The organism is Caulobacter sp. GW821-FHT11E11, from assembly GCF_058808315.1.
Genome location: NZ_JBXARO010000009.1, coordinates 161,939 through 261,302, shown reverse-complemented (window position 1 = coordinate 261,302; position 99,364 = coordinate 161,939). Strand labels below are relative to the sequence as shown.

The following is a 99,364-nucleotide window of genomic DNA, read 5'->3' as shown; positions in this document are numbered from 1 at the left end:
CTGCGGGTGGTGGTGAGTGATCCCGCCGCCATCGACGAGGCGGCGCTCGACGCCGCCGGCGTCCGAGGTGTCGTCCGCGTGGGAGAGCGCGCCATCCACGTGGTGCTGGGTCCCTCCGCCGAACGGGTCGGCGAAGCGATGAGGTGCCTGCTCTAACCCACCAGCAGGTCGCGGATCTTGGCGTTCAGTTGCTCGGGCGCGAACGGCTTCATCAGGTAGCCGTTGGCCCCGGCCTGCATGGCCATGACGATGCGGTCCAGGCGCCCTTCGCCGGTCAGCATCAGGATCGGGATGTTGGCGCATGCGGCGATCGACCGCAGGGTCCGGACGAGCTCGATCCCGTCGGTCGTGGGCAGGCGGACGTCGAGGACGAACAGGGCCGGCGGGGTGGCGTGAACCTTGCCCAGCATCCGTTCCCCGGTCTCGAACAGCTCGACGGAATAGCCTTGCGGGGCCAGTGCGGTCTGGAGAAACGCCAGGATCAGAGGGTCGTCATCGACGACGAAGATCGTAGGCGCGACGGCGACTGACGGCATGGGGCATCCTGTCCAGGCGCTCGAGTGCAGCGCGGCTCCAGCCTTGCCGGGCGGCGGGGCGGGATCAAGGGGCCGCAGGTTGCATCGCGACTAACCCGCCCTTCATGCTTTTGCGCGACGGATAAGGCTTCAGCCCACGTTCGGGCAGGACAGAAAGTCCATGATGGCCGTTGAACACGACGAGATCGACGTCGCGACCTTGCGCGCGCGTCTTGACCGCATGACCCGCCTGGCCAAGGCTCAGGCCGCCCTGTCGGAAGCCGATCTCGACCTCGACACTTTCATGCAGGCCATCGTCGAGCACCTGGCCGAGCTGACCGGCGCCAAGGGTGCGATCGTCGAGCTGGTCGACGGCGGCGACCTCCTTTACCGCGCCGCGACCGACAAGAGCCTGGTCGGCACGCGCCTGAAGCGCGAGAACAGCTTCTCGGGCCTTTGCGTCGCCACCGCCGAGGTGATGATCTGCGCCGACGCCCTGACCGACGACCGCGTGGACCGCGAGGCCTGTGTCCGGGTGGGCGTGAGCTCGATGGTCTGCGCCCCGCTGATGCACGCCGGCGAGGCCCTGGGCGTGCTGAAGGTGTTCTCCGAGCACAAGAGCGCCTTCGGCGACGACGACATCGAGATCCTGCGCGTACTGGCCTCGCTGCTGGGGGCGGCGATGTCGCGCCAGCTGGCCTTCGAGCAGAACCAGCGCCTGCTGGCCGAAAAGACCCAGGCCCTGGAATGCGCCGCCTGGGAAGCCCGCCAGCGCGCGGTCCAGGAAGAGCTGTTCGAGACCGCCTTCCACCACGCCCCGATCGGCATGGCCCTGGTCGGACTGGACGGCCGCTTCCTGAAGCTGAACACCCACTATTGCGACATCATCGGCTATCCGCCGCGCGAGGCGCGAGGGCTGGACTTCCAGGCCATCACCCATCCCGATGACCTGAACGCCGACATGAGCCTGCTGAGCCAGCTGCTGGCCGGCGAGATCCCCGGCTACCAGATGGAGAAGCGCTACATCCACAAGGACGGCGCGACCATCCGCGTGCGGCTGTCGGTGTCGCTGGTCCGCGAGAAGGACGGCGCGCCCAAGCACTTCATCGCCCAGATCGAGGACCTGACCGAGACGCGGGCCATCGAGAACCGCTATCGGTTGATGGCGCAGAACGCGACGGACATCATCGTCACCAGCGACATGCGGGGTCTGGCGACCTTCGTCTCGCCTGCCTGCGAGGCGGTCACCGGCTATGCGCCCGAGGACATCGTCGGCCGCTCGTCGCTGCCGATCACCCATCCCGACGACCAGGACCTGGTCCGCGACGCCTTCGGCCGCCTGCTGGCCGGCCAGCCTATCGACCGGGTGCGCTGGCGCGTGCGCCACAAACTCAGCGGCGCCTGGACCTGGCTGGAGTCCAATCCCGTCCTAGTTCGCGACGAGACCACCGGCGGTGCGATCGGCTATCTGGACGTGCTGCGCGACGTCACCGCCCAGAAGGCCCAGGAAGACGCCCTGGCCCAGGCCCGCCTGGACGCCGAGGCGGCCATGCGCTCCAAGGCCGACTTCCTGGCCAACATGTCCCACGAGCTGCGCACGCCGCTCAACAGCATCATCGGCTTCACGCGCCTGCTGACCGAGAGCCGCGACCTCTCGGCCGAGGACCAGCGCCGGGTCGAGCTGGCGCACGGCGCCGGCCAGGCCCTGCATGCCGTCATCGACAACGTGCTGGACTTCTCGAAGCTGGAGGCCGCCGCCCTGGAGCTGCACAAGGCCCCGTTCGATCCGGCCGAGCTGCTGCGCCAGACCGTCGGCATGCTGGAGCCCCAGGCCGCGGCCAAGGACCTGCGCCTGAAGACCATGATCGACACCGACTCCCCGGCCTGCGTGATCGGCGACGCCGGCCGCGTGCGCCAGGTGCTGCTGAACCTTTTGTCCAACGCCGTGAAGTTCACCTCCAAGGGCGGGGTCACCGCGACTCTCGTCTGCCTGGGCGGCGACTTGGCGGCGCCGCGCCTGCGGGTCGAAATCGTCGACACCGGCTCGGGCATCGACGCCTCCAAGCAGGCGGGCGTCTTCAACCGTTTCGTCCAGGCCGGCTCGTCGGTCTCGGCCCACTACGGCGGCACCGGCCTGGGCCTGGCCATCTCGCGCCAGCTGGTCGAGCTGATGGGCGGCGAGATCGGCGTCGAGAGCGCGGCGGGCAAAGGCTCGACCTTCTGGTTCGAGCTGGCCCTGCCGACGGGCGCCGCCGAGGGGGGGGGCAAGGCCGCACCGGCTCCCGAGCCGCTGCGCCTGACGGGTCACCGTATCCTGGTGGTCGACGATGTCGAGCTGAACCGCGAACTGATGCTGGCCCTGCTCAGCAAGTACGGTTGTGAAGTCGGCCTGGCCGAGGACGGCGCCCAGGCCATCGAAGCCCTGCGCGCCAAGCCCTTCGAGCTCGTCCTGATGGACTGCCAGATGCCGGTCATGGACGGTTTCGTGGCCACCCAGACGATCCGCGCCTCCGGTGAGATGTTCGCCGACATTCCGATCGTGGCCCTGACCGCCAGCGCCCAGCCCGAACATCTAGCCCGCTGCGAGGCGGCCGGCATGAACGACCACCTGACCAAGCCGCTGAACCCGGGCGCGCTGGAGCGGGTGCTGGATATGGTGTTCCGCAAAGCGCCTACGCCGGTCCTGGCCGTGCCCGAGCCCGACGCTGGCGAGGAGGCCCGCCGTTATCTCGTCGAGTCGATGGGCCCGGCGGCGGTTCGTTCGCTGCTGGCCATCCTGCTGGCCCAGCTGGAGAATCGCTTCGCCCAGCTGGACACCCAGACCGTGCGCGAGGACGCCCACGCCCTGGCCGGCTCGTCGGGCATGATGGGCTTCCTGGATCTGTCCAAGGTCTGCCGCGACCTGGAAGCCGTGATCGACGACGGCGGCGACCACAAGGCCGCTCTGGATTTGACACTGGGCCTCGTCTCGCGAACGATCGGGGTCGCCCGGCGTTGGGAAGCCGAACTCGCCGTGGTCGAAGACGCGCCCCGGCGCCAGATGATGCATTAAGGAGAGTTCGCCGTGCCCGCGTCCGCCGCTGTCCTGGTGATCGATGACGACGCCGTGGTGCGCCAGTTCGTCGAGCTCGTCCTGACCCAGGCCGGCTACAACGTCTCGTCCGTGGCGACCGCCGAGCTGGGCATCAAGGCCCTGCAGACCGCCCGCTGGGACCTGGTTCTGCTGGACATCAACATCCCCGACATGACCGGGCTGGAGGTGCTGCGCCTGCTGCGTAAGTACCAGAAGGTCAAGGCCGCGGTGATGATGATGACCGCGCGCGGCGACGCCGCCACCGTGCGCGAGGCGCTGTCGGAGGGCGCCGACGGCTACCTCGTCAAGCCGTTCGGGCCGCAGGACCTGCTCAAGCGAGTCGAGGCCATGCTGAACCCCGAGAAGTTCCGCGCCGGTCCCAAGGACGACGGCCGGCAGAGCGTCCAGCTGGACTGATCACCAGCTGAGATACAGCGCCTCGGACACCTTCTCGATCGGCCCGTTCAGCACCTTGGCGACGGCGGAATTGCCGCTGACTAGCGACAGCCGGCGCCGATAGAGCTCCGGAGGCACGGCCGCGCGATAGACCGTCTCACCCCGCTGGCCGTCGAACGACAGGGCCCACAGCACGCCGCGCCGGTTCAGGTCCTCCAGCGCCGCGAACAACTCCGCCTCATCGATGCCGCCGATATAGCGCTGGCGGTTTCCGGCATAGGGCGGGTCCAGATAGACGAAGTCGCCGGGCCGCGCCTGCGCCAGGGTCTCGCGATAGTCGCTGGCGACGAAGGTCACGCCCTGGATCCGCGCCGACCAGGTCCGTACGGCCTTCTCGAAGCGCACCGGCAGCATGCCCTTGCGCGACAGATGGAACGAGTTGTTGAAGTCGCCGGCCTGGCTGAAACGGACGATGCCGTTGACGCAGGTGCGCATCAGGAAGTTCAGGTCGGTCGGACGCTTCTCCGCATTGAACCGCTCGCGCACGGCGTAGAAGTAGCCGGGCAGGTCGTCCTGCAGCCGCCGCCACTGGTCGGCATAATCGGCGATCAGAACCCCTGGCTCGTCGCGCACCATCGTCCAGAAGCCGATCAGCGGGGCGTAGAGGTCGCTGGCCACCGCCCCGTCGCGGGCCAGGTGATAGAGCACCGCCCCGCCGCCCAGGAACGCCTCGACATAACGCTCATGCGCCGGGGCCAGCAGGGCGATCTCGGACGCCTGGCTGCGCTTGCTGCCGGTCCATTTCAGGATCGACGGGACCGCGTCCAGCGTCATGCCGGATCCCGGGTGTGGGGGGCGGTTGGCGATGTTCCAGGATCGAGGGTGGTGGCGGAGAGGGTGGGATTCGAACCCACGGTGCCCTTCCAGGCACGCCGCATTTCGAGTGCGGTACATTCGACCACTCTGCCACCTCTCCAGGCCGCCGGTCCAGGAGGCTTTTAGGCCTCCCGAGGTCGAGGGCGCGATGTCTAACGGCGTCGCCGCCGGGACGCAAGCCCTTCCGTCGCGGTTTTTTCCGATCAGCCTTTTGGTCGCAGAATCATCTGAGTGCAGCGGAAAAGGGCGATGGTCTTTCCGGTCGCTTCGGCGGTGACGACGGCGTCCCAGACCTGGGTGTTGCGGCCGCCGTGGACCAGCTTGGCCTCGACCGCCACGCCGCCGTCGCGGGCGGTGCCCAGGAAGTTCGACTTCAGCTCGATGGTGGTGAAGCTGGTCCCGCCTTCGGGCAGGGAGACCACGCAGCCATAGCCGCAGGCCGAGTCGGCCAGGGCGATGACGCTGGCGGCGTGCAGGAAGCCGTTGGGGGCCATGTGGCGCGGTCCGACGTCGAACCGGCCCTTCACCAGGCCGTGGGTAGCCTCCAGCCATTGCAGGCCCAGGAGGTCGGGCAGGGAGCCGGCCTGACCGGCGGTCAGGGCGTCGCTGAAATCCTCGGACATGCGTCGTCTCCATATAAGTTCGCATGCGAAACTTATGGGGCGAGCGCGGTGGCGCCAAGTCCGTTTTTAAAGAAAACGGATTTAGAGCGTGGTGATGTCGACCGGCGGGAAGCGGGGGCCGCTTTCCGGCTCGGACGGCAGCTTGCCCGAGCGGATGGCCACGCGCAGGGCGGCGGGGGCCAGCACCGGGTCGGGCAGGAAGGCGTCGGCGGCGGTGCGCAGCGCGATGAAGTCCAGCCGGTCGATCGTGTCGTTCAGCTGGATGTTGGCGGTCTTTTCCTCAGCGATGGTCGACTCGCAGGTCTCGCCCGCGCAGACGCCCGGCAGCACGCGGGTCTGCGGCGGCAGGCTGAGGAACTTGCGGGCGTCGTCCCACGCCTTGCCGGCGTCGGCGCCCGGGATGTCGCAACGGCCCGCGCCTTCGCCGGGCGAGAGCATCAGGTCGCCGGTGAACAGCACGTCGCCCATGCGGTAGGCGACAGCGCCGGGCAGGCGGCCGGTCAGGGCGATCGGGGTGAACTCGACGCCGCCCATCGGGAAGGCCTCGCCGTCCTGGGCCAGCTTGTCGAAGTCCCAGCCTTCGACGTCGACCATGGGTTCGTTGAACTTGGGGGCCAGGCGCTTGAGGCTCTCGACGACATTCGCGCCGATGCAGACCGAGGCGCCGGTCTCGTATTTGAGGTGGCCGGCGGCCGAGACGTGGCCCATGTGCAGGCCGGTCTCGAGGATCCAGGTGGGTCCTAAGTCCTTGGCGCGGATGTCGGCGATAATGCCGTCCACGAAACTGGTGTCGACGGCCTCCGTCACCGGATCGAAGTCCAGCACGGGGTCGACGATGGCGCAGAGGAAGGTGGCCGGATCGACGATCAGATAGGTCACCGTCCCCGTCGCGGGATGGCGATATGCGGTGATTTCCGGCTGCATCAAAAAGCCTCGGACGCCCAAGGCCGGCAACATGGCCGCCAAGCCGTTAAACATCCGCGAACAGCGCTACAGCTTTCGACGGATTTGAGACGGATTATCGAGGCGCGGCGGCAGAGCACGGATGGGCGCCGTCGCGCAGGCCCTCGACCCAAAGCGGCTCGACATAGCGGCCGCCGTCGCGGAATCCAGGCGCGCAGCCGTCCGGAGCGTCGGCCGAGCGGCTGGCGCCGCCCGCCATCACCGACAGGGCGACCGACTGCTGCGAGCCGCCACGCGTGCGACCATAGCCCGGGCCGTACCCATATCCGGTACCGAAGCCGCCGCCATAGTAGCCGCCGCCGTAACCACCGCCGCCGTAGTACGGGTCGGCGTAGTAGCCGCCGTGCTTGCCGAAGTCGGTCTTGGAGACGGCGATGCCGACGGTGGCGTTCTCGCCGACCGGGAACAGGCCCGAGGCATAGACGCTGCGATAGCCGCCGGTGCCGACCGACACGCCCATCGAGCCATGGACCTTGCGCTTGCCGTCCGCGTCGCGGTCATCCGAGAGGCCGGCGGGCAGGATGCCGCGGTGCTCGTCGTCCATCGGCGGCGAGTGGTAGATGAAGTTGTCGATCTGCTGCTGGGTGGTGAGCGGCGGCGTCGTGGCGGTCGCGACCGGAGCCGGCGGCGCCTGGGCGGCCAGGGCTTCGGCGGACGGTTTGGCCTGGGCGGTGGCGATGACTTCGTCGTCGGGCGTGGCCGCGAAGGCGGGACCAGCGAGGGCGGCGCCGAGAGCGAGGATCGCGAGATAGGGCCGCATGGTACGCTCCACGATAACGAGGCTGGCAATCTAGAGCGCCAAGCCAGCGCAATTAGGGCGCTTTTGTTGCCACGTGGCAAGCTTGGCCCATCCTGAGCATATGGGCCGTGCTCAGAGGGTTTCCAAGTCGGCCTGCAGCGCCGCCATGTCGGCGGGCAGGGGGGTCTCGAACCGCAGCGTCTCGCCCGTCACCGGATGGACGAAGCCCAGCACCGCCGCGTGCAGCGCCTGACGCTTGAGGCCGGCCGCCGCGATCATCTCGCGCACCGCCTGGGCCGGCTGGCTGGCGCCGTATACGGGGTCGGCCAGGCACGGCGAGCCCTTGCTCGCCATGTGGACGCGGATCTGGTGGGTGCGGCCGGTCTCCAGCCGGCAGGCGACGCGCGCGGCCAGCGGCTTGTCCTGCGGGCCGAACGTCGCTTCGACCGTGTAGTGGGTGATCGCCTGTCGGCCGCCCGAGCGCAGCACGGCCATCTTCTTGCGGTCGCCGGGCGAGCGGCCGATCTGGGTGTCGATCGTGCCTGACGATAGCGAGGGCGCGCCGCGCGTCAGGGCGACGTACAGCCGGTCGATGTCGTGGGTCGAGAACAGCTTCGACAGGCCCTGGTGCGCCACGTCGCTCTTGGCCGCGACCATGACGCCCGACGTGTCCTTGTCCAGGCGGTGGACGATGCCCGGCCGCGCCACGCCGCCGATCCCCGACAGGCTGTCGCCGCAGTGGTGCAGCAGGGCGTTGACCAGGGTGCCGTCCGGCGTGCCGGGGGCCGGGTGCACGGCCATGCCGGGCGCCTTGTCGACCACGATCAGGTGCTCGTCCTCATAGAGGATGGTCAGCGGAATGGCCTGGGCTTCCGGCTCGGCCGGCGCGGGCGGCGGCACGACCAGCGCGTAGGTCCCGGCCTTGGCCTTGCGCGAGGCGTCGGTGATCGGCTGGCCGTCCAGGCTCAGGCGGCCCTCGCCGATCAGGGCCTGCAGGCGGGCGCGGGAGATGTCGGGGAACAGCGGGGCCAGCACCTTGTCCAGCCGCTGGCCGGCCAGGGCTTCGGGCAGGTCGGCGGCCAGGGTCTCGCCGGCGCCCTCTTCGGCGACATCGGCGTCCAGGATGTCGTCATCCAACCGCTCGTCGGTCTGGTCCAGCCTGTCTTCCACCGGGGGTTTCATCGCTCCTTCACAGGTCCGTCGCGTCGTCGACATCGGCCATGCCTACGGCCGGGGTCGAGTTTGTACCTTTGGGGGATAGTCCATGCGCGCTTTCCGCACCACCACGCTGTTGACCGCCAGCCTTCTGGCCCTGGTCGCCGCCGCTCCGGCCTTCGCCGCGGATGAGACGCCGGCCGCCAACACCGAGCAGAACAACACCCTGGGCGAGCTGGTCATCACGGCCCAGAAGCACGCCCAGGACCCGGTGGAGGTGCCGATCGCGGTCACCGCCTATTCGGGCAAGTTCCTGGAAGCCATCGGCGTCAAGTCGTTCGAGGAGCTGTCGGCCTTCACCCCCGGCTTCCTGGTCCAGAACCAGTCGAACAACAACTCGGGCTTCGTGATGCGCGGCATCACCTCGGACTCCGGTTCGGCCACCGATGAAACCCGCGTCTCGATCTATCAGGACGGCGTGCCGATCTCGCGCTCGCGCGGTTCGTATGTCGAGCTGTTCGACATGGAGCGCGTCGAAATCGCCAAGGGTCCGCAGTCGACCCTGTTCGGCCGCGGCGCCCTGATCGGCGCGGTGAACCTGGTGCAGAACAAGGCCAACCCGGCCAGCTTCGACTGGGCCGCCAAGGCCGAGGGCGGCACCGGCGGCTACGCCGTCGGCGAGGCCATGGTGAACTTCGCGTTCGGTGACGGTTCGGCTCTGCGCCTGGCCGCCCGCACGCGCCAAGTCGATGGCTACGTCAAGGACGCGGCCGGCGGCGACGCCTTCAACTCGACCGACACGCAAGCCGTGCGCCTAGCCTATCACCTGGAGCCGGGCGCGCTGAAGATCGACCTGATCGGCAACTATCAGGAAGACGACACCAGCGGCACGTCGTTCAAGAGCCACACCTTCAACCCGACCAACCCGGTGACGGGCGAGGTGCTGGGCAATACCGAGGTCGGCTCGGCCGCGACCCTGTCGCCGGGCGCCGGCTTCGAAGGCGGCGCGCCGCTGGGCCTGGACCGCAAGGTCTATGGCCTCACCGCCCTGGTCGACTGGCGCCTGAACGACAGCCTGACCCTGTCGTCGATCACCGCCACCCGCGCCTTCCACTCGGTGGAAGTGTTCGATCCGGATGGTGCGAGCCTGCCGATTCTGACCTTCGCCGAGGACGCCCAAGGTCGCCAGCAGAGCCAGGAACTGCGCCTGCGCTATGACAACGGAGGCCGCTTCTCGGGCTTCGTCGGCGCCAACTATTTCCACGAGACCGGCTCGTGGCGCATCCCGGGCCAGTTCGACGAGCGCCTGGTCCTGGCCCTGCTGGCTGGCGCCACGCCGCTGGGCATCAGCCGGCCGAACCCGCAGCCGCTGGCCGTGCTGACCAACCCGGCCTATCTGGCCACCGTGCTGCAGCTGGGCTTCGGCATCCCCTCGAGCCTGGCCCCGGGCCTGGTCTCGAACCTCAAGTCGGTGCACCGCGAGACCTTCGCCAACTACGGCGAGAACACCGCCTATGACGTCTATGCCGACGGCACGTTCAAGCTGACCGACAAGTTCGAGATCACCGCCGGCATCCGCTACACCAGCGAAGATCGCGAGGCCGCTTATCGCTCGAGCGTCGACAACGGCCGCTCGATCCTGGGCATCCTGCTGGCGGCGCCGACGCCGACCAACCTGTTCCTGGCCGCCCAGCCGAATGCGGTGAACAACCCGCTGCTGCCGACGGTGGGCCTGATCGCCCAGCCGACGACCAACAACGGCGACACCTTCCGCAAGGCCATCGACGACAGCGGCGTCACCTGGCGCCTGGTCGGCCGCTACGCCGCCTCGGACGATCTGAGCCTCTACGCCTCGTTCGCCCGCGGCCGTCGTCCGGACGTGATCTCGGCCAGCGCCCCGGCCGCCCCGCTGGGCGCGGCTCGCTTCAACGTCGTCGCCTCGGAAACGGTCGACAGCTACGAAGCCGGCGCCAAGGGCAAGCTGCTGGACGGCCGCCTGTTCCTGTCGGGTTCGGTGTTCCGCTACGACTACGACAACTTCGCCACCAGCTTCCGCCAGGGCGCGCAGGTCGTGACCCTGAACGCCGGCAAGGCCAAGGCCTACGGCTTCGAAGGTGAAGCCCGCATCCAGGCCGGGGACTTCTGGACCCTGTTCGGCACCTACGCCTACAACCACGCCCGCCTCGAAAGCGGCCTGCGCGAGGGCAACCGCTTCCGCCTGTCGCCCGACCAGACCTTCTCGGTCGGCGCCGCGTTCAGCCGTGAAGCCCTGGGCGGCAAGCTGACCTTCACCCCGACCTACACCTGGCGTTCGAAAATGTTCTTCGACGACGACAACGATCGCTCGGACCTGCAGTCGGCGGGCCTGTTCCCCGACACCAAGGTCGACGAGTTCCAGAACGCCTACGGCCTGCTGAACGTCCGCCTGGGCTTTGGCGCCGCCGACGACCGCTGGAAGGTCGAGGCCTTCGTCGAGAACCTGGGCGACGAGCGTTACCTGAAGGACGCCGGCAACACCGGCGACAGCTTCGGCATCCCGACCTTCATCGCCGGCAAGCCCCGCTTCATGGGCCTGGGCGTGACGTTCCGTCGATAAGGCGGCAACGTAGTCAGTAAACGGAGTACTGGGATGACGATCGACCGTCGTAAGGTTCTGGGCCTCTTGGGCCTGTCGGGCGCGGCCGCCGGTGAGGCCGTCGCCCAGCCCATCAACTGGTACAAGGGTCCGGTGGCCTTCGAGCACGGGGTCGCCAGCGGCGATCCCGGCCTGACCTATGTGATCCTCTGGACCCGGGTGACGCCCAAACAGCAGCCGGCCGGCGACATCGACGTCGTGCTGGAGGTCGCCGCCGATCCGGGCTTCAAGACCATCGTCACCTCCAGCCGGGGCCTGCGCGCCCGCGCCAGCCGCGACTGGACCGTCAAGCACGACTTGGACGGCCAGGGGCTGAAGCCGGCGACCGAGTACTGGTATCGCTTCAAGGCCAATGGCGTCACCTCGCCCGTCGGCCGCACCAAGACCCTGCCGAAGGGCGCGACCAAGGACGTCGTCCTGGCGGTGGCCTCGTGCAGCCTGCATCCGAACGGCTACTTCAACGCCTATGACGCCATCGCCAGGCTGGACCGCGTCGACGCTGTGCTGCACCTGGGCGACTACATCTACGAGTACGGCGGCGGTCCCAAGGACTACGGCATGACCTCGCCGGTGGCCAAGTCGCGCCCGCCCGAGCCAGCGCACGAGATCGTCACCCTGGCCGACTATCGCGCCCGTCACGCGCAGTACAAGACCGACCCGGCGTTGCAGGCGGCCCACGCCCGCGCGCCGTGGATCGTGGTCTGGGACGACCACGAGACCGCTAATGACAGCTGGATCGGCGGGGCCGAGAACCACGACCCCAAGACCGAAGGCGACTGGGCGACGCGCAAGGCCGCGGCGCTGAAGGCCTATTACGAGTGGATGCCGATCCGCGACGCCGGCGCCCAGACCCTGCCCGAAGCGGCCTGGCGAGACTTCCAGTTCGGCGACGTCGCCAGCCTGCTGATGGTCGAGACGCGCCTGACCGGGCGCACCCCTCAACTGGAATACGAAGACCTGGCGTTCGTCGACGGCAAGCCGGACCTGGCCGCCTTCAATGCCAAGTGGAAGGACCCCGCCCGCCGCCTGATGGGCGAGGGCCAGGAGCAGTGGCTGGCCAGCCAGGTCGGCGCCTCGACCAAGGCCGGCACCGCCTGGCAGGTGCTGGGCAACCAGGTGGTCATGGCCCGCGTCGCGCCGCCCGACCTGAAGAAGACCATGGGCGAGGAAAAGTTCGCCGCCGCCCTGGCCGCCCTGCCGGCCAAGGTCCGGCCGCGCGTGGCGCTGTCGGTGGCGATGTCGGCCTTCGACGTCCCCTCGAACCTGGACGCCTGGGACGGCTATCCGGCTGATCGCCAGCGGGTCTACGACATCCTCACGGCCGCCAAGGCCCGGCCGATCGTGCTGGCAGGCGACAGCCACATGTTCTGGGCCAACGAGCTGTGGAACGACGCCGGCGACAAGCGGGTGGCGGCCGAGTTCGGCGCGACCTCCGTGACCTCGCCGGGCTATGGCGACGCGCTGCCGGGCGTGCCGTTGGGCGAGGCCTTCGTCCAGCGCAACAAGGAAGTGAAATACGCCCACCCCAGCGCCAAGGGCTATCTGCTGCTGACCCTGGAGCACGGCAAGGCGACCGGCGAGCTGATCGCGGTGTCGACGATCGTCGACACCAAGTACGAGACCAGCGTGCTGAAGCGCTTCGTGGTGACGCCGTCGACCGACGGCGGCGTCGAGGCGCTGAAGGAGGCCTAGCGCCGCTCCAGCGCCAGCTTCAGACCGAACGCCACGAAGACGCTGCCGGTGATGCGGTCCAGCCACTGGACCACCACCGGCACGCGCAGCAGGCCGGCGATCGGCACGGTGGCGGCGATCAGGGCGGCGAACCACAGCAGGCCCTCCACCACGTGGATGCCGGTCAGCAGCAGGCCGAACCGCGCCGGATCGACGCCGGGCGGCATGAACTGGGGCAGGAACGAGACGTAGAAGATCCCGACCTTGGGATTGAGCAGGTTGGTCAAGAGGCCCCGACGCATCGCGGCGATCGGGCCTGCGTCGACAGCCTTCATCTCACCCGGCTCGAACGCGTCGCGGGGTTTCAGGATCATGCGGATCCCGGTCCAGGCCAAGTAGGCCGCGCCGGTCCACTTCAGCACCGTGTAGGCCAACTCCGACGCCGTCAGCAGCGCCCCGACCCCGAACGAGGCGGCCGCGCCCCAGACCAGGCAGCCCAGGCCGATGCCGATCGCCGCGCCAATGGCGCGTTTCGGACCTTCAGCGGCCGCCGTCCGGATGACCAGCGCCGTATCCAGGCCCGGCGTCAGGGTCAGCAGGCCCGCGGCCAGGGTGAAGGCGATCAGAGCTTCATGCGTGGTCATGGAGGGGCGCTTCCCGTTCGACGAGCTTGCCGTCTTCCCAGACGCGATAGAAGCACGAACGGAAGCCGACGTGACAGGCGCCGCCGTCGCCGCGCGGGCGCACCTTGATCAGCACCGCGTCCTGGTCGCAGTCGACCCGCAGCTCGACGACGTCCTGCAACTGGCCGCTGGTCTCGCCCTTCTTCCAGAGCTCATTGCGCGAGCGGCTGAAATAGTGGGCGATGTTGGTCTCGACGGTAAGCTTGAGGGCTTCGTCGTTCATCCAGGCCAGCATCAGGATCTCGCCGGTGTCGGCGTGCTGCGCCACCGCCACGACCAGGCCGTCGGCGTTGAAGCGCGGGGAGAGGGCGTCGCCGCGCTCCAGCTCGTGCCTGGTGTGGGCTTGGGGGAACAGGTCGGTGCTCATGGCGCCACATATGGCGCAGGCCTGGGCCGTGCGCTAGTTTCCCCGCCGCTTAGGGGAGCGGGATGAACCTGAAAGACCGCATCAAGGCCAGCGTGGCGGCGCTGGACGAGAGGGCAAGACCGTGGGCGCGCCAGTCGCGCTGGAACGGCTATGCCTACGAGTTCCTGCTGTTCGGGCTGAAGCAGGCCTGGGCCTGCCTGTTCGGCGGCCTGATGCTGACCTTGATGGTCGGCTCGCACCTGCTGTGGCCGGAGCACGCGCCGCTGGCGCGTTACGACTTCCTGGTCATCGCCGCGGTCGCCATCCAGGCCCTGCTGCTGGCCCTGAAGCTGGAGCGCTGGGACGAGGCGCTGGTCATCTTCATCTTCCACGTGGTCGGCACGGTGATGGAGCTGTTCAAGACGGCCCATGGTTCTTGGATCTATCCCGAGCCCAGCCTCCTGCGCATCGCCGGCGTGCCGCTGTTCACCGGCTTCATGTACGCCTGCGTCGGCAGCTATATCGCCCGCATCTGGCGGCTGTTCGACATCACCTTCGAACGCTATCCGCCGTTCTGGAGCACCCACATCCTGGCGGTGCTGATCTATTTGAACTTCTTCAGCCACCACTACATCGTCGACTTCCGGGTGGGGCTGTTCGCCCTGTCGGCGGTGCTGTTCGGGCGGACCTGGTTCGTGTTCACGCCGGACCAGACCGCCCGCCGCATGCCGATGCTGATGGGCGCGGTGCTGGTGTCGCTGTTCATCTGGTTCGCCGAGAACCTGGGCACCTTCGCCGGGGCCTGGATCTATCCCAGCCAGGCGCAGGGATGGCATCTGGTGCCGATCGAGAAGATGGGCGCCTGGTATCTGCTGATGCTGATCAGCTTTGTCTTGGTGACGCTGGTCCACCGCCCGGTGGACGCCTGCGTCGCGCGGATCCGCGAAGGGATCCGCGCGGCCGCCTAAGGCCTACTTCCGCACCAGGTCCATGAAGCGTTGCTGCAGGACCTTGTCGGTCTTGAACACGCCGCGGAACTGGGTGGTGATCGTCGAGACGTCGTGGTGGTGGACGCCGCGCGTCGACATGCATTGATGCTCGGCGTCGATCAGCACGGCCACGCCGGCGGCGCTGAGGTGGTCCTCGATGGCGTCGGCGATCTGCATGGTTATGGTTTCTTGCGTCTGCAGACGCTTGGCGAAGATCTCGGTCAGGCGGGCCAGCTTGGACAGGCCGACGACCTTGCCGGTCGGCATGTAGGCGATCCAAGCCTTGCCCAGGAACGGCGCCATGTGGTGCTCGCAGTGGCTCTGCACGTCGATGCCGCGCAGCATGACCATGTCGTCATAGCCCTGCACGTCCTCGAAGGTGCGCGACAGCTCCTTGGCCGGGTCGCCGTTGTAGCCGGCGAACCACTCGCCATAGGCGTCGACCACGCGCTGGGGCGTGTCGAGCAGGCCTTCGCGGTCGGGATTGTCGCCGGCCCAGGCCAGCAGGGTCCGCACCGCGGCCATGGCCTCGTCTCGGGTGGGGCGCTGGGCGGGTTCAAGATCAAGACCGGTTTCAGAGCCGATCAGGGTTCGCTCGCGGGTCAGTGCGTCCATGTTTTGAAGAGGTTCTTCCCGGGCTGAGTTGCGCCGAAGCGCCTGTCGCTCCGGAATTACGCGTGCCACCCGCGCACACTCCGGACCAATCAGACGTGGTGGAGAGCGTGCGTCCTAGCTATATGGGGCCGGCCCCTTCGCGGGGCAACACCTCCGTTACGTTAGGTTGCTGCGGCCCAATGACCCTGAAGATCCACGACACCATGGCGCGCGAGAAGCGCGACTTCGTTCCCGCCGATCCCCAGCGGGTGACGATGTATGTCTGCGGTCCGACGGTCTACAACTACGCCCACATCGGCAATTTCCGGCCCGTGGTGGCGTTCGACGTGCTGTTCCGGGTGCTGCGCCACCTCTATGGCGAGGACGCGGTGGTCTATGCCCGCAACGTCACGGACGTGGACGACAAGATCAACAAGAAGGCCACGGACGAGGGCGTCGAGATCAAGGTCATCACCGACCGCTACCTCGCCGCCTATCACGAGGACGCCGATGCGCTGGGCGCGCTGCGTCCGACCCTGGAGCCCAAGGCCACCGACCATATCGACGCGATCGTCGAGATGATCGGCAAGCTGGTCGCCAACGGTAAGGCCTACGCCGCCGAGGGCCACGTGCTGTTCGACACCCAGAGCTTCGCCGACTACGGCCAGCTGTCGGGCCGCGACCTGGACGAGATGATCGCCGGCGCCCGCGTCGAGGTCGCCCCCTACAAGCGCCACGCCGCCGACTTCGTGCTGTGGAAGCCGTCCAAGGAAAACGAGCCCGAGTGGAACAGCCCCTGGGGCGCGGGTCGTCCGGGCTGGCACATCGAGTGCTCGGCCATGATCGACAAGTCGCTGGGCAAGACCATCGACATCCATGCCGGCGGCATCGACCTGACCTTCCCGCACCACGAGAACGAAGTGGCCCAGAGCCGTTGCGCCCATGACCTGCCGGTCCTGGCCAACTACTGGATGCACAACGGCTTCCTCGACATGAGCGGGGAGAAGATGTCCAAGAGCCTGGGCAACGTCATCATCCCGCACGAGCTCTTGAAGACCGTGCCGGGCGAGGTGATCCGCTGGGCGCTGCTGTCGGCTCACTACCGCCAGCCGCTGGACTGGACGCCCGAGCTGATCGAGCAGTCGCGCAAGTCGCTGGACCGCCTGTACGGCGCCCTGCGTCGCGCCAAGGACGTGCCGATGGACCAGGCGATGGAGGCTCCGGCCGACACGCTGTCGGCCCTGCTGGACGACCTCAACACGCCGCTGGCCGCCTCGACCCTGTTCGAGGTGTCGAGCCTGATCGAGAAGGCCGTGACGGCTGGCGACACCGTCGCCATCGCCGCCAACAAGGCCCGCCTGATCGAGGCCGGCGCCCTGCTGGGCTTCCTGCAGGCCGATCCGGACAGCTGGTTCGAAGGCGACGCCTCCGACGAGCTGAAGGCCCAGGTCGAGGACCTGCTGGCCAAACGCCTGGCCGCCCGCAGCGCCAAGGACTGGACCGCCGCCGACGCCATCCGCGCCGAGCTGGACGCCCTGGGCGTGGTGGTCATGGACGGCCCTTCGGGCGCGACCTGGCGCATGAAGGACTAAACGACGTGACGTTCGAAAAGCAGGTGGTCCTGGTCTCCGGCGCTGGCCGGGGACTGGGGGCCGCCATCGCCCGCGCTTTCGCCGGTCAGGGCGCGTCCGTGGTGATCAACTATCGCCGCAGCGAAGCCGCCGCCCTCGCGCTCGCCGAAGAGCTCGGCGACCGTGCGGTGGCGATCCAGGCCGACGTCAGCGACCGCGACGAGACCCGCCGCATGGTCAATGAGGCCGCCGAGCACTTCGGCGACCACGTGACCACGGTGGTCAACAACGCCTTGGGCGACTTCAGCTTCAATGGTGACGGCCGCCACACGCTGCAGACGATTCCCTGGGAGGATTTTCAGGGCCAGCTGGACGTCTCGCTGCGTGGCTCGCTGAACCTGATCCAGGCCACGGCGCCGGCCATGGAACTGGCGGGGTTTGGCCGGATCATCAATGTCGGCACCAACCTCTTCCAGAATCCGGTGGTGCCGTATCACGACTACACCGCCGCCAAGGCCGCGCTGCTGTCGCTGACCCGCACGGCGGCCGGCGACCTGGGCCCGTCGGGGATCACGGTCAACATGGTCTCCGGCGGTCTGCTGCGCACGACCGACGCCAGCGCCGCGACGCCGGAGGCGATCTTCGACCTGATCGCCCAGAGCACGCCGCTGCGCCAGGTCACGACCCCGGCGCAGTTCGCCGACGCGGTCCTGTTCTTCGCCTCGCCCTGGAGCCGCGCCGTGACCGGCCAGAATCTGGTGGTCGACGGCGGCCTGGTTCGGGATTAGAAATTACAGTCATGAAACGCGCCGTCGAGCACCGTATCGGGGTCCAGGCCCCCGCCGAGATCGTCTGGGAAGTCGTGTCCGACTTCGCCACATGGGGTGAGTGGAACCCGCTCTACCGCAAGGCCGAGGGCCAGCTGAAGATCGGTACGGCCCTGACGCTGGAGCAGCACCTGCCCGGCGCGCCGGCCACGGTCATCACCCCGATCGTCCAGGACTGGGTGCCCTACGAGCAGCTGCACTGGCGCTCGTCGCGCCTGGGCGGGTTCGTTACGGCGATCCGTTATCTCGAGGTCGAGAACATGGGGCCCAACAACGCGACCTTCTCGAACGGCGAGCTGTTCATGGGCCTGTTGCTGCGGTTCGTCAGCCGCGACGAGCGCCGCAAGCTGAAGACCGCCTTTACCGAGATGGGCGAGGCCGTGCGAGACCGGGCTGAGGCCATCTGGTCGGAACGCCAGAAGTCCCCATCTTAAGCTGGCGATGATCGACGACCTCTACAGCGCCAAGATCCTGACGCTCGTGGCCAACATGCCGCGCGCGGGGCGCTTGGCCGCGCCGCAGGCCAGCGCCGAGAAGACGGCCAAGCTGTGCGGCAGCCGGATCGTCGTCGACGTGGTCGTCCAGGACGGCAAGGTCGTCGACTACGCCCAGGAGGTTTCAGCCTGCGCCCTGGGCCAGGCGGCGGCCGCGATCCTGGGCGCCAACGTGGTCGGGGCGGAACTTTCCGACATCGAGTTGGCGCGGGACTCTCTGCGCGCTATGCTGAAGACGAACGGCTCGCCTCCCGCGGGCCGGTTTGCGGAGCTCGCCGTGCTGGAGCCGGTCAAGGACTATCCTGCCCGTCACGCCTCGACGCTATTGGCGTTCGAGGCGACGGTTGAGGCTGTCCGGAAGGCCACAGGCGTCGGCGAAACGCGAACTAGCACCGCCGGCGCGGCTTGATCGCCCCACCAAGGGGGTTAGTACTTTACTGGACTAACAGTCGCGCGCTGGCATGACCTTCTACGAACGCACCGTCGATTTGGGCCTTAGGGCCTACAAGTTGACGCTCTCGCCCCTCATCGGGCGGCAGTGCCGCTTCGCGCCGAGCTGTTCGGAGTACGCGGCGGCCGCCCTCAAGGATCATGGCCCGCTAAAGGGTTCCTGGTTGGCGTTGCGACGGATTTGCCGATGCAATCCGTTGGGTGGCTCGGGGTATGACCCCCCGCCGCCGGGACGCCAGCCACGCAAGTGGATATGTGAAGAATGATCGATCTGGTTTTCCCCGATGGCTCCGTCCGTCAGTACCCCGACGGTTCGACGGGGCGTGACGTCGCCGCGGCCATCTCCAAGTCGCTGGAAAAGAAGGCGCTTCTCATCAAGCTGGACGGCCAGGTTCTGGACCTGGACCGCGCCCTGACGCCCGACCTGCTGGCCGGCGAGCGCAAGTTCGAGATCCTGACGCGCGAGGCGCCCGAGGTGCTGGACGTGATCCGCCACGATACGGCCCACGTCCTGGCCGAAGCGGTGCAGGAGCTGTTCCCCGGCACGCAGGTGACGATCGGTCCGAACGTCGAAGACGGCTTCTATTACGACTTCGCGCGCGACGAGCCGTTCAGCCTGGAAGATCTGCCGAAGATCGAGGAGCGGATGCGCCAGATCGTCGATCGCGACGAGAAGATCCGCCGCGAAGAGGTCGATCGCGACGCCGCCATCGCTGATTTCGAGGCCATGGGCGAAAGCTACAAGGCCCAGATCATCCGCGATCTGCCGGTCAGCGACACGATCACGGTCTATCACCAGGGCGAGAAGTGGAAGGACCTGTGCCGCGGGCCTCACCTTCCCTCGACCAAGGCGGTCGGCAAGGCCTTCAAGCTGACGAAGCTGGCCGGCGCCTACTGGCGCGGCGACCAGAACAACGCCCAGCTGCAGCGCATCTACGGCACGAGCTGGGCCTCGGACGCCGACCTGGAAGCGCACCTCAAGCGCATCGAGGAAGCCGAGCGTCGCGATCACCGCAAGCTGGGCAAGACCATGGACCTCTTCCACATCCAGGAAGAGGGCAAGGGCATGGTGTTCTGGCACGCTAAGGGCTGGGCCCTGTACCGCGTGCTCGAGGACTACATGCGCCGTCGCCTGGACGCGGCCGGCTACAAGGAAGTGAAGACGCCGCAGATCCTCGACAAGAGCCTGTGGGAGAAGTCGGGCCACGCCGAGAAGTTCGGCCACGCCATGTTCATGTGCGATAGCGCCGAGGGCGAGGTCCTGGCGGTCAAGCCGATGAACTGCCCCGGCCACATCCAGATCTTCAATGTCGGCCAGAAGAGCTATCGCGAGCTGCCGCTGCGCATGGCCGAGTTCGGCGCCTGCCACCGCTATGAGCCCTCGGGCGCCATGCACGGCATCATGCGCGTGCGCGCCTTCACGCAGGACGACGCGCACATCTTCTGCCGCGAAGAGCAGGTCACGGAGGAAAGCGCGAAGTTCATCGAACTGTTGCGCAGCGTCTATAACGACCTGGGCATGACGTTGGCGGACACCAAGTTCTCGACGCGTCCGGACTTGCGCGCCGGCTCGGACGAGGTCTGGGACAAAGCAGAATCCGCCCTGTCCGCCGCCGCCGAGGCAGCCGGCGAGACCTTGGTGCTGCAGCCAGGTGAAGGCGCCTTCTATGGCCCGAAACTCGAGTTCTCGCTGAAAGACGCCATTGGTCGAGTCTGGCAGTGCGGCACGCTGCAACTTGATTTCGTTTTGCCGGAACGATTGGACGCGGAGTACGTTTCGGAGGATGGTTCGAAGAAGCGTCCGGTGATGCTTCACCGGGCGATCTTGGGGTCCTTCGAGCGTTTCATCGGCATCCTGTTGGAAAACTTCGCGGGCTCGCTGCCGGTCTGGTTGGCGCCCACGCAGGTGGTCGTGGCCACGATCACGTCCGACGCCGACGCATACGCCCTGGAGGTCGTCGAGAAATTGACGAAGCTGGGGATGCGCGCGGAAGTGGATCTGCGTAATGAAAAGATCAACTACAAGATTCGCGAGCACAGCCTCGCCAAGGTTCCAGTGATCGCGGTGGTCGGACGTAAGGAAGCTGAGACGGGGCAACTGGCCCTTCGCCGCCTGGGTGGCGAAGGTCAAAGCGTGCTGTCGCTGGAGGAAGCCCTCCGTGTCCTGAAGACCGACGCCACGCCGCCCGATCTCAAGCGCGCCCAAGGCTTGGTGGAAGCCCCCGTCCAGGAGGCCGCGAGCGCCTGATGAACAGCATCCTCCCGTCCGCCTCGACCCTCGCCGTGGGCGCACGTCCGGCTCGTCCGAACGTGTCCGTGGTCATGGTCGTGTACCGGACGGGAGAAGCGCTGACTCAGAGCATCAAGCACGTGCTGGCCGAGCCGCTGGTCGATGAGTTCGTCATCGTCGACAACGGGTCGAGCAGCCGTGACGAGGACATGCTGCGCTCGCTGGCCCTGACCGAGCCGCGCGTTGTGCTCAAGCAGGGCCACGGCAATATCGGCTTTGCCCGCGGCGCCAATCTGGGCGCCTCGACGGCCGGCGGCGAGTACATCGTCTTCCTCAATCCCGACGCCAATATGCAGCCCGGCTGCGTGGCCGCCCTGGTCACGGCCTTCAAGGGCCAGCCGACCCCGACGGTGGTCGGCGCGCGGGTGATGAACATCGACGGCACCGAGCAACGCGGCGGTCGCCGCGGCGACGTCACGCCGATGAGCACGGTGCTGAGCTTTGGCCAGTTCACCCGTCGCCACCCGAACCTGGCCAGCTTCGAGATCCATCGCGAGAACGAGCCGCTGCCCGGCGCGCCCGTGCCGATGCCGACCATCTCGGGCGCGTGCTTTGGCATGCGCCGCCGCGACTTCGAGGCCTTGAGCGGCTTCGACGAAGGCTACTTCCTGCACGTCGAGGATATCGACCTGTGCTGGCGCGCGCGCCGCGCCGGCGGTCAGGTGCTGTTCCAGCCCAAGGCCGAGGTCGTCCACCTGGGCCACACCAGCCAGGAACATCCGCTGAAGGTGGAGTTCCACAAGGGCGTGGGCCTGACCCGCTATTTCATCAAGCGCGCCGACAGCCTGCAGCTGTTCGCCGCCGCCGTTTTGCTCGCGCCGGCCATCATGCTGATGAGCGTTTCGCGTCCGCTGCTGTGGAAGCTGACCGGGCGGCCGATCTAGGGCGCTCTTCCTTCTCCCCTTGCGGGAGAAGGTGTCGCGAAGCGACGGATGAGGGGTTGATGGCCCTATCCGCTCGCAGCCAGCTTCTATCGCCGTTGCGGTGGTCCCGTTCTTCGACCCCTCACCCGACCCGCTGCGCGGGCCACCCTCTCCCGCAAGGGGAGAGGGGTATTCACATCGGCCCGATCGTCTCGGCCCGCTCGCCGTTGGGCCCCTCGATCGAAGTCGGAGCCTTGAGGCTCCGCGCCGGCAGCATCGCCCGGTAGCGTTCATACACCGCCGCGCCACGACCGGCATTGGCCGTCAGGCAGAGGTCGTACTCGCCTTCGCGGCCCCAGGGCTTGCGCTCGGAGCGGGTCACGTCTCGATCGGCTTTCACGGCCGCCGCCACGCGTTCGGACAGGTCGCGGTCGATGCCCGCGCCGTAGCTGGCGAACTTGATGGTGACATCGCAGCGGGTCATGGGGGCCTCGGCAACCGGAGCGGACGCGCAGGCGGCGACGGCCAGGGGCAGCAGCAGGACGGGCAATCTGGTCATGCGGGGAAGCCTCCGGCGCGGGCCAGGGACGAGGCGGGGGCCTTGCCCAGCTTGGCGCTGACGTCGCGGCCGATCTCGATCAGGGCCGCCAGGTCGTAACCCGTCTCGAAGCCGGCCCGTTCCAGCATGTAGACCAGATCCTCGGTGCCGATATTGCCGGTGGCGTTCGGCGCGAACGGGCAGCCGCCCAGGCCGCCGACCGAGGCGTCCAGCACGTCGACGCCCGCCTGGACGCTGGCATAGGCGTTGGCCAGGCCGGTGTTGCGGGTGTCGTGGAAGTGCATGCGCAGGCGCGCGTCGGGCGCGGCGGCGCGGACGGCCTCGAGGCGCTTGGTCACGACCCACGGATCGGCGACGCCGATGGTGTCGGCGATGGCGATCTCGGGAATGCCCAAGGCGGCGGCCTCGCGGGCGATGGCCACGACCTGGTCTTCGCTGACCTCACCGTCGAACGGACAGCCGAAGGCGACCGAGATGGTGGCGGTGATCGGCGGGCCGCCGTCGATGGCCTGGCGTTCGGCGATCGCCGCGAGCGTGTCGATCTGCTGGCGCACCGTCGCGCCCTGGTTGGCGACGCCGAAGCCGTCCGAGGCGCAGACCACGACATTGGCCTCGTCGCAGCCGGTCGAGACGCAGCGCTCCCAGCCGCGCATGTTCAAGACGAGGCCGATGCGCGAGTGCACGCGGTCGGACGGCAGGGCGTCCATGATCTCTTCCGCGCCCGCCATCTGCGGCACGCGGTTGGGGTTCACGAACGAGACGACCTCGGTGCGCCTGGCGCCCGCCGCTTCCAGGCGGCGGATCAGGTCCAGCTTGTCGGCGACCGACAGGATGGTCTTTTCGTTCTGCAGGCCGTCGCGCGGCCCGACCTCGACGATCTGGATGAAGCGGCTCATCGGGCGGGCTCCTCTTCCTCGACGGGCGCCTGAGGTTCGCCGCGATAGATCGTCAGCGTCTCGTCGTCGCCGTCGGAATAGTTCAGGCCCTGGATCACGGCCATGGGACGCGGCGTCAGGCCCAGGGCGGTGAGGGCCTCGCGGAAGGGCCGTTCCTCGCGGCTCTCGACCACGGCCGGGCGGCCTTCGGCGACCGCGTCGGCGGCGCCTTCGCCGGTGGTCAGCTGCGTGGCGGTGCCCAGCTGGAAGATCAGGCTGGGCTCGGAATAGCCGGTCAGGGCCACGGGGCCGGTGGCGCCCGAGCGCGGCGACAGGCGCGTGCGGTCCAGGGCGTCGGCGATGTCCTTGGACAGGAACAAGGGCTCCAGGCGCGGGATCAGGCCGGCGGTCAGGGCGATGTGGGCGCCGATGCCCAGCACCCCGGCCGTGACCAGGGCCCGCACCGAGTGATGACGCAGCAGCAGCACCGCGCCGGCGGTCCCGGCGGCGAGGGCGAGGCCCGCGGCCAGGATCGTCCAGACCAGATCGTGCTTCGTGCCGAACTTCGTCTGGCCATAGATCGCGACGGCGGCCAGCAGGGCGGCCATCAGCACCGACAGGCCAGCGCCGATCCAGCGCGACCACTTGGCCAACGGCTCCCGCACGGCGGCGGCCATCAGCATGGCGAGAGCGCCATAGGCGGGCAGTTCGTAGTGGACCAGCTTGGTCGGCAGGATCTCGAACATCAGCCAGGTCGGGGCCAGCCAGCACAGGGCGAAACGCACGCCCGGCTCCTTGCGCTGGGTCCAGCCCAGGACGAGGCCCGCCGGCAGCAGCAGGGTGGCCGGGAAGGACAGCAGCGGGGCCAGCAGGGTGTGATAGCCGAACGGGCCGGCGTGACCCTCCTGGCCGCCGGCCAGCTTGGGCGCCAGGTCCCCGCCCACGGCCGCGCCCCAGAAGGCGCCGTCGGTGGCGACGGTGATCATCATCGCCCAGGGCAGGCAGATGGCGCAGAACAGGATCAGGCCCCAGGTCCAGCCCAGGTCCTTCATCCAGGCGGCCTTGCGGTCCCAGATCGCCAGGGCCGCCAGGGCGAAGAAGGCGACCAGCAGGCCGACCGGGCCCTTGATCAGGGCGGCGACCGACAGGCCGATCCAGAAGGCCAGCTTGGTCCATTTGTTCGACGCCTCGCCCTTCAGATGGGCGGCGTAGATCCGGGCCAGGGCGGCCATGGCCAGGGTCGTGCCGCCGCACAGGGCCGCGTCTGTCTTGGCGATGAAGGCCTCGGTCGACAGCAGGAAGGTCGCGCCCAGTATCGAACCGGCGATCAGGCCGGTGCGGGGATCGAACAGCGCCGCCGCGCCCCAGGCGCAGGCCGCCGCCGCCAGCATGGCGCCCAGCAGCGACGGGATGCGATAGGCCCAGATCCGCCGGTCCTCGGCGTCGGAGAACGCCTTGACGCTCATGGCCTGCAGCCAGTGGATGCCGACCGGCTTCTTGAAGCGCGGCTGGTCCTGGAACTTGATGACGACGTAGTCGCCGGTCTCCAGCATCTGCGAGGTGGCCTGGGCGAAGCGGGACTCGTCGCGGTCCAGCGGGGGCATGGCGAACAGACCGGGCAGACCGGCGATCAGGGCGACGAGCGCAGCGAACAGAGGGCCGCGCCAACCGCGGCTCCAGTCATCCAAGCGAGATTCAAGCGTCATGCGGTCACGTTTAGCACGATCCTTCCGCGTGGGAATTTTTCAGCTATTAGAGGGCGATGACTGCCACCCCTGAATTCTCTGTTGTCGTTCCCGTCTTCGACGAGGGGGAGGCCGCGCCGAAACTTGCCCGTGAGATCGCCCAGGCCTTTGCCGGCGAGAACTACGAGATGATCTTCGTCGACGACGCCAGCCGCGACGACACCAAGGCCCGCCTGATCGCCCTGAAGGCCGAGATCGCGCAGCTGCGCGTGCTGGGCCATCGCAAGAATTCGGGCCAGAGCCGCGCGGTGCGCAGCGGCATCCTGGCCGCGCGCGGGCCGATCATCGTCACCCTGGACGGCGACGGCCAGAACGATCCGGCCGACGCCCCGCGCCTGGCCAAGACGCTGCAGGCGGGTCCGGCGACCCTGGCCCTGGTCGGTGGCGAGCGGGTCAAGCGCCAGGACAGCAACGCCAAGCGCTTCGCCTCCAAGTTCGGCAACGGGGTGCGCAAGCGTCTCTTGAAGGACACCGCCAACGACACCGGCTGCGGCCTGAAGGCCTTCCGCCGCGAAGCGTTCCTGCGCCTGCCGTACTTCGATCACATCCACCGCTACATCCCGGCGCTGATGCTGCGCGAGGGTTACGAGGTGGCGTTCCAGCCGGTGAACCATCGTCACCGCGAGACGGGCGTGTCCAAATACACCAACTTCGGTCGCCTGAAGGCCTCGGTCTCGGACCTCTTGGGCGTGATGTGGCTGCAGTCGCGGTCGCGCAATCCCCAAGGCGTGGACGAAGCGTAACGCCTGGGAGTTGCGGCGACTTCACCGAAACCAAAATTCCCGCTACGGCTTAACCATGGCATGAGAGTGAATGCTCGCGCCAAAGGGGGAAGTTCGATGTTCGCGGCCATTCCGCTGCTGGCCTTGCCGGTGGTCATCTACAATCTTGTCGCCCTGACCCTGGCCGGAGGCTTCAAGGCCGCCGACGCCGGCGTGCGCATGAGCGACAAGCTGTTCACGATCCACATGACCTCGCGGGCCGAGTGGGGCGTCAGCCTGGGCGACCTTCTGCTGGCCGCCTCGCTGGTGGTGCTGTTCGTCGAGCTGCTGAAGTCCACGACCAGCCGCCGCATCGCCATCATCAACCACTCGCTGTCGATGGTGCTGTTCATCCTGTGCCTGGTCGAGTTCCTGCTGTTCCCGGCCTTCGCGACCTCGACCTTCTTCCTGGTCACCCTGATGGTCCTACTGGACGTGCTGGCCGGCTTCATCGTGACGATCGTCGCCGCGCGCCGCGACGTGGACTTCGGCGAACACTAGGCCAGCTTCAGGCCCATCACCGACAGCGGACGCTCCAGCGGCGAGCCCAGGATGTTGGGCGAGCCGATGTCGCCGTGCCACCAGGTGGCGTAGCCCAACGATTTCAGCAGCTTCAGCGCCGACTTGCTGCGCTCGTCGGGCTGGCATTCCATGTAGATCAGCGGGCGGTGGGCCTTGATGGTCTTGGCCGCGCCGCGCAGCACGTCGATCTCCATGCCCTCGACGTCGATCTTGATCAGGTGGCAGGCGGCCAGATTCAGGCTGTCCAGCGTGATCATCTCGACCTCCTCGCCGGCGGCCTCGTCGTCGAGATAGCTCAGGGTCTCGGCGCGGTCGCGATCGGGCGCCAGGGTCATCATGCCGAAATTGCTGGGCTCGTCGTAGCGGATGCCCGGCAGGCGCATGGCGCCCTTCTTGGCCCCGACCAGCTTCATGTGGGTGTGGACATTGGTCCAGCTGTTCAGCGCCACGCTGGCGACCATGGCCTGGTACATGATCCGCTGCGGCTCGAAGGCGTGGACCCGGCCCGTCGGCCCCACGAAGTTGCAGAAGGCCAGGGTGTGGGTGCCCATGTTGGCGCCGACGTCCAGCACGGTCTGGCCCGGTTTGATCAGCTGGCCCAGCAGGTCCAGCTCGCCGCCCGACCAGACACCGGTCTCGTGGATACCGCTGAAGATGTAGAGGTCGTTGCGATTGAGCAGCATCGGCCCGAAGCGCGACGGCACGACCTCGTTGAACTCGATCCGGCCCGCCGGGGCGTCCGGCTCGGGCGGCGCGTCGGGCAGCGTCGCCAGGGCCAGATCGTCCGGAGACAGGATCCGGGCGTCCGGACAGGCCGCGCGGGCTCGCCACAGGCTGACGCCGGCCGCCATCGGGCTCTTGCGCCACGGCCAGGGCAGGGCGGCCATGCGGAGGGCGTCGAGGAAGGCGCTGGCCGTCTCGCCCGCGCGCACGCCGATCAGGTCCTGGCCGACCCGGTTCCACAGCAGGCCGTCCTGGAGGGCCAGGGACACGCCCTGGCTAGCCTCGGGCAGAAGAGCGACCGGATCGGCCGAGAACACCGTCCGGGGATGGGCCAGGACCAGGTCGCCGCCGATCGCCGCGCCCGCCGCCGCGAAGGTCCGCAAGCGGATCACGCCGAAGCGGTCGACCAGGCTGGCCGGCGGGTCGGTCACCAGGGTCTCGGTCGAGACGCGGGCGCGTGCGGAACGCTCGTTCGCCCACGCCGAGACGGTCTCGATGACGGCGGGCGAGGCGTTGCACAGGTGCAGGTGGACGCTCCAGTCGGGTGCGACCGCTTCCAGCGATTCCGCCAGGCGCAGCGCCGCCAGGGCCTCGCGATCGCCCAGGGCGACGCTGATCACGGTCTGCCGGGCCTTGGTCACGACGATGTCGAAGGCCTCGGGCGCGGAGAACTTGGCGTCGGGTAATTGCTCGGGCCACTCCACGGGCTGGCCCAGCCGTTCCAGGGCGGCGGCCAGGCACAGTCCGGCGACGCCGTCGGAGGGGGTTTCGTGCAGGATCGCCTGACGGGCGGCGGTGGCGCAGCCTTCATAGTCGCCGCGCTCCAGCCGGATGACCGCCAGGGCCAGCCATGACGGGCCGTGGGCGTAGCGCTCCAGCCCGCTCTGGAACAGGCCCTCGGCCACGGCCAGGTCGCGGCTGAACTTCAGCAGCATGGCGCCGCAGTTGTAGTGGTGCTCGGCGATTTCCGGCTGCAGGTCGCGGGCCTGCTTGAAGGCGTCGAAGGCGGCGGTCAGGTCGCCCGAGCCCGCGGCGGCGAGGCCGGCCATCGACAGGGTCACGCCCTGGTCGCCCTCGATCCCGTACACGCGCCGGGCGGCCGCGACGGTCTCGCTCATGCGCTGGAAGCGCTGGAAGTAGAAATCGCGCGCGGCCTGCATCAGCAGCTGGAAGCGCATCGGGTCCAGCGTGGCCTCGATGCGCACCGGCGCCAGCAGCATCCAGTCCGGCTGCGACCGCAGATAAGCGATGTCCGCGTCGATGCGCTCAGAATCGATCATGGGTTGATCTTAGAAAAGATCAGGCGTCCGGGAAGCCACCTGTCTGCCTCAAGGCTTCGCCCAGGGCCATGGCGGCGGTGGTGGCGAGATTCATCGAGCGGGTTTCGGGGCGGATCGGGATGACGATGCGGCCCTGGACGACGGCGTGGACCTCGTCCGGCGCGCCCTTGCTCTCGTTGCCGAACAGCAAAGTGTCTCCGGGTGCGAATGAAAATCGATGGAAAGGCGTCGCCCCGCGAGTCGTGAAAAGCAGCAGGCGGCCCTCCTGGCGCTCAGGCGCGGCGAGGAAAGCATCCCAGCTGTCATGGCGCTTGAGATGCGCCAGGGGCCCGTAATCCAGGGCCGCGCGCTTCAAGCTCTTATCGTCCAAGGGGAAACTGCAGGGCTCGATCACGTCCAGCCCGACGTCGAAACAGGCTGAAAGCCGGATCGCCGCCCCGACGTTTTGGGGAATGCCTGGTTGAAAAAGTGCGATACGCATAATAAGCGAACCAACCACAAGGGCAGCAGGGGCTTTGCCGGGAATCGAAAGGGCTTGCGGACTTCGTCCGCGCGTCCGATACGACGATCCGACCGCTGCCTTGTGGCGGAGATCCGCATGCGGGTCGAGCAAGATATGGCGTCGAAAGGCGCTTCTCCAAGCCGGTCGCTTCCGCGACCTGCGGAATTAAGGGGTGACTAGGTGGCCGACACCGCCGTGGGCGCAACGACCGAGCCGGAACACGGGAGCGATCCCTCCCGGCGCGACTTTATTCACATCGCCGCGATCGCGGCCGCCGCCGGCGGCGCCGCGACTCTGGTGTGGCCGTTCATCGACCAGATGAACCCGTCCGCCGACACGCGGGCCCTGGCCTCGACCGAGTTCGACCTGACCAAGGTCGCCGAGGGCCAGCAGGTCACGATCAAGTGGCGCGGCAAGCCGCTCTTCGTGCGTAACCGCACCAAGGCGGAAATCGCCAAGGCCGTGGCCGACGACAGCGCGTCGATGAAGGATCCGGCGACGGACGCCTCGCGCGTGAAGCCCGGCAAGTCCAACTGGCTGATCGTTGGCGGCAACTGCACCCACCTGGGCTGCGTGCCGACCTTCGGCGGTGGCGAGTATGGCGGCTGGTTCTGCCCGTGCCACGGCTCGGTCTATGACACCTCGGGTCGTATCCGTAAGGGCCCCGCGCCCCTGAACCTGGTGGTTCCGGAGTACGCCTTCCTCACCGACACCAAGGTCAAGATCGGCTAAGCGAAATGAGCGGACATTCGACCTATCAACCCAAGACCGGTATCGAGCGCTGGCTCGACGCCCGTCTGCCGATCATCCGTCTGGGCTACGACTCGTTCGTCGACTACCCCACGCCGCGGAACCTGAACTACTGGTGGACCTTCGGCGGCATCCTGTCGCTGTGCCTGGCCTCCCAGCTGATCACCGGCATCATCCTGGTGATGCACTACAATCCGAGCGCTCAGGGCGCCTTTGCTTCCGTCGAGCACATCATGCGCGACGTGAACTACGGCTGGCTGATCCGCTACATGCACGCCAACGGCGCGTCGATGTTCTTCATCGCCGTCTACATCCACATGCTGCGCGGCCTGTACTACGGCTCCTACAAGGCGCCCCGCGAAGTGCTGTGGCTGCTGGGCTGCGTGATCTATCTGCTGATGATGGCCACCGCCTTCATGGGCTACGTCCTGCCCTGGGGCCAGATGTCGTTCCACGGCGCCGTCGTCATCACCAACCTGTTCGGCGCTCTGCCGCTGGTCGGCGAAAGCATCACCACCTGGCTGTGGGGTGGCTTCGCGGTCGACAACCCGACCCTGAACCGCTTCTTCTCGCTGCACTACCTGCTGCCCTTCATGATCGCGGGCGTCGTGATCCTGCACATCTGGGCCCTGCACGTGGTTGGCCAGAACAACCCGACCGGCGTGGACCCCAAGTCGAAGGCCGACACCGTTCCCTTTACGCCGTACGCGACGGTGAAGGACGGCTTCGCGATGAGCGTCTTCCTGATCCTCTTCGCCTTCTTCGTCTTCTACATGCCCAACGCGCTTGGCCACGCCGACAACTATGTCGAGGCCAACCCGCTGGTGACGCCGTCGCACATCGTTCCGGAATGGTACTTCCTGCCGTTCTACGCGATCCTGCGCGCCGTGCCGGACAAGCTGATGGGCGTGCTGGCCATGTTCGGCGCCATCGCCTGCCTGTTCGCCCTGCCGTGGCTCGACACCTCGAAGGTGCGCTCGATGCGCTACCGTCCGACCGCGAAGATCTATTTCGTGTTCTTCCTGGTGGCCTGCATCATCCTGGGCTTCTGCGGCGCCAAGCTGCCGGACGATCCGGTGATCCCGCACCTGACCACGTTCCAGCTGGGCGGTTCGGACCTGAACAGCTTCGTGTGGCTCAGCCGCGTGGCTTCGCTCTACTACTTCGCTTTCTTCCTGGTCGTTCTCCCGGTCCTGGGTCTGGTCGAAAAGACCCTGCCGGTTCCGGACTCGATCGCTTCGCCGGCCCTCTCGGCCGACGCTCACAAGGGTTGATCCCGATGCTCCGCAAACTCTCGGTTATCGCGGCGGCGGCGGGTCTCCTGGTCGTCGGCGCCGCCGGCCCGGCCCTCGCCAATGGCGGGGCCCTGCCGGCCAAGGAAGTGCACTGGTCGTTCGAAGGCCCCTTCGGCAAGTTCGACCAGGCGCAGCTGCAGCGTGGCTTCAAGGTCTATCGCGAAGTCTGCTCGGCCTGCCACTCGCTGAAGCTGGTCTCGTTCCGCAACTTCGGTGACAAGGGCGGTCCGTTCTACAGCGAGAAGTATCCGAACTCGAACGACAACCCGTGGGTCAAGGCGATCGCCAAGGACTACGAGGTCGCCGACATCGACTCGGAAACCGGCGACGCCATCAAGCGTCCGGCCACCAGCGCCGACCACTTCCCGTCGCCCTTCGCCAACGAAGCCGCGGCCCGCGCCTCGAACGGCGGCGCCCTGCCGCCGGACATGTCGCTGCTGGCCAAGGCCCGCGAAGAAGGTCCCGACCACATCTATTCGGTCGTGACCGGCTACGTGGATGCGCCGAAGGGCCTGACGGTCCCGACCGGCGGTCACTACAACCCGTACTTCCCGGGCGACCTCAGCTCGTCGTGGCACGGCGATCACAAGCACGTCCCGCCGGGCGGCTTCATCGCCATGGCCCCGCCGCTGAAGGCCGGCCTGGTGACGTTCGACGACGGCACCAAGTCGACCCTGGACCAGCAAGCCAAGGACGTCTCGGCGTTCCTGATGTGGGCCGCCGAGCCCAAGCTGGAAGAGCGCAAGCAGACCGGCTTCGCCGTTCTGATCTACCTCGTCCTGCTCTCGGGCCTGCTGTACGCCAGCTACAAGACGGTCTGGAAGAACGAGTCGCACTAAGCGGCATTGTTCCAGAGCTGAAGTTCGAAGGGCCCGGTGGAAACACCGGGCCCTTCTTCTTTGTGGGTTACAGCGCCAGCCGCCAGCAGAGCAGCGGCCCATCCTCATCGTCGACCCGCTCGCCCACGACCTGGAAGCCGTTGCGGGCCAGCACGGCCTGGGAGGCCAGGTTGTCGACCGAGGTCTCGGCGGTCAGGGCGTGGACGCGGTCATCCGCTCCAGCCCAAGCCGCCAGGTCGGTGACGGCGCGGGTGGCGACGCCTCGGCCCTGCCGCGTGGGCGCGACGCCGTAGCCGATGCGCAAGCTGCGGTCGGCGGCGTTGAGCGGCTGGGTCGGCGAGAGCAGGCCGACGATCTCGCCATCCTCGACGATCATCCAGGCGGCTGGGCTGAACACCAGCCGGATGCCGTCGGCCAGCTGGGCCAGCATGGCCAGCACCTCCGGCGGAGCCAGGGGGCTGTCGCACAGGCGATAGGGGGCAGGGGCCTCGCCGCGCAGCAGGGCGGCGAAGTCTTGGGTCTTGGCTTCGATGAGCATTCTTCAAAGTCTCGGTAAGGCATGCGCCGCGATGGGCGCGATAGACCGAGCGGCGGACGTCAGGCGTGCGGGCTCGCGTCGCCGCTGCGGCGGCTGCTGGCGATGGCGACGACGATCAAAGGCGCTCTCCTGCGTCTGAGCGTCCAGCCATAGCAAGCTCAGGGGGCGACCGACAAGGTTCGGGCGTCGGCGGCCAGGCGCAGGCGGTGGCGGCCCCACAGGCCCGTGCCCAGGGTCCCGGCCACGCCCTCGGGCAGGTCGTCGGCCAGGCTGGCCGGCACGTTCTGGGCCAGCACCCCGCCGATCGACAGGGCGCGCAGGCGGGCCGGGGCCTTGTGGCGGGCGCCGTTGTCGAGCTTGCCGGTCGCCGTCGCCCCGCGCGTCGACAGCCGCGCCATGGCCTTGGAGGCGGTGTCGATCGCGAAAGCGCCTCGCAGGGCCGTGGGGCCGTCGCTGACGCCTGCGACGATGGTCGGCAGGCCCTCGACCACCTCGACCGGCAGGACGACCTGACGGCGCGCGCGCCAGGGCTGGTCGATGCGGATCCGGCAACGGGCGAAGTCGATCTCGACGCTGTGGCCGGCCAGGACGTCCATGCCGATCACGCCGGCGATCGGGGTGACAAAGCCCGCGCCCCGCGCGTCCAGGTCGGCGACGCGGACCGCCACGGCCGGCGTCTTCAGCCCGGCGACCTCGACGGATAGCGGCAGCTCAGGTTCGGTGATACCGGTCATCTGGGCCTTGGTCTCGTGCAGCAGCGTGCGCGGCGCCGACAGGTCGATGACGTAGTCGCCGGCCATGTCGCCGATCACCGCCGGGGCGACGACGGCCCCGTTCTCGAACCAGCACGCCGTCTCGCCCGCCCGCGCCGCGCCGGTCAGGCACAGGGCGAGGCTAACGGCGAGGAACGGAACGCGACGGGACATGCGACGCAGCCTAGCTCAGCCGTGACGGTTACGCGACGATCTCGACAGATCCGCAGAACGCCGTTCATCATGTCGTCGGGCTGGGGGCGACAAGCATGGCGAACGAGCACGATCCGGAGCGTGAGGCGCGCAGGCGACCGAACTGACGGTCCGTCAGCCCGCCTGCTTGCGGTCGGCCAGCTTGCAGGGCGCGCCGGCCTGGGCGGCCTCGGCGCAGGTCATCGAGCTGAGCGTCGCGGGCGAGCCGGGCGAGGGGTTGTCGACGATGTAGCCCTTGCCGTTCTTGCAGCGCAGCTCGTAGCGGACGATCGGCGGCGTCCCGCCCGAGCCCAGATAGGCGCCGTCGGCCACCTCGCAGTCGGGGGCGATCTTGGCGGCGATGGGGGTCAGACCCAGGGCCGGCTGGAAGTTGCCGCGCATCAGGCAGTACAGGCCGCGCGGCCAGGCCTTGCCCGCCGCCTCGGCCGAATCCTGGACGGCCAGGCAGTCCAGCGTCTGCGTCTCGCCGCCGTCCTTGCGGTTGATGATCCAGCCCATGGCGTCGCGGCAGACCAGCTCGTAGCTGGGGACCTTGGAGGGCTTGTCCGACAGCTCGGCGGCGTCGGTCACGTCGCACGGGATTTTCAGCTGCGTGGCCAGTTCCCGCGCCATCTTCACCTGCATCGGATTGCCCGACTCGCGCGGCTTGATCCGAGGGCCCGACTTCTGGGTCTTCAGGAAGTCTATGTCCTTCATGTTCTGGCGGGGCGGCGGCGGCGGCGGCATGTAGCCCCCGAACTGCGCGAGGGCCGGCGCGACCCCCAAGGTCAGAACCGCGATGACGCCCAGAACGGCGTTGCGAATGATCCTATGCATGAGCCTGCTCGCCTTCCCCTAAGGTTGAGCAGATTGAGCCGCTATCTGCGTTCGGTCAACCGATGCGCGCTGTCAGGCCTCGGCTCTCGCGCCGCCCGAGCGCTGGAACAGCTGCAAAGTGCGCAGCAGCGACAGGCGGGCGCTGTCGGGATGGTGGCCGCTTGGGGCCACGAAGGCGTGGCCGGCGTCGTACAGGTGGATCGGCATCTCGGGATGCGTCTCCCGGATCGCCTCGACGTCTGCCAGGGGGATCATGCCGTCGGTCTTGCCGAAGTGCAGGATGGTCGGGACCTTGGGTGTCTCGTCTCGATAGGCGACGATGTCGCCGCCATAGAAGGCCGAGACCGCCGACAGGCCCTCGCAGCGGCAGGCCGCCAGCCAGGCCGTGGTGCCGCCGTAGCAGAAGCCCATGGCGAACACCGGACCCTCCAGCGCGCCGATACAGGCCTGGACGCGGGGCAGGGTCGAGACGCCCCAGCCGGTCGCCTTGCCCATGGCCATGCGCGCATCGAGGATCGAAGGCGTGGTGTCCTCGGTCGGGAAGTCGGCGTCGGCCGCGTCCATCAGGCTGGGGGCGATGACCTCGTAGCCCTGGTCGGCCAGGCTGTCGGACAGGGCGCGGATGTGCGGGGTGACGCCCCAGATGGCGTGCAGCATGACGATCCCGCCACGCCGCGCTTCCTGCGGCGGGGCGTGATAGGCGGCGAATGGCGCGCCGGTCTCGCGGCACGCCAGGGCGATGCGTTCACCCATGGGCGCCGGCCCCATGCTCGGCGAAGAACTCGACCGTCCGCTGGCGCGACAGCTCGGCGTCGGCCAGGTCGCTGTCAGGCCGGCCGTCATTGTTGAAGCCGTGGCCGCTGTTTTCGTAGACGTGGATCGGAACCTCGGGATGGGCGGCCCAGATCGCGGCCTTGACCTCTTCGGCGGGGATGTGGGGGTCCTTAGCGCCCAGGTGGACGATCACCGGCGCGTTCAGGGCGAACTTGGCCATGCCGGCGACCTGGCCGCCGTAGTAGCTCGAAGCTGCCGACAGCCCCTCGGTGCGCGAGGCCGCCAGCCAGGCCATGGTGCCGCCGTAGCAGTAGCCGACGATGAACACCGGCCCGCGATCCTTCAGGAAATCGATGCAGGCCTGGATGTCGCCCATGGCGTTGTCGGGACCGTTGCCGACCGCCAGTTCACGCCCCCGCGCGAAGCCGGCCTCGTCATGCAGGGCGGTGAAGCCCTTCTCGCCACGATCGAACATCGAGGGCGCGATGACCTCGAAGCCCTTGGCCGCCCAGCGCGCCACGTCCTCCTGGACGTAGCGGTCCAGGCCGAAGATCTCCTGGATCACGATCACCCCGCCTTTTCGCGCGCCTTCAGGCTGGGCGTGCAGGGCGACGAAGCCAAAGCCGTCATGGGCGGCGGTCAGGGTGATGGTCTCGGACATCGTGGACTCCCTTGAAACTAGCGGCATCCAAAGGGCGTGAGGACGGCTGGGTCAAGCCGCCTCGCTCAGATCTCACGACGCGAAACGCGGGTGAAAAGGTGCGGCGCGCGGCGATGGATGGCGACCATCAGCTGGCGATTAGAGAGTTCCAGGCCGTCGATCGGGATATCGACCCGCCGATCGCTTCTTTCGCCCGGTTTCCAGTCTGGCCTGGTGAGCCTAATGAGCAGGAAGGGCGCCTCATCGTTCTCGGGACCCTTGATATCCGCCGAGACGATCTGGTCCCAGCGCGTAAAGGACAACGGATCGCGCCGCGTCTCGCGCCAGCTCAGGCCGTCGGCGGCAAGGATCAGGCGCGGGGCAGTGTCGCAAAAGCTCGGAATAGCGATGACAGCCGATGCCGCGGCCAGGGCAAGAAACACTGGCCAGAGATCACGCTTGAGCAGCGCGCCGCCGATCATGAACAGCAGGAAGAAGCCCAGCCGCGCCGCCACCTGCACGCGCGATGGTCGAACGACGATCGAGGCCGGGGCGCCGTCGTTCATTGCCCGACCCACATCGGCCGGGCCGTCATGCGTAGCGCCTCGATCAGGCCGAGGCGCCGCATGTCTTAGACGTTGAAGCGGAAGTGCATCACGTCGCCGTCCTTGACGACATATTCCTTGCCTTCGGCCCGCATCTTGCCGGCTTCCTTGGCCGGGCCTTCGCCACCCAGCTTGACGAAGTCGTCATAGGCGATGGTCTCGGCGCGGATGTAGCCCTTCTCGAAGTCGGTGTGGATGACGCCGGCTGCCTGCGGGCCGGTGTCGCCGACGTGGATGGTCCAGGCGCGGGCTTCCTTGGGGCCGACCGTGAAGTAGGTCTGCAGGTCCAGCAGCTTGTAGGCCTCGCGGATCAGGCGGTTCAGGCCCGGCTCTTCCAGGCCCAGGGTTTCCAGGAACTCGGCGCGTTCCTCGGCGTCCAGCAGGGCGATTTCGCTCTCGATCTGGGCCGAGATGACGACGCTCTTGGCGTTGTCCTTGGCCGCGCGTTCGGCGACCAGATCGCTGTACTTGTTGCCCTTGTCGGCCGAGCCTTCGTCGACGTTGCAGACGTAGAGCGCCGGCAACGAGGTCAGCAGCTGCAGCATGTGCCACGCCTTCTCGTCATCGGCGTCGATCTTGGCGGCGCGGGCCGGGCGGCCTTCGCGCAGCAAAGCCAGGGCGATGTTGGCCAGGCGCAGGGTGTTGGCGCTTTCCTTGTCGGCGCCGACCTTGGCGCGCTTCTCAAGGGCGGGGACGCGCTTTTCCAGGCTTTCCAGGTCGGCCAGCATCAGCTCCATCTCGATGATCTCGAGATCGCTGATCGGGTCGATGCGGCCCTCGACGTGGACGATGTCGCCGTCCTCGAAGCAGCGGGCCACGAAGGCCACGGCGTCGCAGTCGCGGATGTTGGCCAGGAACTGGTTGCCCAGGCCTTCGCCCTTGCTGGCGCCGCGCACCAGGCCGGCGATGTCGACGAAGGTGATCCGGGCCGGGATGATTTCCTTGGAGCCGGCGATCTTGGCCAGGGCGTCCAGGCGCGGCTCGGGCACGGCGACTTCGCCGGTGTTGGGCTCGATCGTGCAGAACGGATAGTTCGCGGCCTGGGCCGACGCCGTCTGGGTCAGGGCGTTGAACAGGGTGGACTTGCCGACGTTGGGCAGGCCGACGATGGCGACTTTAAGGGCCATGGAACTCTCGTGAATTTCGTTGGCGCGCGCTTAGCACGGATGGCCGTGAAAGGCGAACGCGCCGGTCCCCCGAGAGTCGTCCAGCGTCAGCCCAGGCGCGCGACGCGCGCGACCGATTTACCGTGGAAGGCGCAGGTCAGCTTGGCCTCGATGCAGGCGCTCATCGCGGCGAACGCCTTGTCAGCCCCGCCGTGAGCCGGGAGGGTGATGGTCGCCTCGACCATGCCTTGGGCGTCGCGCGGGGCGATGTTCAACTGGGCCTTCATGGCCTGCGTCGCCGGAACGGCCTGGGCCACGACCTTGTCGACCGGACCCTTCATGACGATGCGGGCCGGGGTGCGGGTCTCGGTCGCCGTGCAGGCGGCCAGAAGACCGAAGGCGGCAATCACGGCCAGCGCCTGAAAGCGGTTCATGGCGTCCCCTCCCAATATCGTTGGCTGAAGAGTGTTACCGCTATCGCGATCTGTAAAGCGCTTTCTCAACCCTGGGTGATCGTGATGGCCGCGAGGACTTGCAAGAACTGCAACCAGACCTGATATCAATGCGCGAAAGGAGCTTCCCCATGAGCGTTCGCCCCGTCCTGAAGATCGTCAAAGGCCAGCCCGCCTCGGATGGCGACGGCGTGCGGCTGACCCGCATGCTGGGCACCGCCGAAGCCCAGATGTTCGACCCGTTCCTGATGCTGGACGCCTTCGACAACGACCAGGCGTCCGACTACATGGGCGGCTTCCCCGACCATCCGCATCGCGGCTTCGAGACCGTGACCTACATGCTGGAAGGCCGGATGCGTCACAAGGACAACACCGGCCGCGAAGGGGTCATCGGCCCCGGCGGCATCCAGTGGATGCGGGCCGGCAAGGGCATCGTCCACTCCGAGATGCCCGAGCAGGCCGAGGGCCGCATGCGCGGCTTCCAGCTGTGGGTGAACCTGCCGGCCAAGCTGAAGATGAGCGAGCCGGGCTACTCCGAATTCGAGAGCGACGCGATTCCGGTCGAGGCGCGCGACGGCGGCGTCACCGTGAAGGTGATCTCGGGCGTGACCGATGGCGGCACGACGGGTCCGATCGGCGGCGGCGCCGTCGACGCCCTCTATTTCGACGTCGTGCTGCCGGCCGGGACCCTGTTCGAGGAGCCGGTCGGCGACGATCGCAACGCCATGCTGGCCGTCTATGAAGGCCAGGTCCGCGTCGCCCACGACACAGTCGACGCGCTGTCGGGCGTGTTCCTGGGGACCGGCGACACCGTCCGTGTGGAGGCCGTCACCGATGCGCGCGTGCTGCTGCTGGCCGGGCGTCCGATCCAGGAGCCGGTCTTCTGGCACGGTCCGTTCGTGATGAACTCGCGCGAGGAGATCGTGCAGGCGTTCGAGGACTTCCAGCGCGGGCGGTTCTAGGCCCCAGCAGCCATCGACCGCGCTGGCGCGGGCGCTTCTAGCGGATGTCGACGGCGCTCTCGAAATAGGCCGTGGGGCTGCCTTCGGCGTGGGCGACGATCGCCACCTCGAAGGCCTTGCCGTCGTCGAGCGCCAGATGGACACGGCCACGCTTGAAGGCTTCGCGCATGGCCTCGGGCGAGCCGGTCAGGCCGCCCTTGGCCGAACGCAGGCCTCGGTTGTCGAGATAGTGCAGCGAGAAGGTCACGGGATGAACTTCGCGCGCGATCGTCAGTTCGCCTGCGCCGGTGTGCGGCGGCTTGGGGGGTCTTGCCATGCGTATAGAACGCATGAGCGGCGCTTTAGCCCCAGCGAAAGCTGTGGATGAAGGAGAAGGCGCGGCCCGGCGTTCGTCGGGGGGGGGCGTGTAGCCGGGCCGCTGGCGTCCCCAGGGCCACGAAGGGCGCTGTCCGGACGCTAGTAGAAATCGCCGAAGCGCGGTCGGTTCCCGAGGATCGATCGTTCAGCGGTTCGCCTCCACGAACGCCGTCACCCGGTCGGCGAAGGCCTTGGGTTTTTCCAGGTACATGAAGTGCCCTGTCACCGGGACGGTCTCCAGCTTGGCGCCCGGCACGGCGGCGGCCACTGCCCGGGCCTGATCGAAGACGTCCTGGATGTCGACCTCGCCGACCAGCACCAGGGTCGGGGCGTGGATCTCGGCCAGGCGATCCTTGGCGTCGGGGCCGGCGCGTTCCAGGTTGCGGCCGGCGCCGCTGAGGTTCTGCGGATTGGCCTTCAGCAGCGCCACGACGCGGGCGCGTTCGGCGTCGGCGGCGGGCGAGAGGATGTAGGGGTCCTTCGCCGCGCCCTCCAGATTGCCCATCTTGAGCAGGGCGACCAGCTTCAGCGAGCGGGCGATGAAGCCGGCCGAGGGCTTGAAGCCGCTGACCCAGGGGCCGGCCAGCACCAGGCCGTCGACGGCGTTCGGATGGGCCAGGGCGACGTCCACGGCGATGCCGCCGCCGGCCGAGGAGCCGACCAGGGTGGCGTGCGCGATCCCCGCCGCCTTCATCACCGCCGCGACGTCGTCGACCGAGGCGAAGGGCGTGGTGGCAGCCGGTGTCGCGCCATAGCCGCGTCGGTCGTAGCGCACGACCTTGAAGCGCTGGCACAGCAGCGGCCAGACGTCGTCATAGGCGGCCGAGTGGAGGATGCCGTCGTGCAGCAGCACGATGGCCTTCGGGCCGTCGCCACAGGTCTCGTAGGCGATCTTGCCGCCCTCGGCCTCGGCGAAGGTCTGGGCTTGAGCGAGGCTGGCCCAGAACACCAGGCAGCCGGCCGCGATCGCCCGAGCGGGCGTTGAAAGTCTCATGGCGTGTCTCCGGAAAAGGCGCCGTCAGCCGGCGCGTTGGATGTCCTGCTCCGCCGTGTCGGGCGGCTGTTCGGGCTGGTATTCCAGGATGTCGCCCGGCTGGCAGCCCAGGAAGTCGCAGATGGCTTCCAGGGTCTCGAACTTTACCCCCTTTACCTTGCCGGACTTGAGCAGGGACAGGTTGGCGTCGGTGATCCCGATGGCGCGGGCCAGCACGTTGGAGCGCACCTTGCGCCTGGCCAGCATGACGTCGAGGCGCAGGACGATGGGCATCAGACGAAGGCCTCCCGGTCTTCTTCGATCTCGCGGCCTACTTGCATGACCTGTCCGATCACGAAGACCAGCAGGCCCAGCACGAAGGCCTGGACGCTGGCCATGTGGGCCCAGTTCTTGTCGATCTCGTAGCCGGTGGCCGCCAGGACCAGGTGGCACAGGAACGGCGAGACGGCGTAGGCGCAAAGCCAGCCCCCGACCCGTCCGAAGCGGCGCGCCTGGTCTGGTGAGAACACCTCGCCCCGCGCATAGCCGGCGAACAGGGACCGCAGGCTCCAGAAGATCATCAGGATCGGCGTGGCCCGCGCGATGCCGACCCCGACATAGACCAGGCGATGAACGAGAGGCAGGGACCCGAACGCCACCGAGTTGGGCGGGCCTTCGCCGATGTAGCAATTGTCGGGACCGATCCGGACCAGCTCGCCCTTGTAGAACAGCATGGCCGCGATCGCCGTCGCCAGGATCAGGGCCGACAGGGCGAACAGGCCGGTGAACAGCCAGACCGCCGCGCGGCTGCCCAGCCGTACGCGGCGTTGGGCCAGCGTCTCGGGCGGCGGCTGCGCCGAGGCGCGATAGAGCGGCTTCAAGTGCAGGACGGTAGCCATGGCGTCTCTCCTGCCGCCACATTCAATTTTAAAAAACTTTCTGTCAAACGATATGTTGACGGTATGGGTTCGGCGTCGGTCGAGCCTCGACATTGACAACAATTCTACATTTAGCTAAATGACTAATTATGAGCCAGGTGTTCAAGGCCCTTTCCGATCCCACCCGCCGCCGCGTGCTGCAGCTGCTGCAAGCCGGACCGATGAGCGCGGGGGAGCTTTGCGACCATTTCGGCTTCTCCAAGCCAACCATGTCGGCGCACTTCGCGGTGCTGAAGGAGGCCGACCTGGTGCATGCCGAGAAGGCCGGCAAGTCCGTGATCTATCACCTGAAGCTGTCGGTGCTGGAAGAGGCGCTGCTGGGCTTCATCCACTCCTTCGGCGGCCTCGCTGAGGCGCCGGAGCCTCAACCCAAAGCCAAGCCGGAGATCGTGCGATGAAGAAGGATGTGATGTCCGGCCTTGCCTGGGCCGGTGGCATGATCGCCCTCGCGCTGGTCGCGACCGTGGCGCGCAAGCTGGGCTACATCGACGGGGAGACGGTAACGCGGGTCGTCGGCGTCAACGGTCTGATGATCGCGTGGTATGGCAACCTGATGCCGAAGACGTTCGTCCCCAGCCATGCGGCGCGCCAAGCCCGACGGATCGCGAGCTGGTCGCTGGTGCTGAGCGGGCTGGTCTATGCCGGCCTGTGGGCGTTCGCGCCGATCCCGGTGGCGGTCGCCGGCGGTTGTGGCGCGATCGTGATCGGGATCGCGGTGACGATCGGCTATTGCCTGGGCCTGCGCGGCGCGGCCAAGACGGCCTAGCCTACGCGACCGCCGACGCGGCGAAGTCGCGCCAGGTCTTGGCTTCCTTGCGGAAGTGGCTGTGGGTCTTGGCCAGGCGCTTGTCGATCTCGGCCAGCTTCTCGCGGGCCTCGGCCTTGCGACCGGTGCGGGCCAGGAAGACGGTGTAGCGGGCGATGCCCTCGAAGCCCGGAAAGTGGTCGGCGGCCCAGCTCAGCGCGGTGTCGGCCTGCTCCTCGCGACCCAGGGCGTGATAGACGCGGCCCAGGGCCAGCATGGTGTGGGGCGTGCGGCCGGCATTGGGCGTCTCGCCCAGCTTTTCCAGCAGCGGCAGGGCGTCGTTCGGGCGGTTCAGCTCGATCAGGGCGTTGGCCCGGCCCAGCAGCAGCTGCGGGTCGTCGGCGTACATGCCCGTCAGGCTGTCGGCGTAAAGCGTCTCGGCCTCGGCGTGCTTGCCAAGCTCGGTGGCGGCCACGGCCATGCGGACGCGGTTGGCGACGGTCGGCGCGTCCTCGACGGCCCGGGCGGCCTCGCGGTACTCGCGCTGCGGATCCAGCGCCTTGCGGGCGGCCGCGCCGACATTGCGCGCGGTCTTGCCGCCCCAGAACTGCGGCCCCAGCACGGCGACCAGATAGACGACCCCGCCCACCGGCTGGAAGGCCAGGATGATCCACAGCCAGTACATCTGCTGGCCCGTGCGCACGGCGTGAACGCACAGCGCGATCGAGAACAGCATCGACAGGCCCAGCAGGGGCAGCGGGAGCGAGAACATGTCTGGCTCTTTGTCTCGACCTGAGCCGGTCGTCAATCGTCCTTGGCCGGCTTCCTGGGATCCGCCTTCGGCGCGGGCGCCAGGCGCATCACTTCGGCCTGGTAGCGCTCGTCGTCGCCCACGGCGGCGAAGGGCAGGGCGTCGGCGATGGCGTCCAGCATCGGGTCCAGCCACTGGTGCTCGACCTTGTGGAAGTCGCCCAGCACATAGTGCATGACCGCGTCCTTGTGGCCCGGATGGCCCACGCCGATGCGGCCGCGGCGGAAGGCGTCGCCGACCTGGCTGGTCACCGAGCGGATGCCGTTGTTGCCGGCCGCCCCGCCGCCGGCCTTCATGCGGAAGCGGCCCGGGGCCATGTCGATCTCGTCGTGGAAGACGATCACGTCGGACGGGGCCAGCTTGAAGAACTTCATCGCCTCGCCCACGGCGCGGCCGCTCTCGTTGTAATAGGTCTTGGGCTTGAGCAGCAGCAGCTTGACCACGCCGTCGGGGGTCGAGACCTGCCCCTCGCAGGCCAGGCCCTGGAAGCGCGCGCGCCACGGTCCGGCGCCCCACTTCCGTGCGAGGGCGTCGACGGCCATGAAGCCGACGTTGTGACGGTTCTTCTCGTACTTGGACTCGGGATTGCCCAGGCCGGCGAGGATCAGCATCGCGTCTTACTCAGCAGCTCAAACGAAAACGGGCGGACCCGAAGGCCCGCCCGCTTCTTAGATCGGTTCGGAGACCCGACCGAGAGGCGATTAGCCTTCGGCGGTGGTGTCGCCAGCGCCCGACTGGGCGGCCGACGAGGCCTTCAGGGTCGCGATCACGAAGTCACGGTCAGTGGCCGGCTTCACGCCTTCCGGCAGCTTCACTTCCGAGATGCGGATGGTGTCGCCGATGTCGTGCGAGGCCAGGTCGATGACCAGCTCTTCCGGGATCTGGTCGGCCGGGCAGGCCAGTTCGACGACGTGACGGATGACTTCCAGCGAGCCACCCTTCTTCATGCCGATCGAGGTTTCGTGGTTCTTGAAGTGCACCGGCACTTCGATCTTGATCAGCTGGTGCTCGCTGACGCGGAACAGGTCGAAGTGGACCGGCTCGTCGGTGACCGGGTGGAACTGGATCGCCTTGGCGATGACCGATTGCTTTTCGTCGCCGTGTTGCAGGGTCACCAGGTGGCCCAGCAGCTTGCCGGTGTACAGCGACTTGCGGAATTCGTTGATCTTCACGGCGACGTTCACCGGGTCCTTGCCGCCACCGTACAGGGTGCCGGGGACCTTGCCTTCGCGACGGACAGCGCGGGCCGCGCCAGTGCCGGCGCCTTCACGGACTTCAACGTTCAGAATGATCTCGGCCATTGTCGTATCTTTCTAGAGAGCCGTACGCTCTCTGCTGCGACCCGGCGCCTATGGCTGTATTGCCACGCTCGCCAGCGTCTTTTTAGGGTCGCGCTACATACACAAAAGGGCCGGGCGACGCAACGCCCGGCCCTTTCGGCTCGAATTCGGCTGAAATCAGCCCTTCTTCTTGGCTGCGGTCTTGGCCTTGCGCGAGTTGGAGCCGGCGCCCTTCACGGCGATCGATTCCTTGACCGGCAGGACGCGCGGCGGCTCGGGCGGCAGGCTCGCGCCGGCGGCCTTGACCATGCAGGCGCCGGTGTCGATCAGGATGTGCTGACCCAGGCAGAAGATGTCCTCGTAGTGCGGCTTGGACACGGCCAGGCACTGGTAGAGGTTCAGCTTGGCCATGTTCAGACAGTTGGCCGTGCCCGGGTCGTTGCTGATCGCGTCGATGGAGGCCAGGTTGTTGTCGCCGGCCGCGCCCAGGGCGGCCAGGGCGGCCACGGCCAAGCCGCGGATCACGACGGGCTGGTAGGGCGCGGGGGCCGCGCGAGGCGTCAGGCCCAGCGACTGGCCGCCGATCGAGGCCTGCTGCAGCACCGCCACGTCGCCGCTTTCGGCCAGGGCCGGGGTGGTCGACAGGCTCTTGGCGGAAGCCAGGCGGCCGTCGCGATCGACGACCGAAGCCTTGGACCAGGACGACTTCTGGACGTCATAGGCCGACTGCTTCACGGCCTTGCCGGCCATGTAGACCTTCAGGCCGTCGCCGCCGATCTGGTCGATGATCAGGCCGGCGGCGCTGTCGGCGCCCTTGAACACGGCCGCGTAGGACGGGTTGGAGATGATGTTGTTGATCATCTCCTGCCGTTGGGTCGGGTTGGCCGCCACTTCGCGCACCGAGGCGACGAAGGTCGGGTCCTGCAGGGCCAGGACGGCGGCATAGGCCACCGCGCCGTTCATCAGCGACTTGCTTTCGTAGGCGGCGCCGACCTTCAGCGAGGCCTGGATCTGCTCGCCGTTCTGGAAGGCGGGCGAGACGGCGCCGGCGCGGGCCATGTAGCCGCGGAAGGCGCTGGCGCGCTCGACCACGTTCGACGACAGCGTGATCGGCGGCGGCGGCGCGGGGGCCTGGACGACCGGCGGCGGCGGCGGGGGCGGCGGAGAGCTACAGGCCGCGACCATAGCGGCCAGCGCCACGGCGGCCGTCGTCAGGACGACCCGCGTACGCGAAAAGGAACGCATTTTTCCGAACTTCCCCATCAAGTCTTGGCGGCGCCAATAGCACCGCGTGCAGGCGACATTGTGACTGTCGCCCCGTTAACCAGACTTTTACAAGCGGGGCCGTGCGCGAGGCGAGTAGGCCCGCCCCCGCACACCAACCAGCGGTTAGTCGAACAGCTTGGAAACCGACTCTTCGTTGGCGATGCGGCGGATGGCTTCGCCGATCAGCGGGGCGCACGAGACGTAGCGGATCTTGGGGCAGGCCTTGGCCTGGTCCGAAGCCTCGATCGAGTCGGTGACCACCAGCTCGGTCAGGACCGAATTGGCGACGCGATCGGCCGCTGCGCCCGACAGGACGCCGTGGGTTATGTAGGCGCTGACCGATTTCGCGCCGTGGCTCATCAGAGCCTGGGCGGCGTTGCACAGGGTGCCGGCCGAGTCTGCGATGTCGTCGAACAGGATGCAGCGGCGATCCTTGACGTCGCCGATGATGTTCATGACTTCCGACTGGCCCGGGCCCGAGCGGCGCTTGTCGACGATGGCCAGGTCGGCGTCGTCCAGGCGCTTGGCCAGGGCGCGGGCGCGGACCACGCCGCCGACGTCCGGCGACACGACCATCAGGTCCTCGCCCATCGGGTAGTTCCGGCGGATGTCCTCGGCCATCAGGCGCGAGGGCAGCAGGTTGTCGGTCGGGATGTCGAAGAAGCCCTGGATCTGGCCGGCGTGCAGATCCATCGTCAGGACGCGGTCGGCGCCCGAGCGGGTGATCAGGTTGGCGACCAGCTTGGCCGAGATCGGCGTGCGGCCGCCGGTCTTACGGTCCTGGCGGGCATAGCCGAAGTACGGCAGCACGGCGGTGATCCGCTTGCCCGACGCGCGCTTCAGGGCGTCGATGCAGATCAACAGCTCCATCAGGTTGTCGTTGGCCGGGTAGCTGGTCGACTGGATGACGAAGACGTCCTCGCCCCGCACGTTCTCGTCGATGGTGACGAACACCTCGAGGTCGGCGAACCGGCGCACCTGGGCGCGGGTCAGCGGCATGTCGAGATATTCCGCGATCGCCTGGGACAGCGGGCGGTTGGAGTTGCCGGACAGCAGCTTCATGGGGATATCTCGGGGGTGGGGGTCGGCTGTTGCGGGGCTTCTAGCAGTGATCGCCCCAGGCACAAGTGTTAACGGCCAGACTTTTTCGCTTCCGTACGCGGAGTATCGGCCGCGTGTCCTTTGAGCCTCACGCATTCGGCCCATATCCGCCCGACGATACACGCATATCCGCTCATCCCCGCGAAAGCGGGGACCCAAGCTGAGGTTGGGATTTGAACTCGGCCGCTGATCACGTTCCGGCGCCGCTTGGTTTCCCGCTTTCGCGGGGATGAGCGGTGGAGGGGGTTAGGCCTCCAGCGTGATCGCCGACAGCAGGCGGCCGTAGTCGCCCTCGTTGTTCAGGAAGGCGCGGCGGTTGGAGAAGAACCATTCCTCCTCGGCCCGGGTGTCGCGGCCGACCCATTCGCGGCGCTCGACGCCGGCGGTCTCCAGGCGGTCCAGAACGAAAGACGGCAGGTCGAAGAAGCGTTTGTCCTCGGCCGCGCCCGGCTTGAAGAACCGGCCCGAGCCGGGGCAGTCGGCCTCGAACTTGTGCAGGAACTCCAGGCCCACCTCGTAGGACTTGGGGCCGATGCAGGGACCGACAACGCCGGTGATGCGCTCGGGCTTGGCGCCCAGCTCGACCATGCAGTCGACGGCGGCCTGGACGACGCCGTCCAGCGCCCCGCGCCAGCCGGCATGGGCGGCGGCCACGATGCGAGCCTCTGGATCGACCAGCAGCACCGGCGCGCAGTCGGCCGCCAGGGCGCCGCAGATCACGCCCGGCGTGCGGGTCACCACCGCGTCGCCCTGCGGCCGGACATCGCCCCACGAGCCGTCGGCCTTGATCGCGATGGTCGAGTGGATCTGGTAGCAGGTGTTCAGGTCTTCCGGATCGCCGCCGAACCAGGCCGCGGCGCGGGCGCGGTTCTCGACCACGTCGGCCGGATCGTCCTTGCTGCCGCGCCCGACGTTCAGGCTGTCGTAGATCCCCGTCGAGGTCCCGCCCTTGCGGGTGAAGAACGCGTGTTTCACCCCCGGCAGGCTGGAGAGCAGCGGCGACTGGATGGTCGGCAGGTCGGGCTTCTTGACGGTCATGTCGCGTCCTCGAAGAGGGGGGGCGAAAGGTCGGGCGCGGTCAGGCACGCGACCTTGAACAGAGCGCCCATCTGCGCCTCTCCGACCAGACGATCAAGCTGTCTTGCGACCTGGTCGGCGCGATCGGGGCGAGCGCTAGCCAACGCCTGGGCGCGGGCCTCGATCCCCAGCGCCAGCAGGAACTCGCGCTGCGTGATGACGGGGCCGGCCTTGGCGCCGGTCTCGCGCGCGGCGGCGACCACGGCCGGGAAATCGGCCCAGACGGTTAGGTCGGCCAAGCCGGCGGTCTTCAGCGGATCGACCTTCTGGTGGTTCTGCAGCGCCTGCAGGGTGTCGCCGGCTTCCGGTGCGGCGCGACCATAGTCGACCAGCAACGCTGCGCCGCCGTCCGTGACCAGGCGATGGGCGATGTCCGAGGCCAGGGCGGCCTGGGCGGGGGAGGATTCGACGATGCTCCCTTCCGGCTGCACGGGCAGGTCAGGAATGGGGGTGTCGGCCGACTTGCCGAGGCCTCGCAGCCCGAACGCCAGCTCGCCATCCTCGCCCAGCCCGATCACGCGCTCGGCCCAGCCGTCCTTGGTCCGCGCGAACTGGCGGGCGGGCAGGCAGTCCAGCAGCTCGTTGGCGATCAGGATCATCGGCGCGCCGCCGGGGATCTCGTCCAGCCGGCCGACCCAGCGGGGCGCATCGCCCAGCTTTGCGGCCTGCTTGGCCTTCAGAGGCGCCGAAACCTCGACCAGCCACACCTGCGCGGCTTCCAGGAACGCCGGCTCCAGCCGTCCCGCCCGCAGCAGGTCGCTCATCAGCGTGCCGTCGCCCGGACCCATCTCGACCAGGCGGAACGGCGCCGGTCGGCCCATGCGCGTCCAGGTCTCGATGGCCCACAGGCCGATCAGCTCGCCGAACATCTGGCTGACCAGCGGCGCGGTGATGAAGTCGCCGCCGGCCCCCCCAAGACCGCCCAAGGCGGGGCGCATGGCGTAGTAGCCGTCGCGCGGGTCGTGCAGGCAGCGGGTGAAGAACTCGGGAACGCCGATCGGTCCGTCCTGGGCGATCTGCGCCTTCAGGCGATCAAGCAGGCTCATGGGCCTCGACGGGTTCCTTCAGCGCCTTCCACATCAGCCAGCCGCCGACCAGGATCATCGGGGTCGACAGCAGCATCCCCATGGTCAGGCCCAGCGGGAAGTTGGGCATGCCCAGGTCGGGGTTGCGGACGTTCTCCAGCGACAGCCGGAACAGGCCGTAGGCGATCAGGAAGGTCGCCACGATCGCGCCGCGCCGCTGCAGCCACTTCAGGCGGTAGACGCAGAAGGCCAGGATCCCGAACAGCAGCAGGCCTTCCAGCCCCGCCTCGTACAGCTGGCTGGGATGGCGCGGCAGCGGGCCGGCGGCGCAGATGTGCTGCGGGTGATTGGCCTTCAGCGTGTCGTTGCAGAAGATGATGCCGAACGGCCCGTCGGTCGGGCGACCCCACAGCTCGCCGTTGATGAAGTTGGCGATGCGGCCAAAGAAGATGCCGATCGGCGCGACCGGGGCGATCAGGTCGCCCAGCTTCAGCACGTCGATCTTCTGCTGGCGGGCGAAGAACCAGATCGCCGCGCACACGCCCAGGAAGCCGCCGTGGAACGACATGCCGCCTTCCCAGACCTTGAAGACGTCCAGCGGATGCCCCGCCAGCCAGATCCGCTGCTCGTCGTTCATCAGCATGTAGAAGAGGATGTAGCCGATGCGTCCGCCGACGATGATGCCCAGGGTGATCCACAGCACCAGGTCGTCGATCTGCAACGGCGTGGCGGTCGGCGCGCGGCCGCCCCACAGGCTGCTGTTGCGCGTCATCCGGATGGCGAAGCGCCAGCCCAGCAGGATCCCCGCCACATAGGCCAGGGCGTACCAGCGCAGGGCCAGCGGCCCCCATTGCAGGGCCCATGGACCGATGTGAACGATCGGATCGATATCGGGGAAGATCACGCGCTCGGACTCCGTGCGGGACACATGGTCGCACTCCTATAGCCTTGGGACTTCGCTTTCATCCACCGTTTCCCATATAAGAGATGCGCGCCCACCCTCGGGCCTCTCGGAACCGCGATGCACAGCCAGAACCCCTTCCTCGACGAATTCGCCAAACTGACCCAGGCGGCCATGGGCATCGCCCAGACGGCCGGCGAGGAGGCGAAGACCGCGATGCGGGCCCAGGCCGACCGTCTGGCCGCCGAGTTCGACCTGATCCGCCGCGACGATTTCGAAGCCCTGAAAGCCGAGGTCGCCGCCCTGCGCGAAGAGGTCGCCAGCCTGAAGGCGGCCAAGAAAACCCCGGCCAAAAAAAACGCGGGTTCAGGCGAGTAGCCGAATCACCGCTCGCTCGCGACGTGAAGCGGGTTGAGACGAACGCAACGAAGCAGATTAGTGTCCCCTGGTACGTGAGCGATTCATGGCGGGGGTAACCCCCGCCGTCGCGGGCGGGGACGTAGGTTTTTCATGGACACCCAACCGGAAGACGACGACGTCCTGATGGCTCTCGATCCCCTCGAGGTGGTCGAACATGTGCTGTCGGCTGAAAATCTCACCTTTGATCGCACCGAAGACGGTGACCTGGCGTTCGCGCTGAAGGGCGACTGGAAGGACTACGAGCTGTGGTTCGCCTGGCGGCCCGAGGCCGACTGCCTGCAGCTTTGCCTGTCGCTGGACCTGCGCGCGCCAAAGAGCAAACGCTCCAACGCCTATGAGCTGCTGGCCCTGATCAACCAGCGCGTCTGGCTGGGCCATTTCGAGGTCTGGACCGAGGACGGCGAAGTCGTGTTCCGCCACGCCCTGGCCCTGCCGGCCGGCGAGCGCCCGTCCATGTCCCAGGCCGCCTCGATGATCGACGCGGCGGTGGAAGCCGCCGACCGCTTCTTCCCGGCCTTCGAATTCCTGCTGCAAGGCGCCAAGACCCCGGACGAGGCGATGGCCGCCTGCATGTTCGAGACGGTGGGCCAGGCCTGATACGCGCCTTGGCCCTTGGCCGAGACGTTTTCGAAGCTTAAGGGGCTCCGGCGAGACATCGTCGGAGCCTTTTCCATGACCCCCATCCTTCTTCTCGGCGCCGGACGCATGGGCGGGGCTCTGGCCGAGGGCTGGCGCGACGCCGGCGCCTTTTCGGCCGCCGACCTGCTCATCCGTGATCCGAACGTCGACGCCGCCGCCTTCGAAGGCGCGGTGGTCAATCCGGCGCTCGAAGGGCTGGGCGCGGCCAAGACCGTGCTGCTGGCCGTGAAGCCGCAGATCTGGCGCGAGGCGGTCAAGGACGTGGTTCCGCACTTGGCGCCCGACGCGGTGGTGGTCTCGATCGCCGCCGGGGTGCGCGCGGCGGATATCTCCGAGGCGTTCGGCGGCCGGCGGGTGGCGCGGGTGATGCCGACGACGGCGGTGGCGATTGGGCGCGGGACGGCGTCGATCTTCGCCGAGGATGCGGATGCTCGCGCGGCGGCTCACGCGCTGTTCGCGCCGGTGGCGACCGTGGTCGATCTGCCGAACGAAGACCTGATGCACGCGGCGACCGCCGTCTCGGGCTCGGCCCCGGCCTATCTTTACGCTTTCGTCGAGGCCCTCGAGGCTGCCGGTGCGGCTCAAGGCCTTAACGCGGCAGACAGCGCCAAGCTCGCCCGCGCCACGATCATCGGCGCGGCCGCCCTGATGGAGCGCGGCGGCGAGGAGCCGGCCGAACTGCGCAAGCAGGTGACCTCGCCAGGCGGCACGACCGCGGCGGCGTTGAGCGTGCTGATGGGCGAGGGCGGGTTCGGCGACCTGCTGCCCAAGGCGCTGGACGCGGCGGTGGCGCGTTCGAAGGCGCTGGGCGGCTGATCGGCATGGGATAGGGTTGTCTCGGGGCGCGCCTCGGCTCATCTGTTTGTCATGACCGCCGAAACCCTAGACCGCGCCGCCGACGCCGCCCTGGCCCTCGCCGCCGACAAGGCCTGGCCCAACGTCTCCCTGCGCGACATCGCCGTCCGCGCCGACCTCCCGTTCCCCGACCTCTACGCGGCCGCCTCCAGCAAGCCCGCCGTCCTCGCCCACCTCTCGGCCCGCTTCGATCGCGCGGCCCTCGGCGTCGACTACCCGGAAAACTCCGAGGCCCACGATCGCCTATTCGACGCCGCCATGGCGCGCCTGGAAGCCATGGAGCCCCACCGCGCCGCCCTGCTGGCCATCGCCAAGTCCGAAGGCCCGCTAGCCTCGGCCGCTCGCTTCCCCCGCATCGCCCGCGCGATCCTGGAAGCCGCCGGCGTCCCCGCGACCCCGCCGCGCCTCCTGGCCATGACCGCCGTCTGGGCCCGCGTGGTCCAGGTCTGGCGCGACGACGAAGGCGCCCTGAACCGCACCATGGCCGAGCTGGACAAGCGCCTGAAGCAGATGGCCGAGCGGCTCGCGAAGATCGGGGCCGGGTTCTAGCCCGGCAGCCGGATCAGGGCCCTCAGCCCCCCCATCATCGACCGCGACAGCACCAGGTCCCCGCCAAGCCCGCGCGCCATGTCCCGTGCGATGGCCAGGCCCAGCCCCACGCCCTTCTCGTTCTGGTTCCTGCTTTCGTCCAGGCGCGAGAACGGCTTGAAGGCCTCTTCGTACCTGTCCTCGGGGATCCCCGGCCCGTCGTCGTCGACGGCGATCTCGACGCCGCCGGTGAGCCTGGCCGTGGCGGTGACCCGCACGCGGTCGGCGTGGGCGACGCCGTTGTCGACCAGGTTGGCCAGGGCCCGGCGGAAGGCCAGCGGGCGCAGCCGCGCCTCCAGCCCCCGGGTGATCTCGGTCTCGATCATCGCGCCGCTGCGCTCGGCCTGGGCGACCACGTCCTCGACCAGCTCCGACAGATCGACCACCCGCGCGTCCTCGCCGCCCTCGCCGCGGGCGAAGGCCAGGTACTCGTCGATCATGTGCTCCATTTCGGAGAGGTCGCCCTTCATCGCCTCCAGCTGCTCGCTGGGCTCGGACATGGCCATTTCCAGCTTCAGGCGGGTCAGGGGCGTGCGCAGGTCGTGGCTGACGCTGGCCAGCAGGGCGGTGCGCTGCTCGATATGGCGGACGATGCGGGCCTTCATGGCGATGAAGGCGTAGGCGGCCTTTCGCACCTCGCGCGCGCCGTGCGGCTTGAAGTCGGGATCCTCGCCCCGGCCGAAGGCGTCGGCGGCGTCGGCCAGGCGCTCGATGGCCCGCACCTGGTTGCGGATGAACAGGATGGCGATCGCCGTCAGCAGCATGGTCGCCACCACCATCCACAGGATGAAGATGTGCCCTTGCGTGGCGTAGGCCCGGTCGCGCAGGGCGTAGATCTGCAAGACCCCGCCCGGCACCTGCACGCGGATGTCGATATAGGCGGTGTAGCGGGTGGTATCGAACCAGAACGGGTTGTCGAGCCGGTCCTCCAGCGCCCGGTCCAGCGAGCGGTCCAGGGCCGCGAACAGCGAGGGGCGGTGGCTGGTCGGCAGCTTCCGGCCCGGCTGGAAGGCCAGCGACAGCGACATCGAGTCCTCGGCCCGCTTGGCCAGCTTGTCGACGGCGGCGGGGCTGGGATCGTCCTCGTAGGACTGCACGGCCCAGGCGATGTCGCCGGCCAGGCCCTCGGACAGACGCGAGGTCACCGCCTGCCAGTGGGCGTCGAAGAACGCCCAGGTCACGGCGATCTGCATCACTGCCACCGGCAGGATGATGATCAACAGGCTGCGCCCGAAAAGGGTGGTGGGCAGCAGGCGCTTGAGCGGGCGAGGGATGTGGAAGCGGGTGCTGAGCGGCATGCCTAAATCCTCCCCCCAGCGGGGGAGGTGGTCCGAAGGACCGGTGGGGGAAGACTACATCCCCTATGCCGGCCGACTTCTCCCTCCGTCGGCTTCGCCGACACCTCCCCCGCTAGGGGGAGGATCTTGAAGCTAGCCATCAATCCGGCGCCAACCGATAGCCGACCCCCCGCACCGTCTGCAGATAGCGCGGGTTCTTGGGGTCCGGCTCGATCTTGCGGCGCAGGCGGGTGACCTGGACGTCGACGGCGCGGCCGGTGGCGTCGGCGGTGTCGCGGGCCAGTTCCAGGCGGTCGACCGGTTCGTGGGCCGAGCGGGCCAGGCGGCGGAGCAGCGTCACCTCGGCCTCGGTCAGGCGCACGGCCTCGCCGTCGCAGGTCAGCTCGCCCCGGTCGCTGTCGAAGGCGCAATTGCCCAGGCTGAGCGCCTTGCTGCCGGTCGGCCGGGCCTGCGAGCGGCGCAGGATGGCCTCGATGCGCAGCAGCAGTTCCTGCGGCTCGAACGGCTTACCCAGATAGTCGTCGACGCCGCTGGACAGGCCCTCGATGCGGTCGGCGGTCTGGTCGCGGGCGGTCAGCATCAGGATCGGCGTGCGGCCGCTCTCGCCGCCCTTGGACCGCAGGCGCTTGGTGAAGGCGTAGCCGTCCTCGCCCGGCATCATCACGTCCAGCACCATCAGGTCGAAGTCCAGGGCGCCGAACAGGCGGTCGGCCCCGGCCGCGTCGGCGGCGGCGGTGACCCGGAAGCCGGCCCGGCTGAGGAATTCCTTGATCAGCTTGCGCAGGCGGTCGTCGTCGTCGACCACCAGGATGTGGCGCTCGCGGCGTTCTTCAGGCGTCATGGAACGGCTCGCCGCCCGGGGCCGACGCCCTGCCGCGAACCGGCCAGCGCCGCCAGGATACGCCGCGTGCCGGCCACGCCATCCAGTCCGCCCGTGCGATAGGCCCGCGCCAGCAGCGCCCGCAAGCGCTCTGCCGTGCGCTGTTCGAAGGCCACGCCCTCGGGGGTCAGGGTCGCCGGACGCCGACGGCCGTCCAGATCGCCCGAGCCGCGCTCGACCAGGCCGGCCTTCTGCAGGTCGGCCAGGGTGCGGCTGGCGGCCTGTTTCGAAAGGCTGGTCAGCTTCGACAGGTCCTGCACCCCGATGCCCGGCCGGCGGCGCAGCAGGAAGGCCGCGCGCCAGTGCGAGCGACCCAGCCCCAGGGTCTCGCTCTCCAGCGCCGCGTCGACGGCGGCCCACAGCGCGGCCTCGGCCAGCAGGATCAGCTCCAGCCCGCCATCCAGCTCCTCCTCGCGGAGGATCAGACGGGGATCGTCCGAACCGGGCTGCAGCGGGGCTATCATCACCAAGAGTCCATTTTATTTGACGCGTTGGCCCTCGGGGCGTCTAAGGGCCGGGTTTCCCATAAGGAGGTCTTGGGCCGATGTCTCTGGTTCCCTTCGACGATCGCGACGGCTGGATCTGGCTGGACGGGCAATTTGTACCCTGGCGCGACGCGAAGGTGCATATTTTGACCCATGGCCTTCACTACGCTTCGTCGGTCTTCGAGGGCGAGCGGATGTACGGCGGCGAAATTTTCAAGCTGACCGAGCATACCGAACGCCTGTTCAAGTCGGCGGAAATCCTGGACTTCGAGATCCCGTACAGCGTGGCCGAGATCGACGAGGCCTGCAAGGCGACGGCGGCGAAGAACAATCTCACAGATTGTTATGTTCGCCCGATCGCCTGGCGCGGCAGCGAGATGATCGGTGTTTCGGCGCAACAGACCAAGATCCACGTCGCCATCGCCGTGTGGGACTGGCCCAGCTACTTCGATCCGGCCACCAAGGCCAAGGGCATCCGCCTGACCTGGGCCAAGTATCAGCGTCCGGACCCGAAGACCGCCCCCGTCGCGGCCAAGGCCGCCGGCCTCTACATGATCTGCACCATCTCCAAGCACGCCGCCGAGAAGGAAGGCTATGCCGACGCGATGATGCTCGATTATCGCGGCTATGTGGCGGAAGCCACGGGCGCGAATGTGTTTTTCGTCAAGGACGGCGCGCTGCACACGCCCAAGCCCGACTGCTTCCTGGACGGCATCACCCGCCGCACGGTGATCGACATCGCGCGGGCTAAGGGCATCGAGATCGTCGAGCGCCACATCCAGAAGGAAGAGCTCTCGACCTTCACCGAGTGCTTCATCGTCGGCACCGCCGCCGAGGTGACCCCGGTCTCGGAGATCGGCGAGTTCAAGTTCACGCCCGGCAAGCTGTCGCTGGACCTGATGGACACCTATGCGGCCCTGGTCCGCAACGAGGCGCTGCAACCGGCCTGAGGCTGACGCTCCGTCGCTAGAAAAGATGACGCCGCCCGGAGCGATCCGGGCGGCGTTTTTCATCGTGGGGCGCGGACTAGATCTGCGCCATGCCGCCGTCGACGAACAGCTCGACGCCATTGACGAAGCTGGCGTCGCTGGAGGCCAGGAACACCGCGGCGCGGCCGATCTCGTCGGGATGGGCGACACGGCCCAGCGGCACCTGGGCGGCCAGCTGGCCTTCGAAGGCGTTCCATTCCGCTTCGCTGCTGGTCAGGCCCGTCAGGCCGGGGGTCTTGGTCGGCCCGGGGCTGATGGCGTTGACGCGGATCTGGCGGTCCTTGAGGTCCAGGATCCAGTGGCGGGCGAAGTTGCGGATCGCGGCCTTGGTCGCGCCATAGACGCTGAAGGCCGGCAGGGCGCGGGTCGTGCTGGTCGAGCTGGTCAGGATGATCGAGCCGCCGTCGCGCATCAGCGGCAGGGCCTTCTGCACCGTGAACAGCGTGCCCTTCACATTGATCGCGAAGGTGCGGTCGAAGTCTTCCTCGGTGATCGCGCCGATCGGGGCGAACGTGCCGCCGCCGGCATTGGCGACCAGGATGTCGATGTGGCTGACGTGCTTTTGCACCTCGTCATACAGGCGGTCGAGGTCGGCCAGGTCCGAGACGTCGCTGCGCACGCCGATGACGCCATGGCCGAGCTCAGCCACCGCCGCGTCCAGTTCGGCTTGGCGACGGCCGGTGATGAAGACCTTGGCGCCCTCGGCGACCAGCTGGCGGGCGATGCCCAGGCCGATGCCCGTGGTGGCGCCGGTGACGATGGCGACCTTGTTGTCCAATTTGCGGGTCATGACCCTTCTCCTTTGCTTGGGGGCGGACCGTTTCCGCCGATGCAGAAGAGATAGATCCAGAACGCTGATGCCAGCAGACGGCGAAATCGCTACTCTTCGTTCTGAAAATGGGACGATGGCGCGATGCAGGATCTCAACGACCTCTACTATTTCGCCCAGGTCGTGGCGCATGGCGGCTTCGCGCCGGCCGGACGGGCGCTGAACGTCCCGAAGTCCAAGCTCAGCCGCCGCGTGGCGCAGCTGGAGGAGCGGCTGGGCGCCCGTCTGATCGAGCGCTCGTCCCGGCGCTTCCGGGTCACCGAGATCGGCCGGGCGTTCCACGAGCAGGCCCAGGTAGCCGTGGCGGCGGCCGATCGCGCCCAGGCCCTGGTGGCGGCCAGCCTCAGCGAGCCGCGCGGGCTGGTGAATTTCTCGTGCCCGACGGGCCTGGTGGAGCTGGTTTCACCGATGCTGCCGGACTTTCTTTCGCGTCATCCGCGTGTGCAGGTGCGGCTGCTGGCGGTGGACCGGCCGGTCGACCTGATCGCCGAGAGCATCGACGTAGCCTTGCGCGTGCGGATCAAGCTGGAGACCGACGCGGCCCTGACCATGCGCACCCTGGCCCACAGCCGGCGGATCCTGGTGGCCAGTCCGGCCCTGGCCAACCGCCTGACCTCCAGCGCCATCACCGCCCTGGCCGAGCTGCCGACGCTGAGCACCTCTGAGCAGCTGGGCGAGGCGAGCTGGACGCTGGAGGGGCCGGAGGGCGCGACCCATGTGCTGAGCCATCGCCCGCGCCTGGCCTGCGGCAGTTTCGAAGCCGTGCGCGAGGCGGCTTTGGCCGACCTGGGCGTGGCGCTGCTGCCCGACCACGCCTGCGCCGAGGCCCTGGGCTCGGGTCGGCTGGTGCGCATCCTGCCCGACTGGGCCGGCCAGGACGGCATCGTGCACCTGGTCTTCACGACCCGCACCGGCCTGCCGCCGCATGTGCGCGCCTGGATCGATCACCTGGCCCAGCGGTTCAAGGATCCCGTGCTGTTCGGGCCGGTGAGGGCCTAGCGCCTACTTCGCCGCGATCGCCGCCGCCACCTCGGCCCGCGCCATGGCGATGTCGCGCAGGAAGGCTTCCGAGCGGTGCTCGGCGGCGTAGATCACCATGCCCGACTGCAGGCCGGCCTCCGTGGCGCTTACGGTGTGACTGCCGCAGATCCAGCGGCTCTCGGCATACTCGCGGCCGCGGGCGTAGAGGGCGTCGGCGCGGACGGGGACGACCTCGGCTAGGATCAGGGCCACGTGCTCGCCGAAGGCCGAGTGACCGGACGGATAGTCGGGATTGGCGGTCAGGTCGGGGCGCTTGGGCTCGCAGACCGGAGCGGCGTCCTTGCCGACATAGGGCCGCTGCGTGCCCCAATGGGTCTTGGCCAGGCCGACCACCGAGCGGTCGTCGCCGGCGCGCTCCAGCAGGGCATTGAGGATCGGCGCGTTGGCTGGGGTCAGCGTTACGCCCAGGGCGGTCTCGAAGTGGTGGAAGGCCGTGCCTTTCACGTCGTCGGTGGCCAGCTTCCAGCGCGGGCTGTCTTTCAAGGCCCGGCTCTGGTCGAAGATCGCCGCGTCGGCCAGGGCGCGGGGCGACCCGGGCGCGGGGGGCTGGGCCAGGATCTTGGTCAGGTCCGGACGAGCGGCGGGTTGCAGGTAGCCGCGCTGCGGCGCGCCGGGCAGGGCCTCGATCGCCAGGCCGTCGCAGGTCTTCTCGGCGCGAACGGGATTGCAGGCGGCGACGTCGCCGCCGGTCAGGCGCACGGTGTAGCCGCCCGGCAGGCGCGGGTCGGCCCACATGTAGTCGGTCGAGATGTACTGCGCGCCGCTGGTCAGGGCGGCGGTGCGCTGGCGCACGTCATTGGTCCGCGCGGCCCAGGTGTCGGCGTCGGCGCGGGTGCGGACGATGAAGCCGGCCTTCACGGCGGCGGCGATGCGGTCCTTCTGGCCGATCGGATCGTTCAGGGTCAGGTAGGCTGCGGCGGGAGAGGCCTCATCGGTGTTGATGAAGGCCGCCCGCCCCTCCAGCGAGGCGCGCTTGCCGCGATAGATCGCGACCTTCTCGGGGGACTCGTCGAGGGCGAAGAACACCTTGCCGCGCGCCGCGCCCAGCTTGGGCCATCCTCCACCCATTTTGGCGCCGGCCAGCACACCTTCGCGCAGGGTCTTGGCCTTGCCTTGCACCTGGTCGGGCGTGATCAGGCGGTCGTCGCCGAACACCGAGCGGATCTCGGCGTCCAGGTCGTCATAGAGCTTTTCGGTGAAGACCAGCGGGACCACGCCGCCGGGGACGGTCGCCGCGCCTTCCTTGGCGTTCATCATGATCAGGATCGGCGCGTGGTCGCGGTGGGCATCCGACCATGTGCGGATCTCCTTCAGGCAGGCCACGAAGGTCAAGCACGACGACCGAAAGTCGACGTCGGGCATATGAATGGTCTTGAAGCCCGGCTTGGCCAGGGCGGCGGCGGTCTCCGGCGGCAGCACCGTCCCGCGCCCGAAGACCGTCAGCGGCTTGGCGTAGCGGCCGCCGTCGGGATCGGCGACGACGTCGATCTCCAGCTGGCGGGCGCCGGCGTCCAGCTGCTCGGCGAGCAGACGATGACCATAGTCGATGCCCAGCGCCGCCTGGCCTTTCGCCGCGACCATGGCCGCCATCTCGTCGGCCGGCGGCAGCAGCTTGTAGGAATTGTGCGTGCCCACGACCATCAGGTCGGTCATCCGCAGGGCGTCCATCCGTTCACGGACGCAGGCCGGGCTTTCGTCGCCGGCGGGGCAGGGGGCGGCGGCGACCGCGAGGGCGGCGAGCAAGGTCAGCATGGGCGAACTCCGGGAACCAGGCTCGTCGGACTAGCTGGGCTATGTGAAGGTTTGACGTCGGTGGACGCAACGCTCGCGGATGGCATTGGCTCGAACCGATGACCGGCACGAGCCTGTCGAAGAGGCCGAGGCGAGCTCGAGGCTTCAGCGGTGGGATCAAGGAGCAGCGTCGCGAGACGGACACCGGTTCCTGTTCGTGTTCTAGCGGGAAGGTCTGTATTGGCCCGAGAGGAGGACGTTACTGCATCACCTCCGGCGGCAATAAACGCTACGTTTTTAATGACGAGGCCGCCCGAGATGGCTCGGACGGCTTCAACATTCTCGTGTCATCCCGGCCGCAGCGAAGCGGAGAGCCGGGACCCAGGGGGCAGTGTAGGGCGGTTGCCCCTGGGTCCCGGATCGGCCTGAGGCCGTCCGGGATGACACAGCGTTTTTTGGTGTGAAGTCGGCCCTTACGCCGCCTCCTGCTCCTCGTTCGCCGGGACCTGGCGGATCAGGTAGTCGAAGGCCGACAGCGAGGCCTTGGAGCCTTCGCCCATGGCGATGATGATCTGCTTGTACGGCGTGGTGGTCGCGTCGCCCGCGCCGAAGACGCCGGGGATCGACGTCTCGCCGCGATAGTCGACCTCGATCTCGCCACGGTTCGACAGAGCCACGCCTGAGTCCTTCAGCCACTCGGTGTTGGGGACCAGGCCGATCTGGACGAACACGCCTTCCAGGTCGACGCGGTGGACGCTGTCGTGGTTGCGGTCCTTGTAGCTCAGGCCCGAGACCTTGCCGTTCTCGCCGTGGATCTCGGTGGTCATGGCCGAGGTGACGATCTTGACGTTCGGCAGGCTGGCCAGCTTGCGTTGCAGCACGGCGTCGGCGCGCAGCTGGCTGTCGAACTCGATCAGCGTCACGTGGGCGACGATGCCGGCCAGGTCGATGGCCGCCTCGACGCCGCTGTTGCCGCCGCCGATCACCGCCACGCGCTTGCCCTTGAACAGCGGGCCGTCGCAGTGCGGGCAGTAGGCCACGCCCTTGTTCCGGTACTCGGCCTCGCCGGGGACGTTGACGTTCCGCCAGCGGGCGCCGGTCGACAGGATGACGGTGCGGGCCTTCAGGGACGCGCCGTTCTCCAGCTTGATCTCATGCAGGCCACCCGGAGTCTTGGCCGGAACCAGGCCGACGGCCTTCTGCAGGTTCATCACGTCGACGTCGTATTCCTTGACGTGCTGTTCCAGGGCCGAGGCCAGCTTGGGGCCTTCGGTGTGGGTGACCGAGATGAAGTTCTCGATGGCCATGGTGTCCAGCACCTGGCCGCCGAAACGCTCGGCCGCGACACCTGTCCGGATGCCCTTGCGGGCGGCATAGATCGCCGCGGCCGCGCCGGCCGGACCGCCGCCGATGACCAGCACCTCGAAGGCGTCCTTGGTCTTGATCTTCTCGGCCGCGCGGGCCTCGGCGCCGGTGTCCAGCTTGGCCAGGATCTGCTCGACGTCCATGCGGCCCTGGCCGAACGGGACGCCGTTCAGCAGGATGGTCGGCACGGCCATGACTTCGCGGGCCTCGACCTCGGCCTTGAACAGGGCGCCGTCGATGGCGACGTGGCTGATGCGCGGGTTCAGGGCGCTCATGGTGTTCAGCGCCTGCACCACGTCGGGGCAGTTCTGGCAGGACTGCGAGAAATAGGTCTCGAAGCGGTAGTCGCCGTCCAGCGCCTTGATCCGCTCGATCACGTCCGCGTCGATGCGCGGCGGGTGGCCGCCGACGTGCAGCAGGGCCAGCACCAGCGAGGTGAATTCGTGGCCCAGCGGCAGGCCGGCGAAACGCACATCGGCGTCGCCAGCGGCGCGGGTGATGGCGAACGAGGGCTTGCGCCCATTGTCGCCGGCCAGGTTCAGGCTGACCTTGTCGGACGTCGCGGCGACGTCTTCCAGCAGCGCCAGCATCTCCTTCGACCCGGCGTCATCAGCCAGGGAGGCGACCAGTTCGATCGGCTGGCGCAGGTTCTGCAGATACTGAGTCAGTTGGGTCTTCAGACCGGCGTCCAGCATGGGGCGCTCCCAAAAAGCTGAGGGGAGGAAGGTTAGGCGTTCGATTTTCGGGGGGAGGATCGAACGCGGCGAACGATCGGAGGGTTGCGCGCCGCCCGTCCGATGACGGGCGGCGACGCGGGTCGTCTTTTAGATCTTGCCGACCAGGTCGAGCGACGGGGCCAGGGTCTTTTCACCCTCTTCCCACTTCGCCGGGCAGACTTCGCCCGGGTGCGAAGCCACGTACTGGGCGGCCTTGATCTTGCGCAGCAGCTCGATGGCGTTGCGGCCGATGCCTTCAGCGGTGACTTCCATGAACTGGATCACGCCTTGCGGGTCGACCAGGAAGGTGCCGCGGTCGGCCAGGCCGACGCCCGGACGCATGATCTCGAAGTTGTTGGTCACCACGCCCGACGGGTCGCCGATCATCGTGTACTTGATCTTGCCGATCGCCGGCGAGCTGTCGTGCCAGGCCTTGTGCGAGAAGTGCGTGTCGGTCGACACCGAGTAGATCTCGACGCCCAGACGGGTGAAGACGTCGTAGTTGTCGGCCAGGTCTTCCAGCTCCGTCGGGCAGACGAAGGTGAAGTCGGCGGGGTAGAAGAAGAAGACCGACCACTTGCCCTTCGTATCGGCTTCGCTGACCGTGACGAACTTGCCATCCTTGAAGGCCTGGGCGGTGAAGGGTTTGATCTCGGTGTTGATCAGCGACATGAGGCGCTCCGGTTGGAAGAAGATGCGCCCTTGTAGCGAAGGGGTTTCCGATTAATCAAATTGATAAAACTAGTTCTATGGATAGAGTGGATCTATCGATCTCGCAAAAGCGAGATGGGTCTGGGGCTTAGCGCCCGACCCGCTTGATCAAGCGATGAATTATCGAAAGTCGAGTACGGTTTGTGAGCGGGCGCTGCTCAGCGCACGGTCATAAAATCTTGTGGGAAAAGCGCTTAGCCCATGGGCCCAACGGCAAAAGCCCGGCGACGAGCGCCGGGCTAACGCGAAAACTATCCGTCGATCAGCCCCGCTTCATCGGTCCGGTCGAGGTTTCGGACGTCCGGTCCTTCATATCCTTCACGAGCTTCAGGATCTTCTGAATGAAGTTTTCCAGGCTCTCCAGCTTGTCCGGGTTTTCGGGCGCGGCCTCGCGGGCCTTCGTCCCGGGCTCGACCGGACCGGCCAGCGCCGGCTGGGCGGCCAGGAGGCTGGCTGAAGCGATGCAGACGGCGATCGATAACGATCGAGCGCGGCGTACGATGGTCATGAAACACTCCCCACGGATGGTCCGACAGCGACGCCGGTTTTGAAATCGCGGAGACCTTTACGGCGAACCCGCGGCAGAGGGCTTGGCCTCCGGAGCGCCGGGTGCGGACTGACGGGCGGAACCGCGGACTTTTATGGTCGCCGGGCGGCGAGACCGGTTTTCTTGCGCTTGCGCGAACGGCAAGGTGTGCGAACGCAGCGCTGGACGCCGGATGACTCGCAAGACCTTCACGTCCCGTGGCCTGCCGGCCCATTTGAGCGACAAGACCCGCGTTGATCGTTGGCAGGAGCTGTGGGGCGACGAAGTCGGCGCTTGCGACATCGCAGCGATTCCCGACCGGCCGTTCGAGGCGCGGGCGGAGGTCGCCTGGTTCAACGAGGTTGTCGTCGCGCAGGTCGATGCAACCACGAGCCACTACGTGCGCACCGCGGCGCAAGCCGCCGCCGACAAGCACGACTATCTCTATATGGGCTTCAACCGATCGCCTCGGCCCGTCTGGGTGCGCCACTGCGGCCGCGACAGCGTCATCCATGCCGGCGAGATGCTGATCTGGAGCAATACCGTCGCCTTCGAGCGGCGCGAGCAGGATCGCGTTTCCGGGCACATGATCGGCTTTGACCGGGCGCGATTGGCGGCGCTGGCGCCCGGGATCGAGGATGCGCTGGCCCGCCCCATCGCGGTCAATACGCCGGCCTTGCGACACCTGCAAAGCTATGCGGACTTCCTGCTGCGGAGCGGGGAGCAGACCCTTCCAGGGGACATCGGCGTCAGCATCGGCGCCATGCTGACCGACCTGGCGGTCCTGGGATTGGGCGGCAGGGGAGATGCCGCCGAAGCTGCGGCTGGACGAGGGCTGCGGGCCAAACGGCTGACCGATATCCTGCTGACCATCGACAAGAGCTTCGCGCAGCCTGGATTTTCGTCCGAGGCGTTGGCGCGCTCGCTGGGTCTGTCGCGACGTTACGTCAATGAGCTGCTGGCGGAGACGGGGCAGTCGCTGGACCAGCGTGTCAACGCTCTGCGGCTCGCGCGCGCCATGGCGTTGCTAACCAGCGCCGAAGGCGATGTGCTGCGCATCACCGATATCGCCGCGGCGAGCGGTTTCAACGATCTGTCGTATTTCAACAGGCAGTTTCGCAGGACCTACGGGCTCTCGCCGACCCAGGCGCGCGGACGGTGACGTAGAACGGGAGGACCGTCGGCCCTACCCCTGGATCTTCGCTTCCAGCTCGTTCATCCGGGCCCGCGTCGCGGCCAGGTCCGGGCCAAACCGGGCCGGGTCGGCGGCGGCGAGGCGGCCGGCGATGTCGTAGCTTTCGCGGTAGAGGTCGAGGGCCCGCATGCGGTGGCCGCGGTCCTCGCGCAGGTCGGCCAGGCGTTCCAGGTTCACCGACAGGGCGCGCTGGGCCTGGGTGTCGCCGGCCTCGCGGCCGCCGCGCGTGCGGCGCAGGGCCAGGGCTTCCTCGAAGGCCGAGAGGGCAGCGTCCAGGCGACCTTCCGCTTCCGCCGCGTCGCCGACGCCCGACAGCGCGCCGGCCAGCAGCTCGGCGGTCTCGTCGTTCGGGCGGGCCTGGCGCACCTCGCGGGCGTAGGAGACGGCGGTCTCATAGGCTTCGGCGGCCTCGTCGGCCTGGCCCTGGCCGCGCGCGAAGTCACCCAGGTCGCGATAGACGGTGGCCAGCTCCTCGGGGGTCTGGGCCATGCGCTTCATGGCGGTCAGGATGCGGGCGGCTTCGGCCCACGACTCGTTGTGGCTGAGCGCGACCAGGCGCGCGCGCATCTCTGCGAAGGTCTCCGGCCTGGGCGGTGGCGGAGCCTGCGGCTGCGGCGCGGGCGTGGCGGCGACCGGCAGGATCGGCGGCGCGACGGGCTGCGGCTGCGGAACGGGCGTCGGCGCCGGCGCGGGTTCACGCGCCACGACGGGCTGGGCCTGCGGCTCCAGCGCCATCCCGAACGCCATCGGCGCGGCTTTCTTCTTCGGCTTACGGCGCGGTAGCAGGGCGGCGATGATGAGCCCTCCGCCCACGATCGCCGCCGCCGCACCGGCAGTGGGGCGATGCGGCTCGAACGGTCCGAGATCGAGATTCGTGGCCCAAGTCCCCAGCGAGCCCCAGCCCGCCACCACGTATCCCGACGTCGCCAGGATCAGCCCCAAGATGATCCCAACCAGTCGCGCCAGCATCACGTCCCCCCGAACGCTAAACCCATAAATAGGGCGTCCCACCGCCAGAGCGCACTAGTCAGCGCACGGCCCATGCTCCGTCGAGCCGTCTCAACCGGCAGGAGAAGCGCGCCGAGCGGCTGACTGCGTCGTGGGCGCCTGGCGGCTAAGGCGCCTCTAAATCAACCAGGCGCGGGGGCGTGGATAGCCCTCGCCGCGCACCAGATAATAGATGCCCATCACGCAGCGGACAACGAACCACAGGCTGACGGCGCCCATGATCGCGCCACCGACGATCATCATCGGGATGCCGATCAGCAGCAGGGTCAGCGGAATGCCGAACGCCAGCAGCAGGCCGCCGATGATGAACCAGGCGATCGACAGCCAGAAGGTCCGGATGGCGAAGGTGTAGTGGCTCTCGTTGATCGGGCCGGCCGCGTCGCGGTTCACATAGGCCACGATCAGGCCGACGATGAAGGTCAGGCCGTTGGTGAAGCCCAGCAGATAGAGGCCGTAGACCACGGCGGGCAGGATCTTGTCCTCTTCGGCGCGGGCCTCGATGGCGGTGGTCGCGTCGGTCATGGCTTAGAGCATCCAGTTCTTGGGAGTGGGATAGGGTTGGCCCTTGAGCAGGGTCGACAGGCCGACGACGCCGCGCACCACCAGCCACAGGCCGGTGGCGACCAGGGCCACCACGCCGATGCCGACCGGCGTCAGGATGATGCTGGCCACGCTGAACAGCAGGGCCAGCCAGAAGGTGCGGATCTGGAATTCGTAGTGGCTGGCCAGCCACTCGGGCGCGTCCTTGCGGCTGATATAGGCGATGATCACGCCGATCAGGCTGGTCAGGCCGCCGGTCACGGCGCCGGCGATGTGCAGGGCATAGACCACGCCGGGCATGGTCTTGTCGTCCTGCAGCCGGGGCGGCACGGCGGGGTCGATAACGGGGTCGGACAAAGCTTGAGCCTAAGAGAACGTCGTTGGCCCAATCGTCGCGCGGTTGGCCGCGCGATGCAAATGAAGGTCGCGTAACCCTTAAGGCAGCAGATCCGATGGCGGATCGTGCGGGTCGAAGTCGGCGCCGCGGCCCAGCCAGGGCAGGACGGCCAGCATCAGGATCAGCACGAAACTCATCCGCGCGGCCATGTCGACGCCCACGCCCGCCATGCCGGCGGTCAGCGAGAACATCAGCATCGCCGCGGCCCCGAAGGCCAGCAGGCCCATGACCCAGCTCAGGGCCTGGCGGGCCTGCAGCCGGGCCACGCCGAAGCGAGCGCGGGGGGACAGGTCGGCGCCGACGGCGGCGATGGCGCGGGCCAGGGTCGAGAAGCTCTTCAGCCGGTCCTCGAACCGTCCAGGGCCGACATAGCTCTGGGCGGTCAGCACCACCTTGGCGCGGCCGAAGGTCAGGCTCAGGACGCGGCGGTTGCTGCCGTCGCCATTCCTGTTTTGGGGCGCGGTGGTCAGGCTGTAGCGGGTCAGGCTGGACAGCGGGAAGCGGCGGGCCAGCTTGCCGCGCGTCTCCGTCAGCGTTCCGGCGTCCAGGGTCCAGACCGTTTCGGGCTGGAAGGGGGCGAGCCGGGCGCTGTGGGTGACTTCCATGGCCTAGCTGCGGACGGCGGTGATCTCGACGCCGGCGGCGGCCGCGTGCGGGGCCAGGGCGCCGGGCTTTTCAATCCGCACCCGGGCGCGGGTGACGCGAGGGTCGAAGAAGCAGGCCTGGGCCAGGCGTTCGGCGAAGGTCTCGACCAGGCCGACATGGCCCTCGGCGGCGATGGCGCGGGCGGCCTCGCCGATGCGCTCGTAATTGACGGTGTCGCCCAGGCGCTCGAAGTGGCTGGCGGCCACGTCCAGCTCGACATCGACGATCAGCGACTGCTGGCGGCCATATTCGTGGTCGTAGACGCCGATCTCGGCGTCGACCTTCAGGCCGCGCACGAAGACCTTGGTGACGATCACGCGGGCCAGGTCCTGCGGCGCGGTGTTTTCGGCGAGGGGCGAAGCGGCCAAGCGTGGCCTCCTACGGAGCAACAATATCCGGCGTTTGCCAGCCCAGGTGCTGGCCGCCGTCCACGGCGATCATCTGGCCCGTGACCGACGTTGCGTCAATCAGATAGCGCAGGGCGGCGGCGACCTCGTCCGGCGTGGCGCGGCGCTGCAACAGCACCCCGGCGGCCTCGGCCTCGAACTCGCCGGGGGCCTGGTGCACCGACGGCAGGGTAGGGCCGGGACCGATGGCGTTGACGCGCACGCGCGGCGCCAGGGCTTGAGCCAGGGTCTGGGTGGCCCACCACAGCCCGGCCTTGGCCAGGGAATAGCTGAAGAACTGCGGGTTCGGGCGCAGCACCCGCTGGTCGACGATATTGACCACCAGGCCCTGGATGTCGGCCGGCAGGGCGGCCGCGAAGGCCTCGGCCAGCACGATCGGGGCGCGCAGATTGGTCTCGAGGTGCAGGTCCCAGGTCTCGCGCGACAGCCCGCCGACGCGATCATCCTCGAAGGCCGAGGCGCTGTTGATCAGCAGGGTGACGGGGGCGATGTCGGCGGCTGCCGCGATCAGGCCGCGCGTCTCGTCCTCATGGGCGAGGTCGGCGCGGACCAGGACCGCGCGGCGGCCCAGCGCCCGCACGGCCTGCGCCGTCTCCTCCGCCTCGTCAGCCGAGGCGCGGTGGTGGACGGCGACGTCATAACCGGCGCGGGCGGCTTCGAGAGCCAGGGCCTTGCCGATCCGACGCCCCGCGCCGGTGACAAGGGCCGCGCCGCGCGCCGGGCCAGTCATGTTAGTCGATACGGCCGAACTCGACGTAGTTCAGGGCGAGGACGACGCCCAGGAAGATAACGATGACACCGATCGCGAGCATGGCGCGGCTCCGCAAAGAGAAAGACAGTTGCTGCGGCTTTAGCTGTCACGACGACCGACCGCAAGCTACTACACGGCCATGCTCTGGCGACGCCGCATCGAACCGTTCACCCGGCCCCTGGTCTACGCCTTCTTCCGGTTCAGGCGCGGCCTGACCCTGGGCGTGCGGGCGGTGGTCACCAATGACGCCGGCCAGGTGCTGCTGCTCCAGCACACCTACATCCATGGCTGGTACCTGCCCGGCGGCGGGGTCGAGCGCGGCGAGACGGCCGAGACCGCCGTCGTGCGCGAGCTCGAGGAGGAGGCCGGCGTCCGCGCGCTCTCACGTCCTCGTCTTGTCTCGGCCCACAGCAACGAGGTCGTCCACCCCGGCGACCACGTGCTGGTCTACCGCGTCGACGCCTGGGAGCCCTGCGCCTCGGACGCCGCCGGCGAGATCCACGAGCTCGGCTGGTTCGACCCCCGCGCCCTGCCGGAGGGCGTCTCGCCCGGCACCCGCCGTCGTCTTGCCGAGATCTTTGGCCAGACTCCCACCGATCCGATGTGGTGACCCCTTCACACCTGAACGCCGATCACATTAAATGCTTGTTTGAAACCGCCCGCCGCCTCTCCAACTAGAGCGGGCTCCACGATCCAAGGGCAGGAGAACGGCATGCGCGAGTACACCAAGTTCTATATAGACGGGGCCTGGGTCGATCCGGCCGCCCCCAAGCCGCTGGACGTCATCAACCCGGCCACCGAAGACGTCGCCGGCGTGATCTCGCTGGGCTCGGAAGCCGACGTCGACAGGGCCGTCCGCGCCGCCCGCAAGGCGTTCGACAGCTTCAGCCAGACCAGCCGCGAAGAGCGCATCGACATCCTCGAGCGCATCATCGCCGAGTACCAGAAGCGCTTCGAGGACATGGCCAAGGCCATCACCGAGGAGATGGGCGCCCCCGCGTGGCTGGCCCAGCGCGCCCAGGCCGCCATGGGCATCGCCCACGTCCAGACCGCCGCCGCCGTGCTCAAGGGCTACAAGTTCGAGGAAGACCGGGGCACGACCCGGATCGTCAAGGAGCCGATCGGCGTCTGCGCCTTCATCACGCCGTGGAACTGGCCGGTGAACCAGATCGCCTGCAAGGTCGCGCCGGCCATCGCCACGGGCTGCACCATGGTGCTGAAGCCGTCGGAGATCGCGCCGTTCAGCGGCTATGTCTGGACCGAGATCCTGCACGCCGCCGGCGTCCCGGCTGGCGTCTTCAACCTGGTCAATGGCGACGGCCCCACGGTCGGCGCGGCGCTGTCCAGCCATCCTGAAGTCGACATGGTCTCGTTCACGGGCTCGACCCGCGCCGGCATCGAGGTGGCCCGCAACGCCGCCCCGACCGTCAAGCGCGTGCACCAGGAGCTGGGCGGCAAGAGCCCAAACATCATCCTCGACGACGCCGACTTCGCCCGCGCGGTGGGCGGCGGCGTGGCCTCGGTGATGATGAACTCGGGCCAGTCGTGCAACGCCCCGACCCGCATGCTGGTCCCCGGCCAGCGCATGGACGAGGTCATCGCCATCGCCAAGGCCGCCGCCGAGGGCCACACGGTCGGCGACCCGAACGGCAACCACAAGATGGGCCCGGTGGTCTCCGAGGTGCAGTGGAACAAGATCCAGGGCCTGATCCAGAAGGGCATTGACGAGGGCGCCACCCTGGTCACCGGCGGCGTCGGCCGTCCGGAAGGCCTGGACAAGGGCTACTACGTCAAGCCGACCGTCTTCGCGAATGTGAAGAGCGACATGACGATCTCGAAGGAAGAGATCTTCGGCCCTGTGATCTCGATCCTCGGCTACGACACGGTCGAGGAGGCCATCACCGTCGGCAACGACACCGAGTACGGCCTGGCGGCCTATGTCTCGGGCACGGATCCGGAGGGCGTCCGCAAGGTGGCCTCCAAGCTCCGCGCCGGCCAGGTGAACCTCAATGGCGCCAGCCCCGACCTGATGGCCCCGTTCGGCGGCTACAAGATGAGCGGCAACGGCCGCGAGTGGGGCGACCACGCGTTCGGGGAATTCCTCGAGACGAAGGCGATCCTGGGTTATGCGCCGAAGGCGGCGGCGGAGTAGGGCGTCAAACTAGCGCTGAGTCAGGTGAGGGCGGGGCTGTGAGGCTCCGCCCTCTCTTTCAATATCTGTTGACTGTTCGCGTCTCAGCTACACCATAGGCGAAGCCAGGGGGCGCATTGATGAGCAATGTTAGGAAGCACACAGCAGCTCTGTCTCTCGACGTCGTGTGGGATTGGATCAAGAACTACCTATTTCTCTTCATTCCCACTGTGCCAGCGGTTGCCACTTGGTTCGTTGCTGGATTGAAGAATACGCCCCTCTGGCAAGCTATTCCGCTGACAGTTTTCGTATTCTGGGCAATAACGCACAGTTTTAAAAATCTGACCGATTTGTACGATCGGGTACGGATAAATGGCGCATTGGTAGTCGCTGGCGTAAATGGGTCACGCCACGTCGAAGATGGGCGAACTGTTGGTTTTCAAGTCGTCTATTCGATCATTAATCTGTCGCGTCAACTTATTGAATTTGAAGTTACGGAAATTCGAACCTCTATTGAGGGCCGAGTAAATCCCAATCCTGTGAGAGGGAAAATGGGAGATGTGCTCCCGTCGGGAGCTTTGACGACATTTTTTGATGCCGCAGTGCCAATTCAAGATCTAAAATTGGGAAATTGGCACAAAGGCGAAGCTGAAATTCATATAATTTATGGAAAGCCTGGGAAGTTAAGATTTCAAGCTTTGCGAAAATTCAAAGTGAACTTCCTTATGAGTTCCGAAAATTCTTTGGACGGTTTTGAAAGCCTGAATGTCTTATAGTGAGCGGACCTGCCAGGTGAGTGCCCTTCCTCGGAGGAAGGTCCAAGCACACCGTCATTCCCGCCTTGTGGCGGCCCCCCTATCCGTCGCAGGTGAGGATGGGGGCTGGCCGCCGACGATCCGCTTCCGCGCCCTTGCGGGCTGAACCAGGGGTTCCCGCCACAAGGGCGGGAATGACGGTGGTGGTTCGGGCGAGCGAAGCGAGCGCGCTCTGTGGTAGGCTGAGCAAATGACCGCCGACTCCCCGCCCCCTGAAGCGCCGCCCGACGAGACCCCGATCCAGCGCGCCCTGCGCCTGAAGCAGGCCGCTCTCGACGCGCGGCCCAAGCCGCCTCGGGGCGGCAAGTTCCAGCGCCAGCGGGCGGCGGGTATCGCGGCGGGTTCTTCCAAACCGTGGATGGCGAAGTAATGGCCGGTCTCAAGGACAAGCGTGGGTTCATCGACAAGGAGCGCCTGGATCTCTCCGAGCGCCAGGCCATCGAATACTGGATGAAGCGCTGGGGCGTCACCCGCGACCAGATCACCGCCGCCCACCGCAAGGTCGGCAAGATGACCAAGGACATCGCCGCCGAGCTGGGCAAGAAGCGCTAGGCCTTCGACGCCTCGACCCACACCGCGTGCTGGTCGTCATAGGCTCGCTGGAACGCCGGCCGCGCCTGCGCGCGGGCGACATAGGCGGCGAGGTTAGCATAGTCCGCCAGCACGCCTGACGAGCCCAAGCGGCGCAGCACGCCGACCATCATCAGGTCGCCGGCGCTGAAGTCGCCGTCCAGCCAGTCGGCGTCGCCCAGGCGGGTCGACAGCTGCTCCAGCCGTGTACGGACGTTCTGCTCCAGCATCGGCTGGCGGGCCTCGAACCAGGGCTTGTCGCGCTCCAGGATCGTGGCCATGCCGAACTCGACGATCGGCGCCTGCATCGTCACCAGGGCGGCGAACATCCAGGCCAGCGCCCGCGCGCGGCCGTCGGCGTCGGCAGGCAGCAGGCCCGGATGGGTCTGGGCCAGGTGGTGCACGATGGCCCCGGACTCGAACAGCACCAGGTCGCCGGCCTCATAGGTGGGGATCTGGCCGAACGGCTGCAGCGCCAGGTGCTCGGCTTCCTTCATCTGGGCGAAGCTCACCAATCGCACGTCATAGGGCAGGCCCAGCTCTTCCAGCGCCCAACGCACCTGCATGTCGCGCGCCAGACCCCGGCCGCGATCGGGCGAGGCTTTGAAGGCGGTGATGGTGGGGCTCATGGCGATGTCTCCGCGCTGTTGGCCATCCTAGGACGGACGAGCCCGGCGCGTTCCGACATCAGCCGAAATTTTTCCGGACGGCTAGCGCGCGTTGGCCGCGCCGTCGCCCTGGTCGCGCTCGGCCTTGTCGCGCTCGGCCTTGTCGCGCTCGGCCCTGTCACGCTCGGCCTTGTCGCGTTCGGAATGACGCAGCAGGTGGTTGCGGCCCAGCGGGGTGATCTCCCAGCCACCGCCGCCATGGCGCGCCAGGCCCAGCGCCGTCAGCGCCTGGGCGGCGGCGATATTGACGAAATTGGCCTCCTGACCCGGCTGGCGTTCCGACAGGTTCAGCAGGATGCGCATCTGCGGCGCGGGCAGGCTCTGGGTGTCTTCCGGCGTGGAGGTCATGTCCGTCCGATGCGGGTAACGATCGAAGCCGCCGATCGACGCCTGGGGGAGCCGCCAGGTCGACATGAGCCGTCATCCTAGCACAGAACGAGGGTATCCCGCCTCGCTAAGTCCGATGGAAAGGCGCATGGTCGCCGCCATCGCCGTCGGGCGCGCGCCGTCACGCCCCTCGCGGGACTGGCGGTCGAGCGCGCTCGATGCGGCGCCGACCAGATCGCGTCGCCTCCTCATGAGCGCCCAGCAAGACAGCCTGTTCGGGCCGCACGCCTACGAGATCGTCTATGGCTGGTCGACGCGGTCGCTGGAGGTGACGGTCTCGGCCGCCTCGGGGCCGCCGCTGGTGCGGGGCGACATCTGCACGATCGGCGGCCAGGCCGGCTACTGCAAGGACTTCGTCGTCATCGAGGTGAAGCGGCGCGGCGAGGGCTGGATCGCGCGCTGCGTCAGCGTCGGCGAGGAGCTTTTCTGAAATTAACAGGCGTGGTCGGAAAAGAAAATCACCCGTATTCCGAGATCCAGAGGTGGGTATTTTATTTTTCCAGCTCAAGAAAAACCGCGAGTCTTAAGCGGATTTTATTATTCCAATAAGCCGGTCGATTTCGTGTTATCGTAGATCATGCGCACGATAACAGACCGAATTATTCTCACCGTCGCCCACCGCGAAGGCAGCTGGAGCGTGGAACAGGACGGCGACTATTTCGGCCAGTCCGCCGACAAGGAGGTGGCCAAGGCCGCCGCCACGCGCCGCGCGCGCGACCTGCAGGACGGCGGACGGCCCTGCCAGATCCGCATCAGCGGCGAGCACGGCTTCTGGGCCAAGGCGCTGTGAGCAAGCTTCCCGTCAGCAAGGCGCCGTCCAAGCCTGCGTCGCCGCCGGCCCCGCCGGCCGCGCTCTTCAAGCGCCGCATCCAGGACGCCCTCACCGACGGCGCGGCCGTCGCCGACATGACCTTGCGCCTGACGCTGGGCGACGCCCGTCGCCTGCGCCGCGACGCCGACCTGCCGATGGAAGCGATCAGCTACCACGACGGGGCGATGCACTTTCTGGGCGTGAAGGTGGTCGAGGGCGGCGTTGAAGCCAGCGTGCTGGAGCGCGGCGAGGCTTAGAGAATTCCCCTCTCCCCTTGCGGGAGAGGGTGGCCCGCGAAGCGGGTCGGGTGAGGGGTTTAGCTCCGCTATCCGGATAGGCCTTTCGACCCCTCATCCGTCGGCTGCGCCGACACCTTCTCCCGCAAGGGGAGAAGGGGATTGAGCGCGCTGTATCCTCGGAATTCGCGAGATCGAGCGCAGCGAAATCAATCGCTTGTCGATTTTACGCGCCCCTGAATGATCCGCGTTCAGAACCGCCGCACAATCATAGCCATCCCCGTCGCGGGAGAGGGCGTTTGGATCCGGCCCAAAACGGCGGCGGGGCTAGGTTGAGCGGGGCCGCTGGCGGTTCCTGGACGGTCTAGGCACGCCGCGTCGCTTACTCTTTAGGAGCGCACGCGGGTGGCGGGTCGACTGGGGTCAAAGCCGACAGCGGAGCGACAGGGCGGTGATCGTACAAGCCGCCTATCGTGGATCGTCGGGGTCGAGACGGATGTAGCCGATCGACTTGGTCCGCGCCCGTCCGGGGGCTAGTGGGGACCCGAGCTGAAAGACGCTCACGCCTCCCATCCTCACGGGCAAGAACAGCCTGGCGGAGCGGTCGTCCGAGCCGAAACACACAACCCCTTACGGTCTCCGGGTTCGCCCGGCCGCTCCGTCGCCTCCCCACATGACTTCAGCGGGCCACCGCGTGAGGCCGATGATGCTTGCCCTCGCGACCCCGCCAGCCCACGGTCGCCCGGACTGACTCGCGGAGAGGTTTGATGAGCGCGGACTGGAGCGGCGGCTATGCGGTCGAGACCGGCTACACCTACCACACCTATCCGGAGCTGAACCCCGTCCGCGCCGCCCTGCCGCTGTTGCTGAAGGGCGTGCGGGCGCCGAAGATCCAGACGGCCTGCGAGCTGGGCTTCGGCCAGGGTTGCTCGGCGGCGGTGCATGCCGCGGCCCAGGCCGACATCGAATGGTGGGGCTGCGACTTCGCCCCGGCCCAGGCGGTGTTCGCCCGCGACCTGGTCGCCGCCAGCGGCGCTCCAGCCCACTTCTACGACGACTCGTTCGAGGAGTTCGCCAACCGGCCCGACCTGCCGGACTTCGACTTCGTGGCCCTGCACGGCATCTGGAGCTGGGTCAGCGAGGAGACGCGGGCCGGGGTGGTGGCGTTCCTGCGCCGCAAGCTCAAGCCCGGCGGCATCGTCTACATCACCTACAACGCCATGCCCGGCTGGGCGATGGCCACGCCGTTGCGCCACCTGATGAAGCGCCATGTCGACATGATGGGCGTCCCGGCCAAGGGGCCGAACGCCAATCTGGACGCGACTCTGTCGACGATGCAGCGGTTCTTCGCCCTGGACCCGGCCTTCGCGCGGCTCACGCCGGGCGTGGTCGAGCGGCTGGACGGCATCGCGCGCCAGGACCGCACCTATCTGACCCACGAATATCTGGGCGGCCACTGGTCGCCGATGTGGTTCGCCGAGGTCGAGGCGCTGCTGGCGCCGGCCAAGCTGTCATTCGGAGCCTCGGCCTGGATGGCCGACCATATCGACGCGCTGAACCTGTCGGCCGACATGCTGGCGTTCCTGAACGAGCTGCCTGATCCGTCGCTGCGCGAAAGCTTCCGCGACGTGGCGGTGCAGGCCCAGTTCCGGCGCGACTACTGGCTGCGCGGGGCGCAGACCCTGAACCCGGGCGACCAGCGCCGCGCCCTGCGCGACCAGCGCGTGGTGCTGGCCAAGCCGGTGTCCCAGCGGCCGGCCAAGGCCACCGGCGTTTATGCCGAGACCGCCCTGGCCGGGCCGATCTATGACGCGCTGTACGACGTGCTGGGGGACTATCAGCCGCGCACGCTCGGCGAGCTGGAGGCGGTGCTGCCCGACGGCGCGCCGTTCGGGGACCTGACCATGGCGCTGGTGGCGCTGATTAGCCAGGGGGCGGTGCTGCCGGCCCAGGCCGCCGATACGGCCGTGCGGTCGGCGGGAACGGCCAGGGCGCTGAACCTGGAGCTGGCCCGGCGGGCGGCCGAGGCGGGGGATCTGGGCTTCCTGGCCGCGCCGATGACCGGCGGGGCGCTGAGCGTCTCGCGTTTCGACCAGCTGTTCTGGCTGGCCATGCAGGACGGCGGCGGGCCGGCGGACTGGGCGCGCTACGCGGCGAACGTGCTGGCGCGGCAGAACCAGACCCTGGTGGCCGGCGGCGCGCCGCTGGCGCCCGAGGCCGTGCTGGCGGCGCTGGAGATCCAGGCGGCGGACTTCGCGCAGGTCGACCTGCCGTGCTGGCGGGGGCTCGGGATCGCTTAGGGAGGGTCCTGGTCAAGCTTGAGACATCCTGCCGCAGGGCCGGGCTGCCATCGCGCTGTCATCGTTTGCATGATCTCCTCGTGAGTCGGTGACGAGGATCGGCGGAGCGACCGAATGGCGGGCGTGGACGTTGGCGGCGTTGAGCTAGACTTTGCCTGCCCGCGGTGCGGGAGCCCGGCGCGTGCGGCCATCGAGGCCGTGCGCATGCTGCCGGTGATCGACTGCCCGGCCTGCGGCGAACGGTTCGGCGTCGACCTCGAGGCGTTCAGCGCCCAGGTCACCCAGGCCGAGGCCGCGGCCAAGGCGGCGCGGAAGAAGCGGCCGGCCTAGGCGCTTCCCCGAACGGCAACCTTGCCGCGCGCCGGCTTTCCATTACCGTCACGTCCAACAGAACAACGATAATCTGAGGGAGTGAGACCATGACGCCGCCAGACGGCGCGTCGCCCTCGCGCGACGTGTCCAGCGTTCCGTTCAAGCCCCTGGCCATGAAAGGCCCCGACGTCAGCGTCGAGCGCCGCGCCGACGGGACGATCGTCATCACCTCCAACCATGCGCCGGGCGACGGCCCGCGCTCGATCGCCCACCTGATCGCCCGGAAGGCCGCCGAGCATCCAGGCCGGCCCTACATCAAGCAGCGTGAACCCGGCCACGGCCCCTGGCGGGGCGTCACCTACGGCCAGGCGCTGCGATCGGTCGAGGGCATCGCCCAATGGCTGCTGGATCGGGGCCTGAAGGCCGGCGACAGCGTCATGATCCTGTCGGGCAATTCGATCGAGCACGCCCTGATGACCCTGGGCGCCTACACCGCCGGCGTGCCGGCAGCGCCGATCAGCCCGGCGTACAGCCTGATCTCGACCGACCACGCCAAGCTGAAACACTGCTTCGAGAAGGTCGCGCCCCGCGTCGTCTTCGCCCAGAACGGCCCTCTGTTCGCCAAGGCGCTGGAGACCCTGAAGGCCATCGACCCGACCATCGCCGTCGTGACGCTGGACGGCGAAGGCGCGATCCCGTTCGCGGAACTGGCCGGGACGGAGCCGACCGAAGCTGTGGCCAAGGCGCTGGAGACGGTCGGACCGTCCACCGTCGCCAAGTACCTGTTCACCTCTGGCTCGACCGGCCTGCCCAAGGCCGTGCCCCAGACCCACGGCATGATGGCCGGCGTGATCGCCGGCCAGGAGGGCATCCGCACCGACACGCCCGATCCCGACGAGGTCCCGCAAAGCCTCGAGTGGATGCCCTGGAGCCACATCTCGGCAGGCAACATCAGCTTCAACGGCACGCTGTGGGCCGGCGGGACCCTGCACATCGACGAGGGCAAGCCGCTGCCGGGCATGTTCGAGACGACGATCAAGAACCTGTACGAGGTCTCGCCGATCGTGTTCGGCTCGGCCCCGATCGCCTTTTCGATGCTGGCCGAGGCCATGGAGAACGACCCGGCCCTGCGGCGCTCGTTCTTCAAGAACCTGCGCTACATGGGCTATGGCGGCGCGACCCTGAGCAACGACGTCTATGACCGCATCCAGGCCCTGGCCGTGGCCGAGACCGGCCAGCGGATCCCGCTGACGACGATGTATGGCGCGACCGAGACCCAAGGCATCACCGTCACCCACTGGATCACCGAACGCGTCGGGCTGGTGGGCCTGCCGCTGCCGGGCATCCAGCTGAAGCTGGCCCCCAGCGGCAGCAAGTTCGAGGTCCGGGTGAAGGGGCCGACGGTCGCCAGCGGCTACCACAAGGATCCCGAACGCACGGCGGCGGCCTTCGACGAGGAGGGCTTCTACAAGCTGGGCGACGCGGCGCGGTTCGTCGATCCGGACGACCCGGCCAAGGGCCTGGTGTTCGACGGCCGGGTGACCGAGGACTTCAAGCTGGACAGCGGCACCTGGGTCAGCGTCGGCGTGCTGCGGCCCGACATCGTCGCGGCCTGCAGCCCCTACATCCACGACGCGGTGATCACCGGCCAGGACAAGCCGTTCATCGGCGCCATGCTGTGGCCTTCGCCGGCCGGACTGGCGGCGCTGGTCGCCGATCCGGGGCCGGGCACGCCGCTGGAGAAGCTGGTGGCGATCCTGCGCGACCGGCTGGGGGCGTTCAACGCCGCGGCTGGCGGCTCGTCGCGGCGGATCGGCCGCTTCACCATCCTGACCGAGCCGCCCTCGATCGACGCCGGCGAGATCACCGACAAGGGCTATGTCAACCAGCGCTGCACGCTGGAGCGTCGCAACGCCCGGGTCGAGGGGCTCTACGCCAAGGACCCGGGCGAAGGCGTGTTCACGGTCTAGGTCACCAACTCAGGCCGCCGCGCACCAGCACGGCGGTCTTGTCCGACATGCCATAGGCCATCAGGTCGGTCGGCTTGGCGGGCGGGGCCTTGGCCAGCTGCGGCCAGCCGTCGTGATACTCCAGCGCCGCCACCTCGACCTTGCCGGTCCCCGAGGTCGTGAAGCTGAGCGTCACGCCGTTCGGATCGGGGGCGTGATAGGTCAGGTTCGACCACTTGTCGGCCTCGGTCGTCAGGGTGATCGGCCGGCCGTTGAGGCGCGGGGCGCTGAGCGCGGCGCTGGGGCGCAGGCGGATGCTGACCAGTTCCGCGCCAGGCGCTGGGATCAGGCGGACCAGCAGGCGATCCTCGGAACGATCGACCGTCAGCTGCGGGGCCGCGACCGGCGCGGCGCGGGTCTCGGACATCCAGACCGGATCGCGCCAGAACGGGGCCAGAACCTGCTTCTTCGGCTCGGAGCCGCCGTCGTCGGGCAGGAGCTTGCGGGTCCAGGCGTCGAGGCGGGCCTGGTCGGACACCCGCCAGGCCTTGCCGGTCGAGAGGTCGGCCACGTGCAGGGCTTGGGTGATCGCGGGCCGGCCGGGCTCGCCCCCCAAGCGGGCGGCGTTGGCGGTCAGGGCGATGCCGACCACGGCCAGCAGGCCGGCGGCGCGCCAGGCCCAGCGGGTGGCGGCGAAGTCGTGGGCCAGCGGCGACAGCGCCGGGGCGGCCAGCATGGCGAACAGGGCCAGGATCGCCGGCTCCATCAGGCCGACGCCGGCGAAGGTCCATGCGCCCCAGGCGCTGAGCTGGGCGGTCGACAGCACGGCCAGGAGGCCGACAGCGAAAGTCAAAGCGAGCGCGACCCGCCTGTCCCGCGTGCCGCCGACGCCGATGACCAGCGCCGCGCCGACGGCGGCGACCAGCAGCGGCCAGGTCAGCATCACGGTCGCGCCGGGGGCCAGGACCTGGGCGGTGGTCGCCAGCAGCAGGACCACGATCATCCCGCCGATCCAGGCGCCCAGCACGTCGGTCTTGAAGCCCAGGGCCAGGGCGGCGAACACGCAGGCAGCGACGCCCAGGCCCAGGCCGATCGGATCAAAGCCGCCGACCAAGCTGCAGGCGCCGCCCAGGGCCAGGGCGACGACGCAGGGAATGACCCGCTTGGCGCCCCGCGCCTGGGCCGTGGCGACGCCCAGGCCGGCGGCGACGGCCAGGATCCCCGCGCCCCACAGCAGGTGGTCGAAGCGGACCAGCAGGCCGTAGTAGCGCTGCACCTCCTGGATCATCAGGGCTCGCCCGGCCAGGTGCAGGACGAGACCCGCGCTGGACGCGATCAGCAGCAGGCCCGCCGCGCCTCGGGCGATCTCCCAGCCGCTGGCCGCGCCCAGGCTGAGGGTGCGCCAGGCGGTGAAGGCGATCAGCAGGGCGATGACGCCGAGCAGCACCCAGCCGATCACCGGCGAATAGCTGATCAAAAAGAGGCCCAGCACGTCGGAATAGATCGCGTTCTGCGTCTTGGCCGGCAGGGCCTGGGCGTCGGCGAGAGCGCGGATGGTCGGCAGCGCCTGGTCGCCGATGTGCTGCAGGCTGCCGCGCTCCAGGTGGTCCGGGCGGGCCAGCGGCGTGTGATAGGCCAGCTGGTCATCGATGAAGGCTAGGTTCAGCCCCGGCAGGCCCTTCCTCACCGCGTGGGTGAAGTCGGTGTCGTTGGGCATCTTCTCGTAGACGGTCGAGGCCATCGAGTTGGCTGACGGACCCTTGGCCTCGCGGGCGAAGACGCCCATCAGCGCGCCGTTGCCGGGGCCGGTCTGGAACATGGCTGCGCGGCCGGCGTCGCCGCGGGCTTCCATGTTGAGGACCAGGCCGACGCGGCTCAGCATCGGGTCGCGGGCGAAGAAGGCGTCGGCGCCCAAGAGGCCGGCTTCCTCGGCGTCGGTGAACAGGAAGATCACGTCGCGCAGGTGCGGGCCGTCGGCCTTGAGGGCGCGGGCGATCTCGAGCGCGGCGGCCGTGCCGGTGGCGTCGTCGGCGGCGCCGGGCGAGTTGTGGACCGAGTCGTAGTGGCTCATGACCAGGATGGCCGGCAGCTCGCGATCCTTGCCCGGCAGCACGCCGACCAGGTTCTGCACTGCCGCCACGCCCAGGGCGCGGCCGTCCTTGGAATAGGGCAGGAAACCCTCGCCCGGCCGCACCGAGACCTCCAGGTCCATGCCGTTGATGCGGGCCAGCAGGTGGTCGCGGACCTTGGCGATCTCGACTGATCCGGTCGGGTGCGGCTTCTGGGCGATGGCGGCCACATCGGTCATGGCGCGGTCGGCCGAGAAAGCCGTGGCTGGCGCGCTGACCGGCGCCGGCGCGGGCGGTCGCTGGCTCCAGGCGCCCAGAGCCAAGCCGATCACGAGGCAGATCCAGAACCCGAGGAAGCGGATCGTCTTCATGGGCGCGGCTCCGGCGTGTCTACGAATCCCCCAGGCCATGCTGAGGTGATGCGCCGCGATCCGGAACCCCCCGTATACTGAAAAGGGCGACCCGGTCGCCCGGATCGCCCTTCTCTTCCGAAAGCCGGCGGCGCCTTGTGCGCGCCGCCGGTTCCCCCTCCCGGCTAGAACTTGGACCGCAGGGTCACCCCGTAGGTGCGCGGCGCGCCCAGGAACGCATCGTAGGTGATGGTGTCGTTTGCCGGGACATAGGTGTTCTGCGTGGCGCTCAGGCCCGAGGAGCCTTGCAGGAAGCCGTTGAAGGCCACTTGCGTGTACTTCTCGTTCAGCAGGTTCTGGCCCCACAGCTCGACGGTCCAGCGCTCGTCGGCCGAACCGATGCCCACGCGGCCGTTCACGACGGTGAAGGCCTTCTGCATCTTCGGCGGGAAGAGGTCCGAACCCGTGTTGTACGAGGACGAGTACTTCGCGCCGATGTTGAAGCGGGCCTTCAGGGCGTCGCCGATCGGGGCCTCATAGGTCAGCGAGCCCGAAGCCGAGTACTTCGGAGCCAGCGACATGCGGCTGCCCGGCAGCAGGGCCAAGGCGTTGGTCGGATCGTTCGGGATCGCCTGATTGCCGTACTTGGTCAGGGCGTAGGTCAGGCCGCTCTGGACCATCAGGCCCCGGATCGGCGTGAACCACAGGAAGTCGGCGTCGATACCCTTGGACTTCACTTCCGGGATCGAGCGGACCGCGAACGAGGTGCCCAGGAAGGTGTTCAGCTGGAAGTCGGTGAACTTCTGATAGAAGCCGCTGACGTTGAAGAGCACCGTGCGGTTGAACAGGGTGTTCTTCAGGCCGATTTCATAGCTGTCGACGAACTCGGCCGGGAACGAGGTGTCGAGGATCGGCGCCACGCCCGAGCCGCCCGACGGCAGGCCGTTGGCCGACTGGGTGCGGTCGAGGTTGTAGCCGCCGCCCTTGTAGCCGCGCGCGAACGAGGCGTAGCTGAACACCTGCGGCGAGAAGCGGTACGAGGCCTTCAGCGTGCCGCTCCACTCCTTGTCCGTCCGGGTCTGCTTGGTGCCGCGGCCGTTGAACAGCGGGTTGGCCCAGGGCAGGCAGAGGTTGCCGATGACGGTCGGCGTGGCGGCCGCGCCGACGATGCCGGCGATGCGGGCCTGGCCAGCCGGCGACAGGGCCGTGCCGCAGCCGACGCCGCCGTCGCTGGTGGTCTGGTAGGTGTCGAGGTTCTTCTCTTCCGAGGTGTAGCGCAGGCCGGCGGTGATCTCGAACGCGTCGGTCACGTGCCAGGTGTCGTTGGTGAACAGGGCGACCGTCGTGGCCCGCTGGTTGTAGCGGTCATACAGGCCTTGGCCCGGCGTGAAGGTCGTGTTCGGCGCGCGGCCGGTCAGCAGCGCGATGAAGTTGGCCACGCCCGCCGGGTTGGCGGCCGAGCGCGACAGCAGACGGCCCAGATACTGCTCGTAGTCGTTGCCATAGAGGAAGTTGGCGCGGGTCTCCAGGCGCTCATCGGCCAGGAAGGCGCCGAACATCCAGTCGAGCTTGTCGCTCTTGCCGGCCAGACGCAGTTCCTGGCTGTAGGTGCGGAACTCCGAGTAGTTGGTGCCGTCCTTGTTGCGGTAGGCGATGTCGGCGAGGCTGAAGTCGGAGTCCTGGCCGTTGTCGGTGCGCCAGTTGCGGATGGCCGAGATGCTGGTCAGCGAGCCGAACGGCAGGTCGATGTCGCCCTGCAGCGAGACGCCCATGTCCTCGATCTTGGCCGGCGCGCCGCGGTTCGAATAGGCCACGCGCTCATAGGGATTAGCGGTCATGGCGATCGGCGCGGCCTGGCCCGAGACCAGGGCGAGGATGCCGGCGGTCGGGCCGGTGCGGATCTGCACGGCGCCGCAGCAGTTCTCGTCGCGACGGCTGTAGTCTGCGATCACGCGGAAGGTGGCCTGGTCGTCCGGGATGAACAGCAGCTGGCCACGGATGGTGTAGAAGTTCTGGTCGGCGTCCTGGTCGCGCTTGGACGGACCCTTGCCGGTGACGACGTCGTTGTAGCCGTCGCGCTGGCGAGCGGCGACGTACAGGCGGCCGGCCAGCTTGTCTTCGTACAGCGTGCCGGTGACCGAGGCGGAGGCGCCCTTGGCGTCGTAGTTGCCGAAGGTCAGCTCGCCGTTGGCGCCGAAGCCGAACTCGGGCTCCTTGGTGACCACGTTGATGACGCCGGCCGAGGTGTTCTTGCCGAACAGGGTGCCTTGCGGGCCCTTCAGCACCTCGATGCGCTCCATTTCGCCCAGGTCGCCGAAGCCGACGCCGTTACGGGGGCGATAGACGCCGTCGATCACCACGCCGACCGAGCTTTCCAGGCCGGGGTTGTCGCCGACGGTGCCGACGCCGCGGATACGGGCGGTGGTCGAGGCTTCCGACGAGGTCGAGGTGACGGTCAGACCGGGGGTCAGGATCGTCAGGTCCTTGATGTCCCGGACGCCGGTGTCCTGCAGCAGCTTGGCGCCGACGGCGGTGACCACCACCGGCACGTCCTGCAGGTTCTGCTCCCGCTTCTGGGCGGTGACGATAATGCTGTCGACGGTTTGTTGATCGCTCGTCTGAGCCTGCGCGGCGCTGGTAGCGCCAAGACCGGCGAGGACAACAGCGGACGCAGTGCCGCAAAGCACCTGGGTGAAGCGCATTTCCTACCTCGGTTTGTTGGCCGAAAGCGCTTGCCCGCCCCCGGCTCGTTTTTCGTTGGTCCGTCGAACGATTGTTCGAATGGATAGCCAAGGGTTAGGCGCCGCATGAGAGATCGGCAAGCAAAATCCCTTGCCATGACTAGGTTCGGAGGATGGCTGTTGCCGGGAAGCGACAGCGTTCGTCCACCGTCATCGAAATTCGAAAAGGGCTTGCGCGCGCGTCGGGCGGCTCTCATCTGGCGGCCATGAGCCTTTCGTCCGCCTACCGCCCCGATCCGCGCTTCCAGACCCTGGGGCGCGACTTCTCCGATCCGGTCGAGGCGGCCGATTTCCCGCAGGCGATCCTGCGATTCCGCAACGATCGGGCCGCCGCCACGGTGGGCCTTGAGGCGTTAAGCGACGATGACTGGCTCCGCCATTTCGGCCGCTTCGAACCGTTGCCGGACAACCAGCCGCTGCCGCTGGCCATGCGCTATCACGGCCACCAGTTCCGGGTTTACAACCCCGACCTGGGCGACGGGCGCGGCTTCCTGTTCGCCCAGCTGCGCGAGCAGGGGACGGATCGCCTGCTGGACCTGGCCACCAAGGGCTCGGGTCAGACGCCATGGTCGCGGTCCGGCGATGGCCGCCTGACCCTGAAGGGCGGCATGCGCGAGATCCTGGCCGCGTCGATGCTGGAAGCCCTGGGCGTCCCGACTTCTCGCGCCTTCTCGCTGGTCGAGACCGGCGAGGCCCTGACGCGGGGCGACGAACCCAGCCCGACCCGCTCGGCGGTGCTGACCCGGCTGTCGCACAGCCACATCCGCTTCGGGACCTTCCAGCGCCAGGCCTATTTCGATCGCCCCAACCTGATCGGCGTGCTGGTCGATCACGTGGTCGACACCTACTACCCGCACCTGGCCGATGCGCCCGACCGCCCGGCGGCGCTGCTGGAGGCGACCATCGCCGCCAGCGCGAAGCTCTTGGCCCGCTGGATGGCGGCCGGCTTCGTGCACGGGGTGCTGAACACCGACAACATGGTCGTGACCGGCGAGAGCTTCGACTACGGCCCCTGGCGGTTCCTGCCGCGCAATGACCCGAACTTCGTCGCCGCCTATTTCGACCATCAGGGGCTCTACAGCTTTGGCCGCCAGCCCGAGGCGATGTTCTGGAACCTGCAGCAGCTGGCCGCCTGCCTGACCCTGGTCGGCGACCAGGCCGGGCTGCTGGCGGCGCTGAACGGTTTCTCCGACGCCTATCGCCTGGCGCTGCGCGAGGCGCTGCTGGACCGGCTGGGCGTGAAGAGCCGCGACGCGGAGCAAGACGTGGAACTGGTCAACGCCGCCTTCCGCGCTCTGGCCGAAGGCGGCGAGACACTGCGCTGGGAGCCTTTCTTCTTCGACTGGTTCGGCGGCGAGGCCTCGGAAGCCCGGGCGCTGTCCGGGCCGCGCGCGGGGCTCTACGAGACCGAGACCTTCAAGGCCTTCCGCAGCCAGCTGGCCGGATTCGAGCCCGATCGTCCCGAGCGCCTGGCCGATCCGGTCTTCCAGCGTCCGGAGCCGGAGGAAATGCTGATCGAGGAGGTTGAGGCCCTGTGGGCGCCGATCGCGGAGGCCGACGACTGGGCGCCGCTGCATGCCAAGCTCGACCGGATCGAGGCCGCGCGTGCCGCTTACGCTCTGGGACGCTTGGGCGGCAAAAACGCCGCATCCTGAAAATTTTCGTTCGGGCGCGGAACAACCGTCAAGGATCCGTCTTACAACTCCGGCACAGTGCCCTCGACGAACGCCGCCCGGAGAGTCCCGATGCGCATCTTCCAACCGATCATGCTGGTCTGCGCCGTGGCCATGTCGTTTATGGGCGCCCTGGGCATTCCGGGCTGCTTCCGCGCCATCGGCGAGTGCCTGCGCGACCGCCCCGAGCCCGCCTAAGCTTACCGCTCTGAGTCCTAGGCGCTGAGCGCGGTCGGTTCGACGGCCGCGTCGCCCATCAGGTCGACGCGCGCGCGGACCGGGAAGACCGCCAGGAACCGTTCCAGGAACAGCCACGTCGCATGGTCGTGATCCAGGTGATGGGTCAGCAGGCCGATGGGCTCGTCCCACTGGCCGGCCAGGCGACGCTGTTGCAGCAGCCGCCGCATGCGGATCAGGAACTTCCACTGGCCCCGGAAGCGGGCGCCGTCCTTCCAGCGCAGCACGTCCAGGTGGGCGTCCAGGCGGGCCACGCCGCCTTCGACGCTGGTCGTCTGGTCGAAACCCGAGACGGCGCGCAGCGGCGAATCGGGCAGGGCCGCCATCAGCTGCGGCTGCAGATTGTTCCACGGCGGCACGAACAGGCTGGGGGTCACGCCGGCCCGGTGGAAGGCCATGACCGTCGTGCGCAGCTGCGCGCGGACCCAGTCGATCTCGTCGGTCTCGACGACCTCGCCAAAGCCTCGGCCCTCGGGCTGGCGGTTCAGGTGCTGGAAGCCGTGGACGGCGATCTCGACGCCCGTCACGCGCTCGATCCGGCGGACCAGCAGCGACAGATGCGGACCGACGATGGCGGCCAGGGTCAGCGGCGCCTGATGACGGCGCGACAGGTTCAGCAGCTGCTCCAGCGCGCCGGTCGGGCCGCGCGCATCGTCGTCACGCCACCACAGCACGGGCGCGTGGCCAGTCTTGGCCCAGAGCCGCAGCTCCGAACCCAGCACCAGGCGGAAGGCGAGGGGCAGGCGGGCCGACATGGCGGGCGCTTACTGAGCGGCCTCGATGCGGCGCAGCGGCACGGGCGCCGGCGCCGGGGTCGGACGATCCTCGGCGTTGGCCTTGGCGCGGTTGCGCAGGATCTCGCGGGCCCGCAAGTTCGACATGATGGGGTACAGGCCCGCCATCAGCGAGATGAGGAAGCCCAGGTCGCCTTCGGTGTAGCCCTTGCGCGAGACGTAGCACTTGAAGAAGCGGCGCACGCCGCGGAAGGCGTCGTCGGCGATGCCCTTGATCTTGCCGCTGTCGGCCAAGTCCTGAGCCTTCAGGGCGGTGTAGCGACCCAGGCGCGCGAACATGTCGGCGATGTCCTCGTCGACCATGTGGCGCATCGGGGTCTTCAGGCGACCGCCATAGGTCCCGTCCAGCTTGGCGCCCGGATGGACGCGCTCGGCCTTCCACGACTTGACGCCGCGACGGAACAGGCGCGCGGCCGACGAGGTGCCGAACGAGCCGCCCCAGCCGTGGCGGACCAGCTGGTCGCCGACATAGTTGTCGATCGGGATCTGGTACCAGTCGGCGGCGTCAGCGCGCGCGATGGTCTCGCGGACTTCCTGGCCAAATTCGGGGGAGACGCCTTCATCGGCGTCCAGTTCCAGGATCCAGTCGCCGGTGCAGCGGGCGATGCCGGCATGCTTGCGCGGACCCTCGATCGGGAAGATGCCCGAGACGACCTTGGCGCCGTACTGGCGGGCCACGGCCTCGGTGCCGTCGCTGCAACGGTCGGCGACCACGACGATCTCGTCGCAGAAGCTCAGCGCCGACAGGCAGGCGTGCAGACGCTGCTCTTCATTGTGAGCGCAGATCAGGGCCGAAAGCTTGGCCATCACGTCATTCCTCGATCGAACAGCTACGCCCCCGCAGCCGCCTCGATCATTTGACGTCGCCGCGCGCGGCCGCCCCCCGCCCGCGCGTCAAGAAATGTGTAAGCTTTGCAACAAACCGAGAGGCGGCGATCTAGAAGTTGGCCGTCAGGGCCAGGCTCCAGGTGCGCGGGCGCTGCGGCGTCACCTGGCGAACCTGGCCGAAGCTGAAGGGATTGCCGTAGGCGAAGGTGTCGCTGGAGCTGTTCCAGGGATTGCTGACGAACAGGGCCGCGCGCCAATGCTCGGTCATCAGCTGGGCCGACAGCTTGCCGGTGTAGTAGCCGCCCATCGACGGCGAGTAGCGCGGGTCGAAGGTCAGGCGCGACTCGCCGATGTAGCCGGTCTCGGCCGTCAGCATCAGCGTGGCCGCCGCCGTCAGCGGGCGTTGATAGGTGACCAGGCTGCCGAACGAGACGTCGGGCACGCCGGGCAGGCTGGCGCTGTCGGTGATGCCGTAGCCGGGCGCGATGCGGGTCAGCTTGGGCTCGTTGAAGAGAGCGTTGCCGCTGATCGTCAGGTGCGGGGTCGCGCGCCAGGCGGCCTCGACCTCCAGCCCGCGATTGCGGCCGTCGCCGATGTTGGCGGTGTAGGACAGACCCGAGGCGAAGTACTGGTCGGTCTGGATGTTGCGCCAGTCGTCATAGAACAGCGCCGCCCGCAGGTTCACCCGTCCGCGGAACGGATTGAGCGTCGCGCCGATCTCGTAGTTGCGCAGGTGGTCGGGGCGGAAGGTGCGCCGCGCCTCGCTGGGCGTGGTCAGGCCCCCGGAGTTGAACCCGCCGGCGCGATAGCCTTCCGAGCTCAAGGCATAGATCAGTCCGCCGCCGGACAGGTCGCGCTGCACCGAGACCTTGGGCGAGAAGCCGCTGAACGAGGCCTCGCGGTCCAGGTCGCGCGAATTGCCGGGATAGGGCGCGGTGACATACGAGCGCGTGTGCACCGTGGTCTTGAACGAGCGTCCGCCCATGGCGACCTTCCAGCCCCTGCCCAGGTCGTAGGTGGCCTCGCCGTAGAGGGCGTATTCGTTCAGCCGATCCTTGCGGTCCTCGTCATAGTAGCTGCGGGTGACATTACCGAGGCGGGCCCGCAGGTCGGCGTCGCCCTCCTCGATGCTGGTCGCCAGGAAGCCGCCGACCATGAAGCGCAGGCGGCCGATCTCGGGGGCGGTGTAGATCAGGTCCTGCACGGCCATGCGAACGCGGGCGGACTCGTCGTAGAGGCCCAGCTCCACGGCGGTCTCGGCGAACTCGGTCAGGGCCACGGTGGCGTCGTAGCGGCTGGCGTAGCGGTGGGTGACGTAGCCGGTGACCGATTCCAGCTGGCCCCAGTCGCCCGAGCCGGTGACCTTCAGCGAGGTCTTGCCCAGGCGGTTGCGGTGGGTCTCGCGCACCTGGTTGGCGCGGCGCGGGCCGCCGGGCGCCAGGGTGACGTACTGGGTGTCCTTGGACGAGACGCTCTGCAGGGCCGTGCTCAGCTTGACCTGCCAGTCGCCCACATCCAGCCGCCAAGCCGCGCGGCCGCCCCGACGCGTGGTCTTGTCGACGTTGGACAGGCGCAGGTTGACGTCGTCCAGATAGCCGCCGTCGACGTCGTGATAGGCCGACGCCCGCACGGCGGACTTCTGGCCGATCGGCGCATTGATCACGCCTTCGGCGCGATAGCTGTTCGAGCCGGATTCCGTCGAGGCGATGGTCGTGCCGATCGAGGCCGAATAGGTCCCGAGCTCGGGCGCGCGGGTGACGATGCGATAGATGCCCGACAGCGAGCCGCCGCCGTACAGCGCGCCCTGCGGGCCACGCAGCACCTCGACCCTGTCGACGTCGATCAGGCGCAGGTCGGGGTCGGGGGCGTTGTAATTGACCGGCACGTCGTCGAGATAGGTGCCGACCGTCGACTGGGTGCGGCCGGTGAAGGTGCCGTCCGACAGGCCGCGCAGCAGGATCTTGTTTCGCGCCGCGCCCAGGTTGGTGGTGATGAAGCCGGCGGTCTGGCGGGCGACCGATCCGGTCTCGCCGACGCCGGTGTCCTGCAGCTGCGGCGAGGCGATGACGCTGACCCCGCCGGGCAGGCTGCCCAGGCGTGTCGGCCGTTTGCCGGCGGTGATGATCAGCGGGGCCAGGGGTGCGATCGGCTCGGGCGCGGCGACGGTCGCGCGGGCGGTGACGACCGGCCGGGGCGGCGGTGCCGCCGGGCGGACGACCGAGAAGCGGACGGTCTGGCCGTCGATGAAGCTGTAGGCGCAGCCCTTGCCGGCGGTGGCGCGGTCCAGGGCCTGGCGCAGGTCGAAGACGCCGACCAGCGGAACGCCCGAGCCCTTGCAGGCCTCGACCCCACCGATCGTGACGCCCATGCGGACGCCCAGTTCGATCAGGGTCTCGGTGACGGTGGCTTTGCGGATGTCCAGGCGCGCGCGCGTGGAAACGACCGCGGCGGCTTGATGCGCGCTAAGGCCTAGACCCAGAATGCTGGCGGCAAGGAGATGCGAAGCCCGTCTCAGCACGAGGCTCGCGCACGGGCGTCAGTTCGGCGGGGAGGTCTTTCCGCGCAGGACAATCGAATCATCAGTCGGCGTCGCCGAAATCGGCATGAGGCTGGTCAGGCGGCGGACCATCGCATCCTGCCCATCCACGATCAATACGCCGGAAAACTTGAGATTCGCCGTGGTTTCACCTTCGAGGCGAAGGGGCCGGTCGAAGTAGTGGTTCATATCGCTGACGATGCGGCTCAGCGACTGGTTGCGATAGACCAGCCGGCCAGAGCGCCAGCCCACCTGATCCTCGGCCGCGACAGTGCGGACGACGATGCCCGAGGCGCCTTCGACATGCTCCAGCATCTGGCCAGGGCGCAGGCGCACCGGGGCGTCCTCGCCGTCGGTCGAGACCTCGACCAGGCCGCGCAGCACGGTGACGGTCAGCTGACCGTCGCGACGGCGGACGTCGAACTTGGTGCCGACCACGCGCACGGTCTCGTCGCCGGCGGTGATCAGGAACGGGCGGGCCGTGTCGTGGGCCACGTCGAACAGGGCCTGGCCGTCGTGCACGGTGACACGGCGGGCGTCCTTGTCGAAGCGGACCGACAGGTGCGAGTCGGTGTTCAGGTCGATCTGGCTGCCATCGGCCAGCTGGACGGCGCGGTTCTCGCCCTTGGCCGTGGTGTACAGGGTGTCGGGCTGCGGCAGCAGCTCGCCCCACGGCGCGACGACGATCGCGACGGCCGCCGCGGCGGCGGTCACGCCCAGACCACCCAGCCAACGCCAGTCGATCGTGAACGTCCGCTTCGCCGCGGCGCGCCTGGGTTCGGCCAATGCCCCCCGCACGGCCGGACCCCGCTGGAAGATCTCCTCGTCGACGGCCTGGATGGCGTCATACGCCTCCTGCGCACCGGGCTCGCTCAGCCAGGCGTCAAACGCCAGCCAGTCGGTCTCTTCGACCTCCGGCCGCTGCAAGCGGGTCAGCCAATCGGCCGCCTCCTGCAGATGTTGCGCTGACCGGCTCATCCGGTGTTGCTCCGACGAGGATCCATCATCCCCCTGACCGTAGACGGCGCCGAGGCGCGCCATCCCCCATGTGCTTCTGCATAAATCACCGTAGGCGCCTCGTCAGGGTCTTCAAGGCCGCGCTTATGTGTTTTTCGACCGTGCTGACGCTGATGCCCATGCGCCGGGCCGTCTCGACGTGGCTGTGGCCGTCCAGCTTGTGCAGCTGGAAGGCCTGGCGGGTCTTCTCCGGCAGGTCCTCGACGGCCTCGACCAGGGCCTGAAGCCGCTGGCGTCCGGCGACGACTTCGTCGGCCGAGGGCTCGTCGGCGACTTCCTGGCCCGCGAAGCTGGTGGTGTTGACGCTGCGCCAGTCGTTCTCGCGCGTCCCCGACCGCTTCTGGCTGCGCAGGCGGTCCAGCATCAGGTTCGAGCCCATCCGATGCAGCAGGGCCGACGGATTGTCGATCGGACCCAGCGCGTCCAGGCTGTTGATCTTGAGAAAGAGATCCTGGATCAGGTCCTCGGCCTCGGCGCGCGAGCCCAGGCGTGCAGAAAAGAAGCGCACCAGATTGGCGCGCTTTTCCTCGTACAGGCCCAGCAGTGCGGCCTTGTCCGAGTCCGCTACGCTCAAAAGATCACCCACATCCGCCAATCGTCGCCCCCCAGGGCGCAGCACTATCCATCTTTTTGGCGGAAAGACGATCGTTTGTTCGAACGTTTTTCCCCCACCCCCGAAACGCCAGATAGGCCACCGCGTGGGCCTGGAAAAGGCGTTTCGAAGGTCCAATAGCGGCGTTTTGCCTACCGGAGCTTCGAATTTCTTCCGCGCGTTATGCGGGGCGCCCGGCGGGGCGTTCGATTTCTGTGGCGAAATGTCGCGGTGGCTCGCGGCGGCCGGCGCCGTCTTTGACGGCGCAGCTTCGGGGCGCGGACCGTCCGGGTCCGGCGCGTCCGGATAATGTAATCCATTGTAAAATCAGGGCCGCAGCCTCTGGTCGCGCTTTCGCCCGTGCTCTTTAACCTTGTCGTACGCGATTGGGAGCGCGCGAGCCAATGAGTCAGTCCAGCGTCATGTCGCAGCCCCCGGGCCGTCGCCGCCGTATGGCGCCCCTGATCCTGGCGATCGCTCTCGCCGCCTTCATCTGGCTGGTCATCGCCGTCGGCGGCGCGGCCTTGAACGCCTGGCTGGCCTGAGCCGCCGCTAGCGTGACCTGGGGCCCAATGAGGGCTATCTTCCAGAACGATCGGGATTTCGGGGGCGGAAAGATCATGCGCGTACGTACGCTTGTCGTGGCCGGGACGGCGCTCCTGGCGCTGAGCGCCTGCGCTTCGCCGCGCGCGGTGGGGCAGGGCGACGTGGCCGGCCTGAAGGGCGCGACGGTCGTTGCCTATGCCAGCCAGGCCGACGGCGAGGACGCCGCCTTCGCCAAGGCCGTGCAGGGCCAGGCCATCAATCGTCTGGGCGCCAAGACCGGCGGCGACAAGCCCGCCTATCTGGTCCAGGTCGGGGTGGCCGTCGCGCCGCCCGCAATGGGCGTTTCCAGCACCGCCGGGGCCCTCGACACGACGGCCTGGCGCAGCCAGGCGGAGACGCGACGCTGGTGGCAGTTCTGGGGCCGCAAGGGTGCGGCCCGAACCGTCACCCTGGCGGTGCTGGACGCTGGCACCGGCAAAACCGTCGCCTGGTCGTCGATCCGGGTGCGCAAGGGCGAGCCGACCGCCGTGGCCGACCTGCTGGTCTACGCCCTGCAGACGCCCGCCAAGGGCTGACGCGCTCTACGAATTCAGGCCGTTCAGGCCGTGACGCGGCAGGCGCACGGTGAACTCGGCCCCGACGCCCGGCTCGCTGCGGCACGAGACCTCGCCGCCATGGCGGGCGACGGCGGCGTGCACGAAGGCCAGTCCCAGGCCCACGCCGTTGGTCGCGAAGTCGTGGCCAGGACGCTCGAAGCGCTCGAACGGTCGGAAGGCGGTGGCGGCTTCCTCGCGTGAGAAACCCGGCCCCTGGTCGGCGATGGCGACATTGGCGGTCGGGCCATTGTCTGAGGCCTGCTCGGACAGGGTGACGGTGATGGTCGAACCTTCGGGACTGTATTTCACCGCATTGCCCAGCAGGTTGACCAGGGTGCGGGCCAGGACGCTGCGGTCGCCCAGCACGATCAGGGGCGCGTCGTCGCCGGTCTGCTCGATGCGGATCTTGCGCTGCGCCGACTGGGGCCAGACCTCGTCGATGGCCTCGACGGCGATGTCGGACAGGTCGACCGGCTCCAGCGACACCGGCGTCACCTCGGCCCGCGCCAGCTGCACGAAGCCGTCCGCGAGCGCCAAGGTGCGCTTGGCGTAGGCCGACATCCGCTCGGCCAGTTCCGGCGGCACGTCCGGCGTGGTGGCCAGCAGGGCCAGGATCGAGGTCTGCGGCGAGCGCATGTCGTGGGTCAGGAGCTGCAGGGCCTGCTCGCGCTGGCGCATGGCCGCCGTCTGGATCGAGATGTCGGCCAGGCGCACGATCCAGCCGGCCCCGGCGCCCGCCTCGTCCGTGCGGAACACCGTCTGCAGCTGGTAGGCGCGGCCGTCGGGCAGGTGCAGGTCGATCGGCTCGTGGCGCTCGGTCTCCTGCGGCCAGTCCAGCTCGAAGCGGCGGCCCAGCGGCTCCAGCATGTTGATCAGGTCGGCCAGCGACGCGCCGTGCAGCACGGTCTGGGACGGCTTGAACAGGGTCTGGGCGGCGGCGTTGGCGGCGATCACCCGGCCGCGCGCATCGGCGACCAGGGTGGCGTCGGGCAGGCTGAACAGGGCGTCGGCCGAGAAGCGGCGCAGGTCGTCGATGCGGGTGATCGCCTCGCCCAGGTCCAGCGCCTGACGGGCCACGACGTCGCTCTCGAACTCCTTGGCCGGACTGGCGCGGCCGCGCACGATGGCCCGCACGCGGTTCAGCTCGCGACCCAGGAGGTCGTTGACCCGGCCCAGCTGCGTCCAGCCCCAGACCAGGGCGACCAGCTTCAACCCGATCACCGTGGTGATCGGCGACAGCCAGAAGTGGCCCATCCAGAACATGGCCGCCGAGTAGGCCAGGCCCAGCAGGCACAGGCCGATGGTCAGCACCAGGTTGGCGCGCGGCGGCAGCACCAAGAACCCGACCATCAGCAGCCACAGCAGGGCCAGGCTGAAGGCGACGCGGCTCCACGGGCCGGCCGGCTTGACCATCAGGCCGCTGCGCAGGCCATCCAGGATGGACGCCTGCAGCTGCACGCCGGTCATGCTGGCCGCGTCGGGCGTCACCGGGGTCGGGAAGGCGGGGCCCAGGCCCGGCGCGGTCAGGCCGACGAAGACGGTGCGGCCGGCGATCAGCGACGGCGGCACCTCGCCCTCCAGCACGCTGGCGAAGCTGACATGGCGATAGATCGACGGCGGGCCGGCGAACGGGATCAGCAGGGTCTGGTCGAGGCTGCGCGTCGGGTCGCGCGCGTCGGGCGCGCGGGTGGCGCGGTGGACCACGGTCATCAGGTCGGGGCTGAGATTCGGGCCGTTGGCCTCGAACGGGGCCATGCGGCGCACCACGCCGTCGTCGTCAAAACGGACATGGGCCAGGCCGACGCCGGCCGCGCCCTCGGCGATCTCCTGTGTCGAGCCGACGATGCGCGGCGGCGCCCCCGCGCCCGCGTCCTGCAGGAACTGGGGCAGATAGACCTTGCCCGCGCGGGCGATCGCCTGGCCCAGGGCGCGGTCGTGGGCGGCGTCGGGCGAGGGCTGGCTGAACAGCACGTCGTAGACGATGGTCTTGGCGCCGGCCTCGTTCAGTCGGTCGACCATCGCGCCGTGGACGTCACGCGACCAGGGCCAGGCGCCCAGCTCGGCCAGGCTGCGGTCGTCGATGTCGACGATCAGGATCGAGGCGTCGGGCGGCCGGCCGTTGGAGCGGGCCAGCACGTCATAGAGCACGTCGTCCACCCTCTTGGGCGGCGAGACGGCGAAGACCGCGAACGCCAGGCTCGAGACGATCGCCAGCAGCAGCCAGGACAGCAGTCGGCCCCCACCGACAATGGGAGAGCGTTGGGGCCTGGCGCCGCCGTTGATCACTTGCCGATCTGCAGGGTTTGCAGCGTCCCGACCTTCTCGGTCGTCACGCCGTTCTTGAAGCGGACGGCGACGACGCGCCAGTCATAGGCGCCCGGCGGCAGGTCGGTCAGGGTCAGTTGCGGTTCGGACAGGCCCGGCTGGTCGACCAGCGGGGCCTTGCCGCCCTTTTCGAACAGCTGGAAGCGATAGACGCGCACGCCGTCGCCGGCCGAGCTCCAGCGGAACAGGAACTTGCGGTGCTTGCCGTCACGCGTGTCGCCCGGGGCGGCGGCGTCCAGGGTGTCGAGGTCGCGGTCGAAGCTGTAGTCGGCCGGGAAGCCTTCCAGCCCACCGGTGTCCAGCGCGGTCAGGCGGACGAAATAGGTGCCGTTGGCGACCTCGCCGAAGTCGGCGGACGGGTCCTTGACGGTGGCCTCGGCGAAGATGTCGACGAAGCCGGCGTCGCGCGACAGCTGCAGGCGATAGGCGGTCGCGCCGGGGATCGGCTCAACAGCGAAGTGGACGGTCTTGTCGCCCTGGGTCTGGCCGCCTGCGCCCAGCTTCGGGGCGGGCAGCAGCTTGACGGGCGCGCTGACGCCGCCGGCCGTGGCGCTGACGCCAAAGCCGGCCGGCACGGGCGGCGCTGCGGTCGGCACCGCGCCCGGATCGACCCCGACGGCGCCCTTCAGCACCTCGGTCTGGGCCTTGTCGCCGTCGGCGCCGACGCGGAACTCGGTGCCGCGCACGGCCGAGACCGAGACGGGCGTGCGGACCTCGAACCGGCCGTTCGGATTGGTGGTCGGCGTGGCCGAGATCGTGCCGCGGCCCTGGTCCAGCTGGAACACGCGCTGCGGGGCGTTGTTGATCAGCACCTGGCGCAGCTTGGCGATGCGCACGCGGGTGTTGGAGGGCAGGGTGACGCGCGAGGCGTCCTCCAGCTCGAAGGTGGCGAAGGCGTTGGCGCCGGTGATCACCACCTGGCCCTCGGTCAGGGCCATGCCCACGCGGGCCGGGGCGCGCTGGCCGTTGGTCTCGATGAACACCGGGCCGGTGAAGGCCGACAGGCTGGCGGCGATCGGCGTCGACTTCAAAAGGTTCGGATCGATGTTCAGCTGCGAGCCGGGGCGCAGGCGCTTGGGCTGCTGCACCTTGTTGGCCTTCTGCACGGCCCGATAGTCGCCGGGCCGGTTCAGATAGTTGCGGCCCAGGCCGATCAGGGTGTCGCCCGGCTTGACCACATAGGCCACCGGCGCTTCGCCGGCCGCCCCCACCTGCACGGGCCGCGCTTGCGCGTACGCGCTTCCCGCGCCCAGCATCGCCGCCAGGATCAGGCTCGCCCCCACAGCCTTGGTCATGGTCTTCAGTCTCCCCCGCCCACGCTCGCATCCGCCGTTTCGGGCTCGCAGGCTTCCAGACGATAGCCGAAACCGTAGACCGTGCTCAGTCGGAAACCGTTGCTGGGCCGCAGGTGCAGCTTGGCCCGCAGGCGCGAGACGTGCGCATCCAGGGTCCGGGTCTCGAGGTCGGGTCGCTGTCCCCAGATCCGGCGCAGCAGATATTCGCGCGACAGCGGACGGGACAGGTTGTTGAACAGCAACGACGCCAGCTGGAATTCCTTGGGCGTCAGGGCCTCGACGTGACCGTTCCAACTGGCGGTCTGGGCGCCGGGGTCCAGGCGGTACTGACCGTGTTGTTCGGTCTGTGGCTGGACCGGCGGGCGGTGGATGCGGCGCACCACGGCATTGACCCGCGCCAGCAGCACCTGGGGTTGCAGCGGCTTGACGATGTAGTCGTCGGCCCCCGCGTTCAGGCCCGCGACCAGGTCGGCCTCGATCGAGCGGCTGGTCAGCAGCAGCACGGGCGGCGCGGTGGCCGGGTCCTCGCGCAGCAGCTTCAGCGTTTCGACGCCCGACAGCTCGGGCATGTTCCAATCCAGAATCACCAGGTCGAACGTCTGCTTGCGCAGCTCGGCCAGGAAACGCGAAGGTTGGGTGAAGCTGGTGCACGTAAAACCAGCGGGATCTAGCACAGAGGCGACAAGCGCATTGTGGCTTTGATCGTCGTCGAGCAGGGCGACTTTCATCTGGTCCATTAAGCTGGGAGGTGGCGCGCCTCGCGGGGGAGCGAGGCGCGCCGCGGTCAGCTCACTGTCGGTGGGGCGACGAGAAGGCGACCAGCCATCCATCTCTACCTTGCCCCGCCCTTGGTTGCTCGACTTTGAGCAGCATTTTTACAATGCTTTACAGTCCGGTCGAGGCATCTTTCACGTCCCGAGGCGGACGATTGAACCCAGAGCGGGGGCGAGGTCACCCGTCAGGCGAACTTCCACGCCGGAAAGCCCCAACCAAGACGCCATAAGGGATAGCTCGTCGGCGAGTCTGGTAGCGGTATCGGCGTTGAAGTCCGGTTCGGCGTGGGCGGCCAGCACCAGGAGCTTGCCGGCCTTGCGGTCGGCCTTCAGGTCCACGCGGGCGGTGATCGCCTCGTCCTGAAGAAAAGGCAGAACATAGTAGCCGTGGGTGCGCTTGTGGGCCGGGGTATAGATCTCCAGTCGCACACGGACGCCGAACATTCGCTCCGTCCGTTCCCGAAACCAGATCAGGTTGTCGAACGGCGAGAGCAGGGCCTGGGTCTTCACGGACCGAGGCCGACGCGCCTGCGGCCAGAGATAGGCCGGCTGGTCCCAGCCCTTCACGGCGACCTGCTGAAGCGTCCCGTCAGCGACCAGGGAGGCGACGCCGTCCCGGGCGTCGGTCAGGCCCAGGCGGAAATAGTCCCGCAGGTCGCGCTCGGTCGCTACACCCATGGCGCGAGCGGAGATCTTCAGCAGCTCCCGGCAGGCCTCAGTGCGATCGGGCGTCGGCGTGTCCAGAATCGCCTTGGGCAGCACCCGCTCGGGCAGGCCATAGACGCGCTCGAAGCTGTTTCGCCGCGTGGCGGTGGTCAGGCGGCCGGTCCAGAACAGGCACTCCATGGCCCGCTTGCCCTCGCTCCAGCCCCACCAGCCGCCTTCGCCCTTGGCGCCCAGCTCCAGCTCGGAGGCCGCCAGCGGGCCGCGCTCGGCGACGGCGGCCAGGGCCTTGTCGATGAAGTCGGCGTGGCTACGCAGGAAGGCCGAGACGTTCTTCCAGACCCCGACGCCGTCCAGGGCGTCCTGCATGCGCCAGCGCAGCAGCGGATGGGTCGACAGCGGCGTCAGCGAGGCCTCGTGCGCCCAGTATTCGGCCAGCGCCGGCTTCCTGCCCCAGGCCAGGTCCTCCAGCAGCGTCCGGTCGTAGGACCCCAGGCGCGAGAACAGCGGCAGGTAGTGCGAGCGCGAGATGACATTGACCGAGTCGATCTGGACGACACCCAGGGCCTCGATCGTGGAGAGCAGGTGACGCTTGCCGGGCGCGGCCGGGCGGGGACGTCCGAAGCCCTGAGCCGCCAGCGCGATACGCCGCGCGTCCTTCGCCGAAAGGGTCTCGATCATGGGCGTGAGTTGAGCTTGCGTCGGGACAGGGCGCAAGGCAGTGAGACCGCTAACAGCTAGGAGCGCCGTCCATGACCGTGATCGAACAGGGCCAGGCCCGCCTGGTGCTGGCCCCCGAGGTCGGCGGCGCGATCGCGGCCTTCACGGTCGGCGGGCGTGACGTGCTGCGGCCGATGGCGGCCGGCGCGACCGACGCCCTGGCGGCGTCGAGCTTCCCGCTGGCGCCGTTCTGCAATCGCATCCCCAATGGCCGCTTCACGTTCGAGGGGCGCGAGGTCGTGCTGCCGCCGAACCTGGGCGGCCATCCGCACACCCTGCACGGCCAGGGCTGGCGGGCGGCCTGGACGGTGGAGAAGGCCGAGGGCGGTGAAGCGGTGCTCTCCTATCATCACGCGCCCGGCGACTGGCCGTGGGCCTATCGCGCCGAGCAGCGCCTGGTGCTGTCCGAGACGGGCCTGCGGATCGAGCTGACCGTGACGAACACCGGCGACGCCGCCATGCCGACGGGCCTGGGCTTCCACCCCTATTTCCCGCGCCGCGAGAGCGAGACGCTGAAGGCGGCCAATGACGGCGTCTGGCTGATCGACGCCGACGTGCTGCCGACCGTGCATCACGCTGGCGTCTGGGGGCCGGCCTGGGCGGCCGGCGCCGACGTCGCGGGTCATAAGCTGATCGACCACTGCTACACCGGCTGGGACCAGCGGGCGGTGCTGAGCGCGCCGGGCCAGCCGGACACCATCGTCACCGCCTCGGCCGAGTGTCGCTGGCTGCACGTCTATATCCCGCCGGGCCTGGACCACTATTGCGTCGAGCCCTGCGCCAGCCGCCCCAACCCGTTCGGGGAGGGGGACACCGGCATGGTGACGCTTCAGCCCGGTCAGAGCCGCTCGATTTGGATGGAAGTCGCTACGGCGTAATGCCGGCCTGAGCCTTCAGTCGGGCGACCATGTCGTTGGACAGGTAACCGTCGGCCGGCAGCTGGTTGCTCTGCTGCCAGGCGCGTAGAGCCTTGCGGGTGCCGGCGCCGATGACGCCGTCGGCCGGACCCGGATTGAAGCCGACGCGGGCTAGGGCGATCTGGGCGGCCATCCGGTCGGCCAGGGCCAGGGGCGTCTCGACCGGCCAGGCGGTGACCAGCGGCCCGCCGCCGGCGAAGCGGTCGGCCAGCAGGCCGATGCCCAGGGCGTAGGACGTCGAGTTGTTGTAGGTGCGGATCGCGAAGTGGTTCGGCAGGGCCAGGAAGGCCGGGCCGGCCGCGCCCGAGGGCAGGATCAGCATGGCCGGCTGGGCGGCGTCCTGGGCCGTCCAGGGCAGGCCGTCGGCGCGGCGCACGCCACGGGCTTCCCACCAGGCCGGGATCTGCTTTTCGACCTCGGTGACCGAATAGTCGAAGCCCTGCGGCAGGATCACTTCCTTGGCCCAGCCCACGCCGGGCTTCCAGCCGCCCCGAGCCAGCAGGTTGGCGGCCGACGCGAGAGAATCGGCGTCCGAGCCCCAGATGTCGCGCTTGCCGTCGCCGTCGAAGTCGACGGCCGTCGCGCGGTAGCTTGACGGGATGAACTGGGTCTGGCCCATCGCCCCGGCCCACGAGCCCTTGAGCTGGGCGCGGGTGACCTCGCCCGAATCGATGATCTTCAGGGCCGCGATCAGTTCGCCCTCGGCCCAGGCGCGGCGGCGGCCGTCGGCGGCCAGGCTGACCATCGAGCGGACGACATCGAAATTGCCCTGCAGCTGGCCGAACGCCGATTCCATGGCCCAGACAGCCAGCAGGATGTCGCGCGGCACGCCATAGCGGGCCTCGATGGTCGGCAGGAAGGCCAGCTCGTCGCGCTTGCGCCGGCCCACGGCCACGCGGTCGTCGCTGATCACGCCCGCGATATAGGCGCCGACGGGCTTGGAGAATTCGGGCTGGCGGCTGTCCAGGCTGATGACCTTGGGATCGGGCGTCACGCCCGACAGCTCGCGGTCCAGCAGGGCGGGCGACAGGCCGGCGGCCAGGGCGCGCACGCGGAAGTCCTGCAGCCAGGTGTCGAAGGCCAGTTCGCCAGCCGGCACGGGCGTCGCCGGACCCGGCGTCGGCGCGCTGGGTTGCGGGCGGGGCGCGGGCGGCGGCGGCGGGCTGACAGCGGTCAGCGGGCCCTGCGGAGAGGTGTCCGCGCAGCCGACGAGCAAGAGGACGAGAAAGACGCGACGATCCATGGCCATGTGGCGAAAGCTACCGGGGTTCGTGTAAAAGCTTCAATCACAAGCGCGCCAGACGGGTGAAGTTCCCCCAAACCTTTGAGGGAAATCCCACAGCGCATTGACTCCCGAGCGCGTCGCACTTATACGCACCGCCTCCGAAACACCCCGGATGTTCCGGCCGTCATCTTGTACGCGCCCGAACCTCTCCGCCGACAGTACAGAGACGGTCATGAAGGTTCGCAGCTCGCTGAAGTCGCTGAAGGGTCGCCACCGCGACTGCAAGATGGTTCGCCGCAAGGGCGTCATCTACATCATCAACAAGACCGACCCGCG

At 68.4% G+C, this 99,364-nt stretch carries 104 protein-coding genes, 1 tRNA gene and 2 pseudogenes (1 of these 107 only partly in view); 44 read left to right on the top strand and 63 right to left on the bottom strand.

The features are described 5' to 3' along the window. Positions 1-152 precede the first annotated feature (152 nt). Positions 153-536: a response regulator transcription factor gene (locus AC1RR5_RS22665; RefSeq protein WP_492925275.1), complete on the bottom strand. Its 384-nt coding sequence runs from the start codon at positions 534-536 to the stop codon at positions 153-155. Positions 537-696: 160 nt separating this feature from the next. Between AC1RR5_RS22665 and AC1RR5_RS22660 the strand changes: the two genes are divergently transcribed. Beyond that, positions 697-3,567, top strand: coding sequence for a PAS domain S-box protein (locus AC1RR5_RS22660; RefSeq protein WP_492925273.1), 2,871 nt, complete (start codon positions 697-699; stop codon positions 3,565-3,567). Between the two features lie 12 nt (positions 3,568-3,579). Then, a complete protein-coding gene (locus tag AC1RR5_RS22655) occupies positions 3,580-4,005 on the top strand; it encodes a response regulator transcription factor (RefSeq protein WP_492925271.1) in 426 nt (141 codons plus the stop codon). Here AC1RR5_RS22655 and AC1RR5_RS22650 read toward each other — a convergent pair whose 3' ends face one another. The 6 genes from AC1RR5_RS22650 to AC1RR5_RS22625 form a co-directional block, all read right to left on the bottom strand. Further along, complete coding sequence (locus AC1RR5_RS22650) at positions 4,006-4,818, bottom strand: DNA adenine methylase (RefSeq protein WP_492925269.1); 813 nt, start codon at positions 4,816-4,818, stop codon at positions 4,006-4,008. A 52-nt stretch (positions 4,819-4,870) separates the two neighbouring features. After that, positions 4,871-4,960: transfer RNA gene (locus AC1RR5_RS22645), tRNA-Ser, on the bottom strand. Positions 4,961-5,063: 103 nt separating this feature from the next. Continuing rightward, positions 5,064-5,483 carry a PaaI family thioesterase gene (locus AC1RR5_RS22640; protein ID WP_492925267.1) on the bottom strand — a complete coding sequence of 140 codons (420 nt, stop codon included), beginning with the start codon at positions 5,481-5,483 and terminating at the stop codon, positions 5,064-5,066. Positions 5,484-5,564: 81 nt separating this feature from the next. Next, positions 5,565-6,410: an MBL fold metallo-hydrolase gene (locus AC1RR5_RS22635; protein WP_492925288.1), complete on the bottom strand. Its 846-nt coding sequence runs from the start codon at positions 6,408-6,410 to the stop codon at positions 5,565-5,567. 91 nt (positions 6,411-6,501) lie between these two features. After that, complete coding sequence (locus tag AC1RR5_RS22630) at positions 6,502-7,206, bottom strand: hypothetical protein (protein ID WP_492925265.1); 705 nt, start codon at positions 7,204-7,206, stop codon at positions 6,502-6,504. Positions 7,207-7,317: 111 nt separating this feature from the next. Beyond that, positions 7,318-8,367, bottom strand: a complete 1,050-nt coding sequence (locus tag AC1RR5_RS22625) for an RluA family pseudouridine synthase (protein WP_492925263.1) — start codon at positions 8,365-8,367, stop codon at positions 7,318-7,320. 82 nt (positions 8,368-8,449) lie between these two features. Between AC1RR5_RS22625 and AC1RR5_RS22620 the strand changes: the two genes are divergently transcribed. Both AC1RR5_RS22620 and AC1RR5_RS22615 read left to right on the top strand, forming a co-directional pair. Next, a complete protein-coding gene (locus tag AC1RR5_RS22620; protein ID WP_492925261.1) occupies positions 8,450-10,936 on the top strand; it encodes a TonB-dependent receptor in 2,487 nt (828 codons plus the stop codon). 33 nt (positions 10,937-10,969) lie between these two features. Beyond that, positions 10,970-12,667 (top strand): alkaline phosphatase D family protein, encoded by a 1,698-nt coding sequence (locus AC1RR5_RS22615; RefSeq protein ID WP_492925259.1) that lies wholly within the window; start codon positions 10,970-10,972, stop codon positions 12,665-12,667. Here the strand turns inward: AC1RR5_RS22615 and AC1RR5_RS22610 are convergent. Further along, the gene (locus AC1RR5_RS22610; RefSeq protein ID WP_492925257.1) at positions 12,664-13,290 is read right to left on the bottom strand and encodes a LysE family translocator; all 627 of its coding nucleotides are present in this window, start codon (positions 13,288-13,290) and stop codon (positions 12,664-12,666) included. The two genes, AC1RR5_RS22615 and AC1RR5_RS22610, sit on opposite strands and share 4 nt — an antisense overlap. After that, complete coding sequence (hisI, locus tag AC1RR5_RS22605; RefSeq protein WP_492925255.1) at positions 13,277-13,696, bottom strand: phosphoribosyl-AMP cyclohydrolase; 420 nt, start codon at positions 13,694-13,696, stop codon at positions 13,277-13,279. Before hisI ends, AC1RR5_RS22610 begins: the two co-directional genes overlap by 14 nt. A 62-nt stretch (positions 13,697-13,758) precedes the next feature. On the opposite strand from hisI, the gene AC1RR5_RS22600 reads away from it, so the two are divergent. Then, a complete protein-coding gene (locus AC1RR5_RS22600; RefSeq protein WP_492925253.1) occupies positions 13,759-14,643 on the top strand; it encodes a DUF817 domain-containing protein in 885 nt (294 codons plus the stop codon). Between the two features lie 3 nt (positions 14,644-14,646). Here AC1RR5_RS22600 and folE read toward each other — a convergent pair whose 3' ends face one another. Then, a complete protein-coding gene (gene folE / locus AC1RR5_RS22595) occupies positions 14,647-15,279 on the bottom strand; it encodes a GTP cyclohydrolase I FolE (protein ID WP_492925251.1) in 633 nt (210 codons plus the stop codon). Between the two features lie 179 nt (positions 15,280-15,458). Here folE and cysS point away from each other — a divergent pair, with 179 nt between their 5' ends. The 7 genes from cysS to AC1RR5_RS22560 are packed head-to-tail and all read left to right on the top strand — an operon-like array spanning position 15,459 to position 21,774. Continuing rightward, positions 15,459-16,850 (top strand): cysteine--tRNA ligase, encoded by a 1,392-nt coding sequence (cysS, locus tag AC1RR5_RS22590; protein ID WP_492925249.1) that lies wholly within the window; start codon positions 15,459-15,461, stop codon positions 16,848-16,850. Positions 16,851-16,855: 5 nt separating this feature from the next. Beyond that, positions 16,856-17,617, top strand: a complete 762-nt coding sequence (locus AC1RR5_RS22585) for a 3-oxoacyl-ACP reductase (RefSeq protein WP_492925247.1) — start codon at positions 16,856-16,858, stop codon at positions 17,615-17,617. An 11-nt stretch (positions 17,618-17,628) separates the two neighbouring features. Continuing rightward, positions 17,629-18,090: an SRPBCC family protein gene (locus AC1RR5_RS22580; protein WP_492925245.1), complete on the top strand. Its 462-nt coding sequence runs from the start codon at positions 17,629-17,631 to the stop codon at positions 18,088-18,090. A 7-nt stretch (positions 18,091-18,097) separates the two neighbouring features. Continuing rightward, a complete protein-coding gene (locus AC1RR5_RS22575; RefSeq protein WP_492925243.1) occupies positions 18,098-18,559 on the top strand; it encodes an iron-sulfur cluster assembly scaffold protein in 462 nt (153 codons plus the stop codon). Between the two features lie 52 nt (positions 18,560-18,611). After that, positions 18,612-18,866 (top strand): membrane protein insertion efficiency factor YidD, encoded by a 255-nt coding sequence (yidD, locus tag AC1RR5_RS22570; RefSeq protein WP_492925241.1) that lies wholly within the window; start codon positions 18,612-18,614, stop codon positions 18,864-18,866. Further along, complete coding sequence (thrS, locus tag AC1RR5_RS22565; protein WP_492925239.1) at positions 18,863-20,848, top strand: threonine--tRNA ligase; 1,986 nt, start codon at positions 18,863-18,865, stop codon at positions 20,846-20,848. Before yidD ends, thrS begins: the two co-directional genes overlap by 4 nt. Beyond that, positions 20,848-21,774: a glycosyltransferase family 2 protein gene (locus tag AC1RR5_RS22560; protein WP_492925237.1), complete on the top strand. Its 927-nt coding sequence runs from the start codon at positions 20,848-20,850 to the stop codon at positions 21,772-21,774. Before thrS ends, AC1RR5_RS22560 begins: the two co-directional genes overlap by 1 nt. A gap of 172 nt (positions 21,775-21,946) precedes the next feature. Here AC1RR5_RS22560 and AC1RR5_RS22555 read toward each other — a convergent pair whose 3' ends face one another. From AC1RR5_RS22555 to AC1RR5_RS22545, 3 genes are read right to left on the bottom strand one after another with little or no spacing between them, the layout of a single operon-like run. Beyond that, positions 21,947-22,312, bottom strand: coding sequence for a hypothetical protein (locus tag AC1RR5_RS22555; protein WP_492925235.1), 366 nt, complete (start codon positions 22,310-22,312; stop codon positions 21,947-21,949). Continuing rightward, positions 22,309-23,208 (bottom strand): hydroxymethylglutaryl-CoA lyase, encoded by a 900-nt coding sequence (locus tag AC1RR5_RS22550; RefSeq protein ID WP_492925233.1) that lies wholly within the window; start codon positions 23,206-23,208, stop codon positions 22,309-22,311. Before AC1RR5_RS22550 ends, AC1RR5_RS22555 begins: the two co-directional genes overlap by 4 nt. Next, a complete protein-coding gene (locus tag AC1RR5_RS22545) occupies positions 23,205-24,893 on the bottom strand; it encodes an ArnT family glycosyltransferase (protein WP_492925231.1) in 1,689 nt (562 codons plus the stop codon). Before AC1RR5_RS22545 ends, AC1RR5_RS22550 begins: the two co-directional genes overlap by 4 nt. Positions 24,894-24,949: 56 nt before the next feature. Here AC1RR5_RS22545 and AC1RR5_RS22540 point away from each other — a divergent pair, with 56 nt between their 5' ends. Continuing rightward, positions 24,950-25,675, top strand: coding sequence for a glycosyltransferase family 2 protein (locus AC1RR5_RS22540; RefSeq protein ID WP_492925229.1), 726 nt, complete (start codon positions 24,950-24,952; stop codon positions 25,673-25,675). Between the two features lie 96 nt (positions 25,676-25,771). Next, positions 25,772-26,194 (top strand): hypothetical protein, encoded by a 423-nt coding sequence (locus AC1RR5_RS22535; protein ID WP_492925227.1) that lies wholly within the window; start codon positions 25,772-25,774, stop codon positions 26,192-26,194. Here the strand turns inward: AC1RR5_RS22535 and AC1RR5_RS22530 are convergent. Further along, entirely contained in the window at positions 26,191-28,218 is a 2,028-nt protein-coding gene (locus AC1RR5_RS22530) for a protein arginine N-methyltransferase (protein WP_492925225.1), read from the bottom strand. The two genes, AC1RR5_RS22535 and AC1RR5_RS22530, sit on opposite strands and share 4 nt — an antisense overlap. Positions 28,219-28,237: 19 nt before the next feature. After that, positions 28,238-28,699, bottom strand: a complete 462-nt coding sequence (locus AC1RR5_RS22525; protein WP_492925286.1) for a tRNA (cytidine(34)-2'-O)-methyltransferase — start codon at positions 28,697-28,699, stop codon at positions 28,238-28,240. A gap of 201 nt (positions 28,700-28,900) precedes the next feature. Between AC1RR5_RS22525 and petA the strand changes: the two genes are divergently transcribed. Genes petA through AC1RR5_RS22510 form a run of 3 tightly spaced genes read left to right on the top strand, consistent with a single transcriptional unit; the run spans position 28,901 to position 31,604 of the window. Further along, positions 28,901-29,452, top strand: coding sequence for a ubiquinol-cytochrome c reductase iron-sulfur subunit (gene petA / locus AC1RR5_RS22520; RefSeq protein ID WP_492925223.1), 552 nt, complete (start codon positions 28,901-28,903; stop codon positions 29,450-29,452). Positions 29,453-29,457: 5 nt separating this feature from the next. Further along, the gene (locus AC1RR5_RS22515) at positions 29,458-30,744 is read left to right on the top strand and encodes a cytochrome b (RefSeq protein ID WP_454718006.1); all 1,287 of its coding nucleotides are present in this window, start codon (positions 29,458-29,460) and stop codon (positions 30,742-30,744) included. A 5-nt stretch (positions 30,745-30,749) separates the two neighbouring features. Continuing rightward, positions 30,750-31,604: a cytochrome c1 gene (locus tag AC1RR5_RS22510; RefSeq protein ID WP_492925220.1), complete on the top strand. Its 855-nt coding sequence runs from the start codon at positions 30,750-30,752 to the stop codon at positions 31,602-31,604. A gap of 67 nt (positions 31,605-31,671) precedes the next feature. Here the strand turns inward: AC1RR5_RS22510 and AC1RR5_RS22505 are convergent, their stop codons facing one another. The 8 genes from AC1RR5_RS22505 to AC1RR5_RS22470 all read right to left on the bottom strand — a co-directional run bounded on the left by AC1RR5_RS22505 (position 31,672) and on the right by AC1RR5_RS22470 (position 37,482). Continuing rightward, positions 31,672-32,142 carry a GNAT family N-acetyltransferase gene (locus AC1RR5_RS22505; protein ID WP_492925218.1) on the bottom strand — a complete coding sequence of 157 codons (471 nt, stop codon included), beginning with the start codon at positions 32,140-32,142 and terminating at the stop codon, positions 31,672-31,674. Positions 32,143-32,300: 158 nt separating this feature from the next. After that, a complete protein-coding gene (locus tag AC1RR5_RS22500) occupies positions 32,301-33,068 on the bottom strand; it encodes a pepsin/retropepsin-like aspartic protease family protein (protein WP_492925216.1) in 768 nt (255 codons plus the stop codon). Between the two features lie 153 nt (positions 33,069-33,221). Further along, positions 33,222-33,923: a hypothetical protein gene (locus AC1RR5_RS22495; RefSeq protein ID WP_492925214.1), complete on the bottom strand. Its 702-nt coding sequence runs from the start codon at positions 33,921-33,923 to the stop codon at positions 33,222-33,224. A gap of 72 nt (positions 33,924-33,995) precedes the next feature. Further along, a complete protein-coding gene (locus tag AC1RR5_RS22490; RefSeq protein ID WP_492925212.1) occupies positions 33,996-34,676 on the bottom strand; it encodes a dienelactone hydrolase family protein in 681 nt (226 codons plus the stop codon). Further along, positions 34,669-35,358 (bottom strand): dienelactone hydrolase family protein, encoded by a 690-nt coding sequence (locus tag AC1RR5_RS22485; protein WP_492925210.1) that lies wholly within the window; start codon positions 35,356-35,358, stop codon positions 34,669-34,671. The genes AC1RR5_RS22490 and AC1RR5_RS22485 overlap by 8 nt, the downstream gene beginning before the upstream one ends. 65 nt (positions 35,359-35,423) lie before the next feature. Further along, positions 35,424-35,903, bottom strand: coding sequence for a hypothetical protein (locus AC1RR5_RS22480; protein WP_492925208.1), 480 nt, complete (start codon positions 35,901-35,903; stop codon positions 35,424-35,426). Positions 35,904-35,968: 65 nt separating this feature from the next. Further along, positions 35,969-37,069, bottom strand: a complete 1,101-nt coding sequence (ychF, locus tag AC1RR5_RS22475; protein ID WP_492925206.1) for a redox-regulated ATPase YchF — start codon at positions 37,067-37,069, stop codon at positions 35,969-35,971. Between the two features lie 86 nt (positions 37,070-37,155). Then, complete coding sequence (locus tag AC1RR5_RS22470) at positions 37,156-37,482, bottom strand: hypothetical protein (RefSeq protein WP_492925204.1); 327 nt, start codon at positions 37,480-37,482, stop codon at positions 37,156-37,158. 149 nt (positions 37,483-37,631) lie between these two features. On the opposite strand from AC1RR5_RS22470, the gene AC1RR5_RS22465 reads away from it, so the two are divergent. Beyond that, positions 37,632-38,462: a pirin family protein gene (locus AC1RR5_RS22465; RefSeq protein ID WP_492925202.1), complete on the top strand. Its 831-nt coding sequence runs from the start codon at positions 37,632-37,634 to the stop codon at positions 38,460-38,462. 37 nt (positions 38,463-38,499) lie between these two features. Here the strand turns inward: AC1RR5_RS22465 and AC1RR5_RS22460 are convergent, their stop codons facing one another. The 4 genes from AC1RR5_RS22460 to AC1RR5_RS22445 all read right to left on the bottom strand — a co-directional run bounded on the left by AC1RR5_RS22460 (position 38,500) and on the right by AC1RR5_RS22445 (position 40,691). Next, a complete protein-coding gene (locus AC1RR5_RS22460) occupies positions 38,500-38,778 on the bottom strand; it encodes a hypothetical protein (protein ID WP_492925200.1) in 279 nt (92 codons plus the stop codon). Between the two features lie 186 nt (positions 38,779-38,964). Further along, complete coding sequence (locus AC1RR5_RS22455; RefSeq protein ID WP_492925198.1) at positions 38,965-39,813, bottom strand: alpha/beta fold hydrolase; 849 nt, start codon at positions 39,811-39,813, stop codon at positions 38,965-38,967. A gap of 24 nt (positions 39,814-39,837) precedes the next feature. After that, positions 39,838-40,086: a helix-turn-helix domain-containing protein gene (locus AC1RR5_RS22450; RefSeq protein ID WP_492925196.1), complete on the bottom strand. Its 249-nt coding sequence runs from the start codon at positions 40,084-40,086 to the stop codon at positions 39,838-39,840. Further along, positions 40,086-40,691, bottom strand: a complete 606-nt coding sequence (locus tag AC1RR5_RS22445; protein WP_492925194.1) for a DUF2975 domain-containing protein — start codon at positions 40,689-40,691, stop codon at positions 40,086-40,088. The genes AC1RR5_RS22450 and AC1RR5_RS22445 overlap by 1 nt, the downstream gene beginning before the upstream one ends. A 128-nt stretch (positions 40,692-40,819) precedes the next feature. Here AC1RR5_RS22445 and AC1RR5_RS22440 point away from each other — a divergent pair, with 128 nt between their 5' ends. Then, positions 40,820-41,128 (top strand): autorepressor SdpR family transcription factor, encoded by a 309-nt coding sequence (locus AC1RR5_RS22440; RefSeq protein ID WP_492925192.1) that lies wholly within the window; start codon positions 40,820-40,822, stop codon positions 41,126-41,128. Next, the gene (locus tag AC1RR5_RS22435) at positions 41,125-41,496 is read left to right on the top strand and encodes an ammonium transporter (protein ID WP_492925190.1); all 372 of its coding nucleotides are present in this window, start codon (positions 41,125-41,127) and stop codon (positions 41,494-41,496) included. Before AC1RR5_RS22440 ends, AC1RR5_RS22435 begins: the two co-directional genes overlap by 4 nt. A gap of 1 nt (position 41,497) precedes the next feature. On the opposite strand, the gene AC1RR5_RS22430 is transcribed toward AC1RR5_RS22435, so the two are convergent. The 8 genes from AC1RR5_RS22430 to lgt form a co-directional block, all read right to left on the bottom strand. Beyond that, positions 41,498-42,247 carry a tetratricopeptide repeat protein gene (locus AC1RR5_RS22430; RefSeq protein ID WP_492925188.1) on the bottom strand — a complete coding sequence of 250 codons (750 nt, stop codon included), beginning with the start codon at positions 42,245-42,247 and terminating at the stop codon, positions 41,498-41,500. 32 nt (positions 42,248-42,279) lie between these two features. Next, positions 42,280-42,897, bottom strand: coding sequence for an aminoacyl-tRNA hydrolase (gene pth / locus AC1RR5_RS22425; protein WP_492925186.1), 618 nt, complete (start codon positions 42,895-42,897; stop codon positions 42,280-42,282). A gap of 90 nt (positions 42,898-42,987) precedes the next feature. After that, positions 42,988-43,587 (bottom strand): 50S ribosomal protein L25/general stress protein Ctc, encoded by a 600-nt coding sequence (locus tag AC1RR5_RS22420; protein ID WP_492925184.1) that lies wholly within the window; start codon positions 43,585-43,587, stop codon positions 42,988-42,990. 156 nt (positions 43,588-43,743) lie between these two features. Then, entirely contained in the window at positions 43,744-44,811 is a 1,068-nt protein-coding gene (locus AC1RR5_RS22415) for a hypothetical protein (protein ID WP_492925182.1), read from the bottom strand. Positions 44,812-44,955: 144 nt separating this feature from the next. Further along, positions 44,956-45,894 carry a ribose-phosphate pyrophosphokinase gene (locus tag AC1RR5_RS22410; RefSeq protein WP_492925180.1) on the bottom strand — a complete coding sequence of 313 codons (939 nt, stop codon included), beginning with the start codon at positions 45,892-45,894 and terminating at the stop codon, positions 44,956-44,958. Positions 45,895-46,179: 285 nt separating this feature from the next. Next, positions 46,180-46,971 (bottom strand): peptidoglycan editing factor PgeF, encoded by a 792-nt coding sequence (pgeF, locus tag AC1RR5_RS22405; protein ID WP_492925178.1) that lies wholly within the window; start codon positions 46,969-46,971, stop codon positions 46,180-46,182. Next, positions 46,968-48,056 (bottom strand): class I SAM-dependent methyltransferase, encoded by a 1,089-nt coding sequence (locus AC1RR5_RS22400; RefSeq protein ID WP_492925176.1) that lies wholly within the window; start codon positions 48,054-48,056, stop codon positions 46,968-46,970. The genes pgeF and AC1RR5_RS22400 overlap by 4 nt, the downstream gene beginning before the upstream one ends. After that, positions 48,043-48,939, bottom strand: a complete 897-nt coding sequence (gene lgt, locus AC1RR5_RS22395; protein ID WP_492925284.1) for a prolipoprotein diacylglyceryl transferase — start codon at positions 48,937-48,939, stop codon at positions 48,043-48,045. Before lgt ends, AC1RR5_RS22400 begins: the two co-directional genes overlap by 14 nt. A gap of 117 nt (positions 48,940-49,056) precedes the next feature. Between lgt and AC1RR5_RS22390 the strand changes: the two genes are divergently transcribed. The 4 genes from AC1RR5_RS22390 (at position 49,057) to AC1RR5_RS22375 (ending at position 51,399) form a co-directional block, all read left to right on the top strand. Further along, positions 49,057-49,314 (top strand): accessory factor UbiK family protein, encoded by a 258-nt coding sequence (locus tag AC1RR5_RS22390; protein WP_492925174.1) that lies wholly within the window; start codon positions 49,057-49,059, stop codon positions 49,312-49,314. Between the two features lie 132 nt (positions 49,315-49,446). Further along, positions 49,447-49,953: a type III secretion system chaperone family protein gene (locus AC1RR5_RS22385; RefSeq protein WP_492925172.1), complete on the top strand. Its 507-nt coding sequence runs from the start codon at positions 49,447-49,449 to the stop codon at positions 49,951-49,953. A 75-nt stretch (positions 49,954-50,028) separates the two neighbouring features. After that, positions 50,029-50,811, top strand: coding sequence for a pyrroline-5-carboxylate reductase (gene proC, locus AC1RR5_RS22380; RefSeq protein WP_492925170.1), 783 nt, complete (start codon positions 50,029-50,031; stop codon positions 50,809-50,811). 51 nt (positions 50,812-50,862) lie between these two features. Further along, positions 50,863-51,399 (top strand): TetR family transcriptional regulator, encoded by a 537-nt coding sequence (locus AC1RR5_RS22375; protein WP_492925169.1) that lies wholly within the window; start codon positions 50,863-50,865, stop codon positions 51,397-51,399. Here AC1RR5_RS22375 and AC1RR5_RS22370 read toward each other — a convergent pair. The 3 genes from AC1RR5_RS22370 to AC1RR5_RS22360 all read right to left on the bottom strand — a co-directional run bounded on the left by AC1RR5_RS22370 (position 51,396) and on the right by AC1RR5_RS22360 (position 54,080). Continuing rightward, positions 51,396-52,736 carry an ATP-binding protein gene (locus tag AC1RR5_RS22370; RefSeq protein WP_492925167.1) on the bottom strand — a complete coding sequence of 447 codons (1,341 nt, stop codon included), beginning with the start codon at positions 52,734-52,736 and terminating at the stop codon, positions 51,396-51,398. The two genes, AC1RR5_RS22375 and AC1RR5_RS22370, sit on opposite strands and share 4 nt — an antisense overlap. 139 nt (positions 52,737-52,875) lie before the next feature. After that, complete coding sequence (locus AC1RR5_RS22365; RefSeq protein WP_492815480.1) at positions 52,876-53,577, bottom strand: response regulator; 702 nt, start codon at positions 53,575-53,577, stop codon at positions 52,876-52,878. Beyond that, entirely contained in the window at positions 53,574-54,080 is a 507-nt protein-coding gene (locus AC1RR5_RS22360; RefSeq protein ID WP_492925165.1) for a MarR family winged helix-turn-helix transcriptional regulator, read from the bottom strand. Before AC1RR5_RS22360 ends, AC1RR5_RS22365 begins: the two co-directional genes overlap by 4 nt. A gap of 80 nt (positions 54,081-54,160) precedes the next feature. On the opposite strand from AC1RR5_RS22360, the gene AC1RR5_RS22355 reads away from it, so the two are divergent. After that, positions 54,161-55,051, top strand: coding sequence for a branched-chain amino acid aminotransferase (locus tag AC1RR5_RS22355; protein ID WP_492925163.1), 891 nt, complete (start codon positions 54,161-54,163; stop codon positions 55,049-55,051). 76 nt (positions 55,052-55,127) lie between these two features. On the opposite strand, the gene AC1RR5_RS22350 is transcribed toward AC1RR5_RS22355, so the two are convergent. Beyond that, positions 55,128-55,880: an SDR family NAD(P)-dependent oxidoreductase gene (locus AC1RR5_RS22350; RefSeq protein ID WP_492925161.1), complete on the bottom strand. Its 753-nt coding sequence runs from the start codon at positions 55,878-55,880 to the stop codon at positions 55,128-55,130. A gap of 123 nt (positions 55,881-56,003) precedes the next feature. Between AC1RR5_RS22350 and AC1RR5_RS22345 the strand changes: the two genes are divergently transcribed. Further along, positions 56,004-56,918 (top strand): LysR family transcriptional regulator, encoded by a 915-nt coding sequence (locus tag AC1RR5_RS22345; protein WP_492925159.1) that lies wholly within the window; start codon positions 56,004-56,006, stop codon positions 56,916-56,918. A gap of 663 nt (positions 56,919-57,581) precedes the next feature. Here the strand turns inward: AC1RR5_RS22345 and AC1RR5_RS22340 are convergent. From AC1RR5_RS22340 to AC1RR5_RS22325, 4 genes and pseudogenes are all read right to left on the bottom strand, one after another. After that, positions 57,582-58,712 (bottom strand): annotated as a pseudogene (locus tag AC1RR5_RS22340) (phosphatidylinositol-specific phospholipase C1-like protein); the annotation flags it as partial. A 452-nt stretch (positions 58,713-59,164) separates the two neighbouring features. After that, positions 59,165-60,751, bottom strand: coding sequence for an alkyl hydroperoxide reductase subunit F (ahpF, locus tag AC1RR5_RS22335; RefSeq protein WP_492925157.1), 1,587 nt, complete (start codon positions 60,749-60,751; stop codon positions 59,165-59,167). Between the two features lie 129 nt (positions 60,752-60,880). Continuing rightward, a complete protein-coding gene (gene ahpC, locus AC1RR5_RS22330) occupies positions 60,881-61,444 on the bottom strand; it encodes an alkyl hydroperoxide reductase subunit C (RefSeq protein ID WP_492925155.1) in 564 nt (187 codons plus the stop codon). Between the two features lie 301 nt (positions 61,445-61,745). Beyond that, the gene (locus AC1RR5_RS22325; protein ID WP_492925153.1) at positions 61,746-61,991 is read right to left on the bottom strand and encodes a hypothetical protein; all 246 of its coding nucleotides are present in this window, start codon (positions 61,989-61,991) and stop codon (positions 61,746-61,748) included. Positions 61,992-62,202: 211 nt separating this feature from the next. On the opposite strand from AC1RR5_RS22325, the gene AC1RR5_RS22320 reads away from it, so the two are divergent. Next, positions 62,203-63,171, top strand: a complete 969-nt coding sequence (locus AC1RR5_RS22320) for a helix-turn-helix domain-containing protein (RefSeq protein WP_492925151.1) — start codon at positions 62,203-62,205, stop codon at positions 63,169-63,171. Positions 63,172-63,195: 24 nt separating this feature from the next. On the opposite strand, the gene AC1RR5_RS22315 is transcribed toward AC1RR5_RS22320, so the two are convergent. From AC1RR5_RS22315 to AC1RR5_RS22290, 6 genes are all read right to left on the bottom strand, one after another. Beyond that, complete coding sequence (locus tag AC1RR5_RS22315) at positions 63,196-64,173, bottom strand: tetratricopeptide repeat protein (protein ID WP_492925149.1); 978 nt, start codon at positions 64,171-64,173, stop codon at positions 63,196-63,198. Between the two features lie 156 nt (positions 64,174-64,329). After that, positions 64,330-64,734: a DUF4870 family protein gene (locus tag AC1RR5_RS22310; protein WP_492925147.1), complete on the bottom strand. Its 405-nt coding sequence runs from the start codon at positions 64,732-64,734 to the stop codon at positions 64,330-64,332. 3 nt (positions 64,735-64,737) lie between these two features. Beyond that, entirely contained in the window at positions 64,738-65,109 is a 372-nt protein-coding gene (locus AC1RR5_RS22305) for a DUF4870 family protein (protein ID WP_492925145.1), read from the bottom strand. 78 nt (positions 65,110-65,187) lie between these two features. Further along, positions 65,188-65,754 (bottom strand): hypothetical protein, encoded by a 567-nt coding sequence (locus AC1RR5_RS22300; RefSeq protein WP_492925143.1) that lies wholly within the window; start codon positions 65,752-65,754, stop codon positions 65,188-65,190. A gap of 3 nt (positions 65,755-65,757) precedes the next feature. Next, positions 65,758-66,162, bottom strand: coding sequence for a dihydroneopterin aldolase (gene folB, locus AC1RR5_RS22295; protein ID WP_492925141.1), 405 nt, complete (start codon positions 66,160-66,162; stop codon positions 65,758-65,760). 10 nt (positions 66,163-66,172) lie between these two features. Further along, positions 66,173-66,931: an SDR family oxidoreductase gene (locus AC1RR5_RS22290; protein WP_492925139.1), complete on the bottom strand. Its 759-nt coding sequence runs from the start codon at positions 66,929-66,931 to the stop codon at positions 66,173-66,175. 160 nt (positions 66,932-67,091) lie between these two features. On the opposite strand from AC1RR5_RS22290, the gene AC1RR5_RS22285 reads away from it, so the two are divergent. The 5 genes from AC1RR5_RS22285 to AC1RR5_RS22265 all read left to right on the top strand — a co-directional run bounded on the left by AC1RR5_RS22285 (position 67,092) and on the right by AC1RR5_RS22265 (position 70,450). Then, entirely contained in the window at positions 67,092-67,562 is a 471-nt protein-coding gene (locus AC1RR5_RS22285; RefSeq protein WP_492925137.1) for an NUDIX domain-containing protein, read from the top strand. 102 nt (positions 67,563-67,664) lie between these two features. Continuing rightward, on the top strand, positions 67,665-69,104 hold the full coding sequence (locus tag AC1RR5_RS22280; protein WP_492925135.1) for an aldehyde dehydrogenase family protein: 1,440 nt from the start codon (positions 67,665-67,667) through the stop codon (positions 69,102-69,104). Between the two features lie 119 nt (positions 69,105-69,223). Next, on the top strand, positions 69,224-69,859 hold the full coding sequence (locus AC1RR5_RS22275; protein WP_492925133.1) for a hypothetical protein: 636 nt from the start codon (positions 69,224-69,226) through the stop codon (positions 69,857-69,859). Between the two features lie 229 nt (positions 69,860-70,088). After that, positions 70,089-70,268, top strand: coding sequence for a hypothetical protein (locus AC1RR5_RS22270; protein ID WP_492925131.1), 180 nt, complete (start codon positions 70,089-70,091; stop codon positions 70,266-70,268). Further along, complete coding sequence (locus AC1RR5_RS22265) at positions 70,268-70,450, top strand: DUF3606 domain-containing protein (protein WP_492925129.1); 183 nt, start codon at positions 70,268-70,270, stop codon at positions 70,448-70,450. The genes AC1RR5_RS22270 and AC1RR5_RS22265 overlap by 1 nt, the downstream gene beginning before the upstream one ends. On the opposite strand, the gene AC1RR5_RS22260 is transcribed toward AC1RR5_RS22265, so the two are convergent. Together AC1RR5_RS22260 and AC1RR5_RS22255 are read right to left on the bottom strand one after the other, a co-directional pair. Further along, positions 70,447-71,097, bottom strand: a complete 651-nt coding sequence (locus AC1RR5_RS22260) for a glutathione S-transferase family protein (RefSeq protein WP_492925127.1) — start codon at positions 71,095-71,097, stop codon at positions 70,447-70,449. The two genes, AC1RR5_RS22265 and AC1RR5_RS22260, sit on opposite strands and share 4 nt — an antisense overlap. Before the next feature lie 81 nt (positions 71,098-71,178). Next, complete coding sequence (locus AC1RR5_RS22255) at positions 71,179-71,550, bottom strand: hypothetical protein (RefSeq protein ID WP_492925125.1); 372 nt, start codon at positions 71,548-71,550, stop codon at positions 71,179-71,181. 163 nt (positions 71,551-71,713) lie between these two features. Here AC1RR5_RS22255 and AC1RR5_RS22250 point away from each other — a divergent pair, with 163 nt between their 5' ends. The 6 genes from AC1RR5_RS22250 (at position 71,714) to AC1RR5_RS22225 (ending at position 77,152) form a co-directional block, all read left to right on the top strand. After that, on the top strand, positions 71,714-71,953 hold the full coding sequence (locus AC1RR5_RS22250) for a hypothetical protein (RefSeq protein ID WP_492925123.1): 240 nt from the start codon (positions 71,714-71,716) through the stop codon (positions 71,951-71,953). Positions 71,954-72,100: 147 nt separating this feature from the next. Continuing rightward, complete coding sequence (locus AC1RR5_RS22245; protein ID WP_492925121.1) at positions 72,101-72,313, top strand: hypothetical protein; 213 nt, start codon at positions 72,101-72,103, stop codon at positions 72,311-72,313. Beyond that, positions 72,310-72,591 carry a hypothetical protein gene (locus AC1RR5_RS22240; protein WP_492925119.1) on the top strand — a complete coding sequence of 94 codons (282 nt, stop codon included), beginning with the start codon at positions 72,310-72,312 and terminating at the stop codon, positions 72,589-72,591. The genes AC1RR5_RS22245 and AC1RR5_RS22240 overlap by 4 nt, the downstream gene beginning before the upstream one ends. Before the next feature lie 746 nt (positions 72,592-73,337). Beyond that, entirely contained in the window at positions 73,338-74,870 is a 1,533-nt protein-coding gene (locus AC1RR5_RS22235) for a methyltransferase regulatory domain-containing protein (protein WP_492925117.1), read from the top strand. 114 nt (positions 74,871-74,984) lie between these two features. After that, positions 74,985-75,200 (top strand): hypothetical protein, encoded by a 216-nt coding sequence (locus AC1RR5_RS22230; RefSeq protein WP_492925115.1) that lies wholly within the window; start codon positions 74,985-74,987, stop codon positions 75,198-75,200. Positions 75,201-75,289: 89 nt separating this feature from the next. After that, positions 75,290-77,152, top strand: a complete 1,863-nt coding sequence (locus AC1RR5_RS22225; RefSeq protein WP_492925113.1) for an AMP-binding protein — start codon at positions 75,290-75,292, stop codon at positions 77,150-77,152. Between the two features lies 1 nt (position 77,153). Here the strand turns inward: AC1RR5_RS22225 and AC1RR5_RS22220 are convergent, their stop codons facing one another. Next, positions 77,154-79,571, bottom strand: coding sequence for a M20/M25/M40 family metallo-hydrolase (locus AC1RR5_RS22220; RefSeq protein ID WP_492925111.1), 2,418 nt, complete (start codon positions 79,569-79,571; stop codon positions 77,154-77,156). A gap of 164 nt (positions 79,572-79,735) precedes the next feature. After that, on the bottom strand, positions 79,736-82,252 hold the full coding sequence (locus AC1RR5_RS22215; RefSeq protein ID WP_492925109.1) for a TonB-dependent receptor: 2,517 nt from the start codon (positions 82,250-82,252) through the stop codon (positions 79,736-79,738). Positions 82,253-82,497: 245 nt separating this feature from the next. On the opposite strand from AC1RR5_RS22215, the gene AC1RR5_RS22210 reads away from it, so the two are divergent. Both AC1RR5_RS22210 and AC1RR5_RS22205 read left to right on the top strand, forming a co-directional pair. After that, complete coding sequence (locus AC1RR5_RS22210) at positions 82,498-83,946, top strand: protein adenylyltransferase SelO (RefSeq protein WP_492925107.1); 1,449 nt, start codon at positions 82,498-82,500, stop codon at positions 83,944-83,946. 90 nt (positions 83,947-84,036) lie between these two features. Next, on the top strand, positions 84,037-84,162 hold the full coding sequence (locus AC1RR5_RS22205; protein ID WP_291880321.1) for a hypothetical protein: 126 nt from the start codon (positions 84,037-84,039) through the stop codon (positions 84,160-84,162). A 17-nt stretch (positions 84,163-84,179) separates the two neighbouring features. Here AC1RR5_RS22205 and AC1RR5_RS22200 read toward each other — a convergent pair whose 3' ends face one another. From AC1RR5_RS22200 to AC1RR5_RS22180, 5 genes are all read right to left on the bottom strand, one after another. Further along, positions 84,180-84,956, bottom strand: coding sequence for a polysaccharide deacetylase family protein (locus AC1RR5_RS22200; RefSeq protein ID WP_492925105.1), 777 nt, complete (start codon positions 84,954-84,956; stop codon positions 84,180-84,182). Between the two features lie 9 nt (positions 84,957-84,965). Continuing rightward, a complete protein-coding gene (locus AC1RR5_RS22195; protein ID WP_492925103.1) occupies positions 84,966-85,802 on the bottom strand; it encodes a glycosyltransferase family 2 protein in 837 nt (278 codons plus the stop codon). A gap of 130 nt (positions 85,803-85,932) precedes the next feature. Then, the gene (locus AC1RR5_RS22190; RefSeq protein WP_492925101.1) at positions 85,933-88,341 is read right to left on the bottom strand and encodes a TonB-dependent receptor; all 2,409 of its coding nucleotides are present in this window, start codon (positions 88,339-88,341) and stop codon (positions 85,933-85,935) included. Between the two features lie 18 nt (positions 88,342-88,359). Further along, positions 88,360-89,337 (bottom strand): FecR family protein, encoded by a 978-nt coding sequence (locus AC1RR5_RS22185; protein ID WP_492925099.1) that lies wholly within the window; start codon positions 89,335-89,337, stop codon positions 88,360-88,362. A gap of 85 nt (positions 89,338-89,422) precedes the next feature. After that, the gene (locus AC1RR5_RS22180) at positions 89,423-89,950 is read right to left on the bottom strand and encodes an RNA polymerase sigma factor (RefSeq protein WP_492925097.1); all 528 of its coding nucleotides are present in this window, start codon (positions 89,948-89,950) and stop codon (positions 89,423-89,425) included. Positions 89,951-90,372: 422 nt separating this feature from the next. On the opposite strand from AC1RR5_RS22180, the gene AC1RR5_RS22175 reads away from it, so the two are divergent. Beyond that, the gene (locus tag AC1RR5_RS22175; protein WP_492925095.1) at positions 90,373-90,513 is read left to right on the top strand and encodes a hypothetical protein; all 141 of its coding nucleotides are present in this window, start codon (positions 90,373-90,375) and stop codon (positions 90,511-90,513) included. A 75-nt stretch (positions 90,514-90,588) separates the two neighbouring features. Then, positions 90,589-91,089: a hypothetical protein gene (locus tag AC1RR5_RS22170; RefSeq protein WP_492925093.1), complete on the top strand. Its 501-nt coding sequence runs from the start codon at positions 90,589-90,591 to the stop codon at positions 91,087-91,089. A gap of 6 nt (positions 91,090-91,095) precedes the next feature. On the opposite strand, the gene AC1RR5_RS22165 is transcribed toward AC1RR5_RS22170, so the two are convergent. From AC1RR5_RS22165 to AC1RR5_RS22150, 4 genes and pseudogenes are all read right to left on the bottom strand, one after another. After that, the gene (locus AC1RR5_RS22165; protein ID WP_492925091.1) at positions 91,096-93,396 is read right to left on the bottom strand and encodes a CHASE2 domain-containing protein; all 2,301 of its coding nucleotides are present in this window, start codon (positions 93,394-93,396) and stop codon (positions 91,096-91,098) included. Continuing rightward, the gene (locus AC1RR5_RS22160) at positions 93,393-94,730 is read right to left on the bottom strand and encodes a FecR family protein (RefSeq protein ID WP_492925089.1); all 1,338 of its coding nucleotides are present in this window, start codon (positions 94,728-94,730) and stop codon (positions 93,393-93,395) included. The genes AC1RR5_RS22165 and AC1RR5_RS22160 overlap by 4 nt, the downstream gene beginning before the upstream one ends. A gap of 5 nt (positions 94,731-94,735) precedes the next feature. Beyond that, a complete protein-coding gene (locus AC1RR5_RS22155) occupies positions 94,736-95,560 on the bottom strand; it encodes a response regulator transcription factor (protein WP_492925087.1) in 825 nt (274 codons plus the stop codon). 55 nt (positions 95,561-95,615) lie between these two features. After that, a pseudogene (locus tag AC1RR5_RS22150) lies at positions 95,616-96,847 on the bottom strand (winged helix-turn-helix domain-containing protein). A gap of 71 nt (positions 96,848-96,918) precedes the next feature. Between AC1RR5_RS22150 and AC1RR5_RS22145 the strand changes: the two are divergent. Then, positions 96,919-97,764: an aldose 1-epimerase gene (locus AC1RR5_RS22145; RefSeq protein WP_492925085.1), complete on the top strand. Its 846-nt coding sequence runs from the start codon at positions 96,919-96,921 to the stop codon at positions 97,762-97,764. Here the strand turns inward: AC1RR5_RS22145 and AC1RR5_RS22140 are convergent. Next, positions 97,754-99,052, bottom strand: a complete 1,299-nt coding sequence (locus AC1RR5_RS22140; RefSeq protein WP_492925083.1) for a lytic murein transglycosylase — start codon at positions 99,050-99,052, stop codon at positions 97,754-97,756. The genes AC1RR5_RS22145 and AC1RR5_RS22140 overlap by 11 nt on opposite strands. Positions 99,053-99,260: 208 nt before the next feature. On the opposite strand from AC1RR5_RS22140, the gene ykgO reads away from it, so the two are divergent. Beyond that, positions 99,261-99,364 carry the 5' portion of a type B 50S ribosomal protein L36 gene (gene ykgO, locus AC1RR5_RS22135; protein WP_004616427.1) on the top strand. 22 nt of this gene lie beyond the right edge of the window, so the window shows 104 of its 126 coding nt (coding positions 1-104); it begins with the start codon at positions 99,261-99,263; its stop codon lies beyond the right edge, outside the window.

Coding starts and splice junctions, on each gene's coding strand:
- ahpC (WP_492925155.1), bottom strand. CDS start 61,444: ATGTCGCTGATCAACACCGAGATCAAACCCTTCACCGCCCAGGCCTTC.
- AC1RR5_RS22145 (WP_492925085.1), top strand. CDS start 96,919: ATGACCGTGATCGAACAGGGCCAGGCCCGCCTGGTGCTGGCCCCCGAG.
- AC1RR5_RS22195 (WP_492925103.1), bottom strand. CDS start 85,802: ATGGCCAAGCTTTCGGCCCTGATCTGCGCTCACAATGAAGAGCAGCGT.
- AC1RR5_RS22490 (WP_492925212.1), bottom strand. CDS start 34,676: ATGGGTGAACGCATCGCCCTGGCGTGCCGCGAGACCGGCGCGCCATTC.
- AC1RR5_RS22220 (WP_492925111.1), bottom strand. CDS start 79,571: ATGAAGACGATCCGCTTCCTCGGGTTCTGGATCTGCCTCGTGATCGGC.
- AC1RR5_RS22140 (WP_492925083.1), bottom strand. CDS start 99,052: ATGGCCATGGATCGTCGCGTCTTTCTCGTCCTCTTGCTCGTCGGCTGC.
- AC1RR5_RS22375 (WP_492925169.1), top strand. CDS start 50,863: ATGACCGCCGAAACCCTAGACCGCGCCGCCGACGCCGCCCTGGCCCTC.
- AC1RR5_RS22500 (WP_492925216.1), bottom strand. CDS start 33,068: ATGTCCCGTCGCGTTCCGTTCCTCGCCGTTAGCCTCGCCCTGTGCCTG.
- AC1RR5_RS22415 (WP_492925182.1), bottom strand. CDS start 44,811: ATGCGTTCCTTTTCGCGTACGCGGGTCGTCCTGACGACGGCCGCCGTG.
- AC1RR5_RS22155 (WP_492925087.1), bottom strand. CDS start 95,560: ATGGATGGCTGGTCGCCTTCTCGTCGCCCCACCGACAGTGAGCTGACC.
- AC1RR5_RS22505 (WP_492925218.1), bottom strand. CDS start 32,142: ATGCTCATCGAAGCCAAGACCCAAGACTTCGCCGCCCTGCTGCGCGGC.
- AC1RR5_RS22495 (WP_492925214.1), bottom strand. CDS start 33,923: ATGCATAGGATCATTCGCAACGCCGTTCTGGGCGTCATCGCGGTTCTG.
- AC1RR5_RS22245 (WP_492925121.1), top strand. CDS start 72,101: ATGCGCACGATAACAGACCGAATTATTCTCACCGTCGCCCACCGCGAA.
- AC1RR5_RS22480 (WP_492925208.1), bottom strand. CDS start 35,903: ATGAACGACGGCGCCCCGGCCTCGATCGTCGTTCGACCATCGCGCGTG.
- AC1RR5_RS22280 (WP_492925135.1), top strand. CDS start 67,665: ATGCGCGAGTACACCAAGTTCTATATAGACGGGGCCTGGGTCGATCCG.
- ychF (WP_492925206.1), bottom strand. CDS start 37,069: ATGGCCCTTAAAGTCGCCATCGTCGGCCTGCCCAACGTCGGCAAGTCC.
- AC1RR5_RS22545 (WP_492925231.1), bottom strand. CDS start 24,893: ATGACGCTTGAATCTCGCTTGGATGACTGGAGCCGCGGTTGGCGCGGC.
- AC1RR5_RS22270 (WP_492925131.1), top strand. CDS start 70,089: ATGACCGCCGACTCCCCGCCCCCTGAAGCGCCGCCCGACGAGACCCCG.
- AC1RR5_RS22660 (WP_492925273.1), top strand. CDS start 697: ATGATGGCCGTTGAACACGACGAGATCGACGTCGCGACCTTGCGCGCG.
- AC1RR5_RS22575 (WP_492925243.1), top strand. CDS start 18,098: ATGATCGACGACCTCTACAGCGCCAAGATCCTGACGCTCGTGGCCAAC.
- AC1RR5_RS22550 (WP_492925233.1), bottom strand. CDS start 23,208: ATGAGCCGCTTCATCCAGATCGTCGAGGTCGGGCCGCGCGACGGCCTG.
- cysS (WP_492925249.1), top strand. CDS start 15,459: ATGACCCTGAAGATCCACGACACCATGGCGCGCGAGAAGCGCGACTTC.
- AC1RR5_RS22560 (WP_492925237.1), top strand. CDS start 20,848: ATGAACAGCATCCTCCCGTCCGCCTCGACCCTCGCCGTGGGCGCACGT.
- AC1RR5_RS22275 (WP_492925133.1), top strand. CDS start 69,224: ATGAGCAATGTTAGGAAGCACACAGCAGCTCTGTCTCTCGACGTCGTG.
- AC1RR5_RS22470 (WP_492925204.1), bottom strand. CDS start 37,482: ATGAACCGCTTTCAGGCGCTGGCCGTGATTGCCGCCTTCGGTCTTCTG.
- AC1RR5_RS22250 (WP_492925123.1), top strand. CDS start 71,714: ATGAGCGCCCAGCAAGACAGCCTGTTCGGGCCGCACGCCTACGAGATC.
- AC1RR5_RS22345 (WP_492925159.1), top strand. CDS start 56,004: ATGCAGGATCTCAACGACCTCTACTATTTCGCCCAGGTCGTGGCGCAT.
- AC1RR5_RS22175 (WP_492925095.1), top strand. CDS start 90,373: ATGAGTCAGTCCAGCGTCATGTCGCAGCCCCCGGGCCGTCGCCGCCGT.
- AC1RR5_RS22530 (WP_492925225.1), bottom strand. CDS start 28,218: ATGATCGATTCTGAGCGCATCGACGCGGACATCGCTTATCTGCGGTCG.
- thrS (WP_492925239.1), top strand. CDS start 18,863: ATGATCGATCTGGTTTTCCCCGATGGCTCCGTCCGTCAGTACCCCGAC.
- AC1RR5_RS22370 (WP_492925167.1), bottom strand. CDS start 52,736: ATGCCGCTCAGCACCCGCTTCCACATCCCTCGCCCGCTCAAGCGCCTG.
- AC1RR5_RS22265 (WP_492925129.1), top strand. CDS start 70,268: ATGGCCGGTCTCAAGGACAAGCGTGGGTTCATCGACAAGGAGCGCCTG.
- AC1RR5_RS22630 (WP_492925265.1), bottom strand. CDS start 7,206: ATGCGGCCCTATCTCGCGATCCTCGCTCTCGGCGCCGCCCTCGCTGGT.
- AC1RR5_RS22440 (WP_492925192.1), top strand. CDS start 40,820: ATGAGCCAGGTGTTCAAGGCCCTTTCCGATCCCACCCGCCGCCGCGTG.
- AC1RR5_RS22225 (WP_492925113.1), top strand. CDS start 75,290: ATGACGCCGCCAGACGGCGCGTCGCCCTCGCGCGACGTGTCCAGCGTT.
- AC1RR5_RS22230 (WP_492925115.1), top strand. CDS start 74,985: ATGGCGGGCGTGGACGTTGGCGGCGTTGAGCTAGACTTTGCCTGCCCG.
- AC1RR5_RS22430 (WP_492925188.1), bottom strand. CDS start 42,247: ATGTTCTCGCTCCCGCTGCCCCTGCTGGGCCTGTCGATGCTGTTCTCG.
- AC1RR5_RS22465 (WP_492925202.1), top strand. CDS start 37,632: ATGAGCGTTCGCCCCGTCCTGAAGATCGTCAAAGGCCAGCCCGCCTCG.
- yidD (WP_492925241.1), top strand. CDS start 18,612: ATGACCTTCTACGAACGCACCGTCGATTTGGGCCTTAGGGCCTACAAG.
- AC1RR5_RS22650 (WP_492925269.1), bottom strand. CDS start 4,818: ATGACGCTGGACGCGGTCCCGTCGATCCTGAAATGGACCGGCAGCAAG.
- AC1RR5_RS22355 (WP_492925163.1), top strand. CDS start 54,161: ATGTCTCTGGTTCCCTTCGACGATCGCGACGGCTGGATCTGGCTGGAC.
- AC1RR5_RS22535 (WP_492925227.1), top strand. CDS start 25,772: ATGTTCGCGGCCATTCCGCTGCTGGCCTTGCCGGTGGTCATCTACAAT.
- AC1RR5_RS22350 (WP_492925161.1), bottom strand. CDS start 55,880: ATGACCCGCAAATTGGACAACAAGGTCGCCATCGTCACCGGCGCCACC.
- AC1RR5_RS22410 (WP_492925180.1), bottom strand. CDS start 45,894: ATGAAGCTGCTGTCCGGCAACTCCAACCGCCCGCTGTCCCAGGCGATC.
- AC1RR5_RS22555 (WP_492925235.1), bottom strand. CDS start 22,312: ATGACCAGATTGCCCGTCCTGCTGCTGCCCCTGGCCGTCGCCGCCTGC.
- AC1RR5_RS22620 (WP_492925261.1), top strand. CDS start 8,450: ATGCGCGCTTTCCGCACCACCACGCTGTTGACCGCCAGCCTTCTGGCC.
- AC1RR5_RS22315 (WP_492925149.1), bottom strand. CDS start 64,173: ATGCTGGCGCGACTGGTTGGGATCATCTTGGGGCTGATCCTGGCGACG.
- AC1RR5_RS22615 (WP_492925259.1), top strand. CDS start 10,970: ATGACGATCGACCGTCGTAAGGTTCTGGGCCTCTTGGGCCTGTCGGGC.
- ahpF (WP_492925157.1), bottom strand. CDS start 60,751: ATGCTGGACGCCGGTCTGAAGACCCAACTGACTCAGTATCTGCAGAAC.
- hisI (WP_492925255.1), bottom strand. CDS start 13,696: ATGAGCACCGACCTGTTCCCCCAAGCCCACACCAGGCACGAGCTGGAG.
- AC1RR5_RS22310 (WP_492925147.1), bottom strand. CDS start 64,734: ATGACCGACGCGACCACCGCCATCGAGGCCCGCGCCGAAGAGGACAAG.
- AC1RR5_RS22435 (WP_492925190.1), top strand. CDS start 41,125: ATGAAGAAGGATGTGATGTCCGGCCTTGCCTGGGCCGGTGGCATGATC.
- AC1RR5_RS22455 (WP_492925198.1), bottom strand. CDS start 39,813: ATGAGACTTTCAACGCCCGCTCGGGCGATCGCGGCCGGCTGCCTGGTG.
- AC1RR5_RS22580 (WP_492925245.1), top strand. CDS start 17,629: ATGAAACGCGCCGTCGAGCACCGTATCGGGGTCCAGGCCCCCGCCGAG.
- AC1RR5_RS22400 (WP_492925176.1), bottom strand. CDS start 48,056: ATGAGCCTGCTTGATCGCCTGAAGGCGCAGATCGCCCAGGACGGACCG.
- AC1RR5_RS22320 (WP_492925151.1), top strand. CDS start 62,203: ATGACTCGCAAGACCTTCACGTCCCGTGGCCTGCCGGCCCATTTGAGC.
- AC1RR5_RS22360 (WP_492925165.1), bottom strand. CDS start 54,080: ATGATAGCCCCGCTGCAGCCCGGTTCGGACGATCCCCGTCTGATCCTC.
- AC1RR5_RS22625 (WP_492925263.1), bottom strand. CDS start 8,367: ATGAAACCCCCGGTGGAAGACAGGCTGGACCAGACCGACGAGCGGTTG.
- pgeF (WP_492925178.1), bottom strand. CDS start 46,971: ATGACCGTCAAGAAGCCCGACCTGCCGACCATCCAGTCGCCGCTGCTC.
- AC1RR5_RS22450 (WP_492925196.1), bottom strand. CDS start 40,086: ATGCCCATCGTCCTGCGCCTCGACGTCATGCTGGCCAGGCGCAAGGTG.
- AC1RR5_RS22285 (WP_492925137.1), top strand. CDS start 67,092: ATGCTCTGGCGACGCCGCATCGAACCGTTCACCCGGCCCCTGGTCTAC.
- AC1RR5_RS22610 (WP_492925257.1), bottom strand. CDS start 13,290: ATGACCACGCATGAAGCTCTGATCGCCTTCACCCTGGCCGCGGGCCTG.
- AC1RR5_RS22460 (WP_492925200.1), bottom strand. CDS start 38,778: ATGGCAAGACCCCCCAAGCCGCCGCACACCGGCGCAGGCGAACTGACG.
- proC (WP_492925170.1), top strand. CDS start 50,029: ATGACCCCCATCCTTCTTCTCGGCGCCGGACGCATGGGCGGGGCTCTG.
- AC1RR5_RS22525 (WP_492925286.1), bottom strand. CDS start 28,699: ATGCGTATCGCACTTTTTCAACCAGGCATTCCCCAAAACGTCGGGGCG.
- AC1RR5_RS22390 (WP_492925174.1), top strand. CDS start 49,057: ATGCACAGCCAGAACCCCTTCCTCGACGAATTCGCCAAACTGACCCAG.
- AC1RR5_RS22515 (WP_454718006.1), top strand. CDS start 29,458: ATGAGCGGACATTCGACCTATCAACCCAAGACCGGTATCGAGCGCTGG.
- AC1RR5_RS22540 (WP_492925229.1), top strand. CDS start 24,950: ATGACTGCCACCCCTGAATTCTCTGTTGTCGTTCCCGTCTTCGACGAG.
- AC1RR5_RS22385 (WP_492925172.1), top strand. CDS start 49,447: ATGGACACCCAACCGGAAGACGACGACGTCCTGATGGCTCTCGATCCC.
- AC1RR5_RS22640 (WP_492925267.1), bottom strand. CDS start 5,483: ATGTCCGAGGATTTCAGCGACGCCCTGACCGCCGGTCAGGCCGGCTCC.
- AC1RR5_RS22420 (WP_492925184.1), bottom strand. CDS start 43,587: ATGGCCGAGATCATTCTGAACGTTGAAGTCCGTGAAGGCGCCGGCACT.
- AC1RR5_RS22300 (WP_492925143.1), bottom strand. CDS start 65,754: ATGGAAGTCACCCACAGCGCCCGGCTCGCCCCCTTCCAGCCCGAAACG.
- folE (WP_492925251.1), bottom strand. CDS start 15,279: ATGGACGCACTGACCCGCGAGCGAACCCTGATCGGCTCTGAAACCGGT.
- AC1RR5_RS22205 (WP_291880321.1), top strand. CDS start 84,037: ATGCGCATCTTCCAACCGATCATGCTGGTCTGCGCCGTGGCCATGTCG.
- AC1RR5_RS22255 (WP_492925125.1), bottom strand. CDS start 71,550: ATGTCGACCTGGCGGCTCCCCCAGGCGTCGATCGGCGGCTTCGATCGT.
- AC1RR5_RS22485 (WP_492925210.1), bottom strand. CDS start 35,358: ATGTCCGAGACCATCACCCTGACCGCCGCCCATGACGGCTTTGGCTTC.
- AC1RR5_RS22325 (WP_492925153.1), bottom strand. CDS start 61,991: ATGACCATCGTACGCCGCGCTCGATCGTTATCGATCGCCGTCTGCATC.
- AC1RR5_RS22510 (WP_492925220.1), top strand. CDS start 30,750: ATGCTCCGCAAACTCTCGGTTATCGCGGCGGCGGCGGGTCTCCTGGTC.
- AC1RR5_RS22160 (WP_492925089.1), bottom strand. CDS start 94,730: ATGACCAAGGCTGTGGGGGCGAGCCTGATCCTGGCGGCGATGCTGGGC.
- AC1RR5_RS22365 (WP_492815480.1), bottom strand. CDS start 53,577: ATGACGCCTGAAGAACGCCGCGAGCGCCACATCCTGGTGGTCGACGAC.
- pth (WP_492925186.1), bottom strand. CDS start 42,897: ATGCTGATCCTCGCCGGCCTGGGCAATCCCGAGTCCAAGTACGAGAAG.
- AC1RR5_RS22600 (WP_492925253.1), top strand. CDS start 13,759: ATGAACCTGAAAGACCGCATCAAGGCCAGCGTGGCGGCGCTGGACGAG.
- AC1RR5_RS22185 (WP_492925099.1), bottom strand. CDS start 89,337: ATGAGCCGGTCAGCGCAACATCTGCAGGAGGCGGCCGATTGGCTGACC.
- AC1RR5_RS22200 (WP_492925105.1), bottom strand. CDS start 84,956: ATGTCGGCCCGCCTGCCCCTCGCCTTCCGCCTGGTGCTGGGTTCGGAG.
- AC1RR5_RS22215 (WP_492925109.1), bottom strand. CDS start 82,252: ATGCGCTTCACCCAGGTGCTTTGCGGCACTGCGTCCGCTGTTGTCCTC.
- AC1RR5_RS22665 (WP_492925275.1), bottom strand. CDS start 536: ATGCCGTCAGTCGCCGTCGCGCCTACGATCTTCGTCGTCGATGACGAC.
- AC1RR5_RS22210 (WP_492925107.1), top strand. CDS start 82,498: ATGAGCCTTTCGTCCGCCTACCGCCCCGATCCGCGCTTCCAGACCCTG.
- AC1RR5_RS22170 (WP_492925093.1), top strand. CDS start 90,589: ATGCGCGTACGTACGCTTGTCGTGGCCGGGACGGCGCTCCTGGCGCTG.
- AC1RR5_RS22290 (WP_492925139.1), bottom strand. CDS start 66,931: ATGACTGGCCCGGCGCGCGGCGCGGCCCTTGTCACCGGCGCGGGGCGT.
- AC1RR5_RS22235 (WP_492925117.1), top strand. CDS start 73,338: ATGAGCGCGGACTGGAGCGGCGGCTATGCGGTCGAGACCGGCTACACC.
- AC1RR5_RS22445 (WP_492925194.1), bottom strand. CDS start 40,691: ATGGCTACCGTCCTGCACTTGAAGCCGCTCTATCGCGCCTCGGCGCAG.
- AC1RR5_RS22260 (WP_492925127.1), bottom strand. CDS start 71,097: ATGAGCCCCACCATCACCGCCTTCAAAGCCTCGCCCGATCGCGGCCGG.